Source organism: Chryseolinea serpens (assembly GCF_900129725.1).
GTDB lineage: Bacteria > Bacteroidota > Bacteroidia > Cytophagales > Cyclobacteriaceae > Chryseolinea > Chryseolinea serpens.
Window position 1 is genome coordinate 1 of the sequence record NZ_FQWQ01000005.1, and the last position, 115,343, is coordinate 115,343.

95 protein-coding genes and 1 rRNA gene (1 of these 96 running past the window's edge) are annotated in these 115,343 nt (G+C 50.8%); 54 read left to right on the plus strand and 42 right to left on the minus strand.

Going from position 1 to position 115,343, the window contains the following annotated elements; all coding sequences use genetic code 11:
- Window positions 1-165: 165 nt before the first annotated feature.
- From rrf to secDF, 3 genes are all read left to right on the plus strand, one after another.
- Window positions 166-277 (plus strand): 5S ribosomal RNA (gene rrf, locus BUB30_RS27895).
- A gap of 867 nt (window positions 278-1,144) precedes the next feature.
- A complete protein-coding gene (locus tag BUB30_RS27900) occupies window positions 1,145-1,498 on the plus strand; it encodes a hypothetical protein (protein ID WP_073141285.1) in 354 nt (117 codons plus the stop codon).
- A gap of 95 nt (window positions 1,499-1,593) precedes the next feature.
- Entirely contained in the window at window positions 1,594-4,557 is a 2,964-nt protein-coding gene (secDF, locus tag BUB30_RS27905) for a protein translocase subunit SecDF (protein ID WP_073141288.1), read from the plus strand.
- 77 nt (window positions 4,558-4,634) lie between these two features.
- On the opposite strand, the gene BUB30_RS27910 is transcribed toward secDF, so the two are convergent.
- Genes BUB30_RS27910 through BUB30_RS27930 form a run of 5 tightly spaced genes read right to left on the minus strand, consistent with a single transcriptional unit; the run spans window position 4,635 to window position 8,801 of the window.
- The gene (locus tag BUB30_RS27910; protein ID WP_073141290.1) at window positions 4,635-5,249 is read right to left on the minus strand and encodes a uridine kinase family protein; all 615 of its coding nucleotides are present in this window, start codon (window positions 5,247-5,249) and stop codon (window positions 4,635-4,637) included.
- A gap of 33 nt (window positions 5,250-5,282) precedes the next feature.
- Window positions 5,283-5,873, minus strand: a complete 591-nt coding sequence (gene rdgB, locus BUB30_RS27915; protein WP_073141292.1) for an RdgB/HAM1 family non-canonical purine NTP pyrophosphatase — start codon at window positions 5,871-5,873, stop codon at window positions 5,283-5,285.
- Window positions 5,870-6,784, minus strand: a complete 915-nt coding sequence (locus tag BUB30_RS27920; RefSeq protein ID WP_073141294.1) for an FKBP-type peptidyl-prolyl cis-trans isomerase — start codon at window positions 6,782-6,784, stop codon at window positions 5,870-5,872. Before BUB30_RS27920 ends, rdgB begins: the two co-directional genes overlap by 4 nt.
- Window positions 6,785-6,814: 30 nt before the next feature.
- Window positions 6,815-7,705 carry an FKBP-type peptidyl-prolyl cis-trans isomerase gene (locus BUB30_RS27925; RefSeq protein ID WP_073141296.1) on the minus strand — a complete coding sequence of 297 codons (891 nt, stop codon included), beginning with the start codon at window positions 7,703-7,705 and terminating at the stop codon, window positions 6,815-6,817.
- Between the two features lie 58 nt (window positions 7,706-7,763).
- Window positions 7,764-8,801 (minus strand): DHH family phosphoesterase, encoded by a 1,038-nt coding sequence (locus tag BUB30_RS27930; protein ID WP_317044232.1) that lies wholly within the window; start codon window positions 8,799-8,801, stop codon window positions 7,764-7,766.
- A gap of 188 nt (window positions 8,802-8,989) precedes the next feature.
- On the opposite strand from BUB30_RS27930, the gene BUB30_RS27935 reads away from it, so the two are divergent.
- Window positions 8,990-9,409, plus strand: a complete 420-nt coding sequence (locus BUB30_RS27935; RefSeq protein WP_073141300.1) for a nucleoside-diphosphate kinase — start codon at window positions 8,990-8,992, stop codon at window positions 9,407-9,409.
- An 80-nt stretch (window positions 9,410-9,489) separates the two neighbouring features.
- On the opposite strand, the gene BUB30_RS27940 is transcribed toward BUB30_RS27935, so the two are convergent.
- On the minus strand, window positions 9,490-10,944 hold the full coding sequence (locus BUB30_RS27940) for an aminopeptidase P family protein (RefSeq protein ID WP_073141301.1): 1,455 nt from the start codon (window positions 10,942-10,944) through the stop codon (window positions 9,490-9,492).
- A 187-nt stretch (window positions 10,945-11,131) separates the two neighbouring features.
- Here BUB30_RS27940 and BUB30_RS27950 point away from each other — a divergent pair, with 187 nt between their 5' ends.
- Complete coding sequence (locus tag BUB30_RS27950; RefSeq protein ID WP_073141305.1) at window positions 11,132-12,328, plus strand: acyltransferase family protein; 1,197 nt, start codon at window positions 11,132-11,134, stop codon at window positions 12,326-12,328.
- Window positions 12,329-12,612: 284 nt separating this feature from the next.
- Here the strand turns inward: BUB30_RS27950 and BUB30_RS27955 are convergent, their stop codons facing one another.
- The 4 genes from BUB30_RS27955 to rmuC form a co-directional block, all read right to left on the minus strand.
- Window positions 12,613-12,816 carry a hypothetical protein gene (locus BUB30_RS27955; protein ID WP_073141307.1) on the minus strand — a complete coding sequence of 68 codons (204 nt, stop codon included), beginning with the start codon at window positions 12,814-12,816 and terminating at the stop codon, window positions 12,613-12,615.
- Window positions 12,816-13,235 (minus strand): Uma2 family endonuclease, encoded by a 420-nt coding sequence (locus BUB30_RS27960; protein ID WP_084138445.1) that lies wholly within the window; start codon window positions 13,233-13,235, stop codon window positions 12,816-12,818. Before BUB30_RS27960 ends, BUB30_RS27955 begins: the two co-directional genes overlap by 1 nt.
- A gap of 194 nt (window positions 13,236-13,429) precedes the next feature.
- The gene (locus BUB30_RS27965; protein ID WP_073141309.1) at window positions 13,430-13,804 is read right to left on the minus strand and encodes a co-chaperone GroES; all 375 of its coding nucleotides are present in this window, start codon (window positions 13,802-13,804) and stop codon (window positions 13,430-13,432) included.
- Window positions 13,805-13,881: 77 nt separating this feature from the next.
- Window positions 13,882-15,201, minus strand: a complete 1,320-nt coding sequence (gene rmuC, locus BUB30_RS27970; protein WP_073141311.1) for a DNA recombination protein RmuC — start codon at window positions 15,199-15,201, stop codon at window positions 13,882-13,884.
- A gap of 266 nt (window positions 15,202-15,467) precedes the next feature.
- Between rmuC and rocD the strand changes: the two genes are divergently transcribed.
- Window positions 15,468-16,706 carry an ornithine--oxo-acid transaminase gene (rocD, locus tag BUB30_RS27975; RefSeq protein WP_073141313.1) on the plus strand — a complete coding sequence of 413 codons (1,239 nt, stop codon included), beginning with the start codon at window positions 15,468-15,470 and terminating at the stop codon, window positions 16,704-16,706.
- A 144-nt stretch (window positions 16,707-16,850) separates the two neighbouring features.
- A complete protein-coding gene (locus BUB30_RS27980) occupies window positions 16,851-17,561 on the plus strand; it encodes a hypothetical protein (protein ID WP_073141315.1) in 711 nt (236 codons plus the stop codon).
- A 21-nt stretch (window positions 17,562-17,582) separates the two neighbouring features.
- On the opposite strand, the gene BUB30_RS27985 is transcribed toward BUB30_RS27980, so the two are convergent.
- The 4 genes from BUB30_RS27985 to BUB30_RS28000 all read right to left on the minus strand — a co-directional run bounded on the left by BUB30_RS27985 (window position 17,583) and on the right by BUB30_RS28000 (window position 20,422).
- Window positions 17,583-18,194, minus strand: coding sequence for an HAD family hydrolase (locus BUB30_RS27985; RefSeq protein WP_073141317.1), 612 nt, complete (start codon window positions 18,192-18,194; stop codon window positions 17,583-17,585).
- On the minus strand, window positions 18,166-18,714 hold the full coding sequence (locus BUB30_RS27990) for a GNAT family N-acetyltransferase (RefSeq protein ID WP_073141319.1): 549 nt from the start codon (window positions 18,712-18,714) through the stop codon (window positions 18,166-18,168). Before BUB30_RS27990 ends, BUB30_RS27985 begins: the two co-directional genes overlap by 29 nt.
- Entirely contained in the window at window positions 18,711-19,742 is a 1,032-nt protein-coding gene (locus BUB30_RS27995; RefSeq protein WP_143165118.1) for a glycosyltransferase family 9 protein, read from the minus strand. The genes BUB30_RS27990 and BUB30_RS27995 overlap by 4 nt, the downstream gene beginning before the upstream one ends.
- Before the next feature lie 65 nt (window positions 19,743-19,807).
- Window positions 19,808-20,422 (minus strand): DUF4254 domain-containing protein, encoded by a 615-nt coding sequence (locus tag BUB30_RS28000; RefSeq protein WP_073141321.1) that lies wholly within the window; start codon window positions 20,420-20,422, stop codon window positions 19,808-19,810.
- Between the two features lie 123 nt (window positions 20,423-20,545).
- Here BUB30_RS28000 and BUB30_RS28005 point away from each other — a divergent pair, with 123 nt between their 5' ends.
- From BUB30_RS28005 to BUB30_RS28020, 4 genes are all read left to right on the plus strand, one after another.
- Complete coding sequence (locus BUB30_RS28005) at window positions 20,546-21,139, plus strand: hypothetical protein (protein WP_073141322.1); 594 nt, start codon at window positions 20,546-20,548, stop codon at window positions 21,137-21,139.
- A gap of 144 nt (window positions 21,140-21,283) precedes the next feature.
- A complete protein-coding gene (locus BUB30_RS28010; protein ID WP_073141324.1) occupies window positions 21,284-21,862 on the plus strand; it encodes an RNA polymerase sigma-70 factor in 579 nt (192 codons plus the stop codon).
- 4 nt (window positions 21,863-21,866) lie between these two features.
- Window positions 21,867-22,874, plus strand: a complete 1,008-nt coding sequence (locus BUB30_RS28015) for a FecR family protein (RefSeq protein ID WP_073141326.1) — start codon at window positions 21,867-21,869, stop codon at window positions 22,872-22,874.
- A 7-nt stretch (window positions 22,875-22,881) separates the two neighbouring features.
- Window positions 22,882-24,756 (plus strand): STN and carboxypeptidase regulatory-like domain-containing protein, encoded by a 1,875-nt coding sequence (locus BUB30_RS28020; protein WP_143165119.1) that lies wholly within the window; start codon window positions 22,882-22,884, stop codon window positions 24,754-24,756.
- A 45-nt stretch (window positions 24,757-24,801) separates the two neighbouring features.
- Here BUB30_RS28020 and BUB30_RS28025 read toward each other — a convergent pair whose 3' ends face one another.
- Entirely contained in the window at window positions 24,802-25,614 is an 813-nt protein-coding gene (locus tag BUB30_RS28025; RefSeq protein ID WP_073141332.1) for a class I SAM-dependent methyltransferase, read from the minus strand.
- Between the two features lie 214 nt (window positions 25,615-25,828).
- Between BUB30_RS28025 and BUB30_RS28030 the strand changes: the two genes are divergently transcribed.
- From BUB30_RS28030 to BUB30_RS28070, 9 genes are all read left to right on the plus strand, one after another.
- Window positions 25,829-26,581 (plus strand): DUF4262 domain-containing protein, encoded by a 753-nt coding sequence (locus BUB30_RS28030; protein ID WP_073141334.1) that lies wholly within the window; start codon window positions 25,829-25,831, stop codon window positions 26,579-26,581.
- A gap of 58 nt (window positions 26,582-26,639) precedes the next feature.
- Window positions 26,640-27,218 carry a hypothetical protein gene (locus BUB30_RS28035; RefSeq protein ID WP_073141336.1) on the plus strand — a complete coding sequence of 193 codons (579 nt, stop codon included), beginning with the start codon at window positions 26,640-26,642 and terminating at the stop codon, window positions 27,216-27,218.
- A gap of 67 nt (window positions 27,219-27,285) precedes the next feature.
- On the plus strand, window positions 27,286-27,696 hold the full coding sequence (locus BUB30_RS28040; protein ID WP_084138447.1) for an NTF2 fold immunity protein: 411 nt from the start codon (window positions 27,286-27,288) through the stop codon (window positions 27,694-27,696).
- Between the two features lie 55 nt (window positions 27,697-27,751).
- Window positions 27,752-28,303, plus strand: a complete 552-nt coding sequence (locus BUB30_RS28045) for a hypothetical protein (RefSeq protein WP_143165120.1) — start codon at window positions 27,752-27,754, stop codon at window positions 28,301-28,303.
- Between the two features lie 68 nt (window positions 28,304-28,371).
- Window positions 28,372-28,761: a hypothetical protein gene (locus BUB30_RS28050; protein WP_073141342.1), complete on the plus strand. Its 390-nt coding sequence runs from the start codon at window positions 28,372-28,374 to the stop codon at window positions 28,759-28,761.
- Window positions 28,746-29,240: a hypothetical protein gene (locus BUB30_RS28055; RefSeq protein ID WP_143165121.1), complete on the plus strand. Its 495-nt coding sequence runs from the start codon at window positions 28,746-28,748 to the stop codon at window positions 29,238-29,240. Before BUB30_RS28050 ends, BUB30_RS28055 begins: the two co-directional genes overlap by 16 nt.
- A gap of 374 nt (window positions 29,241-29,614) precedes the next feature.
- A complete protein-coding gene (locus BUB30_RS28060; RefSeq protein ID WP_073141346.1) occupies window positions 29,615-30,241 on the plus strand; it encodes a hypothetical protein in 627 nt (208 codons plus the stop codon).
- A gap of 393 nt (window positions 30,242-30,634) precedes the next feature.
- Entirely contained in the window at window positions 30,635-31,216 is a 582-nt protein-coding gene (locus BUB30_RS28065) for a DUF7638 domain-containing protein (protein ID WP_073141348.1), read from the plus strand.
- A gap of 17 nt (window positions 31,217-31,233) precedes the next feature.
- A complete protein-coding gene (locus tag BUB30_RS28070; protein WP_084138448.1) occupies window positions 31,234-31,683 on the plus strand; it encodes a hypothetical protein in 450 nt (149 codons plus the stop codon).
- Between the two features lie 72 nt (window positions 31,684-31,755).
- Here the strand turns inward: BUB30_RS28070 and BUB30_RS28075 are convergent, their stop codons facing one another.
- The 7 genes from BUB30_RS28075 to BUB30_RS28100 form a co-directional block, all read right to left on the minus strand.
- Window positions 31,756-32,877, minus strand: coding sequence for a fatty acid desaturase family protein (locus BUB30_RS28075; RefSeq protein WP_073141350.1), 1,122 nt, complete (start codon window positions 32,875-32,877; stop codon window positions 31,756-31,758).
- 248 nt (window positions 32,878-33,125) lie between these two features.
- Window positions 33,126-33,785, minus strand: coding sequence for a phosphatidylserine decarboxylase family protein (locus BUB30_RS28080; protein ID WP_073141352.1), 660 nt, complete (start codon window positions 33,783-33,785; stop codon window positions 33,126-33,128).
- Between the two features lie 93 nt (window positions 33,786-33,878).
- Window positions 33,879-35,153: a Glu/Leu/Phe/Val family dehydrogenase gene (locus BUB30_RS28085; RefSeq protein WP_073141354.1), complete on the minus strand. Its 1,275-nt coding sequence runs from the start codon at window positions 35,151-35,153 to the stop codon at window positions 33,879-33,881.
- A 17-nt stretch (window positions 35,154-35,170) separates the two neighbouring features.
- Complete coding sequence (locus BUB30_RS34955) at window positions 35,171-35,440, minus strand: hypothetical protein (RefSeq protein ID WP_143165122.1); 270 nt, start codon at window positions 35,438-35,440, stop codon at window positions 35,171-35,173.
- Window positions 35,437-37,221: a PAS domain S-box protein gene (locus BUB30_RS28090; protein WP_073141356.1), complete on the minus strand. Its 1,785-nt coding sequence runs from the start codon at window positions 37,219-37,221 to the stop codon at window positions 35,437-35,439. The genes BUB30_RS34955 and BUB30_RS28090 overlap by 4 nt, the downstream gene beginning before the upstream one ends.
- Before the next feature lie 213 nt (window positions 37,222-37,434).
- Complete coding sequence (locus tag BUB30_RS28095) at window positions 37,435-38,271, minus strand: phosphatidate cytidylyltransferase (protein WP_073141358.1); 837 nt, start codon at window positions 38,269-38,271, stop codon at window positions 37,435-37,437.
- A 53-nt stretch (window positions 38,272-38,324) separates the two neighbouring features.
- Window positions 38,325-39,251 (minus strand): CPBP family intramembrane glutamic endopeptidase, encoded by a 927-nt coding sequence (locus BUB30_RS28100; protein WP_178377220.1) that lies wholly within the window; start codon window positions 39,249-39,251, stop codon window positions 38,325-38,327.
- A 73-nt stretch (window positions 39,252-39,324) separates the two neighbouring features.
- Between BUB30_RS28100 and dusB the strand changes: the two genes are divergently transcribed.
- The 4 genes from dusB (at window position 39,325) to BUB30_RS28120 (ending at window position 44,005) form a co-directional block, all read left to right on the plus strand.
- Window positions 39,325-40,320 carry a tRNA dihydrouridine synthase DusB gene (gene dusB / locus BUB30_RS28105; RefSeq protein ID WP_073141362.1) on the plus strand — a complete coding sequence of 332 codons (996 nt, stop codon included), beginning with the start codon at window positions 39,325-39,327 and terminating at the stop codon, window positions 40,318-40,320.
- Between the two features lie 98 nt (window positions 40,321-40,418).
- The gene (locus BUB30_RS28110; protein WP_073141364.1) at window positions 40,419-41,300 is read left to right on the plus strand and encodes a DMT family transporter; all 882 of its coding nucleotides are present in this window, start codon (window positions 40,419-40,421) and stop codon (window positions 41,298-41,300) included.
- A 663-nt stretch (window positions 41,301-41,963) separates the two neighbouring features.
- A complete protein-coding gene (locus BUB30_RS28115) occupies window positions 41,964-43,355 on the plus strand; it encodes an alanine/glycine:cation symporter family protein (RefSeq protein WP_073141366.1) in 1,392 nt (463 codons plus the stop codon).
- A gap of 137 nt (window positions 43,356-43,492) precedes the next feature.
- Entirely contained in the window at window positions 43,493-44,005 is a 513-nt protein-coding gene (locus BUB30_RS28120) for a hypothetical protein (RefSeq protein ID WP_073141368.1), read from the plus strand.
- A gap of 95 nt (window positions 44,006-44,100) precedes the next feature.
- Here the strand turns inward: BUB30_RS28120 and BUB30_RS28125 are convergent, their stop codons facing one another.
- Window positions 44,101-44,928 (minus strand): endonuclease/exonuclease/phosphatase family protein, encoded by an 828-nt coding sequence (locus BUB30_RS28125; RefSeq protein WP_073141370.1) that lies wholly within the window; start codon window positions 44,926-44,928, stop codon window positions 44,101-44,103.
- A 41-nt stretch (window positions 44,929-44,969) separates the two neighbouring features.
- Window positions 44,970-47,540, minus strand: a complete 2,571-nt coding sequence (locus tag BUB30_RS28130) for a M14 family metallopeptidase (RefSeq protein WP_073141372.1) — start codon at window positions 47,538-47,540, stop codon at window positions 44,970-44,972.
- Window positions 47,541-47,744: 204 nt separating this feature from the next.
- On the opposite strand from BUB30_RS28130, the gene BUB30_RS28135 reads away from it, so the two are divergent.
- The 3 genes from BUB30_RS28135 to BUB30_RS28145 all read left to right on the plus strand — a co-directional run bounded on the left by BUB30_RS28135 (window position 47,745) and on the right by BUB30_RS28145 (window position 53,570).
- Window positions 47,745-51,113, plus strand: coding sequence for a TonB-dependent receptor (locus BUB30_RS28135; protein WP_073141374.1), 3,369 nt, complete (start codon window positions 47,745-47,747; stop codon window positions 51,111-51,113).
- A 69-nt stretch (window positions 51,114-51,182) separates the two neighbouring features.
- Window positions 51,183-51,998: a glycerophosphodiester phosphodiesterase family protein gene (locus BUB30_RS28140; RefSeq protein WP_178377221.1), complete on the plus strand. Its 816-nt coding sequence runs from the start codon at window positions 51,183-51,185 to the stop codon at window positions 51,996-51,998.
- A gap of 90 nt (window positions 51,999-52,088) precedes the next feature.
- The gene (locus BUB30_RS28145; RefSeq protein ID WP_073141378.1) at window positions 52,089-53,570 is read left to right on the plus strand and encodes an MltF family protein; all 1,482 of its coding nucleotides are present in this window, start codon (window positions 52,089-52,091) and stop codon (window positions 53,568-53,570) included.
- Here the strand turns inward: BUB30_RS28145 and BUB30_RS28150 are convergent.
- Genes BUB30_RS28150 through BUB30_RS28160 form a run of 3 tightly spaced genes read right to left on the minus strand, consistent with a single transcriptional unit; the run spans window position 53,515 to window position 56,650 of the window.
- The gene (locus BUB30_RS28150) at window positions 53,515-54,855 is read right to left on the minus strand and encodes an FAD-dependent oxidoreductase (RefSeq protein ID WP_073141380.1); all 1,341 of its coding nucleotides are present in this window, start codon (window positions 54,853-54,855) and stop codon (window positions 53,515-53,517) included. The two genes, BUB30_RS28145 and BUB30_RS28150, sit on opposite strands and share 56 nt — an antisense overlap.
- A complete protein-coding gene (gene kynU / locus BUB30_RS28155; protein ID WP_073141382.1) occupies window positions 54,852-56,120 on the minus strand; it encodes a kynureninase in 1,269 nt (422 codons plus the stop codon). The genes BUB30_RS28150 and kynU overlap by 4 nt, the downstream gene beginning before the upstream one ends.
- Window positions 56,120-56,650 (minus strand): 3-hydroxyanthranilate 3,4-dioxygenase, encoded by a 531-nt coding sequence (locus BUB30_RS28160; RefSeq protein ID WP_073141383.1) that lies wholly within the window; start codon window positions 56,648-56,650, stop codon window positions 56,120-56,122. The genes kynU and BUB30_RS28160 overlap by 1 nt, the downstream gene beginning before the upstream one ends.
- A 109-nt stretch (window positions 56,651-56,759) precedes the next feature.
- Here BUB30_RS28160 and BUB30_RS28165 point away from each other — a divergent pair, with 109 nt between their 5' ends.
- The 4 genes from BUB30_RS28165 (at window position 56,760) to BUB30_RS28180 (ending at window position 60,765) form a co-directional block, all read left to right on the plus strand.
- Window positions 56,760-57,545, plus strand: coding sequence for an SDR family oxidoreductase (locus BUB30_RS28165; RefSeq protein ID WP_073141385.1), 786 nt, complete (start codon window positions 56,760-56,762; stop codon window positions 57,543-57,545).
- Between the two features lie 3 nt (window positions 57,546-57,548).
- Window positions 57,549-58,991 (plus strand): aldehyde dehydrogenase, encoded by a 1,443-nt coding sequence (locus tag BUB30_RS28170; protein WP_073141387.1) that lies wholly within the window; start codon window positions 57,549-57,551, stop codon window positions 58,989-58,991.
- Window positions 58,992-59,133: 142 nt separating this feature from the next.
- Window positions 59,134-59,799 carry a nicotinamide riboside transporter PnuC gene (pnuC, locus tag BUB30_RS28175; protein WP_073141389.1) on the plus strand — a complete coding sequence of 222 codons (666 nt, stop codon included), beginning with the start codon at window positions 59,134-59,136 and terminating at the stop codon, window positions 59,797-59,799.
- Window positions 59,800-60,765, plus strand: a complete 966-nt coding sequence (locus BUB30_RS28180; RefSeq protein WP_073141391.1) for an AAA family ATPase — start codon at window positions 59,800-59,802, stop codon at window positions 60,763-60,765.
- Here the strand turns inward: BUB30_RS28180 and BUB30_RS28185 are convergent.
- Together BUB30_RS28185 and BUB30_RS28190 are read right to left on the minus strand one after the other, a co-directional pair.
- A complete protein-coding gene (locus BUB30_RS28185) occupies window positions 60,762-62,027 on the minus strand; it encodes an RNA polymerase sigma factor (RefSeq protein WP_073141393.1) in 1,266 nt (421 codons plus the stop codon). The genes BUB30_RS28180 and BUB30_RS28185 overlap by 4 nt on opposite strands.
- Before the next feature lie 141 nt (window positions 62,028-62,168).
- On the minus strand, window positions 62,169-62,510 hold the full coding sequence (locus tag BUB30_RS28190; RefSeq protein ID WP_073141396.1) for a YciI family protein: 342 nt from the start codon (window positions 62,508-62,510) through the stop codon (window positions 62,169-62,171).
- A gap of 460 nt (window positions 62,511-62,970) precedes the next feature.
- Here BUB30_RS28190 and BUB30_RS28200 point away from each other — a divergent pair, with 460 nt between their 5' ends.
- Together BUB30_RS28200 and queG are read left to right on the plus strand one after the other, a co-directional pair.
- Window positions 62,971-63,888, plus strand: a complete 918-nt coding sequence (locus BUB30_RS28200) for a nucleotidyltransferase family protein (protein ID WP_073141400.1) — start codon at window positions 62,971-62,973, stop codon at window positions 63,886-63,888.
- A 194-nt stretch (window positions 63,889-64,082) separates the two neighbouring features.
- Window positions 64,083-65,036 carry a tRNA epoxyqueuosine(34) reductase QueG gene (gene queG / locus BUB30_RS28205; RefSeq protein ID WP_073141402.1) on the plus strand — a complete coding sequence of 318 codons (954 nt, stop codon included), beginning with the start codon at window positions 64,083-64,085 and terminating at the stop codon, window positions 65,034-65,036.
- Between the two features lie 49 nt (window positions 65,037-65,085).
- On the opposite strand, the gene BUB30_RS28210 is transcribed toward queG, so the two are convergent.
- A complete protein-coding gene (locus BUB30_RS28210; protein WP_073141404.1) occupies window positions 65,086-65,271 on the minus strand; it encodes a hypothetical protein in 186 nt (61 codons plus the stop codon).
- Window positions 65,272-65,516: 245 nt separating this feature from the next.
- Here BUB30_RS28210 and BUB30_RS28215 point away from each other — a divergent pair, with 245 nt between their 5' ends.
- On the plus strand, window positions 65,517-66,971 hold the full coding sequence (locus BUB30_RS28215; protein WP_073142434.1) for a BatD family protein: 1,455 nt from the start codon (window positions 65,517-65,519) through the stop codon (window positions 66,969-66,971).
- Between the two features lie 23 nt (window positions 66,972-66,994).
- The gene (aroC, locus tag BUB30_RS28220) at window positions 66,995-68,065 is read left to right on the plus strand and encodes a chorismate synthase (protein ID WP_073141406.1); all 1,071 of its coding nucleotides are present in this window, start codon (window positions 66,995-66,997) and stop codon (window positions 68,063-68,065) included.
- 20 nt (window positions 68,066-68,085) lie between these two features.
- Here the strand turns inward: aroC and BUB30_RS28225 are convergent, their stop codons facing one another.
- Window positions 68,086-69,189 (minus strand): BamA/TamA family outer membrane protein, encoded by a 1,104-nt coding sequence (locus BUB30_RS28225; RefSeq protein WP_073141408.1) that lies wholly within the window; start codon window positions 69,187-69,189, stop codon window positions 68,086-68,088.
- 244 nt (window positions 69,190-69,433) lie between these two features.
- Between BUB30_RS28225 and BUB30_RS28230 the strand changes: the two genes are divergently transcribed.
- The 3 genes from BUB30_RS28230 (at window position 69,434) to BUB30_RS28240 (ending at window position 73,409) form a co-directional block, all read left to right on the plus strand.
- Window positions 69,434-70,831: a dicarboxylate/amino acid:cation symporter gene (locus BUB30_RS28230; protein WP_073141410.1), complete on the plus strand. Its 1,398-nt coding sequence runs from the start codon at window positions 69,434-69,436 to the stop codon at window positions 70,829-70,831.
- A gap of 67 nt (window positions 70,832-70,898) precedes the next feature.
- Complete coding sequence (locus BUB30_RS28235; RefSeq protein WP_073141412.1) at window positions 70,899-71,477, plus strand: NifU family protein; 579 nt, start codon at window positions 70,899-70,901, stop codon at window positions 71,475-71,477.
- A 144-nt stretch (window positions 71,478-71,621) separates the two neighbouring features.
- A complete protein-coding gene (locus tag BUB30_RS28240) occupies window positions 71,622-73,409 on the plus strand; it encodes a BamA/TamA family outer membrane protein (protein WP_073141414.1) in 1,788 nt (595 codons plus the stop codon).
- A gap of 16 nt (window positions 73,410-73,425) precedes the next feature.
- Here the strand turns inward: BUB30_RS28240 and BUB30_RS28245 are convergent, their stop codons facing one another.
- Together BUB30_RS28245 and BUB30_RS28250 are read right to left on the minus strand one after the other, a co-directional pair.
- On the minus strand, window positions 73,426-73,908 hold the full coding sequence (locus BUB30_RS28245) for a heme-binding domain-containing protein (protein ID WP_073141415.1): 483 nt from the start codon (window positions 73,906-73,908) through the stop codon (window positions 73,426-73,428).
- 66 nt (window positions 73,909-73,974) lie between these two features.
- Complete coding sequence (locus BUB30_RS28250; protein ID WP_221408817.1) at window positions 73,975-74,643, minus strand: trimeric intracellular cation channel family protein; 669 nt, start codon at window positions 74,641-74,643, stop codon at window positions 73,975-73,977.
- Between the two features lie 110 nt (window positions 74,644-74,753).
- On the opposite strand from BUB30_RS28250, the gene BUB30_RS28255 reads away from it, so the two are divergent.
- Window positions 74,754-76,334, plus strand: coding sequence for an FMN-binding glutamate synthase family protein (locus BUB30_RS28255; RefSeq protein WP_073141417.1), 1,581 nt, complete (start codon window positions 74,754-74,756; stop codon window positions 76,332-76,334).
- A gap of 100 nt (window positions 76,335-76,434) precedes the next feature.
- On the opposite strand, the gene BUB30_RS28260 is transcribed toward BUB30_RS28255, so the two are convergent.
- Window positions 76,435-78,903 (minus strand): ribonucleoside-diphosphate reductase subunit alpha, encoded by a 2,469-nt coding sequence (locus tag BUB30_RS28260; protein WP_073141419.1) that lies wholly within the window; start codon window positions 78,901-78,903, stop codon window positions 76,435-76,437.
- A 52-nt stretch (window positions 78,904-78,955) separates the two neighbouring features.
- Window positions 78,956-79,945 (minus strand): ribonucleotide-diphosphate reductase subunit beta, encoded by a 990-nt coding sequence (locus tag BUB30_RS28265; RefSeq protein WP_073141421.1) that lies wholly within the window; start codon window positions 79,943-79,945, stop codon window positions 78,956-78,958.
- Window positions 79,946-80,359: 414 nt separating this feature from the next.
- Between BUB30_RS28265 and rplU the strand changes: the two genes are divergently transcribed.
- From rplU to hemE, 13 genes are all read left to right on the plus strand, one after another.
- Entirely contained in the window at window positions 80,360-80,668 is a 309-nt protein-coding gene (rplU, locus tag BUB30_RS28270; protein WP_073141423.1) for a 50S ribosomal protein L21, read from the plus strand.
- 53 nt (window positions 80,669-80,721) lie between these two features.
- Window positions 80,722-80,985, plus strand: coding sequence for a 50S ribosomal protein L27 (gene rpmA, locus BUB30_RS28275; protein WP_073141425.1), 264 nt, complete (start codon window positions 80,722-80,724; stop codon window positions 80,983-80,985).
- A gap of 425 nt (window positions 80,986-81,410) precedes the next feature.
- On the plus strand, window positions 81,411-84,563 hold the full coding sequence (locus BUB30_RS28280) for a SusC/RagA family TonB-linked outer membrane protein (RefSeq protein ID WP_073141427.1): 3,153 nt from the start codon (window positions 81,411-81,413) through the stop codon (window positions 84,561-84,563).
- Between the two features lie 18 nt (window positions 84,564-84,581).
- On the plus strand, window positions 84,582-86,093 hold the full coding sequence (locus BUB30_RS28285) for a RagB/SusD family nutrient uptake outer membrane protein (RefSeq protein WP_073141429.1): 1,512 nt from the start codon (window positions 84,582-84,584) through the stop codon (window positions 86,091-86,093).
- Window positions 86,094-86,755: 662 nt separating this feature from the next.
- Window positions 86,756-87,916, plus strand: a complete 1,161-nt coding sequence (locus tag BUB30_RS28290; protein ID WP_073141431.1) for a hypothetical protein — start codon at window positions 86,756-86,758, stop codon at window positions 87,914-87,916.
- Between the two features lie 845 nt (window positions 87,917-88,761).
- Complete coding sequence (locus BUB30_RS28295; RefSeq protein WP_073141433.1) at window positions 88,762-91,977, plus strand: SusC/RagA family TonB-linked outer membrane protein; 3,216 nt, start codon at window positions 88,762-88,764, stop codon at window positions 91,975-91,977.
- 15 nt (window positions 91,978-91,992) lie between these two features.
- Window positions 91,993-93,642 (plus strand): RagB/SusD family nutrient uptake outer membrane protein, encoded by a 1,650-nt coding sequence (locus tag BUB30_RS28300; protein WP_143165123.1) that lies wholly within the window; start codon window positions 91,993-91,995, stop codon window positions 93,640-93,642.
- 226 nt (window positions 93,643-93,868) lie between these two features.
- Window positions 93,869-97,066: a SusC/RagA family TonB-linked outer membrane protein gene (locus BUB30_RS28305; protein WP_073141436.1), complete on the plus strand. Its 3,198-nt coding sequence runs from the start codon at window positions 93,869-93,871 to the stop codon at window positions 97,064-97,066.
- A gap of 10 nt (window positions 97,067-97,076) precedes the next feature.
- Complete coding sequence (locus BUB30_RS28310; protein ID WP_073141437.1) at window positions 97,077-98,804, plus strand: SusD/RagB family nutrient-binding outer membrane lipoprotein; 1,728 nt, start codon at window positions 97,077-97,079, stop codon at window positions 98,802-98,804.
- Window positions 98,805-98,812: 8 nt separating this feature from the next.
- Window positions 98,813-100,459 (plus strand): hypothetical protein, encoded by a 1,647-nt coding sequence (locus BUB30_RS28315; RefSeq protein WP_073141439.1) that lies wholly within the window; start codon window positions 98,813-98,815, stop codon window positions 100,457-100,459.
- 82 nt (window positions 100,460-100,541) lie between these two features.
- On the plus strand, window positions 100,542-102,959 hold the full coding sequence (locus tag BUB30_RS28320; protein WP_073141440.1) for a TonB-dependent receptor: 2,418 nt from the start codon (window positions 100,542-100,544) through the stop codon (window positions 102,957-102,959).
- A gap of 2 nt (window positions 102,960-102,961) precedes the next feature.
- Window positions 102,962-104,029, plus strand: coding sequence for a DUF4249 domain-containing protein (locus BUB30_RS28325; protein ID WP_073141442.1), 1,068 nt, complete (start codon window positions 102,962-102,964; stop codon window positions 104,027-104,029).
- A 120-nt stretch (window positions 104,030-104,149) separates the two neighbouring features.
- Window positions 104,150-105,178: a uroporphyrinogen decarboxylase gene (gene hemE / locus BUB30_RS28330; protein WP_143165124.1), complete on the plus strand. Its 1,029-nt coding sequence runs from the start codon at window positions 104,150-104,152 to the stop codon at window positions 105,176-105,178.
- A 129-nt stretch (window positions 105,179-105,307) separates the two neighbouring features.
- On the opposite strand, the gene BUB30_RS28335 is transcribed toward hemE, so the two are convergent.
- From BUB30_RS28335 to BUB30_RS28365, 7 genes are all read right to left on the minus strand, one after another.
- The gene (locus BUB30_RS28335) at window positions 105,308-107,752 is read right to left on the minus strand and encodes an ABC transporter permease (RefSeq protein ID WP_073141445.1); all 2,445 of its coding nucleotides are present in this window, start codon (window positions 107,750-107,752) and stop codon (window positions 105,308-105,310) included.
- A gap of 141 nt (window positions 107,753-107,893) precedes the next feature.
- On the minus strand, window positions 107,894-108,736 hold the full coding sequence (gene accD, locus BUB30_RS28340; protein WP_073141447.1) for an acetyl-CoA carboxylase, carboxyltransferase subunit beta: 843 nt from the start codon (window positions 108,734-108,736) through the stop codon (window positions 107,894-107,896).
- Between the two features lie 69 nt (window positions 108,737-108,805).
- Window positions 108,806-109,876, minus strand: coding sequence for a class I fructose-bisphosphate aldolase (locus BUB30_RS28345; RefSeq protein WP_073141449.1), 1,071 nt, complete (start codon window positions 109,874-109,876; stop codon window positions 108,806-108,808).
- Between the two features lie 174 nt (window positions 109,877-110,050).
- A complete protein-coding gene (gene rplS, locus BUB30_RS28350) occupies window positions 110,051-110,404 on the minus strand; it encodes a 50S ribosomal protein L19 (protein WP_073141451.1) in 354 nt (117 codons plus the stop codon).
- A 90-nt stretch (window positions 110,405-110,494) separates the two neighbouring features.
- Window positions 110,495-111,175, minus strand: a complete 681-nt coding sequence (gene trmD, locus BUB30_RS28355; RefSeq protein ID WP_073141453.1) for a tRNA (guanosine(37)-N1)-methyltransferase TrmD — start codon at window positions 111,173-111,175, stop codon at window positions 110,495-110,497.
- A gap of 2 nt (window positions 111,176-111,177) precedes the next feature.
- Window positions 111,178-111,690: a ribosome maturation factor RimM gene (gene rimM, locus BUB30_RS28360; RefSeq protein ID WP_073141455.1), complete on the minus strand. Its 513-nt coding sequence runs from the start codon at window positions 111,688-111,690 to the stop codon at window positions 111,178-111,180.
- 63 nt (window positions 111,691-111,753) lie between these two features.
- Complete coding sequence (locus BUB30_RS28365; RefSeq protein WP_073141457.1) at window positions 111,754-112,299, minus strand: 30S ribosomal protein S16; 546 nt, start codon at window positions 112,297-112,299, stop codon at window positions 111,754-111,756.
- A 199-nt stretch (window positions 112,300-112,498) separates the two neighbouring features.
- Between BUB30_RS28365 and BUB30_RS28370 the strand changes: the two genes are divergently transcribed.
- Both BUB30_RS28370 and odhB read left to right on the plus strand, forming a co-directional pair.
- Window positions 112,499-115,231 (plus strand): 2-oxoglutarate dehydrogenase E1 component, encoded by a 2,733-nt coding sequence (locus tag BUB30_RS28370; RefSeq protein WP_073141459.1) that lies wholly within the window; start codon window positions 112,499-112,501, stop codon window positions 115,229-115,231.
- A 67-nt stretch (window positions 115,232-115,298) separates the two neighbouring features.
- Window positions 115,299-115,343 carry the beginning of a 2-oxoglutarate dehydrogenase complex dihydrolipoyllysine-residue succinyltransferase gene (gene odhB / locus BUB30_RS28375; protein WP_073141462.1) on the plus strand. The gene runs 1,515 nt beyond the window's last position, so only the first 45 of its 1,560 coding nucleotides appear in the window; the start codon lies at window positions 115,299-115,301; its stop codon lies off the right edge, out of view.

Genomic DNA, 115,343 nt, shown 5'->3' on the forward strand with positions numbered 1-115,343 from the left:
TTTTATTCAGACGCACACTGTGTGCTCGTTTAACTCTTCTACACTGCTCTTTCATCAGACAACATGTCAACGATATTAAGTTTGAGCGTTGTTCGAATCAAATCGAATAACAATCAGCTATAAACATTAAGACCTACCGTAGCAAACACTACAGTAGGCAAATCTTAAGGTGACTATAGCGGCGGGGATCACCTCTTCCCATTCCGAACAGAGCAGTTAAGCCCGCCAGCGCTGATGGTACTTGGATAACACCCGGGAGAGTAAGTCGTTGCCTATCTTTTATTTAAAAAGCCTTGTTGAGAAATCGACAAGGCTTTTTTGCTTTACATACATTTTGCAAAATCAAATCACCTCTTCTCTCACCCGCCGAAGCCTTGGCGAAGGCGGGCCATTCCGAACAGAGCAGTTAAGCCTCCCGATAGCTATCGGGACTGATGGTACTTGGATAACACCCGGGAGAGCCCGCCTACGCTAAAGCTTCGGCGGGTAAAATAAGTCGCGCGTCCGACCACTGGCGGATTGCCTATCTTTTATTTAAAAAAGCCTTGTTGAGAAATCGACAAGGCTTTTTTGCTTTACATACGTTTTGCAAAATCAAATCACCTCTTCTCTCACCCGCCGAAGCCTTGGCGAAGGCGGGCCATTCCGAACAGAGCAGTTAAGCCTCCCGATAGCTATCGGGACTGATGGTACTTGGATAACACCCGGGAGAGCCCGCCTACGCTAAAGCTTCGGCGGGTAAATAAGTCGCGCGTCCGACCACTGGCGGATTGCCTATCTTCTATTTAAAAAGCCTCATTGAGAAATCAGTGAAGCTTTTTTGCTTTAAACAAATTTACAAATCATACCTCCTAGCAGGGCTTCGCCCGCCGAAGCTTTAGCGAAGGCGGGTACTTGGATAACACCCGGGAGAGCCCGCCTACGCTAAAGCTTCGGCGCGTAAATAATTCGCGTGTCTTTTATTATAAAAGCTTGTTAAATGAATCAGTATGGCTTTTATAGGCATTTAGACACCCCACAAATCAATACCTCTCGCCGGGCCTCGCCCGCCGAAGCTTTAGCGAAGGAGGGCCTTTCAAACGCTTGCACCCAACCCTTGTATTTACCCACCAATTTTCTACTTTTGTACCCCTTCCTATCAACTATGAAGAGAACCGAAACACGCATATGGACCCTGGCACTCGGCATCATCGCCGCCATGGCCGTCGTGTTCTTCCAGCTCTTCTATTTCCAAACCACAGGCCATTCCAGGCTTGCCAAAAAGGATATCAAAACGGAGCAAAAAGAAAATCACTCCGACGACGACCAGGCCTATTTCTCCCTGCCCACCAGCAGCCTGCCGTCGGCCCACGTGCAATTGAACACGGACGTGTTCTTTCTTTTTGAAATTCTTCTTGCAGAAGATCACCACGAAGAGCGCCACATTCCCGTTGCGTCACCTCTAAAGAAAATCTTTTCCACGCTGCTGGGGTCATTCATATCTCCCAACGCGCCCTAGTCCATCCGCGCTCACTTTAAGTAGCATCATCACAGGACGAATACCCTGCTCCTGTTTGCACACTTTATTCAATTCGTAATTCTTTAAATTATCATATGCAAAACAAAGGTTTAGTAATCTTTTTGACGGTAGTGATCACAGCGCTGTGTTTCTACTACCTGTCGTTCACATTCGTGGGACGAAAGGTGCAGCAAGACGCCATCGCCTACTCTAAAGGCGATCTCAACAAAAAACAGGTGTACCTGGATTCCATCTGGAACATGCCGGTGTACAACCTGTTGGGCTCCGAATACACCTATAAAGAAGTAAAGGACAAAGAGCTCAGCCTCGGCCTCGACCTTCAAGGGGGTATGCACGTGACGTTGGAAGTTTCCCCCGTCGACATCATCAAAGGCCTCAGCGGCAACAGCCAGGACTCTTCGTTCATCGCCGCACTGAGAAAAGCCAACATCGAACAGAAAGCAACGCATAAGAGTTTCGCCGACTTGTTCTACCGCATCTATCGCCAGGACAACCCCGGTAAGAAACTCTCCACCATCTTTGCCAATTCCATCACCAAAGGCCGCATCGCCATCACAGACGACGACGGCAAAGTGGAAGACGTCATCAACAAAGAAATTGAGAACGCCATCGAGCGTTCCTTCACCATCATCCGCAACCGTCTCGATCAGTTTGGTACCAGCCAGCCCAACGTGCAACGCTTGCCCGGCAGCGGCCAGATCCAGGTGGAAATTCCCGGCGCCGACAACCCGCAACGCGTGCGCAAACTCCTGCAAGGTGTGGCGCGTCTCGAGTTCTGGGATGTGGTTGACCCCAACACGCTCAACACTTCGTTGATGGCCATCAACGACATATTGGTGAAAGAACAAAAAGCAGCCCCCACCGCCGCTGCTGCAAAAGACGCTTCGAAAAAAGATGAGAACCTTTCCGCCCTCCTGGGTGGCGACAGCACAAAGGTGCAGTCTGATTCTGCCAAGGCAGCCGACGTTAGCAAGGGCCTCGATTCACTTCAGAACCTCAACGTTTCGCCCATCTTTGCGCTGAGCACACCTCCCGGTGCATTCCGCTATGCGGTGAAAGACACTGCGAAGATCAACTCCATCTTCCGCCGTGCCGACATTAAACTTCAATTGCCCCGCACGGTGGGCGTTTTCTGGGCGAACAAACCCGAGAAAGACCTGACCGGTGAAGAAGCTCTGGAGCTTTACTTCCTCGACATCGGCCGCAACGGCAAAGCCCGGTTGACCGGTGAGGTGATCACCGATGCCCGCAACGATCTCGACGAATATGCACGCCAGGCCGTGAGCATGAACATGAATGCTGCCGGCACCCACACCTGGGCAAAATGGACGGCCGAAGCCTCCAGCAAGAGCCCGAAAGGAAGAATTGCCATCATGCTCGACAACGTAGTGTACTCTGCACCCAGCGTGAATGGTGAGATCCCCAACGGTAACTCACAGATCTCCGGAAACTTCACCGTAGAAGAAGCGAAAGACCTTGCCAACGTATTGAAGGCCGGTTCGCTCCCCGCTCCTACCAAAATCGTGGAAGAAGCCAGCGTAGGCCCCACGTTGGGTCAGGAATCTATCCGCAACGGTATCATCTCCATTGTGGTAGGCTTCTTCATCATCATCGTGTTCATGTTTGTGGTGTACAGCGTTTCGGGATGGGTAGCCGATTTGGCCGTAATCCTCAACCTGATCTTCCTGATGGGTATCCTCGCATCGTTTGGCTCTGCACTTACCCTCCCCGGTATCGCCGGTATCCTGTTGTCGTTGGCGATCGCGGTAGACGCGAACGTGCTGATCAACGAACGTGTGAAAGAAGATATCAATGCCGGTAAGAGTCTCGAAGCATCGGTGCGCAATGGTTACAAAGGTGCGTTCTCCGCTATCTTCGACTCCAACGTGACCACCCTCATCAAAGGGTTCGTGTTGTTGGTGTTTGGCTCGGGATTGATCTACGGTTTCGCCGTAACCCTCATCATCGGTATCATCTGCTCGTTCTTTACATCGGTATTTTTCACCCGCGTGATTTTTGAATTCTACCTGCGCAAAGGAAAGAAGATCAGCTTCTCACAAGGCTGGTCCAAAGACTTGTTCCGCTCCATTAACATCAACTTCGTAGGCAACCGGAGAATCTACTACACGGTATCGGGCTCGATCATCGTGATCGGTATGGCCATGTTGGCCTACAAAGGATTCAACTATGGTGTTGACTTCAAAGGTGGTCGCACGTATGTAGTGGAATTCCAGAAGCCGCTCGACGCACAATCCATCCGTGAAAGCCTCGCGACGCCTTTTGAAAGCGCACCGGAAGTGAAAACGTTTGGCGGTACTACGAAATATAAGATCACCACCAGCTATCTCATCGACGACGATTCCGATGAGGCTACCGCACAAGCCGAGCATAAACTCAACGAAGGTCTGGGTAAATTCCAGGGCAACACGGCGAGCATTCTCAGCTCGTATAAAGTTGGTCCTACCATTGCGAACGACATCAAAATATCGGCCATCTGGTCGCTGGTTGTCGCCGTAGCCTTGATGTTCTTGTATATCCTGATCCGTTTCCGGAAATGGCAATTTGCTTTGGGAACGGTCGTGAGCCTTTTCCACACCGTGTTGATGGTGCTCTCGCTCTTCGTGATCCTGGAGGATGTTATGCCTTTCTCGCTGGAGATCGACCAGTCGTTTGTGGCTGCCATCCTGACGGTAATTGGTTACTCCATCAACGATAGCGTGGTGGTATTCGACCGTGTACGCGAGTTTCTTAATGCCAAGAAAAGCGGCCAGACTATCGCTACCGTGGTGAACGAAGCTTTGAACGATACCTTGAGCCGGACCTTGATCACCGGTATGTCGACGATCTTCGTGATTGTGATCCTCTTCTTCTTCGGTGGTGAAACCATCAAAGGATTCACGTTCGCGATGCTCATCGGTGTGTTGATCGGTACGTATGCCTCATTGTGTATCGGTACGCCTGTACTGGTCGACTTCTCGAAAGACGACACCAAGCTGCAGGAACCCAAGCCTGCACAAGGCAAGCCCGTTACGGCTTAAGCGATACATAGAAAAAATAAAGAAGGGTCCCGGATGATTTTCCGGGACCCTTCTTTTTTTGTTGATAGCCAGTCGTCTTATAAGTGAGCCTTCAGCGCAGCCACCATCACATGCAGCGCACGTTCAAAGTGCCGGTTGTTGGGAATGATGAAATCGGCGTGGTGTTTTAGCGGCTTGATCAACGATTCGTATACTGGCATGACGTGATGTTGATAGCGGTACAGCACATCGTCGAGATCGTAGCCGCGTTCTTCGTTGTCGCGGCGGATCCGGCGGCTCAGCTTGAGGTAGTCTTTGGCTTCGATGAAAATTTTCAGATCGAGCTCTTTTTCAATCTCCGGATAATATTGCACGAAGAGCCCTTCGATGATGAGGATGGGCGCCGGTTTGAACTCCAGCATTTTGGGCTGTGAATCCACTTTGTTGAACATGTATTCTTTTTTCAAAAGCGGTTCACCGCGCTTCAGCTTCAGGATGTCGGCGTGCAATTGCTCGCGCTCGATGGCTTCGGGGAGATCGAAATTCTGGATGCCCTTTTCGTCGATGACCTGGGTCTCTATCGGTTTGTAGTAATGATCCTGCGAGATGAGACAGATCTCCTGCGGCTGAAAATGTGAAGCGAGCTGTTCGATGAAGTAGGTCTTGCCCGAGCCGCTTCCGCCGGTGATGCCAATGGTGTAGGGTTGACGCATATAGATTCAGATGCGGCAAATCTACGAAGAACTTCACCGGGTGGGGAAATGATTTTTCAGGTAGTCTTCCAGTTTTTTCAGTGCCCGGGCGCGATGGCTCAACTGGTTCTTGGCGTCCATGGTCATCTCGGCAAACGTGGCGGTGTGTCCGTCGGGAACAAAGACCGGGTCGTAGCCAAAGCCGGAAGTGCCGTGTGGCGTGGTGGTGATGGAGCCCTTCACGATGCCTTCAAAAAAAATAGGTTCCGGCGTCAGGCCGATCAGGGTGATGATGGTGCGGAATTGTGCGGAGCGGTTTGACTGGCCATGCAGGTTCTTTAGCAAAAGGGCGATGTTGTCGTCGCTGCTGCGTTGGGGGCCAGCGTAATGCGCGGAGTCCACGCCTGGTCTGCCCTGGAGGGCGGCCACTTCCAAGCCGGTGTCGTCGGCGAAGCAGGGAAGGTTGTAGTGGGTGTGAACGTATTCTGCTTTTTGAAGAGAGTTGCCCTCGAGCGTATTACGCGTCTCGGGCAACTCTTCAAAACATTGGATCTCCTGTAAACTTAAGATCTCGATGTGTGGGCCAGCCACATTACGCACCTCGCTTAATTTGTGGGCGTTGTTTGTGGCGAAGCAAAGTTTCATTGCGATACGATACCCGTCAACTGTACTTCAAGGATGACGGGACTGTTGGCCGGCACCGCGATGCCTCCGCCTGCCGAAGCCCCTGCCGGTCCATAGGCATAGCCCGAAGGACAATACAGAGTGATCTTGCCGCCCACGTGGATGCGCTGCAGACCGATTTGAAGGGCATGGATGTTGTCGACCACCCTGACGGCGGCGTCGTCCGTAGTCTGATCCACGGAGGCGACAACGTGACTATCGTCGCTGAGCAACTTGACGTCGTATTTGATCTTTACGCGGTCATACCAACCGGGGATCTGGCCGGCACCCGGGTCGGTGACCACATAGCGCAAGCCACTGGGATCTTTAACGGGTGTGATGTTTTTAGTCGTCATGTAGCTGTTGATGCTGGTCGTGTCCGTTTTGAACTGCGCGATCTGGGCCTTCGTGATCAATACCTTGTTGAATTTGATGTTGAACACCAGGATGGAATTCGCGGGGATCGAAGCCTTGTCGACATTGGCGTAGCCATAGGGTGAAGGTATGTAGACCGTTGCTTCCGATCCAGACGGCAGCGTCGTGAGCGCTACTTTCCAACCATCGATGTAGCCTGCAACCAGGCCTTTCGTGTTACCGGCGTCAAATTGTGCGCCGGTCGTAAAAAGGGTTCCGACATAATCCACGTCCACCGAATCTGAACCTAATGCAGGCAGACCGGCGCCGAGTTTGGTGATGACCATACGAATTCCCGTGGGATCTTTCACCGCGTCCAGAAAGTTGGCATCCAGGAAATTGTCGATCGAAGCAACGTCGGCTTGCAACTGCGCGGCCGCATTATAATTGTCGCCTGAACCAATACAGGAGTATAGCCCTAGCGATGCGCCAACCAAAACTAACGCCACCCATCCGACACGTTTCATGTTTTTCTTCATATGGTTTTATTCATTTAGTTACTGTTTCTACTATTTGCAGCTTCTCGTTGCCTGATCGAATTCGGCAGACACCTGGAGAAGTTGTACGTCAAAGATCAGGATGGCATCGGGAGGAATAGCGCCCGGATAACCCTGGGGGCCATAAGCCAGTCCCGAAGGAATGTAGAAGGTAGCCGAGTCGCCGATGCCCAGTTTGGGGATGCCCAGCTTCCAGCCTTCGATCACGCCTCCGAGGGGGAAAGCGATTTTCTCGGCTTGGTCAAACACGCGGCCGTCTTTTAACAGCTTGCCTTTGTATTTCACTTCCACGCAATTTGCAACCGAGGGCTTGGCACCGCCACCGCTCGAGTGCAACACATAGCGCAGACCACTGCTGTCTTGCTCAGCTTTGATGTTGTTCTTTTCCAAATATTTGGCGATAAGCGCTGCGTCTTTGGCCGGTTGTGTTTTCTTTTTCTCTTCCATGAGCTTGGATTGATACTCGCGGAACGCCTCCATGCGCATGATGTCTTTCACCTGGATGAAATACGAGATGCTGACGGTAGTATCGATTTTCGGCGGAACGGGCTGGCCGATCACGTCTTTGAAGAATTTGGAGACGGGCATGGTCATGACCACACTGTCGCCTTTGGAAAGCATACGGAACATTTGCACCATGCCGTTCTCGGTGGCCAGCGCTGTGCTGTCGGCGATCATCACCGCCGAAGGCATACCGTCTTCGTGGGTGCTGTTCCAGGTGGAGTCCTTGGAATCTTTCAGCAGGTAGTCAAACACCAGGATGTCTTCCTTTTTGGGGAGGATGCCGGTGCCGGCTTTGATAACACTGAATTTGAGGCCGTTTGGCGTTACTTTTTCGGTTTGTTTACTACACGCTACACATAGCAACGTCAATCCGAGCAGCACAATTGAAATTCTATTCATGATTCGATTTTGGTTAGACAGTTTATGGTTTTGAAAAGTTGTAATCGTTTTAAATAAATTAATCGGCCAGCAGCTGGTCTTTGTATTGCGGCAGCAGGTCGAGAAATTTCTTCACGGTTTGTTCCAGGGTCAGGTTGGTCTGTCCCCCGGCAGCGTTGCGGTGGCCGCCGCCCTGAAAGTGGGCGCGAGCCATCTCGTTCACCGAAAAATCCCCCAGCGAACGCAGCGAGAGCTTTATGTTTTCCCTGCGATCGGAGATGATCACCGACAGCTTGATGCCCTTGATAGAAAGGCCGAAGTTCACGAGTCCCTCGGTGTCGCCCGTCTGTGAACCAAAGCGTTTCAGTTCATCGGCCGTCAGGGCGATGTAGGCCGTTTTGTATTCGGGCAAAACCTGCAGTTTCTCCCACAGCACATAGCCCATCAGTCGCAACCGTTCCAGGCTGTTGGTTTCATAAATAAGCTTCGACACCTTGTAGGGATTTGCCCCCCGCGCCACCAGGTCCGACGCGATCTGGAAAACCTTGTGATTCGTGTTGGAGTGTCGAAATCCGCCCGTGTCGGTCATGATGCCGGCATAGAGGCAGTCGGCCATCGGACCGTCCACCAGCGCCTGGTCGTCCAGCTCCACAATCAATTGGTACACCAATTCGGCGGTCGAGGCGGCGGTGCCGTCCCACTGCTCGAAATCGGCAAAATGTTCCGGTTCCAGGTGGTGGTCGACCAGCACTTTTTTGGCGCCGGCTTCCCGGACCATTCCGCCCATCTCGTTAATGCGGTTCAGGCTTGAAAAATCCAGGCAAAAGATCATTTCGGCGTCTGCGACCAGTTTGGCGCAGCGGTCAGGTTTGTCTTTTTGAAAGATGACCACTTCCTCGTTTCCCGGCATCCACGCGATAAAATCGGGGTAGTCGCTGGGCGTGATCACGGTCACCGCGTGGCCTTTTTTCTTCAGGTACCGGGCCAATCCCAGCGAGGAGCCCAGTGCATCGGCATCGGGCTTGAAATGGGTCAAAATGACCACCTTCCGGGGTTGGCTCAATTGGTCTTTAAAGGCCTTGATATTTTGCATGGGCTTCTCGAAAGCAAGTGGCAAAAATGGGGAATTTTAGTGCATAGTCAATGCGCAAGAATCAATAGTTCAGGACTATACGACGAGTTAAAGTATAAAAACTACTGGTGGGCCCATTTGCACTATAAACTAATCCACTATTTTTGCGGCCGTTTAGGGGAAATACTCCAAAACCCGGATATCCGTAACCAAATCAGATAAAACACCATATTATGGCAGGAAACAGAACTTTTACGATGATCAAACCTGACGCCGTTAGCGCAGCCAACTCAGGAGCAATTATGAAGATGATTGAGGAAGCAGGCTTCCGCATTGTGGCCGTGAAAAAGACCCAGTTGAGCGAAGAACGCGCCGGCGAATTCTATGCGGTTCACAGCCAACGCTCCTTTTTCAAAGAACTTTGCACCTACATGTCGTCGGGCGCCATCATCCCGATGATCCTGGAGAAGGACAACGCCGTGGAAGATTTCCGCAAGCTCATCGGCGCCACCGACCCCAAAAAGGCCGAACCGGGCACCATCCGCAACCTGTTTGCCAAATCTATCGAAGCAAACGCCATCCACGGCTCCGACAGCGACGAGAACGCCGCCCTCGAATGCAGCTTCTTCTTTTCAAACCTGGAGCGCTTCTAAGCGATCGCCGTCAAGAAATTCTTGAGCATAAAAAAAGTGTCCGCTTTTCGGGGGACACTTTTTTTATTTTTAGAAAAATCTCAGTGCAGCTCCGGGAGCACAAAATCGTCGAGGGCGCTGGGTTCTTTCATTAAGGCTTCAATATCATCCACCGTGCGGGGCGCCAGTTTTGACAATTGGTCCACGCCAGTTTTGGTGATGAGAAAGTCGTCTTCAATGCGCACGGCGATGCCCCACCAGCGTTTGTCGCACGGCGAGTTTTGGGGAATGTAGATGCCCGGCTCGATGGTGATCACCATATTTTCCAGCAGCCTCATCCTTGCCCCCTTGTCGTGAACATCCAGGCCGATGTGGTGACAGCAACCGTGGGGATAATAGTTGTGACGTTCGGTCTCACTTTTCAGAATGCCCAACTCCTTTAAACCTTTGTTGATCACGGCTTGTGTGACCAGCGTCATGTCCTGGAAAGCAATGCCGGGTTTACAGATCTTCATCGCCTCTTCCTGTGCCTTCAACACCAGTTCATAGATCAGCTTTTGCTCGGGCGAAAATTTTCCCGATACGGGTATAGTGCGCGTGATGTCGGCCGTGTAGCCGCGGTACTCGGCGCCGAGGTCCATCAGGATCATTTCCGAGCTGGTGATGAGGGGCTTATAATTGTCTTCGTAGTGCAAAATGCATCCGTTGTTTCCCGCACCCACAATAGAAGGATAGCCTACGTCTTCGGCCTGGTATTTTTTGAAAACGAATTCGTGTATGCCCTGGATCTCGCGTTCCGACATGCCGGGTTTGATGGCCTTCATCACCTCGCGCTGAGCGGTGCATGAAATGTTGACGGCCTTGCGGATCAATTCCAGTTCCTCTTTCGTCTTCACACCCCGCAGACCCGACATGAGGTTGTCGAGGTCGGATGTGTTCAGGTTCTTTTTCTTTTGCTCAGGTTGAACATTCAACGCGGTCGATTTTGAAGGATAGTTCACCTTCACTTTGAATTGTTCGATGAGGCTGTACAGATCGGTCGAGTCGCTGGCATCGTCGCGCACGTCGTTGTTGAAGTCGTAGAAGAGAATGTTGGAAAACTTCGCGAAGTCGACGTTGTATTTTTTGAAGTCGGTGTTGTTAAAGGCCTGGTTGAGGCCCAGGGCACTTCTCACGCCCTCCTTGCCCAGGCGGCCGCCGTTCCACAGTTCCTCGTTTGCGTTGCGGGGTCGCACGAAAATGATCTCCGAATACACGGTACCGTTGGCGGCGGTTTGTTTGTCTTTGAAGATGAGCAACACGGCGTCGGTTTCCTTGTAGCCCGTGAGGTAGTAGAAATCGGGGTCCTGGTGATACACAAAGTCAACATCGTTTGAGCGATTGCGCACCGGGTTGGCAAAGAAAACGGCCACGGAGTTTGGCGGCAGCGTTTCGCGCAATTTTTCGCGGCGTCCTTTGTGGAAATCGGGGGTTAGAAAATCGGCGGGTACATTCTTGTCCTGGGAAAAACCTTCAACACAGAAAAGCAGGCAGGCCATCAACAGCAGCAATTTCATACGATCACATTATTTGACGCTAAAATCGTGAAATTTCGTCAGCGCCAGAAAAGGAGTTGATGTCCGGCCCGGAAACCGGCCTGGCGGGTGAATTTCGCATACTTTTTTATAAAGTCGAACGTCCACGTTATAGACTAGGTCGTGCCGGGGCATGTGTCCGTCGCATTTTTGAAGAAAAAAAATCACCATGGAAATCAAAATTGCTTCCGAGCGCCGCTATGACCTGGACTGGCTCCGCCTCATCGCCATCATCATTCTTTTGTTCTACCACACCGGCATGTTGTTCAATACGTGGGGCTGGCATGTCAAAAATGCGGAGACCAGCGAGAGCTTCCGCTACTGGATGGTTATCCTGCATTATTGGCGCATGCCGCTGCTGCTGTTCATCTCCGGCGCCGGCACCTACATGGCGTTGGGCAAACGCACCCCTTCGCAGTTTGCCGGCGAGCGCGTGAAACGTCTTTTGATCCCCCTTGTCTTTGGCATGTTCGTGATCGTGCCGCCGCAGATCTACTATGAACGCATCGCCAACTATGCCAGCTATGGTGAATTTTATAAAACCGTTTTCGATTTTGTCCCCTACCCCAAAGGAAGTTTCAGCTGGCACCACCTGTGGTTTGTTGCCTACTTGCTGGTGTACTCGCTCATCGCGATCCCCATCCTGATCTTTCTCCGCTCGCCCAAATCGGCGGCCTTCAAAGCCAGCGCCTTGCGATGGTTGGGCAGCCCCGCCGGACTATTGCTGTTGCCGGCGGCATTTATTTTGATCACGCAAATCGCCTTACGCCCCTTCTTCCCGGAAGAAACCCATGCCCTTGCCGGCGACTGGGCGTTCTTCACGTTCTACTTCTGCTTTTTTGTTTTTGGAATGCTCTGTTATTCGAACCCCGTGTTGTGGGAAGCCATCGGCCAGAACCGGAAACATTTGTCGGTGGCGTCGCTGTTTATTCTTATCCCGTTCTATGGTTTTTATTTTCACTTGACGGATATCATACGGTTGCCCTGGAGCGCCGACACGGTGGAAATCGCTTTTGATGTGACCGCGATCTTTTTAAGCTGGTTTTGGGTGATCACCGTCATTGCCTACGGACAACATTACCTGAACCGCCAGCACCCCTGGCTCAGCCGGATCAATGAGGGACTTTACCCGTTCTATATTTTGCACCAGACCGTAATTATTTTCCTGGGGTATTATATCGATCAATTGCCCTGGAGCATCGCAGCAAAATTCTGGGCCGTGAGTTTGCTCACGCTAACGAGCTGCGTGGCGTTTTACCTCTTGTGCATCCGGCCGTTTAATGTGATGCGGCTTTTGTTCGGTGTGAAATTAAAGACCAGGCAAAAGAATCCCGTAGGTGTGCAGGAAGCTGCGGTGCGTGTTTGAGCAGCGTCTTAAAATGTCGAAGATGTTGCTTAAGCAGACATTTTATGGAGTGAAAAAAAAATCGCCACTGTGGTCAGGGTTAAGCCCGTACCAATGAGATGTCTTTAACCTGGCCTGAAGGCCTAGTCTATGCCCACATCTTTCAAAAAGAAATATGAATAACCCCGGACTTCAGTCCGGGGTTATTCAAGATGTGTGCATACTGGAGGCCAGGGTTATTAAGTTTCCGGAGCGTCTGCTGACACGCGTCTTAATTTGATCTTTAAGGCTGGGGTTATTTCAACTCAAATTTCTTCCAACAAAAAATCCTTCCCCCGCCCGTAGGCGAAGAGGTCTTTGAGATGATAGCGTTCCAGTGTGACCAGGTCTTTTACTTTGAAATCGCCGCCCACCAGGATCTTTTCGATGACGAATTCGCTCTTCTCACCAAAATTGATGAGGCGATATTTTCGTCCTGCCCGCAATACGTCGAAAGAAAGACCTGCCATTATTTCAATTTTAGAAGATCGAGTTCAAATTCCGGGAGCAGTGTGCCGCCGGAGAGCTTGTGGTGAAAACCGTGTATTTCTTCCGGCGCGTTGCCCGGAGTATAGACGTATGCTTTTTCGTTTTTCGGATCGATGAGCCAACCCAGCTGGCATCCATTATTTATCCATGCCGCCATTTTGGTTTGCAGGGTTTGCACAGGGTCGGTCGGCGATTGCAATTCAACCACGAAATCAGGGCAGATGTGTGCAAACCTCGTGCGGTCGTGCTCCGGTAGCTTTTTCCATCGCTCCATCCCGATCCAGGCGAGGTCGGGAGAGCGCATCGATCCATCGGGTAACGTGAATCCTGCTGAGGAATCGAAGGCTTTCCCCAGGTGCTCACGCGTCGACGACCAGTAGTAAAACAGGCCGGAAAGGATAAGATTCTTCTGATCAAATCGTCTCCAACGGGTGACATCACAATAATTTTACCACTCACTTCCCGCTCGATATTCAACTCCGGATACGTTTGACAAAAGATAAATAATTCATCGTCCGAAACGCCATTGGGGTACAACCGATTGAATTGATGCGAGTTCATAGCGAAAATTAAGAAATCACCCTCACAATTCCCTTACAAATCCTCTTCCCGCTCCAACATTAAGATAGAGGCCTGAGGCACAATGAAATATTTTTCTTCTTCATAGATCACCTCGATGGCTCCCTTCTGCAAAAAGATGGCGAGATCGCCTTCCTGTGCTTGCAGCGGAAGATATTTTACGGAATCTTCTTTTCCTTTCCACACATCGTCCTCGTCGGCCGGCAGGGGCAACGGATAGCCTGGACCAACCTTGATGACATAGCCGCTTTGAATTTTTTCCTTTTCCTGGACGCCGGGTGGTAAATACAATCCGCTGGCGGTCTTGTCCGATTGTTTGCCGGGTTTGATGAGCACCCGGTCGCCAACGACGATCAGTTTTTTTAATTTATTGTCAGCCGTGATTTTCATAATGCAAAATTATGTATCGATAAGAAATTAAGGTTAGAAAATTTTGCTTTCGCAGATGGAGGCCTTTTCGGCGGGTCTTATTTGTCAAAAAGATCAGCCTGGTCGGTGGCGCGGTCGATGAGACGTTGGTCCACATTTTTGGTGGGCGAGATGCCGAGCTTTTTAAATTCTTCGACGCGGCGCACCAGGTTGCCCGTGCCCGAGGTGAGTTTGCTCATGGCGCTCTCATAACTCAGTTGCGTTTTGCGCAGGGAACTGCCGATCTCGATCAGATCTTCGGTGAAGCCCTTGAATTTTTCGTAGAGTCCCGTAGCCTGCCGCACGATCTCGGCGGTGTTGCGGTTTTGATACTCCTGCTTCCAGGTGTTCTTGATCAACTGCAGCGACGGTATGAGTAGCGTCGGGCTCACAAAAACGATGCGCCTCTCCAACGCTTCTTCGTACAAGGTCTTTTCGCTTTGGATGGCCAGGATATAGGCCGGTTCAATGGGAATGAACATGATCACAAAGTCAGGACTGTTGTCGGTGATGTTGCGCTGATAATTTTTGTCGCCGAGCAATTTCATGTGCTGGCGGATGGAGATGAGGTGGCTTTTCAGATACAACACTTTGTCTTGATCCGCCTCGGCGTTCACAAAATTGTTGTAGGCTGTAAGGCTCACTTTCGAGTCGACGATGACGTGCTTTCCTTCCGGCAGCCGGATCACCACATCGGGGCGCAGCCGTCCTTCGGCCGTGGTGAAGGATTCCTGTACAAAATATTCGCGGTCTTTTTCCAGGCCCGATTTTTCGAGGATGCTTTCCAGGATAAACTCGCCCCAGGCGCCTTGGGCTTTGGTGTCGCCACGCAGGGCGCGGGTCAGGTTTTCGGCTTCGCGTGTCATTTGCACGTTCAGCTTTTGCAGGTTTTCCAGTTGTTCGCGCAACGCCGAATTGCGCGTGATGGTGTCGCGATGGGTTTCCTCGACTTTCTTTTCGAATTGCACGATCTTTTCTCCCAGCGGCTTTAGCAAGTCGAAAATATTGGACTTGTTCTGGTCGGTGAATTTTCTGCTCTTGTCTTCGAAGATCTCGTTGGCAAGGTTCTTGAACTGGATGGAGAATTTTTCGTTCAGCAACTCCACTTCCTTTTTCTGATCCACGAGTTTTTCCTGGAGGTTGCGATAGTCGGCTTCCACGCTGGCGAGGGCCTGGCTCACCTCCAGCGCTTTGCGTCGTTCGCGGTCGATCTCCTGTCGCAGTTCGGCCACCTGGTTTTGGAGCGTCCTGTTCTTTTCCTGTTCCACGAGGATCACGGAAGTGTGCGCCTGTGCTTCCGCGGCATATTTATATTTTAAAATAAGCCACGATGCCACAGCCCCTCCGCCAATGCCCACTAATAATGCGATAATTTCCATGTGCCGTAAAGATATTCAGGATTGGACTGGGGCCAAACAATCGCGCTTTTTCTCGCCACCGGCCGTCCTTCCTGCTTTGAAGGTGAAACCCTGAATCGGCATCAAATCGTTCAATACGAGGCCGGCGCCAAACGCTCCTCTACACGCCCTAACGAAAGCTGGTTTGGCTACTTTCTTTGGGTTGGGATGGGGCGGAAATGTAGGGTTTCCGGTCGCGATTTGATAGATTTGTGAGGAGTGCGAAAGTGCTTATTAAACAGGATTTTATGGTGGAAACGATCAACTCAAGCCAGGAGGCTATTACGCTGGAAGACCAATATGGAGCGCACAACTACCATCCCCTGCCCGTGGTCCTCAGCAAAGGCGAAGGCGTGTTCTTATGGGACGTGGAAGGAAAGCGCTATTACGATTTTCTCTCCGCCTATAGCGCCGTGAACCAAGGCCACTGCCACCCGCGCATCATCGACGCGCTGATTGGCCAGGCCCGGGAGTTGACGTTGACCTCGCGCGCGTTCCACAACGACAAGCTTGGCATCGCCGAAAAATATGTGTGCGAGACGTTTGGCTACGACAAGGCCCTGTTCATGAACAGCGGCGCCGAAGCCAACGAAACCGCCATCAAACTGGCCCGCAAGTGGGGCTATACAAAAAAAGGCATCCCGACCGATCAGGCCGTGATCATCGCCGTGAAACAAAACTTTCATGGCCGCACGACCACGATCATCTCCGCATCTTCCGACCCTTCGTCGCGCAACGGCTTTGGGCCCTTTATGCCTGGTTTTGAGGTGGTGGAGTATGACGATACGGCCGTTTTGGAAAAGGCCCTGGCTAACCCGAACGTCTGCGCCCTTTGGATCGAACCCATCCAGGGCGAGGCCGGCGTATATGTTCCATCCGAAGGCTACTTGAAAACCGCCGAAACCCTATGTCGCAAAAACAACGTGCTGCTGATGATGGACGAGATCCAAACCGGCATTGCCCGCACCGGCAAAATGCTGGCTTGCGAACACGAAGACGTGCGCCCCGACTTGCTCATCCTGGGCAAGGCTTTGTCGGGCGGCGTGTTGCCCATCTCTTTGGTGATGGCCGACGACGAGATCATGCTCGTCATCAAACCTGGCGAACACGGCTCCACCTTTGGCGGCAATCCGCTGGCGGCTGTGGTGTGCATGGAAGCGTTGCAAGTGGTGAAGGATGAGCACCTGGCAGAGAACGCCCGCAAACTCGGCGTGATCTTCCGCGACCGCATGAGTGAATTGCTGAAGAAAACCACCCTCATCACAAAAGTGAGAGGCAAAGGTTTATTGAATGCCATCGTCATCAACGACACACCCGAAAGCGACACGGCGTGGGATCTTTGTGTAGACCTGATGAAAAACGGTTTGCTGGCAAAGCCTACCCACGGCAACATCATTCGCCTGGCCCCCCCGTTGGTGATCACGGAAGAGCAGATCCACGAATGCTGTGACATCATTGAAAGATGTGTTCTGAATTTCAAAAAGTAAAGACCTTTCTCCAGTAGTGTATGGCCTGAATCAAGGCCACACTTTACAAAGACTTTATAATTCCCAGGAGATGCTTCTGAGGGCCACGTGCCCTTAGAACTATTCTGCACCCTCGTGCATCCTATCCCTAAACCGGTGTCCGTTATGAAAAAACTGGCTTTGGGAGGATTGCTCTTGTCGTGCCTGAGCGCATTTTCGCAGGTCAATGACGGTAGCAGCGTAAGGGTCTTTGGCGTGGTGATCGATTCTTTGTACCAGCTTCCCATTTCCGATGTGCATGTGTCGACCAAGCGATATGGAACGATCTCTGCTGAAAATGGGATCTTTTCTCTCCTGCTGTCCAGTGGCGACAGTCTCTATTTCTCCCACGTCAACTATCAGCCTTTTGTATTTGTGTACTATGCCGGCATTCACAACCATCTGAAAATTGCGCTCATCCCAAGGGTCAGGATATTGAAGGAAGTTCGCGTATTGCCGTTTGACACGGAAGAAGCGTTCAAAGCAAAACTGATGGAGGGCGATGCTGTGGAATCCGTGGAAGTGAAGGCAGCAAAAGAAAACAGTACTAAACTAAAGGGGCTGGGCGCCTATGCTCCCCCGCCGCCCCTCAACACCCTTGGACGCTTTGAGGCGGCGCTGGAAGGACCGCAAGGCGTCACATTTTTTTCCAGCAAATCCGGCAAGGGAATCTTCGAGATCATAAAAGGCGAAAAAAAACACGAGGCATCTTACCGACCTCCGAAGGTAAAGAATTCAACACCTGTGAAATTCAATATGCTTAAAGCCAACACGCTTAAAGCTGATAGTGCGAAGCAAGACAGTGTAAAAAGCAAACGCGTGAAGCCGCAGGACTGACCTGTTTAGATCGGCCTCCATTCAAAGAATGCCCAACGCCAGCAACTCCGTTCGCAGTTGTTCCGGTGATTGAAAATGGATCGTGCGTAAACCCAATGCATTTCCCGCAACGATGTTCTTGATGTTGTCGTCGATAAACACGGCGCGGTTGGGATCTATGCCATAGCGTTCGAAAAGAATGTGATAGAAATCCGGGAACGGCTTGCGTGTTTTCTCAACGCCCGACACCACGATGCCTTCAAACCAATGGAGAAAATCAAAATTGTCGAGCGCCCAGGGAAAGGTCTCGGCCGACCAGTTGGTGAGCGCATACAACCGGTGGCGTGACGCGCCCTTTATTTCTTTCAGGATCTCCACCGTTCCGGGCAACGATCCCTGGATGGTTTCCTGCCAGCGTCCATACCAGGCGTTGATGGGTTCTGTGAAGGTTGGGTGCAGGGCCACCAGTTCGGCAGTGGCCTCCTCGAAGGAGCGGCCGCCGTCTTGTTTGTCGTTCCATTCGCCCGTGCAGATGTTGTCGAGGAACCAGGAAATTTCTTCTTCGGTCTTAAAGATTTTGCGATAGAGGTAGCGTGGGTTCCAGTCGATGAGCACGCCGCCCAGGTCAAAGATCACGGTGTCGATAGTCTTCATGTTGTGAATGTGTACGATAATATTTCACGCAGGATGCACCGTGCGCTTCAAATTCCTTTTCGAAGGTCATGCCGATCTTTTCCAACACGTGGATGGAGGCTGTATTTTCTTTCATGGCCCGGCCGATGATCTTTTTCAAGTGCAGCGTGTCAAAACCATAGTCCAGACAGGCCCGGGCTGCTTCGGTGGCAAAGCCGTTGTTCCAATATTTCTGCACAAAGCGGAAGCCGAGATCAGTTTCGTCGCGAGCCACATTGTAGCTCAGGCCGCACCAACCGAGGTAGGCCAGTGGATGCCGGTTTTGTGGATCCTTGAGCAGCGTGGTCCACCGTCCGTAGCCCGAAGTTTTGTATTGCGTGTATTGCTGAATAAAAATTTTTGTTGCCTCCACCGAGGCAAAGGGTGGGTCGCCGGTGTAGCGGATCACGAGGGGATCGTTGTTGAGTTCGAACATGTCCCCGGCATCGGCTTCCACAAATTCGCGGAGCACCAGGCGGGGTGTTTCGATGATGGGTTTCACTTCAACCCCTCCAGCCGGCCCACCACCATGTCGGGGGTGATGCGGGTGAGGCAGGCGAAATCGCCGCGCAGGCATTTTTCTTTTCCATACACCGAGCAGGGCCGGCAGGAGAGTTCCTCGCGGCTGATCTGTATAATGCTTTCCTCGCCTTTGCGGAAAGGACCGAACCCAACATCGGGATAGGTTCCACCCCAAACCGAGAGCAAGGGGATGCCCATCAAGGCGGCCAGGTGCATGTTTGATGAGTCTACGCAGAGCATGGCGTCCAGTTCCTGCATCAGCGCAAGCTCTTGCTTCAGCTTCAACTGTCCCGCCACAATCACTGCCTGGTCGGGAAATTGCTTTTTCAAAGACTCAAAAAAAGCGATCTCCTTGTCTCCGCCGCCAAATAGGAAAAACCTGACAGGTTCCTTTGCGATCATTTTTCCCATGACATCGGCGTAGTTCTGCAGCGGCCATATCTTGGAGATGTGCATGGCAAACGGCGCGATGCCGATCCATTTTTCTTTTTTGACGAGATTGTTTTTAGCAAGCCATTCTTTGGCTTGCTCACGGGTGGTATCCTTCAGCACCATGTAGGGTGGCGAGCCGATGGTGAACGGATAGCCGGCTTTTTCAAAAGCTTTGCGGTAGCGTTCCACGGTGTGGGGCAGCGGCGCGGTGCGTTTGTTTTCTTTTTGCGTGAACGTGTGTTTTTCGCTTCGTCCTTTTTCAAACACGACCACGGGCATGCCGAAGATCTTGAACAGGCTGCGCAGCATCATGGTGCGGATGTGGTCGTGCATGTCCATCACCACTTCGTAGTTTCCTTTGCGCAGCAATTTTTTGAACAGCTCGCGCATGCCAAAGATGCCGGTGTAGGTATAGTCCACGTCGGCGGGGAAGGGCACCACGCGTTCGATGTCGGTGAAGAACGATGCAAATTTGGGGCGTGTCACCACCGTCACCTCCACGTCGGGATAGGTTTCCACCAGCGCGCGCACCACGGGCACGAGCAGCACCACATCGCCCATGGCGGAAAATCTCAAAACCAGTATCTTTTTTAAGGCCACGTCCGGAATGTAATATCGGTTAGTTGTAAAACATGAATTGGCTACGAAACATTCTTATTGGCATACAACATCGGGTTGAGCGATGCATCGTTATACATTTTCATTTGGCGATAGACCTTGAAACGGCGTTTGCCCGAGCCGATGTCTTCCATCATTTCGTCGAACGCCAGGGCCATGTCGTGTTGTTGTTCTAATAACACGTTGAGCTTGGTCTTGGTTTTGGCAATGTGCTCCGCAGAGGCGTCTTTCCGCTCGGTTTGTTCTTTCATGTGGTAGATCTTCAGCATGAGGATGCTCATGCGGTCCAGCAGCCAGGCCGGCGTTTCGGAGTTGATGCGGGCCTGTGGGGCGGGCGTTACGTTCCGGAATTGTTCCAGGAAATAGTCGTCGATCTTTTCCACAAGGTCGGTGCGGTCCTGGTTCGATTTGTCGATGCGCCGCTTGATGGCAATGCCTTCCACGGGATTGATATCCGGAAGACGGATGATGTCCTCCAGGTGCCATTGCACGGTGTCGATCCAGTTCTTCGCATACAGCAAGGCTTCGAAACTGCTGGCGGGATACGGATTTTTTGACGGTGTGTCCACATGGTCGGCCACGTGATAATCGTCGATGCTGCGCTGAAAAACTTTATAGGCGTCGGCTGATGATAGCATATTGAAAAATTAGGGTTGCAATTTAATTAAATTGCCGTGCGCGGAATCGCCCTGGGGGGTCAATTGCCGCCATGAAGTTAGGAAGAGAATCGTATTTAAAAACAATCTGCCCCACACATTGCCATGTCGTCGCATCATTTTGTAAAAGAAGGGCAGGAGCCTGCGTTGTTTGTGTTGGATGCGTTACCCTTCGCCGTCGCGGCATCGTTGCTGGAGTGGGCACCCCTGGTTTTGGTGGCCGAAAGCGCCCTGGAACAGGTACAGGAATGGGGCATTAAAATCGATATCGCACTGGCCACACCCGGCCAGGCGCACCACGCGGCGCAAATGCTCTCAGAACAAGCGCCGGTAACGATAACGGAATTGCTGACAGGAGAATCTTTTTTAACCAAAGGCCTCTCGGTGCTCGCCGACCGGGGCCAGACCGCCGTCAATATTTTATCCACAACGGACGATGTTTTTGAGGAGGCTGCAAAATTTTCTCCCCGTCTCCAGGTATGTATCCTCCAGGAGCACCTGAAATGGTCGGCCATTCCGTCAGGGCAGTTTGAAAAATGGTATCCTGGCGGCGTCCATCTGCATTTGCGTAAAAGCGCGCCTTCCCAGGTGTTCGATCTGCAGGGATTGGAGACGGAAAATGAACTCCTGGTAAACCATCGGCCTGGGCTGGTCAGTATTCGCTCCCGCCAACTCTTTTGGGTGGGCGAAGAGCCATAGACCGGTGTTCAGAAATGGCGATTTCGACCTTTTTTGGCCTTCCGGTGAAAATCTTTTTTCAGCCATAGGGGTAAATCTTTTCCCGATTGTCATAACCCCGAAGCCGCAAAGCCGTAAATTTCGCTGATAACATAACCAAACGCAGTGGAAGTATCGGTAGACCAGCTTATAACAACGCTGAAATCAGGAGATATAACTGCCTTTGAGATGCTATTCCGGACCTACTACCAACCCCTCTGCAACTACGCCTACACCTTCGTCCAGGACCGCGACGAAGCCGAGGAAATTGTTCAATCCACCTTTCTCAACGTCTGGGAAAAACGCGATAACCTGTCCATCCACACCGGCGTGAAACCCTATCTCTACGCCATGGTGCGCAACGCCAGCCTCAACGTGCTGAAACACGAAAAGATCAAACAGCAACATGTGACCATGGAATTGGCCGTGGCCGAACGCAGCGTGGAGTCGGTCACCCGCACCGTGATGGCATCGGAACTGGAAACCAAAATATACAAGGCCATGGACAAACTGCCGGAACAATGCCGGCTGGTGTTCAAACTGAGCCGCTTCGAAGAATTAAAATACTCGGAGATTGCCGAGCAACTGGATATTTCCATCAAAACGGTGGAAAACCAAATGGGAAAAGCATTGAAGATCATGCGCGACCAACTGAAGGATTATCTTCCCTTGCTGATCGTGCTGATGAACGGATTTTTAAACTAAAGACTTGAATACTAACCTGAACGATATTGATGACCTGATTGGAAAATACCTGGCGGGAGAGGCCGGCGCAGAGGAAATTGCCTTTGTGGAATCGTGGGCCAAAGCAGACGAGGGCAACCAACGCTACTTCGACCAACTCAAAACTATTTTCCAGAAGGCAGCCACGGTGAAGGGCTACCAGACGTTTGACACGGATGCCGCATGGAATAAGCTGAAACACTCCATGAAGCACCCGGCCAGGGACAACGTTGTTCCGCTCCGCAGCCGCTCCAGCATGTCCGTCTACTGGCGCGTGGCCGCCAGCATCCTCGTCGTATTGGGCGTGGGATGGTTTGCCTATACCTTCCTGTCGCCGTCCACTACCCCACCCGTGGAGGTGGCCACCGACCGGGCAACCGCTTCCGACACGTTGCCCGACGGCAGCGATGTTTTCCTGAACCGCGAAACGAAGCTCACCTACGCCTACGACAAGAAAAAGAAGACCCACACCGTGAAGCTGAAAGGTGAGGCCTACTTCAACATCCACCACGAAGACGACAAGACCTTTGTGGTACAGATCGCCGACGTCTACATCCGCGACATTGGTACGGCCTTCAACGTGAAAGCGTATCCCGATTCTGAAATTGTGGAAGTGGTGGTGGAGGAAGGAGAAGTGATGTTCTATACCGACAAGGATTCGGGCGTCTATCTGCGCGCCAACGGCAAAGGCATCTATAATAAGAAAACAAAGAAGTTCACCATCGATCAACCCGAAGAAAACGTGCTGTCCTATAAAACGAAATTCTTTAGCTTCAGCGACACCGACCTGGTGACCGTGGCCGAGGCGTTGAATGGAGTCTATGACCGGAAGATCGTGCTGGGTGAGAACATAAAAAATTGCAGGCTCACGGTTTCGTTTAACAATGAAAACCTGGATGCGATCGTGGATGTGATCAAGGAGACGTTGGGCGTGACGGCGAAAGAGGCGGGTGGACAAATCATATTGGAGGGGTCTGGTTGTGCGAATCCGTAAGCATTTTTTGAAAGGAACGACAAGCATCGCCGTACTCTTTCTTTTGTCGATGCCCCTGTTGATGCGCGCGCAAGGATCGCGGGCGCTGTTGGAAAGGACCATCACCGTCTCGTTTACCCAGGAACCCCTGGACATGGCCTTGCGAAAGATCGCACGCGAAGGCGGCTTCACATTTTCCTACAATTCCGCGCTGGTCAATTCCAACCGGCTGATCACGATGAGCTTCACGGCCACGCCGGTGCGCGAGATCCTGGACAAGATCTTTCAGGGCACCATTCAATACAAAGCCCGGAATAAATACATCATCCTCACCAAGGCCGCCACCAGTTCCTCCAGCAGCGATGCACGCTTCTATACCGGCTATGTGGTGGATGAGACCACCGGACAACGCCTGAAGAATGTGAGCGTGTATGACCCGGTTTCGCTCAACTCAACCATCACCGACTCCTATGGTTATTTCGAGATCAAGATCGACAAGCCCTCGCCCAACCTGATCCTGGCCGTAAACAAAGCCAACTACACCGACACCCTGGTAGCGGTGACCGATAAGAACGGCCTGATGAAGATCCCGATTCACATCGACAAAGAAAAGATGCGGATATTGGCCGACAGCGTGAAAGGAAAACTGAAGCGGTTTTGGGAGACCAAGATCATGCAGTCCATCAACACTGCCAACGTGAGCGATACGCTATATCGAAAACAGCAATTTTCGCTTGTGCCCTTTGTGGGAACGAACCACAAGCTGAGCGCCAGCGTGGTGAATGACTACTCCTACAACATTTTCGGGGGCGTCGCCAAAGGCGTGAACAAGTTTGAATTAGGGGGGATCTTCAATATAGACCGAGGCGATGTAAAGGGCTGGCAACTCGCCGGCGCACTCAACGCAGTCGGTGGGCGGGTGAAGGGGGTCCAGATGGCGGGGCTGATCAACGCAGTTAAAGATTCGGTGGCCGGCGTCCAGTTTGCCGGGCTCATCAATGCCGACAACAACTCGTCGGGGAAGTTTTCGGCCGCGGGGTTGTTCAACTACACGCATCGACAATCGTATGGTTGGCACCTGGCAGGGTTAGGGAACATGACAATAGGAGAACAGAAAGGTCCGCACTTAGCCGGACTTTTTAATTTTTCCACCCACGATGCGGGGCCGGCTCAAGTCGCAGGGTTGCTGAATTTCACGGGTGGTAAAATGAACGGCGCGCAACTTGCGGGCCTTTTGAATTTTGCGGCGCGCGACGCTAAGGGAGCGCAAGTCGCGGGTCTGCTCAATGTGGCGGGTTCGACGTTGGAAGGCGCCCAGGTGTCGGGACTGTTGAATTATGCTACACGGGTGAAGGGAACACAGGTCGGGTTAATCAACATCTCGGACACCATCCACGGGGTGCCTGTCGGTTTGTTCAGCTTCGTGTTGAAAGGCTATCACAAGATCGAGTTCTCGGCCGATGAGATTTTTTATACCAATGTGGCCTTTCGCACGGGCGTGCATCAGTTCTACAACATCTTCACGGCAGGCGCCAAACCCAATACGTTCAAAGGCGAAGAGACCACTTGGACCTTCGGTTATGGTGTAGGCACCGCGCCCCGGCTGAACCGGTGGCTGAGCCTGAACGTGGACCTCACGTCCAACCAGGTGTTGAAGGGCAACACCATTGAGGGCGTGAACATGATCAACAAAGTTTTTGTGGGTGTGGAGATGGAACCGATACGCAAGGTCGCCTTGGTGGTTGGCGTGACGCTGAACGGTTATGTGACGGACACGAAATACTCGAACTATCCTGAGTTATTTACTGACTATACGCCAAACATTTTTTACGATCACACCTACAACAACGGCATGAACATGAAGATGTGGTTGGGTGGGAAGATCGGGTTGCGGTTCTTGTAGCGGCGAAGACTTAACCGTCGCCTGCCCTCGCCAATATTTATTTGATCATCCTTTGCGTGCGATTGCCATGATATGAGGACTCATCGCGATGATGTCTTCATTTGTTTCTACCATATGTAAAACCTTTTGCAATTTTGCCATATACGTTGCGTCTTTGGATTTTGTTTTTATGTCGTCGATGAACCATCCAAAACTTTCAATGGCTGTTAGGTTTTCAAACGTCAGCCCGCTTTCCGCGATCTCGCTTTTTATTTCCGATGGCGTATGAAGATAGGCTGTGGTGAAGTATTCTAAATTTTCGGTTTCGTTTAAATGAATACCGGTTTTTAAATCGTCGATGAGCATTTTTTCAAAATGGTCATTGTTAATTAGGTCCCTCCTAAATCCATCAAGCAAAGAAGCGTACCTTGAAATGACGGCCGCCAAAAGGACGCCGCCAGGTTTTAGTATTCGCTTTGCTTCGGACAGTGCTTTTAGCCGTTCTTTTTTATCGGTCAAATGATAAAGCGGTCCTAATAAAAGAACTAAATCGAATTGTTCTTTTTCGAAATTCAGATCCGTGGCGTCTCCTATTTCGGAACGGGTGAGTTGTATTCCAGTATCCTTGGAGTGCTTATTTACCAATTCGATATTCTTTGGAGACAGATCTACGAGGCTGACTTCATGTCCTTTTTCCTGGAGCCAAAAGGCATAGTAGCCCGCGCCTCCTCCGATGTCGGCAATGCGCATTTTGTCTTTTAATAGAAATCTGCTTATGATTTCCTTGGTTCTGAGTCCCTCGAGTTTAAAGGCTTCGAGCTCCAATCGGGATTTTTCGATTTCGTGGGAATAGAATTGTTTGATTTTGTCTCTTTCCATGGCGTTGGGTCTTTGACATTACGGCTAACGAATCTAGAAAGTTGCGCGGCCACGCAATGGAGTGTGCGGTTTTGTTGTGAGCTGGCGTCATGGGTGTTGTTGGAAAACTAATTATTCCATTTTGAGATACTTGAAATTTCGTAGATATTGGCTAGCATAACTGCGATTCTGCCCATGTACAACCTTGGCCGGTACCACATTTTAATATTCTCTGATGACAAAGGAAGAGCACAAACAACACGATAAAGAAACGGAAAAATCAATTAAGGAGATTGTTGAAAAACACGGTTGGTATATAGCGCTATTTCAGTCGACCGCCTATTTGCCATCATTTGCCTACACAATCGGGCTTTGGGAGACCTTTGGGCACCCTGAGATCATTTCCCTTGGGCTCAAAACAGAAACACTAGGCGCTATTCTCAATATAGCTGGCGACAAAGTTAAGTCTGGGGATATCATTCAGACCTCACATGATTACGATGATTTTTTTAAAAAAGGTAGGACTCAATTCATTAGCGTTCACGGGGAAAATCTAAAGGACTACTTTGGATACGGTCTTTGGTACAACGACCATGAAACATTTCCGGCTTTGCAATTGGTTTGGACAGACAGATCGGATCGCTTTCCTTGGGATGCTGACTTTGAAGAGGAATTTGTTTACAAACAACCTTTGCTAGACAGAAACGTGGACTTTAAATTCAGAGAAGCAAAAAATTTAGCGACTTTCACGACAAGGCAATGGCTGGAGCTTCGAAAGCCTATTCTTCGGGTAGTTCACGACATTGACGGAGACTGGCAATTTCTCACGGGCGACCAAATGCCAGAGGACATAAAGATCGTGGCGCTAGAACAATTGATTCTTCGTGACAGGACTCTCAACGAGGTATTTAGCCTAGACTATGGAGAGGCTGCAGAGCGAAAATCCATCGGCGCACAATGGACACGTAGCAAAATTGAAGAGGAATGAATCTTCAGGCAATTGTAACAGGGAATAAGGCGTAGATGAATAGCCTGCCGCCAATAACATGACCAACAACATTATACTCTTTTTGATACTGTTTAGTGTCACCGTAACCGGTAAGGCGCAACAGCGGATCAATCCAAAAGACTCTGTTGACATTAAAAACCAAATTGAGGGTTTTTACACATGGTATGCAGGGCTGATCAGGGATAAAGAATTGAATATAAAATTCAATCCAAACTTCGTCAAACTTAAAAATGGAATGACAACGCTGGATTTCAAAAACTATCGGGAGGGCTTAAAAAAATACGGATTCGCGAATGACTTTATTGAAAGAAAATTAAACGACTACAAACCCTGTGTTGACAATTTGAAATCAATTCCGTTTGGCACTTTGGCCGGCCTCGAATTGGATGACCTTGAAAGCATAAAGTGTGCGTTCTCCAATACGTATGAATGGGGCGCAGGAATGGACCCCATCGACGGGGCGGAATTAGTTGGACTCAATAAACTAAGCGATGGCAAAATTGAAGCGACAATTAAATTCAGATCGGTTGATGGGGATAAAGAGTATATGGCAGGGACTAGCACATTTACGTTAATAAAACACAAGGCTCATTGGCTGATAAACGACTTTAAATAGTGAAATGAGTTCAACGCGCTATCGGAAGGCGGTTAATGAGTATTGTGCTGTGTAATATCTACATCAAATGAAAGTAAACTATACCCCATATATTTTTGGGTTACTCTTTGTCATTGGACTTACTGCAATGGTCAATTATTATTATAAAACCCCATGGGAAGCCGGCCTACCGTCTGAGTTTGCGGAGAAGAGGGTTAGAGAGGTCTTGATGGATACGAGCGAGAGGTCGTGGGCAAAGGTTTACCACAACAGTACCCTGATCGCGACAGCTGAGACTGCTGTAAAAATTGCCGAACCGATATTATTTGAGGTGTATGGAAAAGAGCGAATCTTGAGCGAACGACCCTATGGCGTTCATAAAATAGGCGGCTATTGGTTTATATCGGGTTCAGTGCCTAGGCTTTCCGACGGTGGGGGGTTTGAAATCATCCTCGATGCTAGAGATGCTAAAGTAATGAGCATTGTACATTATAGATGATTGCATAAAATCGACAGGTAAATAGTTAATTGTGTTATTATTTTAAAATATGAAGATGGCATACATAATAATTCTGGGACTAGTGATAGCAGGCGGCCTGGCTTATTTTCTTTTTGTGAAAAAGAATCCCCCCGCTGCGGCCCCACAGAATAACCCCTACAAAGATTTGCGAGGACAAATTTTCTCAGTGACGCCCGAACAGATCGGACTCGCCCATGCAGGTGACGAAAAGCCTTATGCCATTGTAATGGACATGGGAATGGCGGAAGGAACAGCGACTTTAGTGTCTATCATTGATGGGAATGCAAGTATGTATTTAAGTTCAGGTGGTGGAGTCATTGGAGGGTACGCACATGAGAATGTTAGAAACGCAGCGATTGACTTTGTTAACATGGGCCAGGACTACATAGGTAAAATGGTGTCGGTTGACTCATTCCCTTTGCCGAAAGCGGACTATGTGAGATTCTACATTTTGACCAATAAGGCGAAATATTCAATTGAAGAAGACATTGGAAAAATCGAGAATGGCAAGTCTGACTGGGGACCATTATTCTTTGAGGGAAACAATGTGATAACGGCGCTAAGAATGACTACAGGACAAAAATAGCAACGGGCCTTGTTGAACAGTTAAATGATTTGGAAAAAGATAGCTAAACACTAAATAGAGCAAGAATTATGTCTGATTTTATTTTAAAATTTTGGCCGAAGTCCGAGGTAAAAGAGGTAAAGACAGAAAAGTTAAAATCCGAACTAAATAGTTCAAAGATCATTGGCGAACCGACTGAGTTTTGGGGTAAGCCTGCTTTTAAACCGGGACAATTAATCCATGAATATTTGGAGCCCCAATTGGACAGGAGTAATTCTTACTTTGATACAATTTCTATTGTTGTATCGGATATGGACTACGGTGTTTTGCAAGGAGAAGAGGATTTTGAATTTATCGACAGAATGAATGTTATTTCCATCAAAGGTGGAGAGGGAGGATTTGATAAATGGGACAAGATGTGTGATAAATTGAAATCAATTACGGGAGATGAATACGAAGGTGGTTGGGAATTGTTGTAGTACCGGGAAAGAAAAGCAACAACATGGGACTATTTAACTTATTTAAAAAAACGCCAACCATTCGGGACGACTTCTTTGGGACATTGACCTTTATCAACTTTAAAGACGTGACAAAGAATTACTTTGAAGGAAAGGGGAAATTCGAGCCAACAGGTGAAATAATAGAATATCTCATCGATGGAGATCTAAGTGGCCTGACAAATGACCAGAAAACATTTTATAATAAGATTCAAAACTCGTACGACGAGATCATCTCAAAGATAACCCCACTCATTGAGGACGAGTTTAAAAATTGGAAAGAAGACTTTCAGATCAATGACTTTAAAAAGGAATTTAGTTTGGTAGCAGTTGCAATTCCAAGACTGCCGTCCGAGCTGATAGTTTGGAACATATCGTTCGATACCATCCACGACGAAAATCATCAAATCACGGTGGAGTTTAAGGATTTTGAACCAGAAAGTATTTCATTTGACGGTTGAAAGGCGGCCACGCGCATAACATTGAGAACAATGACCCCTTGATAGAACAGGCAAAAAAAAAGTAAAAAGAACAGAAATGCCATGCAGCTGATAAGGCCGAAAATAATTGGAACGCTCAGGATACGGACAATGATGGCTGGAAATTATGCGGTAGTAAATGATATAAAGAGTTCACCAAACAAAATAATCATTCCATGTCGTTCGATAGAGCATGGGCAGGAGATTATTAAAGCGATTAAAGAAACTAAAGCTGGTGAGACGATCTATTTGCAGGAAATATGATTGACCGCCGCGGCGGTCAAGTCGAATCAGCTTCAAGCCAAGCGGATCGTATGATGATAAATTTTGTATTCCATAAACAATCAGAATAACTCATGAGATTTACACAAACATTTTTAAAAGCAAAACACTGGCATTTGTTCCTGCTGACCTTTGGGATACCGATGATTTTTCAATTTGTCATGATGGGGACAATGTTTGCGAGTATTGCTGGTGGAACGCAACCTCCCGATCCATCTAAACTATTTAATTTCTTTAAATTCATTCCTGTGCTGATGATTCTATTCATGGGAACACTTTTTGGTTGGTTTTGGTCGATTGCCATGGGACTTCAGGATAAGGTTCCTGCTGGCGTTAAAATGAAAACGACAAAATTTAAAATCTTCTTTTTTATTCCCATTGTTTACCTGCTATTGTTCTCCATCGGTATTTCGATGATGATGGGCACTTTGCCTGTCATGATCGAGAACGGCGGCAAACCCAATATTGGGCTCATAGGAAGTATGGTAGGGATTATTTTTCCTTTGCATTTTTTTGCAATGTTCTGTATTTTTTACTCTAATTATTTTGTGGCCAAGACATTTAAGACAGTTGAGCTTCAGCGGGAAACTGCATTTTCGGACTTTGTAGGAGAATTTTTTATGATTTGGTTTTACCCGATTGGCATTTGGATCATTCAACCTAAGGTCAACAAAATGGCTGAGGGTGGTAAAGCGTCGTAACGTATTTGTTTTATATTGGTCGACAGAAGCAATTGGCCAGATGAGCAGAAGAGAGAAACCCATATTGTTAATCTTAGCAGGAGTAATAACAACTCTTTTTGTTTATATGGCCGTGAGACTGGCAACAAGCGATGCTGCATTTTCAATTGTCCCCGGTTGGCACACCACGATTTACCCCCGTGACATTATGGTAACAATTTTTACCATCGTGTTTCTCGTAACGAGTTTGCTGATCTATTTAATTTTTAGGGGGACAATAAAGCTTTTGACCGCATTATGGACAAGATTGAGATCATAAATGACTTCAAACGGCTATTGAACCATATAGTGGCGTGGAGTCAGACTTAAGGCGGAATACAAACTGATAAATTTTCAACAAAGCCATTTTCGACATTGGAATACATAATCCATAAGAGTAAAAACGGAGAGGCCATCAAGGGGGCTAGATTTAATGTCCTGTTAAAAAATCATGGAGGGTTTACGCTTATTGATTTAGACGTTTATGCCGACGGAGAACTCGACTGCCTCGGCCCCATCACGTTGGATAAAGTGAGAGACCACTTTAAGACCGGTAGATTAACACTGACATTGCCGGCAAAAGAAAAACTTTTTATACCCTACATAGGATATGTGGTGGCTCAATACTCAACAAACACGCCAGGCGGAGGCCATGAGAAATTTTTAGAGTCAATCGAGATCACAATCCAAAAACTGAAGTCAAATGAAAATGTTGAGGATGTTGCGTCGGATTGCATTTTAAACTTCAAAGAATGGTTGATCAACCCAAGTGATGAGAATTTTGAAAAGCTGAAGCACTCCTATCTAAAGTTACCCGAAGGGAGAAACGCGCTATTTGAAGTGGATCATAAGGACCCATTAATTAAGTTAATGAACGGCGGGGCCATGCCGACGCGGGAGCAACGGGAATATTACCTCACGGACTATTTCGACGGTGAATGGATTGATCTTCAATAAAAAAGTAAAAGAGCTCCATGGATAAAGAAATGACTCCCAATACTATAATCGAGCTTGAAAAGTGGATGAAGGAGAACTGCTTCAATTTCAACGGCTACTCCATCAATGGTAATTCAATTGACGAAGGACTTGGGATCGACAAATTCGGTAGCCTTTTTGTTTGGTACTATACTGAACGTGGACAAACAGATAATCTGAAATATTTCCGAACGGAAAAGGAAATTGTTGAATTCGCCTTTAACGAAATCAAATCAGATAAATGGGCCAACAGACATTGCATTGGCTTCACAACTGAAAAAACGGAGGCAAAGGAACTGACTGACAAACTCAACGAACTAAATGTTGAATACACCCAAGACAAGATTCCATACAATGGACCAAATCAACCAGCGTACATGACATTTGTTCTTGGCTGCGACATCAATAAGGTGAGCCATCTAAAGGACAGATATTATAAAAGGAAATGATATAGATCCCGATGGGAACGTGAGCCTAACTTCCTTGGTTCGAAAAATGATGCCGTGAGACCCTGAAATTTCCTATTGCGCACTCGCCAACACAAATCCCGGTGCCGGACGCTTACCCAACTCCTTCAGCAACTTGGCATGACCCAACAACGCTCCCCGGAATGTGGGTTCTGCTTTGTAAGGAAGTCCAAATTCCTCGGCAGTAGCCTTTACGATCTTGGAGATATGCCGATAGTGAACATGGCAAACATTAGGAAAAAGGTGATGTTCCACCTGAAAATTCAATCCGCCCACATACCAGGAAAGCAGACGATTCTTATTGGCGAAATTGGTGGTAGTGTGCAATTGGTGTATAGCCCACGAGTTTTCCATATTGCCCTGATCATCAGGCAGCGGAAATTCCGATCCGTCGATCACGTGGGCCGGCTGGAAAATAACGGCCAGGATGAAGCCTGCGATGTAGTGCGCCGTGGCGAAGCCGATCAGCCACTGCCACCACGTAATGTCCATCACCACCATGGGAATGACTAGTATATAAACGAAGTAAATCGTTTTCGTCGCGATGAGAATGATCCATTCAGCCACCACGTTGGCCTTCTGTTTTTTCACCATACCGTCTTTTTGATAGCGGGTGAGTCGGGCGAAGTCTTTGTGAAACACCCAAACGATGGTCATCAATCCGTAGAAGAACCAGGCGTAGAGGTATTGGAACTTGTGGATGGCTTTATAGGCACTGTGGGGCGTCATGCGGAGGATGCCGCGGGGGCTGATGTCTTCGTCCACATCGTGAATGTTCGTGTAGGTGTGGTGCAGCACGTTGTGTTGCACTTTCCAGTTGAAGGCGCCGGCGCCGATCACATTCAGGGAATAGCCCATCATGTTGTTCACCCAGCTTTTGTTGGAATAGGCGCCGTGGTTCGCGTCGTGCATAACGGACAGGCCGATGCCGGCAATGCCAAAACCCATAACGGCCGCCAGTCCCCACATAGCCCAACCGTTCACAACGGTACCGGTGAGTAACAGGATGTAGGGAACAAAATAGAGGGAGTACATAAAAACCGTCTTGACCTTCATCTCCGCATTTGCATAACGACTGATGTTATTGTTTTTGAAATAGTCGTTTACACGGCGGTTCAGTGTTGAAAAAAAATCGGCCCGGTTGGATGAAAATCTGATGCTGTTGGCAGTTCTCATGTGATGTTAAGGATCTTTTGTACTGGAAGTCTTTTGGATGGATAACAGAACAATGGAGTTTTAAAAGTAGCGAGAATAAAAGGATAAACGAGTGTTAGGCCATCACTTAAATTTCTACAAGCTGCTTCGGGGAAATCAAGGGTCTGCAACGCATCGATACAACGGTAAAAATACACCTGAAATTGTACAGGTTTCCGTGTAGTAAATGCGCACATCTTACATCGGTGCGAATAGTCCTGGAAGCGAAATTATTTTAGCTCGGCCAGCACGGTCTTGCCGCCTTTCGTCACGTCGCCGATCTTCACAACGATCTTGGCGTCCAAAGGAAGATAGATATCAACGCGGGACCCGAATTTGATAAATCCGAATTCGTCGCCCTGCTGCAGCTTTTGATCTTGTTTAACATACCACTTAATACGGCGGGCCAGTGCGCCGGCGATCTGGCGGAAAAGAATTTCCACGCCGTCTTTCATTTTCACCACCACGGTGGTCCGTTCGTTTTCGGTGCTGGATTTGGGGTGCCAGGCCACCAGGTATTTGCCGGGATGGTAGGCAAAATAGCTGATGATGCCGCCAACGGGCATGCGATTGATGTGGACGTTCACCGGCGACATGAAAATGGACACCTGTTTTCTGCGGCCTTTCAGATATTCGGTCTCCTCGGTCTCTTCGATCACCACCACTTTGCCATCGGCCGGTGCAAGCACCTGGTTTTCATTCTGCTGGATCTTGAAGAGGGGTATGCGGAAGAACTGGAGGATGATGAGGTAGAAGATAATGCTGACGCCGATCACCGTGTTTTGCACCGCCGCGTTGCCGGGCATGTAGTAGGCCACTGCCCAGTTGAGGGCGAAAAGAATCAACAACAGGACAAAAAGTAAAGTACGGCCTTCGCGGTGTATCGTCATGATCGGTTCTGGTTTAAATGATCGTTAAAAAAATGAGCAAGCCTTGTTAAAAGCTTGCTCGTAAAGTTAAGGCTAAATTGGGATTCGCACCAATTAGTAGCCGCCGCGGAATTTGTATGTTTTCGACACTTTGTCGATGGCCACCATGTAGGCCGCGATGCGGAGGGGTACTTTATAATCCTGGGCGGTTTTGTACACATTGGTGAAGGCATCCTTCATGATCCGGTCCGACCGGCGGTTCACGCGGTCGGCGGTCCATTTGTAGCCGAGGCGGTTTTGTACCCATTCGAAGTAGGAAACCGTCACCCCGCCGGCGTTGGCCAGGATGTCGGGCACCACCACGATGCCTTTTTCATTAATGATGCTGTCGGCGCGCGACGACGTGGGGCCGTTGGCGCCTTCCACGATCAGTTTTGCTTTGATATTGGGAGCATTCGAGCTGGTGATCACATCTTCGGTGGCGGCGGGCACCAGCAGGTCGACGGGCAAGGTGAGCAAGTCGTTGTTGCTGATCTTTTCGGCGCCTTCAAAACCATCGAGCGAGCCCTTTTTATTGTCGCGGTATTCGATGGCCTTCATGATGTCGATGCCATTGGCGTTGTAGTAGGCCCCGGAAAGGTCACTCACCGACTGCACCAGCAGGCCGCGTTCGTGCAGCAGGCGCGCGGCCCACGAGCCCACGTTGCCAAAACCCTGCACAGCGCAGGTGGCCTTGTAGGGGTTGATCTTCATTTTTTCCATGGCCGCCATGGCCGAAACCATCACACCGCGGCCCGTAGCTTCCGTGCGGCCCAGCGACCCGCCCATTACCAGCGGCTTGCCTGTGACCACCGCGTGGGTGGTCATGCCCTGGATCCGGGAATATTGGTCCATGAGCCAGGCCATTTCGCGGGGGCCGGTACCCATGTCGGGTGCGGGAATGTCTTTGTCGGGGCCAAACACGCTGGCCATTGCCTGGGTGTAGGCGCGCATGAGACGCTCAATTTCGCCGGCCGACATTTCACGCGGGTTACACGTCACGCCGCCTTTGGCACCGCCATAGGGGATGTCCACTACGGCGCATTTCCAGGTCATCCACGCGGCCAGGGCCTTCACTTCGTCGAGGTTCACGGCGGGGTCGAACCGGATGCCACCCTTGGAAGGGCCCAAGATGGTGGAGTGGATGACGCGGTAGCCTTCGAATACTTTTATCGTGCCGTCGTCCATGGTCACGGGCAGGGAAACGATCACCTGCCGGGCCGGATTTTTCAATACGTTATAGATCTCTTCTTCCAAACCCAGGAGCTGCGATGCTACCTGGAACCTGGACATCATGGCTTCAAAGGGATTCTCTTTGTCTTTCAGCGGGGCCGGTTCAATGTATGCCATAAAAATGGGGTGAGCGTTTACGATAGAGAAGTTAGATTATTTTTTGGTGCGGAATTTCGTCTTTTTTCTGAACGATGAACGGGGAGATCAAATTCATTTCCGAAAACGGTTGCAAAGTTAATTAAATTCAATTCTCCCCCGACTTTTTGATGGAAAAACCATCCCTCGTTTTGCCTCCGGACCACCGGCGGATTACAAGATTTTGTGAACAGTTGAAGGTTTGAATTTTTGTTCTGCCGATAGCCAGAACGGTGGAGGAAAATTTTGTTTGCAGCTTCCATTCTCATACCCGGTCCGTTTTTTCCTTTCGCAGGGTCTCTAGTTCGGTCACGTCGGCCTGGAGACCGAGGATTCCCATCTCATTTAACGGATCGATGTGGAAAGGCATCTTTATGGTGTGCAATATTTTTCCACCGTCGGGGTGAATGTATTCGGTCCGGCCGGTGGCGATGATCTTGTGTTCGGCCTCCAGCCAGTCGGACGCGTCCTGGGCGCTGTAAAAATCGAAGTCCGATTTGCCGATGAGTCCTTCGGGGGAATCGAATCCGTGAAAGCGCGACACGGCATCGTTCACCACAAAGAATTTTCCATTGTATTGCTTGAGGAAGACCTTGAGCGGGATCTCGTTGAGGATGCGGATCAGCATTTTGCGCGTGGCCTCCATGGCAACATTCAGCTTGTCGAGTTCGGTTTCTTTGTTCTTGATCTCGGTGATGTCGTTGATAAAAACCAGGATGCGCTCAACGCCATCGTTGCCCTGCAGCGGGTAGAAACCCGTGCGCAGCCAATGCTGGTTCTTTTGCGAATCGTGGAAAGTGAACACGTGCTCGGCGGAATCGCCACTCTGTACGGCACGCCAGGCGCTGGCAAACGTCTGAACGTTCTGGTCATCGCGGGTGAGCAGGCTCTCGAATGATTTTCCATAGAGGTCCTGGGCGGTGAAGCGCAGGGTTTGGAGGAGACGGTCGTTCAGCTTGAGGATGTTGCCCTGCAGGTTCAACTCGGCCGTGGCGGTGAGTGTGTTGATGGCTTTGAAGAGCTCTTCCATTTCCAGGTTCACCTTGCGCATGTCTTCCTGGGTAACATAAAGCTCCTCCATGTTCTGCCGCATGCGCTCTTCCTGGTCTTTCATTTCGCGCTCGCGGCTCAGGGATTTATCGAGCAACTTTTTGGTGTCCTCACTAACGCGCACGGTGGAGATGCTTTGTGCCAGGGCTTCCGCGGCTTTTTCGATGAGGTCGAGTTTATATTTTTTAAACGGCTTGAACGCAGCCAGCTCGATCACGCCCAGCGTTTCTTCTTTCACTTTCAAGGGCACCAGGAGAATGCACTGCGGATTGGAGGCGCCCAGGCCGGAGGTGATGTTGATGTAATCGTCGGGCACCTTGGTGAGATAAATGGAATGTCCTTCCAGGAAGCATTGGCCCACCAAACCTTCGCCGGGGAGAACGGTTTTTGTTAAATATTTTTTTCGCTCGAATGCATAGCAAGCGGAAAGCTCCAGGTGGCGGTCGTCGTTCAGAATGAATACGCCGCCTTGGTTGGCGTCGACGTATTGAATGAGCTGCGAGATGAATGCGTCGTTCAGCGCTTTTATTTCCGTGTGCGACCCCATGATCTCACGAAACCTGGCCAGCCCCTCGTTGCCCCAGCTGCGGTGGCGCTCGTTGTCGGCATCGGTCTTGAATTTTTTGTAGATCTCACTGAGGGAAGTATCCAACAGGCGTTCGCCCGTCACGTCACGGTCGGCATTATATTCTCCGGATTTGATCTTTTGGATGATGTCCGAAACATTTTTTACGAAGTGATCTTTGGTTTCCGTTTCCTGTTGCTGGCGCCGGTCATAGAAATGCTTGCTGGTTGCAAATAACAGGAAAAGGATGAGCCACACGGGGAGCAATTCCAGCAACAGCACGAGTGGTGCCTTCGCATGAAGCGTAGGCCAGGGCGACACTTGCGTGGAAAGCTGGTACACGGCAACGATTGAAAAGAGCAAAGCAACGGATAGGGCGAGAGCAAGACGGCCTTTTATGAAAGGAGTCTTGTTGACAAAGAACGCATTCTCCATGAGCGAAGGATTTAATAAGGAAATATTACAACAAAAACCCATCAAAACCTTTCACTGCACTGTAAAAGAAAGGGTGTCTGAATGATTTTCAGAACGGAAGAGAATGGCGGTCGGACGGAGTGAAATGATCCTGGGGCAAGGAATGATCGGCCAATCGAATAAAAAAATGATTCGACAATGAAGTAAAAATGATTTTTCGGAATAAGCGATTGCCTATGCCCGCACGATCTCCAGGTAGGCCACAATAAACGGCGCGCAAATATACAACCCATCAAAGCGGTCGAGAAAACCGCCATGACCCGGGATGCTGTCGCCGGAGTCTTTGATCTCGATGCTGCGTTTCAACAAGGACTCCACCAGGTCGCCAAAGGTTCCGCCGATGATGATGATCAACCCCACGATCACCCACTGCATCTGCGTAAGGGTGTGAAAGTAGTGGGCGATGCCAAACACAAATGCCAGCGCCAGCAAAGCGCCACCAAAAAAACCTTCCCACGACTTCTTGGGCGAGATGCGCTCGAAAAGTTTTCGCTTGCCAAAAAATGTTCCCGCGAAATAGGCTCCGGTGTCGCTGGCCCACAAGATGAAGAGGCAGCCAAAGATGATCTCATAGTTGTAGGCACCATCCACAAACACTGCTACATTGAGCAAAGCGAACGGTACGCCTACATAAAAAATGCCGAGAAAGGTGAAAGCGATATTGGTGAACGGCTTGCGCTCGAATTTTTTGTAGAGCTTGATCATGTATACACACGACACGATCGGGAAGATCAGAAAATAATACCGGTAGGAGATGTCGCCCTTTTCGACAAAAAAGGAAAGCAAGTAAATGGCTACACCGCAGAAGGTGCCAAACACCTTTTGAGGGACCACGCCATCGAGTCCGGCCAGTTTATAGAACTCCAGCAGCGAGAACAGGCAGATGATAAAAAACACCAGGCAATAGGTCCAGGGACTAAAGCAGATTGCCGCGATGATGCCGGCTGAGCCCAACAGGCCCGCGATGATGCGTTGGGTAAGGTTACTGTATTTGGAGAGCGAGTTCGTCACGATGCAAAGTCGGTTAGCGAAATATGGCAAATGTGCAATTTACAAACGTTAAACTAAAGGTTCTCATCCTGCAGGGCTGAAGGCGAATGAAAATCTTCGATGACGGGAGGATTTTCGCGATAGTGTTTCCAGACAAAATAGAGCAACCCCACCGTGGCTACGACGGCGACCGTCACATAGGGCCAGGGCGCCGAAGTGGTGTCTTCCACGTCGAGACTGGTCACGTTCTGCTGGTTGAGATACACCGTCACCACGGCAAATCCGTTGTTGAAAAAATGAGCAAACATGGGGACCAGCAAATTATTGGACCAGTAATAGAGATAGCCGAAAAGCGCCCCCAGAAACAAGCGCGGAAAGAAACCAAAGAACTGCAAGTGAATGGCGCTGAACAAAAACGCCGACGTCCAGATGGCGACGTGAATATTCTGGGTCGAGCGCCACAGTTCGCGCTGGATCAGCCCCCGGAACACCAACTCCTCGCCGATGCCCGGCAGGATGGCGATGACCAGCACGGCAATCAGCATCTGCCCGACGGACTTAAATTGCGTGAGCGTTTCGGTGAGCTTCGTAGCCATCTCTTCTTTTTCGCGCGCCCAGGTCTCGAAGTCATTCATGAAAGAAGGAAAATGGACCTGGCTATTCCACTCCACCACCGGCGACATGGCCACAATAAACGCCAAGCCTAGCAAGGTGACACCTAGAAGAACCTGACCCAATTTAGGTTGGGCAGGGAAAAACGGTTGCAGGGGTTTATGTTCCAACTGGGTGACGTGAAGGATCGGGAACACGATCAGGCCTACGAATGTGGCAATCCCCTGCACCACCATGACGGCCAGGAAATAGCCGGGCTGGTCGGATTCACTCAACAGGTCGCTCAGCAGGTTGCCCTCATAAAAAGTCGATGCCACGGCCACCCCCAGCAGCGGGCCCATCACCACAAAGCCGATAAAAACCGTGGCCAAAACCAGACACAATGACATAAACGGAGGGCGATTGGAAACCAGCAGGCGGGGATCGAACATTGAATATTTCCTGATTATCTTTGCGCCAAAGATGGTAAAAATAGGTCAAATAGAATTGGGCGAATTCCCCCTTTTGCTGGCGCCCATGGAGGATGTGAGCGACCCGCCGTTCCGCGCTGTGTGCAAGGAAGGAGGGGCCGACCTGATGTATACGGAGTTTATCTCGTCGGAGGGCCTCATCCGCGATGCGGCCAAAAGCCGTCAGAAACTCGACATTTTTGAATACGAACGCCCCATCGGCATCCAGCTTTTTGGCGGCGACATCGGCAACATGGTCGGCTCGGCCGAGATCGCCACGGCCGCCAACCCCGACCTGATCGATATCAACTACGGCTGCCCCGTGAAAGCCGTGGCCTGCCGCGGCGCCGGCGCCGCATTGCTCCAGGACATCCCCAAGATGGTTCAGATGACGGCCGAGATCGTGAAATGTACCCACCTGCCCGTGACCGTGAAAACCCGGTTGGGCTGGGATGATAAAACCAAGAACATCGTAGAAGTGGCCGAACGCCTCCAGGACATCGGCATCAAAGCCCTCACCATCCACGGCCGTACCCGCGTGCAGATGTACAAGGGCGAAGCGGACTGGACCCTGATCGCCGAGATCAAGAACAACCCCCGCATGAACATCCCCATCTTTGGCAACGGCGACGTCGATACGCCCGAGAAAGCCCTGGAATACCGCAACCGGTTTGGGGTGGACGGCATCATGATCGGCCGCGCCGCCATTGGCTATCCCTGGATCTTCAACGAGATCAAACATTTTTTCAAGACCGGCGAAAAACTCGGCGCCCCCGGCATGGCCGAACGCGTGCGCGCCACCAAAAAACACCTGGAATTTTCCGTGCGCTGGAAAGGCGACCGGCTGGGCATTTTCGAAATGCGCCGCCACTACTCAAACTACTTCAAAGGCATACCCGATTTCAAACCTTTTCGCACGCGCCTCGTGGAAGTGGAGACGGAAGCCGAAATAATGGCCATTCTGGATGAGGTGGTAGATGCCTACGCCTCTTCGCTGGTCACGGTCTAACTACGCAAGAATCAGGTTTGATGGGGAACCGAAACCCGCCACTTTTGGGTTAAGACGATCCACAGTTGTCCTCGTATTTTTTTTGATCCACCATTTCCATGAATAACAATCCGCGCTCAAAAGCCTTTTTATTATTAGGCATTCTCTCGCTCATTTGGGGCACCTCGTTCATTCTCATCAAGCAAGGTCTCAAAGCCTTTGCACCCGACGAAGTGGGGTCGCTTCGTGTAGCGTTTGCTTCGCTGTTCCTGCTGCCGATGGCGATCGTGAAAGTGCGCGAACTAAAACGCGACGACTACTGGAAACTTTTTGCGTCGGGCATGATGGGCGTTTTCATTCCTGCCTTTCTCTTCGCCACGGCCCAAACGCGAATGCCCAGTTCCATCGCCGGCATCCTCAACACGCTCACACCGATCTTCACCATGCTCATCGGCGCCGTCGTCTTTCGCCAACGCTTTAAACCACTGGCCATCGTAGGCATCTTGTTGGGCTTTGCCGGAACGGTGATGCTGAGCCTGTCGCGATCGGGAGGAAACATCACGGGCTTCAATGCCTTCGCGTTGCTGATCGTGCTGGCCTGTTTCTTTTACGGATCGAATCTCAACCTCATCAAATTCAAGATCCCCGACCTGGGCTCGCTCACCATCACCAGCGTGTCGCTGATGTTGGTCGGACCGTTGGCGTTCGCCTATCTCATCGCCTTCACCGACGTGCCGCACAAGCTGGAGGTAGTGGAGGGCGCCTGGCGCGCACTTGGATTTATAGCTTTGCTGGGACTGATGAGCACCGCGGTGGCCACGATCTTGTTCAATCAACTTGTAAAGATCAGCACACCGATGTTCGCCAGCTCCGTAACGTACCTGATGCCCATCGTGATCGTGATGTGGGGCTTGCTGGATGGCGAGCAACTTCAGGCCGGACACTTTATCGGGATGGCGGCCATAGTGGGCGGGGTGTATCTGGCGAACCGGAAGAAGTGAGGCTGGAAGCTGCAGTGCGAAGTTCGATAGAGTGCGAATGGTCCGTGCCAAGAAGCGCGAAGATCGATCTGAATTTTCCTGTGGCACGTTTCTAATTCGTCCGCATACCCCAGGCTAAAGCCTGGGGTTACTGAATTGAATAAATTACCCTGTTCTTTTGAGTTGCGCTCGCAAAAACAAAACCAAGCTAAAGACCAAATCACTGAATTGAATTTACGACTAAGACTAGATCACTGAATTGATTTAAGGCTAAGACTAGATCACTGAATTGAATTTAAGGCTAAGACTAGATCACTGAATTGAATTTAATAACCCTGGCCTTTAGGCCAGGGTACCGGCACAAATCCCCAAAAGGGCTTTAGCCCTGACGTTATGGCTAGAGGGCACCTTCTGCAAACCCGATTTTCCAATAAGGCTGGCTTAACAATAACCCCAGCCTTCAGGCTGGGGTGCTCACATAAAACCTCAAAAGGGCTTTAGCCCTGACACCTTCGGGCCAACCCTCCAGAATGATGCGATGTCTTTCACGCAGTTCTTTTCCCCATAGCAAGAGACTTGAAGTCCAAGCACCTCCAACTCAAAAAAGGTTATTATTCCTGGCAAAACCGTTAGGAATAAGTGCAATTTTGTTTTATTCATTTCAGAAGTAAAAAAAACAAAACTTTGCAACCCCTCAACACCCTGCTATCCACTGCCGCCGGCTACATCTGGTGGCCCGTGCTTTTCCTGATCATCGGCGGCGGATTGTTCTTTTTGTTTTATTCGCGGTTTATTCAATACAGTTATTTTCTTCACGCCCTCAGACTGCTGGCGGGAAAAGACGGGAATGAAAACGGACCCGGACAGATCAGCGCCTACAAAGCGCTGTGTACGGCCCTGGCGTCAACGGTGGGGATGGGTAATTTGTCGGGAGTGGCGGCGGCCATTGCGTTGGGTGGACCCGGTGCACTGTTTTGGATGTGGGCGACATCGGTGGTGGGCATGTCGACAAACTTTTTTACCAGCACGTTGGCGAGTCTCTATCGCGGCAAAGATTCCAACGGCGAGTTGCAAGGCGGACCCATGTACGTTATCCGCGAGGCCCTGCCAAAAAAATACATGCCATTGGCTTTCCTGTTTTGCGTGTGTTGCATGCTGGGTGCGTTGCCCATCTTCTCGGCCAACCAGCTCACACAAGCCTTGGTGGATATTGGTCTGCCGCTGGTGGGCGTGGAGGAATCTTTTGTGTCGATGGGCGTGGTCACCATCAGCCTGCAGAAACTGATCCTGGGCATTGCCGCTGCGGCGCTGGTCGCGGTGGTGATCATCGGAGGCATTCAACGCATCGGCACGTGGGCGGGCAACCTGGTGCCCTGGATGATCGTGTTGCATTTCATTTCGGTGGTGATCATCCTCAGCGTGAACTGGAAAGAAGTGCCCCATTATTTTGGATTGATCTTCACCGACGCCTTTGCCGCCGACCATTTTCACGGCGACCCCTTTCTAGGCGGCTTGCTTGGCGGCATGATCATGCTCGGCGTGCGTCGCGCCACCTTCAGCAATGAAGCCGGCATCGGCACCGCGCCCATGGCGATGGGAGCTTCCAAAAGCGTGGAACCCGTTCGCGAAGGACTGCTCTCCATGCTGAGCCCCGTGATCGACACCATCATCTCCTGCACGCTCACGGCCATGGCCATTCTCACCACCGGCGTTTGGCAAACCGCCGGCGCCAGCGGCATCACGCTCACGTCTATTGCCTATCGAAAAGCCATGCCCTATGGCGGCGACGTAGTGTTGCTCATTTGCGCTTCCGTGTTTGCGATCAGCGCGATGTTCGCCTACAGCTACTACGGAAGAAAAGCCCTGGCTTTCATGGTCGGCGAAAATAAAAGCCGGTGGTACGATTATGTTTACATTTTTACGATCGTGCTGGGCTCGGTCGTATCGCTGGAAGTGGTGTTGAACCTGATCGATATTGCCTTTGCCTTGATGGCGATCCCTACGATGACGTCTGCATTTATTTTAGCGCCGGCGGTGATGAGGGAGGCGAGGAGGTATTTTTCGAAGTTGAGATGAAAAGGCTTTAGGGTGAAATATTCCATATTCCAATACGGAATATTTGCTTTTAACTATTTGATAGTCTTTGTGTAAAGTATAAAATTTCCAAGTGGGAATCTGAAAAAGAAGTTTTTGTGAAACAGTCAGTATCCGCTATGAGCCCGCAAGACGTAGCTGTATTGCTCAAGATTGTGAGCTATGGTGAAAAACCATGGCAACAGAAACACCTTGCTGAAGCCCTGCATTTGAGCCAGTCGGAGATCAGTAAATCATTGGCCCGCTCCAGATATGCGGCTTTACTAGATGACACCGGGAAGAAAGTACACAGACAGGCACTATTGGAATTTTTGCAATTTGGTATTGCATATGTATTTCCAGCCCTGCCCGGTCCTATTGTGCGTGGCACACCCACAGCACACTCTGCTCCCCCGCTCAATACCATGATTCAAGCGGATCATGACTACGTGTGGCCATCGGCTAAAGGCAGGTCAAGAGGTCAGGCCATCGCTCCACTGTATGAGAATGTTCCCAAGGCTGTGCAAAATGATCACAAATTGTACGAATTGCTTTGCTTAGTAGATGGCATTCGGGCAGGTCGAGTGCGAGAAAAGCAGCTGGCTGTTGAAGAGTTAAAGAAACGGTTGTTGTTAATCAATGCTCATGGATAATGAGATCAACTTGATCAAGTGAATAAATCTTGAGTGGAGCTTTCATTGGATGTTCCATCCTTCTTAGAAAGCCCCACCCAGATTTTATTTATATATCATTTCAACTTCAACGTCACAATCACCGGAAGATGATCCGAAGGATAATACGTTCCATCATTGTCCTCGATCACCGTATAGCCCGACGCCTTCCACGGCTGTGAATAGAAAATGTAATCAATAGCCCTGCAGGTCATCGCCCCGACTTTGAATCCGCAGAATGTTCCGGGGGGTTCTTTGGGTGCGGCGTCGAGGACGCTAAGGCCTTTGGGGTTCATCATTTCGCTGTAGGGCGCTTCATCGCGGGTGCAGTTGAAGTCGCCGGTGATGATGACAGGGAGTTTCTTTTTGTTGAGCGTCACCGCTTTTTGTTTTAACAAGGCCGCACTGTTCTTCCGCGCCTCCTGGCCCATGTGGTCGAAGTGCGTGTTGATGACGAGAAACTCGGCTTTGGTCTTTTTGTCTTTGAGGATGGCCCAGCTCGCCACACGCGTGATGGCCGCATCCCAGCTTTTGCTTCCCGGAACGTCGGGTGTTTCCGAAAGCCAGAACGTGTTCTGGTCGATCACCTCGAACTTGTCTTTCTTGTAGAGCAAGGCCGAATATTCACCCTTCGTCTTCCCATCGTCGCGTCCTACGCCGACATAACCATACTCCTTAAGATTATCGACGATGCCCATCAATTGATGATGTATAGCCTCCTGCACACCCAACATGTCGGGGTCATATTTTTTTATCAGCGCATACACTTTGCCCGTCCGCTTGGGCCATTGGTTCACACTGTCCACCGGCGTGTCGAGCCGGATGTTGTAGGTCATAACTTTATACGATTGTGCTTGAACCATGACAGCTGACATCAGAAATAAAACAAAAGATATTCTTTTCATAAGTCTGAGTTATAATATCGAATCCCGTGTGCAAAATTGCATTATCGCGACGACGTATTGCTAATCAAAGGTCCGTAATAAATCGCATTCATCATCATCTTATTCGACCCCAACCAAAATGCACGAAAACACAAGTTATCCGTAAACCCGATCACTCGCCCCTGTCCCATGGCAGTAACGCCCGCCATGGCACTCTCTTTCAACTTCGCATAATTCGGTTTCGAAATATAACCACTCAACAACGGCGACGCCGTGAACACCACCGGATTGCCGTACGCATTCTTAGCCTTTTCCATAAACAAATTGTTTGACTTGAAAATAGCCATGCGCGGATTGGTGTAGCCATACAACAGGGGATGGGTGAGATCTACCGTGGCCTCGAAGATAGCACCGCTGGTTTCCTGGGCCCCGGTGTATTCGTCGATGTCACCATAGGGGCGCGCCTTCACGGGCGGCGCATCTTTCTTTTCTTCCTCCTTCTTCATGTCGAACCGGCCAAGCCCCATGTTGGTGAGCCAGGTCACGGCGTTTTCCATGCCAATGATCACACCACCGTTTTGCGTCCAGGTCTTCAGCCGCTCTTTGGTGGCTTCGCTGATGGAGGGAGTCGAAATGGTGGGCGGCAGTATGATGGTGTTGTATTTACTCAGCGAAGCCTTGTCGAAGACGTTCACGGGAATGAGTGTCACCGGGATCTGAAAGCGCGTGTCCAACATATGCCACACCTCGCCTGCATCGGTCGCGCTGATGCCGTCGCCTACCAACATGGCAATGACGGGTTTCTTGATCGGAAGAAACGAACCGCTACCCAGGCTCACACCACGATAGTCCAACCCGCTATTGAAAGCGTACACATCGATGCCATCTTTCTCTACGATCTCGTTGACGATGTATTCGATCTGGTCAGCGCTCTTCTCCTGGCTGCCCACTTCCAGCAACAATGCGCCGGCTTCAAACTTCCGTCCGTCGCTATGGTAGAAAGCATTGCTGGCCACCTTCAATCGCAGACCGTGGTTGAGGATGCGATAGATCGCGCGGGGTGCGTAATAGCCGTTCGATTCAAACACATAGGCGTATTCGCTTTTGCCGCCGATGCGTTTTCCGGCAGGGAGCTTGGGCTGCGTAATTTTTTCACCCAACGCCGGCACGGTTTTCAACTCTTCATAATCCAATCCAAAAGCCAGCGGCAACGTCCAGCTGGAGATGTCATAAAACAAACTGTCTTTGAATTGCGTCCGTTTTTCAAACATGCCCTTGATGAGTTTGTATTGCGACTGGTTCAAAGGCACGACATAACTGGAGGCCGCTTCATAATTTTTGCCATTGATCGTCTGGGTGCCCGATGCTTTGTAGATGTCGACATTTTGCCGGGCGATGATCTCCGCCAGGTAGAACGCGCGCACAGGATCTTTGGGAGCGCCAAACAAATAAGCTTTCACCGGGTCTTTGCCTGCGTCGGCGACAGCGTCTTTAAAAAATTGGCGTTGATAGTTGAGCAGGTCTTCGCGCATGGTGTTCACGGCTTTCAGGGAGCTGAGCGCCGTGGTGAATTGATTGCGCACCGTGAAAGGAAAGGTGAGCACGCCGTTGATGCTTTCTTGCGCATGCCCGCGCGAACTGGCTTGTTCAAAAAGAATTCCAATGGCACCCTGCACGTCGGGGAAGGTCGAGCCTTTGCCATAATAAAAGTCATCGTAACCTTCTTGTGTATAATAGAACGAACCGATCTGGTCCAGTGCCTTGGCGTGAAACTCGCCGATGCGCTTGGTGAGTTCAAAATTCTTATCGGGTGTCAGGGGGTGGACGCGCGAAGGAACGCCGGGTTGAAAAAAGAATGTGGCATTGGTGCCCATCTCGTGGTGGTCGGTGAGCACGTTGGGTTTCCATCGCTGGAAGCTTTTCACGCGGGCTTGCGATTCGGGGTGTTGCGCCACCAGCCAGTCGCGGTTCAGGTCAAACCAATAGTGGTTGAATCGTCCGCCGGGCCACGCTTCGTTGTGTTCGGTGTCCGAGGGGTCGGTGGAGGTCACCTGGCTTTTGCGTGAGTTCACCCAGCTGCTAAAGCGTTGCATGCCATCGGGGTTGTAGCTGGGGTCGAACAGGATGATGGTATTCTCGAGATAGCTTTCGATCTCCTTGCCTTGGGCGGCGGCAAAATGATAGGCCGCCAGCAGACCGGCATTCACACCACTGGCTTCGTTGCCGTGGATGCTGAAGCCGATATAAAAAACGATGGGCATGCTCTTGGTGTCGAGCGAGGCCGACTTGGCGGGGTCCGTCAATTGGAGGTGCTGTGTTCGGATGGCCTCCAGTTTTTCGTGATTCTTGGGCGAGGTGATGGTGAGCAGCAGCAGCGGCCGGCCTTCGTACGTGTAGCCCGTCACCTCCAGGCTGACGCGGTCGGAGGCTTTGTCGAGGGCATACATATAATTGACAAGCCGGTCGTGGGTCACATGCCATTCACCGACTTCATGTCCAATGATGGCCTTGGGGGTGGGGATTGCCGGGTCATAGGTTGCCCCTTCCGGGAGGTAGTAAGACAGGTCGGGTTGACTGCTGGCAAGTATCGCAATCGATGTAAGAAAAATCGTCAGGACGAAAGATTTCAGCATAATGAGGTTTAGGTTTAATGAATCCGGCGGGCAAATAAAATATTCTTTATCAAATAATTAGCTTAAATTTTATGAGTGGAATATGAGCCCGTGTTAAATGATTGTAAACATTTTGTGGAAAGAATTAAAAGTGCTTTAAAGGTTAAGTGTGCCCATTCGGGTACTTTTGTCTCGCTCTAACTAATTCTAATCTTAATCAAACGTATGAGAAAATCTTTACTGTTAATGGCCTTGCTGCTCGGTTCCCTGGGCGCATGGGCTCAGGTGACGACTTCTTCTATTGCCGGTCTGGTGACCGATGGCAATGGAGAAGCCCTACCCGGTGCGACGGTAGTAGCCGTGCACACACCTTCCGGAACTTCCTATGGAACCACCACGCTGACCGACGGCCGCTATACCTTGCCGGGTATGCGTGTGGGCGGTCCCTACACTGTGAAGTTCACCTTCGTGGGATACAAAGAACAAAGCGTCGACAACATTTACCTCAACCTGGGTACATCGGCCGATGTGAACGTGAAGCTCGTTGACGAAAGCACACAACTCGAAGAAGTAGTGGTGTCGGCCGGACGCAACGACATCTTCAGCTCCGACCGCACCGGTGCTGCAGCATCGTTCAACCGTGAGAACCTGAACAGCGTGCCGACCATCGGTCGTAACGTGAACGACATCGTGAAATACAACGCCTACGGTAACGGCCGCTCTTTTGCCGGCCAGGACAGCCGCTTCAACAACTTTACGATCGACGGATCGGTTTTCAACAACGGTTTCGGTTTGGGCAACTCGGCACAGGCCGGCGGCCGCACCGGCACAACCGCCGTATCGCTGGACGCCCTTGACGAAGTACAGTTGAACGTTGCACCTTTCGATGTACGTCAATCCGGTTTTGCCGGCGCGGGCATCAACGCCGTAACGCGCTCCGGTACAAACGACATCTCCGGATCAGTGTACTACCTCTTCCGCAACAGCAAGAAAGACATGACCGGGAAGAAGGCCGACGGCAATAAGTTGCCTCCCGTAAGCTTGAAAGAAAGCACCGTGGGATTCCGCATCGGTGGACCCATCATCAAAAACAAACTGTTCTTCTTTGCCAACATGGAACAATTCAAAAGCAGCACGCCTGCTTTGGATTGGGTGACCGCCAAACCCGGCGCTACCGGTAACGTGTCGCGTGTAACACAGTCCGACATGGATGATCTCAAAACGTACATGCAAGACAAATTCGGTTTTAACCTCGGCGCGATCGATAACTTCAACAACGAGATAAAAAGCACGAAAGGACTTTTGCGGTTGGACTACAACATCAACAATCACCATAAACTGTCTGTGCGCTACTCGCATCACGATTCAGAATCCGGCCAGGTCATCAGCAACAGTAACAGCTCCAACACGGCGGGTAACGGCTTCCGTACCAACTCTGCGTTGGCTATTTCGCCCGAAAACACCGGCTACATTATTAAAGACAACACCCGTTCTTTCGCGGCTGAATTGAACTCTACGTTCGCCAGCAAGTTTGCCAACAACCTTATCGCTACCTTCAACAAACAAATTGAAGACCGTCGCTACAAGACGTCCATGTTCCCCACCATCGACATCCTGAACGCACCCAATGGAAGCACTTACACTTCGGTAGGTTTCGATCCTTTCACCCCGTCCAACAAACTGAATTATTCCACACTAAACATCACGGACAACCTGACCTACTTCGCCGGCAAACACACGCTGACGCTGGGTCTGGCTTACGAATTCTATAAGTCCAACAACGTATTCTTCCCGTCTTCCAACGGCGTTTATGTTTATAACTCCATCGCCGACTTCAAAGCGGCTGCGGATGCTTTTATAGCCGATCCCACAAATCCCGTGTCGCCGGTTACAGTAGCTCGCTACAACCTGCGCTATTCCCTCTTGCCCGGTGGCGTAGAGCCCTTGCAAGTGTTGAAGGTGTCTACATACTCTTTCTACCTCCAGGATGAATGGCAGGCCACGCAGAATCTGAAGATCACGGGCGGCGTACGCGGTGATGTGTTCAGCTATAACAAAGGCACCGCTGCAGACTTCTTCAATCCGGTTGTGGACAGCCTTACGTTCAAAGATGAGCACGGCAACGACTACAAGGTAAACACCGGGGCGTTTCCCAAAACACGCCTGTTGCTGTCGCCCCGCATAGGATTCAACTTCGATGTAAAAGGAGACAAGACGACGCAAATCCGTGGCGGTACGGGTATCTTCGTATCCCGCATTCCGCAGGTTTTGGTGTCGAACCAATTGGGTAACAACGGTGTGAACACCGCCGTGATTAACGTGCAGGGCACAACGGCTTTTCCATTCAGAACAGACCCGTCCGGTTTTATTCCTGAGAACACCAATATCAGAAAGCTGCCGGCCTATGTGGTGAACGCAACTGATCCGAACCTGAAATATCCGATGATCTGGAAGACCGACGTGGCCGTCGATCAAAAACTGCCCTGGGGCCTGATCGGAACCTTGGAATACATCTATAACAAACAACTCCAAGGCCTGCGTTACATCGACGCTAACTTGAAAGGTCCGGATCGCACCTTTGCAGGTCCCGATAACCGCGACCGTTTCCCCGCCTCTGGCTTGACGGGTGCTGCTGTGAACCCCGCGCGCTTCTACAATACACAAGTGACGAACGTATTCGTTTTGAAGAACACCAAAGTCGGCTATTCCTACACCGTAACGGCTAAACTTGAGAAACCTACGACAAAAGGATTCGGCGGTATGCTGGCCTATACGTACGGACAGGCAAAAGACATGCAGTCAGTAAGCAGCACAGTAGAAGCCAATACGCCTTCTGTTGGCGGTCAGAACTATATTGGAGCAGCCTACGCCAACAACGACCTGCGTCATCGCATCGTGGGCTTTGCCAACTATCGCATCAACTATGGAGACAAGTTCGGTGGTTCGACCAGTTTCTCTTTGGGTATGGTATCGTACAGCGGTGGAAACTCATCCACGGGCAACCCGGGAAAAATTTCTTATACCTATGGCAGCGAACTCAACGGCGACGGTCAGACAGCGAACGACCTTCTCTTTGTGGCCAACAAGGGAACGGATCTTGCCTTCGCGCCTATCCCTCCCATAACCTACAAAGATGCGAACGGCAATACCCTCACCAAGACGTTCTCGGAAGCCGAGCAACAAGCGGCTTACGACGTCTACATCGACGGAAACAAATACCTCAGAACCCGTCGCGGTCAGTATGCAGAAAGAAACGCCGCCGTATATCCTTGGTTGACCCGGTTCGACTTCACATTGATCCAGGATTTTTACATCAAGGTTGGTGCTAACGAAAAGAAGAACACGCTCCAATTCCGTTTTGATATTCTTAACGTCGGCAACTTGCTGAGCAACAAATGGGGCTTGGGCTATCAATCAACAACGACATCACCGATTTCTGTAGATCACATCAATCCTGACGGTACTCCCGTATATAAAATGGCAACGCAAACCGTTAATGGAGAACCGGTCCTGATAAAAGATTCTTTTATCAAGAGCGCAACGCTGGACAACGTGTGGCAAATGCAGGTGGGAGTCCGCTACATTTTTAATTAATCAGTCATCATGAAAAAGGAAGCACCTCGCAAAAGGGGTGCTTCCTTTTTTATTTATAAAATCAGCCTGATGAGAATTGTTTGCACCATCATCATCACCCTGACCTGCCTCACCGCGATGGCGCAATGGAGAACCGATGCGAAAAGACTTTGGATTTGTGGTCACCGCGGCGGCTTTTATGACGCTTTTCCCGAAAACTCGTTGCTACTTTTTAAACACACGGAAACACAGAGCAAGATCACACCGGTGATCCTGGAGCTCGACATCCGCAAAAGCGCCAGCGGCAAACTTTATCTCTTGCACGATGAAACCGTAGACCGCACCACGACCGGCACCGGTAAAATTGCAGAGTTGACAGATGATTATTTGAGCACACTATTTCTGAAAGACGCCAAGGGCAACATCACCGATCAACATCTGCTTACGTTCGACGACATGTTGAACTATGCCCGTCAAGCGGAGATCATCATGATGCTGGACATCAAGGCCGATGTTTGGACAGAGGTTGTCAAAAAGGTCGATGAAGCATCGCTGTTGGATAAATGTGTAGTGCTCACCTTCAATCCCATCAACACGAAAAAAGTATACGATGCGTCGCACAACATTCGCATCTCTTGTTTGGTGAAAGATGATAAAGATTGGGAGGCTATTGCCGCACTTTCCATCCCTTCAGAAAATCTCGTGGCCTATATCACCAGCACAACTACACTGGAGCTGAAGGCGAAACTTCGAAACTTGCACATCCCTTTAATGATGGATGTCAGCGAGTACACACGGAACAACGGCGCCCTGCATCCGGTGAAATTTTACAGGGATTACGTAAAAAAAAATTACATCGACATCCTCATTACAGACTTCCCGATAGAGGTTTCCAGCGCATTTTAGCAGGTTTTGCGGTGCTCGCTGCATCGCAACTAACCAGTGTTCGGGGAGCTCCTTTTATTCCGTTGGAAAAAGCAGTATCTTCGAGGTTCTATGAGTCGGCCCAGTCGGATATTCCGCGTCTTCTTGTTGCTTGTGCTGATTTGCTTTTCCTGTAATGAGGAGAAGAAAGTTGATTTTTTTTCCAAGCCCGAAGTCAATGTCGACCTCGCCGCCATCAAAAAACGGGGCTACATCAACGCACTGGTCGACAACAATTCCATCAGCTATTTTATTTACAAGGGTCACCCGATGGGGTATGAGTATGAGCTGTTGCAACTTTTAGCAAAACATCTCGACGTTTCGTTAAAAATAAAAGTGACGTCCGGTGTAGAACTCGCTATTCAGCAACTGAACAAAGGCGAAGGCGACATCATTGCCTTTCCGCTCACCATCAACAAGGCCCGGCGCAAACTCGTAACGTTCACGCGCCCGCATTTCAATACCTACCAGGTGCTCGTGCAACGCAAACCCAGCAATTGGCGCAAGCTCACCCCCGATGCCCTGGAAGAAAATATGCTGCGCAACCCCGCCGATCTCATCGGAAAAGAAGTACACGTCATTCAAGGCACAAGCTATGAGATGCGGTTGAAGAATTTGTCGGAAGAGTTGGGGGGTGATATTCTGATTAAACAGGATACCCTCATCGCTGAAAGCGAATCGCTCATCCGCAAGGTGGCTTTGGGAGAGATCGACTACACCTTGGCCGACCACACAATGGCCCGCGTGAATGCCGCATACTATCCCAACATCGATGTGAACACCGTGCTGAGCGTACCCCAGCAAATTGCCTGGGCTGTGCGGCTGAATTCGCCGGAGCTGGTGAAGGTGATCGACGAATGGCTGGTGAAGATCAAGCGGGAATCGACGTTCATGGTGATCTACAACCGCTACTTCAAAAGCCCGCGCACCTCGCTGGTGCGCATGAACAGCGACTACTCTTCGCTGGGCGGCAACAAACTTTCTCCCTACGACGACCTGATCAAAGAAGGCGCCGCCAGCTTAGGCTGGGACTGGCGCTTACTGGCTTCCGTAGTATATCAGGAATCAAAATTCACGTTGCATAACGTCTCGTGGGCCGGTGCCAAGGGGCTCATGCAATTGATGCCCGCCACCGCGAAACGTTTTGGTGCCAAGGACCTGAACGATCCTCAACAGAATATTCATGCCGGTGTGAACTACCTGAAATATCTCGACAAGTATTGGATGAAAAGCATCTCCGACCCCAACGAGCGTCTGAAGTTTGTGCTGGCTTCCTACAACGCCGGCCTCGCCCACATCATCGACGCCCGCAAGCTTTGTCGCAAATACCAGAAGGACCCCAGCAAGTGGGATGACAACGTGGAGTACTTCCTGCTAAAAAAATCGGAACCGAAATATTATCGCGACCCCGTTGCCAACGCCGGCTATTGCAAATGTGAGGAACCGGTGAACTATGTGAAAGATGTGCTGGACCGTTTCGAGCAATACAAATACCACATCAAGCTTCCTGAATTCGACGAACAAGCTGTTCAAAATCTAAAGTCTGCCAGGTAGTGGCAATGTCGGGCCGCTGCATCACCTCGTCCATGATCCGTTTTTGTTTTTGCCCCAACGCATAGGCTTGGCTATAGGGAATGTTCTCGTGGAAAGTAACCATCGAGTATTGCGGGATCCATTGTGTGGGATAGAGTTCGTGCAGGCGCGCCTCGATCTTTTTTCGCAAAAGAAAATCAGCATCCGCTACGAGATCGCGCATCTCGATGAAATTGTCCAACGCCAATTTTGCAATGGCGTCGGTGTCCTTCTTTCGTTGTGATTGAAAGGCAGGCAACGCGCGTTCCCAATTGTCGTGATATTGATCGAGCAGTTGGTTTAGGATGTGACAATCTTCAAATCCAGCGTTCATACCCTGCCCGTAGAAGGGAACGATGGCATGGGCAGCATCGCCGATGACCAGCGTTTTGTTTTTTACCCAAGGAAAGCATTTTATGGTGACCAGCGATCCGGTGGGGTGTTCGCGGTAATCTTTTAGCAGGTCGGGCATGAGCGCCACCGCATCCGGAAAAGTGGTTTTAAAAAATGTGGTGATCTCGTCTGCCGTTTTTAAAGACGAAAACGATGTGGCGCCTTCGAACGGAAAGAACAATGTGCACGTGAAACTGCCGTCGGGATTTGGCAACGCGATCATCATAAAACTTTCGCGCGGCCAGATGTGCAACGCATTTTTTTCCAACGGGAAAGTGCCTCCCGCCCCGGCTGGGATCTGCAGCTCTTTATAGCCGTGTTCGATGTAGTCTTGCGAGAGATCAAAGCGGTCCGTAAACTGCATGGCGAGCCGTATGGATGAAAAGGCACCGTCGGCGCCGATAAGGCGATCGAACGTCAACGTTTTTTCGGCGTCGTTTTGCTGCAGCGTTAAAGTGGTGGTGTCGAGATTGACCTGCACGACGCGTTGGTTAAAATGAAAACGCACGCCAAGCGCTTCGGCCCGATCCATCAACACAGCGTTCAGGCCGCTGCGGGAAATGGAATTGATGAACTCTCCTTCCTTGCCATAGGGTTGTTTGGTGATCTCCCCTTTCAGGTTGTGCATGGCGCGGCCGTGCATGGGGATGGCCGTGGCCCGAAGCTGTTCGGCCAGTCCCACTTCTTCCAGCGCGCGGATGCCGCGGTTGCTCAGGGCGAGATTGATGGAACGTCCTCCATCCAAAACCTGCGACCGCAGATCGGGACGGCGTTCAAAAACTTCCACGCGATAGCCGCGCTTGGCGAGATAGATGGCCAGCAGCGAGCCCACAAGGCCTGCACCGGCGATGGCAATGTGTTGGTCTTTTTTCACTTCAATGCTTTCTTGAACAAGAGTCCTAACTGGAACACGTCTTCAAACGAGTTGTATAGCGGTGCGGGGGCGAGCCGGATCACATCGGGTTCGCGCCAATCTACGATCGCACCGGCTTTTGTGAGGGCTTTGAATATTTTTTTACCATCCTTTTTCATCAGCAACGAAAGTTGTGCGCCGCGTTCGTCGGGGGATGAAGGGGTGAGGAGGGTGAAATATTTTTCACTGACGTCCATTTCCTTCAACAAGAATTCGAGGTATCCGGTCAGCAAAATACTTTTTGTCCGCACAGCCTTCATGCCAGCGTCTTGAAAGATCTCCAGTGCGGCCAGGTGCGCAGCGCTTTGAAAGATGGGAACGTTGGAGAGTTGCCAGCCATCAATGCCTTCCATCGGCTTAAAGCCTTTCAGCATTTGGAACCGCTCTTTCTCCACTTGCCCCCACCAGCCGGCAAGTCGTGGGCCGGAGAAATTTTTTGCGTGTCGCTCGTGTATGAATGCGCCGGCGATCGCGCCCGGTCCGGAGTTCAAATATTTATAGCTGCACCACACAGCAAAATCGACATCGTCTTTGTGTAAAGACAAAGGAACGTTGCCCACGGCATGGGCAAGGTCAAAGCCCACCACGGCCCCGGCGTGTTTGCCGGCTTGCGTGATGCGCGCGATGTCAAAAAATTGTCCCGTATAATATTGCACACCACCGAAGATCACCAGCGCCAATTCGTCGCGATGGGTTTCGATGGCGGCTAGAATGTCGTCTGTGCGTAAGGTGTATTCGCCATCGCGCGGTTTCAATTCCACCAGGGCTTTGTCGGGATCGAGTCCGTGGAATTTGAGCTGCGATTCGAATGCGTATTGGTCGGACGAAAACGCGCCGCTCTCGGTGATGATCTTGTAGCGTTTTGGCGTGGGCGTGTAGAACGAGATCAGCATGAGGTGCAAATTCACCGTGAGCTGGTTCATGGCCACCACTTCCGTGGGCTTTGCACCGACTACGGACGCCAGCGCCTTTTTGGTAAGCTTATGATAATACATCCAGGGACGACGCGCGTGCACGTGCCCTTCCACGCCTAATGCGGCCCAGTCCTCCAACTCCTCCAGTAAGAATCGTTTGGTGGTCTTGGGTTGAAGGCCGAGGGAATTGCCCGTAAAATATAAAGCGGTCTTCCCGTTCACTACAGGGATGTGGAACTTGGATCGGAACGACCGCAGCGGGTCCTGGCGATCCATAGCCTTGGCAAAGTGATGTGTGTTTTCGAAAGTCATTATACAAAGCGGGGGTCGGCTTCCATCACGGTGCCACAGCGTTTGCAGGTACGCAAATCCTTGGAGGCATAAAATTCGCGGAAGCGGGGAAGAAAATCTTTTTCGATGTTGTCGAGGTGAAAGCGGTATTCGTGAAGCAGGGTGTTGCAGTTCTCACAATACCATTGCAGGCCATCGAGCGTGTTGGGGTCTTCGCGTTTCACTTCAATGACCAGCCCAATGCTGCCGGCGGGCCGCGCCGGTTGGTGCGGCACACGTGAGGGGAGCAAGAACATCTCGCCTTCTTTGATGGGGATCTCCACGGCCTTGCCATCTTCCTGGATGGTCACTTTGATATCACCTTCCAATTGGTAGAACAGTTCTTCTGTTTCGTTGAAGTGATAATCTTTGCGGGCATTGGGTCCGCCCACGATCATCACGATATAGTCGCCGGCGTCGGCGTACAGATTTTTGTTTCCTACGGGTGGCTTCAGCAGGTCGCGGTTGGAGTCGATCCATGCTTTGAGGTTGAACGGTCTGCGAACGGACATAGCTTCGGGTTTGTTTAGTTAGGAAACAAGGCGATGAAAAAAACAGTTTTCAGACCTGCCCTTTATTCATTAAAATTACTAAGAATTTTCATCCACACGACAACTTGAAATGAATCTCGATCTAAAAGGCAAACGGGCCATGGTGTGCGGCAGTACGCAGGGCATAGGAAAAGCAGCGGCTGTCGAACTGGCCTTGCTGGGGGCCAGCATCACGCTGGTGGCACGCAACGAAGAAGCCTTGAAAGAAGTGGCGGCCCAACTCCAAACCGGTGCAGGTCAGCAACATGACTATATCGTCGCCGATTTTTCTTTTCCCGACGACCTGAAAAAAAAGGCCGAAGCCTATGGCGCTAAAAACACGGTCCATATCCTGGTGAACAACACCGGCGGTCCTCCGGCAGGCGATGCGTTGCAAGCCGAACCCGACGATTTTGTGAAGGCCTTTTCAAGTCACCTGCTTTGCAATCACATTTTGGTAAAGATCGTCGTGCCCGGCATGAAACAAGCATCCTATGGCAGGATCATCAACGTGATCTCTACTTCCGTAAAAATTCCGATCCGCGGATTGGGCGTTTCCAACACCGTGCGCGGCGCCGTGGCCAACTGGTCTAAAACGTTGTCGGTGGAGCTGGCGCCCTTTGGCATCACCGTAAACAATGTGCTCCCCGGTGCGTCCATGACGTCACGTCTTGAATCGATCATCAGAACCAGGGCAGAGAAAACCGGAAAAACATACGAAGCCGTGAAACACGAGATGGCGGCCGAAGTGCCCGCCGGAAGAATTTCCGACCCCAGTGAAATTGCCAACGCCATTGCCTTCCTGGCCACGCCCGCAGCCGGCTACATCAATGGGATCAACGTGCCCGTCGACGGCGGCAGAACCGGAAGCCTATAAACCATGGAAAAGATCCTGAACTATATCGACGGCGCATTCGAAGCGCCTTGCAGCGACCAATACCTCGACAACTATGATCCCTCCATCGGGAAAGTCTACAGTCTCATCCCGGACTCCGACGAGCGCGATGTAAACAAAGCCGTTGACGCGGCCACCAGGGCGTTCCCTGCCTGGTCAACCCTCCCCGCGCAAGAGCGATCGAATATCCTGCAAAAATTAGCCGACCTCATCGACCGCGATCTCGACAAACTCGCCCTGGCCGAGAGCGTCGACAATGGCAAGCCCGTTAGCCTGGCCCGCAGGTTAGACATTCCCCGCGCGTCGGCAAACATCCGCTTCTTCGCCACCGCCATTTTGCACACGTCAACGGAGACACATATCACCGATGCAGAGGCGATCAACTACACCACCCATGCGCCGATCGGCGTGGCCGGTTGCATATCGCCCTGGAATCTTCCGTTGTATTTGTTCTCCTGGAAGATCGCTCCCGCGTTGGCCGCGGGCTGCACCGTGGTGGGTAAACCATCGGAGCTCACGCCGATGACTGCATTTTTATTTTCGAAATTATGTGTGGAGGCCGGTCTGCCAAAAGGTGTCCTCAACATTGTGCATGGCCTGGGTGCCAAGGCAGGACAAGCCATCGCAGAGCATCCCGGCGTGGCAGCCATCTCGTTCACCGGAGGCACCGTCACCGGAAAGAAAATAGCCGCCACGGCCGCGCCGATGTTTAAAAAACTGTCGCTGGAACTCGGCGGAAAAAATCCCAACATCATTTTTGCCGATTGTGATTTTGAAAATGCTGTCGCCACCTCCATCCAATCGTCCTTCGCCAACCAGGGAGAGATCTGTCTCTGTGGTTCGCGCATTTTTGTAGAGCGCCCGCTTTATGAAAAGTTTGTCGAAGCTTTCGTGAAAAAAACAAAGGCACTGGTTTTGGGTGATCCCCTGTTGAACGAAACCAACCTTGGCGCGCTGGTCTCGGCGGCACACAAACAAAAGGTGATGTCCTACATACAAACGGCAAAACAGGAGGGCGGAAAAATCCTGACCGGTGGCAACGCCGTGAACCCAACCGGCCGCTGCGCCGAAGGCTACTTCATCGAACCCACCATCATCACCGGCCTGAACGAACACTGTCGCACCAACCAGGAAGAGATCTTCGGCCCCGTGGTCACCATCATGCCCTTCGACACCGAGGCCGAGGCCATAGCCCTCGCCAACAGCACCCCCTATGGCCTCTCCGCCACCTTGTGGACCGAAAATCTAAAACGCGCCCACCGCGTATCCGCCGCCGTCAAAAGCGGCATCCTCTGGGTAAACTGCTGGCTCTTCCGCGACCTCCGCACCCCCTTCGGCGGCATGAAACAATCCGGCGTAGGCCGCGAAGGCGGCTGGCACGCCCTGAAGTTTTTCCTGGAAGTAAAAAACATCTGCATCAAACTATAAACAAGACCGGATTTCTGGCTACTGAATACTAACTACTAACTACTAACTACTAACTACTGAATACTAACTACTGGCTACTGAATACTGACTACCAACTCCTGGCTCCTGGATTCTGGCTCCTGGTTCCTAACTCCCAATCCCCATGCACTTCTTCGACATCCACAATATCTTCTTCAAAGTCCTAAACTACCCCCTAAGCTATCTCGAATTTTTCGGCGTACTCTCCGGCCTCATCGCCGTCTGGCTCTCGGCAAAAGCCAACATTCTCAGCTGGCCGGTCGGGATCGTCAACGTGTCCCTTTCTTTTTTCCTGTACTACCAGGTACAGCTCTACCCGGATATGTTTTTACAAATCTTCTTTTTTGTGACCAACATTTTAGGCTGGTGGCGATGGGCAAACCCTAGGCCGGGAGAAGAAGATAAGAAGCTGGAGTTGCGCGTCAGCTTCCTGGAAAGAAAACAATTCATCATCGTGTGCCTGATCGGTGTAACGGGCACAGTAGCCGTAGGCGCCACGGCCAGCCGGCTGCATGAGTGGTTGCCGATGATCTTTGCGTTGCCCAGTGCATTCCCATATGCGGATTCTTTCATCCTGGTCATGAGCATTGTGACGACCTTTTTTATGATCCAGAAAAAAGTGGAGTGCTGGATCATCTGGATCATCGTGGATGTGTTGGCCACCTATTTATATTTTGTGAAGGACATCATGTTCTACAGCATCATGTACGCCGTCTTCACCGTCATGGCCAGCTTTGGCTTGTGGAACTGGATCCGTGAGTATAAGTTGTGGAAACAAAGCGCAGTTTAGATGAAACGCGGCCTGGTCATCGGAAAATTTATGCCCCTGCATCATGGGCATATTGCCCTCATCAACTTTGCGGCTGTGCGGTGTGATGAGCTCATCGTTTCCATGAGCTATACGGATCAGGATGCGATCGATCCCGATCTTCGCCTGGGCTGGATCAAATCCATGTTCACCGATCCCAGGATCCGGATCGCCAAGATCAAAGACGACTTCGACAACGAATCGCTGGCCTTGGATGAGCGCACGGCCCTGTGGGCGCCCGTGATGAAACGAACGTATCCACCGATCGCCATCCTGTTCAGCTCCGAAGCGTATGGCGAACCTTTTGCGCGCCACCTGCAGGCGGAACACGTGGCCTTTGACCCGGATCGCACGATCGTGCCCGTGTCGGCAACGAAGATCAGAAACCAACCTTTTCAATATTGGGAACACATACCGGCTGTGGTGCGTCCGTATTTTGTAAAAAAAATATGCTTTTATGGAGCCGAGAGCACCGGCAAGTCGACGCTGGCCATGCGCATGGCCGAACACTACAACACAGAATTTGTCCCCGAAGTGGCGCGCGAACTGCTGATCACAAATGACTTCACGGTCGAAGATATCATCACCATCGGGCATGCCCATGCACAGCGTGTCGAAGATAAATTAAAAACGGCCAACAAACTTTTGTTCTGCGACACAGACGCCATCACCACACAGATCTATTCAAAATATTATCTGAACGTGGTGCCCGGCGTGTTGTATGAACTGGAAGCAAAAGTAAAATATGATTTGTATTTTCTCATGGACATCGATGTGCCCTGGATCGAAGACGGCTTGCGCGACCTGGGACACAAACGCCAGGAGATGACCGACATTTTCAAAAGCGCCCTGGAGCAACGCAACATTCCCTACACCACCGTGAGCGGCGATTTCCAACAGCGCGAAGCCATCGTGCGACACTCCATCGAGCGCCTCTTGAAAGATTAGGCGAGACGTTCCATCTTGAACTGCAACAATTTCTTTTCCGCGATAGACGAGGTGAGACACAACGCGCGTTCATAACTGGCCCTTGCAGCAGCAAGATCACCGACATCGACATACACATCGCCCAGGGCGGCATGATACAGGTAATGTTGCTGCAATCCCTCGATGGCCAGCAACGCTTTCAGCCCGGCTTCCGGCGACACATGATAGCGAATGGCAATGGCCCGGTTCAAAGAAATAACGGGGCTGTTCTTCATGTCCGACAAAATGGTGTACAACTCTTCGATGTCACCCCAATTCGTTTTCTCAAAGGAAGAAGCCCGTGCATGACATCCGGCGATGGCCGCCTCGATGTGGTAGTCGGTGATCTCATCACCCTCTGCTGCCTGCTCTAAAAAGTATTTACCCTTCTCGATCAACGGCCGGCTCCAGCGCGTGCGATCCTGATCCTTCAAGAGCACAATGCTTCCATCTTCACCCAACCGCGCCTCGGCCCGCGACGCCTGGAAACACATGAGCGCCAGCAGCGCATTGGCCTCCGGTGCGTTGGTCACCGGGTTGCCGATCAACAACAAACAAAGCCGCATGGCCTCCGAACAAAGGTCGTGACGGATGAGTTGGTCGGGGTGTGACGAGTTGTAGCCTTCATTAAATAAAAGATAAAGACAATGCAACACCGCATTCAACCGTCCCGGCAACTTCGCGGGGATCGGGGCCTCCAAACTGATCTTCTCCTCGCGAAGCTTTTCGCGTGCGCGATAGAGTCGCTTGGAAATGGTGTCCTCGTTGGTGAGAAAGCTGTTGGCAATTTCGGCAATGCTCAACCCGCAAAGTGTTTTCAAGGTGAGCGCCAACTGTGCTTCATAAGGAATCGAGGGATGGCAACACGCAAACATCATGCGAAGCTGGCTGTCTTCGATCTCGTTGTCGAGAAACAATTGCCTGACGGTGGGCGCCAGTGTCCACTCCGACTTTAATGCGTCGCTGATCTCGGAATGATGCTGGCTGTGCAGATGTTGCTGCCGCAGCGTGTCGATCGCCTTGCGCTTGGCAACAGTATAAAGCCATGCCGACGGATTCTCGGGAATGCCCTTGATCTTCCATACCGACATGGCCTTCAACAAGGTGTCCTGCACGATGTCTTCCGCCAATTCCATCGCTCCAAATCCCAGCAAACGAGTCAACACCGAGGCCATCTTTCCCGCTTCGTGGCGGAAAAGGTGGTCAACCAGTTCGTGGACCTGTCGTTCTGGGTTGGTGTGCATTGCATAAAGATAGCGCGCGGAGTTCAAAGGTTGAACCGTCCCCTTTCGCTAAAGCTTCAGCAGGCACAGGCGCAAGCATTTTCTTTGCTTGCCCGCCGAAGCTTTAGCGAAGGAGGGCGGTGAAAAATTTCTTCCTCTTCCTTACATATCAAACTTCATCACCGGCCGCACTTCCACAACACCTCCCAACACATAATCCGGACATTCCTTCGCCATCTCCACCGCTTCCTTCATGTCTTTCGCCAGCACTACAAAGTAGCCACCCACCACTTCCTTGCTCTCGGCAAATGGCCCATCCGTTACGGTCTTCTTCGGCCCCGTGATGAGTTTTCCTTCTGGCAGCAACGCCTCGCCGCTGGCATACCGCTTCTGATCCTGGAGTTTCTTCACCCACTCGAACCACTTACCCATGTGTGCCTGCTGAGCCTCGGGCGACATGTGACTAACATCGCCGCCAATAAAAATGAACATGTACTTTTCCATTGTCTTAAAAGGTTTGGTTGAACATAATTTACCCTATGACGGACCAAAATCCAGGACATGGACAGAAACTTTAAAAAAAATTGAAATAAAAAATCCTCTCCGGAAAGGGCAGGGATTTTTCGTGAAGCTCACACGGAGCACAGCGCAGACAGCGAGGGTTTGGATTGGGATGGAAGCCCAGATCCCCGAACATGGCGATCAAACCCAGATCGAGATGAGGAAACAGGAAAAGGTTGGTTTAAGGTACTTTAGGTCTTTTTACTTTTTTATTCTTAAGCGCCGGCTACTTTACAGCGTCACTATTCGGTTAAAACTATATTTTTGCGGCGTATAAAAGGCATGCACAGTACGCTCTACACGCTATCTTCACCACTTTTTCGGGCCGTTCAGGTCGCGACAAAAGCCAGCGATGTTTGCGCAAACACTTTAACTTATAATTCTGAATCAAAACAAAAACACAATGGGCACACCAAATAATCCACAAAAAAAACTCGCTTTATTGGTCCTGGCGGCCGGCATCGGAAGCCGCTATGGAGGCATCAAACAAATCGACGGCTTTGGGCCTCACGGCGAAACCATTATGGATTATTCCCTTTTTGATGCCGTCAGGGCTGGTTTCACCAAGGTTGTATTTATTGTCCGCGAGGAAATACTGGACGTCGTAAAGGAAAAATTCCTGCCCAAGCTCCAGGGAAAAGTGGAGGTCGAATTTGTGATCCAATCCCTCGACAAGATGGTGCCACCCCAATTTCAGAACCCTGAACGGGTGAAACCCTGGGGAACCGGCCATGCCATGCTGTGCGCGCGCGATGTGATCCGCGAACCCTTCGTGGCCATCAACGCCGACGATTTTTATGGCAAGGAATCCTTTGAGTCGATCGCCAATTTTTTTGCCGGCGAAACTTCCGGCGAACATGCCATGGTGGGCTACACCCTGAGCAAAGTGCTCTCCGAACACGGCAGCGTATCGCGCGGCTGTGGCGAACGCGATGCTAGCGGCTTCTTGAAAACCGTGGTGGAGCGCGTCACCATCGTAAAAGAAAACGGCAAGATCATCTCCAAAGAAAAAGAAGGCGACCGCGAACTCAGCCCCGACATCCCCACCTCCATGAACTTCTGGGGCTTTCAACCCAACATCTTCGACTTCACTCAAAAACTCTTCAACGAGTTCCTGAAAAACAACGAAGGCAACCTCAAATCAGAATTCTACATCCCCCTGGTCGTAAACGAAATGATCAAAGAAGGCATCGGAAAAGTCCGCGTCCTTCCCGGCAGCGACAACTGGTTCGGTGTTACTTATAAAGAAGACAAAGAAGAAGTATCCCAAAAACTCAAAGTCCAGGTAGCCTATGGCACCTACCCTGAAAAGCTCTGGTAAGACAAAGAGCCCCTGCTACTGAATAACCCCGGGCTTTAGCCCGGGGTATAAGCTCCCCATTAAGAAAGGGCTTTAGCCCTGACTGTCACTCGAGGCCACGTTGCTTCCTGTCATTTACATCTTGGAACATTACAGCCCGCTGAAAATTCACGCTAGATAATTCCCCAGGCGCCTCGTAATTTTGAAATGTGAAGATGACCGCGCACCACACCGCATTTGTAAAGACAACCGCAGCAGCGTTGGGCTTCTCGTTTTGTGGCATTTCGAAAGCAGAATTTCTGAAAGACGAAGCCCCACGCCTCGAAGAGTGGCTGAAGCGCGGCTACCAAGGCAAGATGGGCTATCTCGAAAATCATTTCGACAAACGACTCGACCCCACCTTGTTGGTGCCCGGAGCAAAGTCGGTCGTGAGCCTGATCTACAACTACGCACCTCAAAAACCACTGGAAGGCAAAAGCGACCTAAAGATCGCGCGCTATGCGTATGGCGAAGACTATCACACCGTGGTCAAGGACAAACTAAAGATCTTCCTCGATAAAATTCGGGAGGGGGTAGGAGAGGTTCACGGTCGCGCTTTTGTGGACTCGGCGCCGGTGATGGAACGCGCCTGGGCCAAGCGGAGTGGACTGGGATGGATCGGCAAGAACAGTCTTCTTCTGAACCGCAGCCACGGCAGCTTCTTTTTCCTGGCCGAGTTGATCATCGACCTGGAACTCGACCACGACGAAGGCATGAAAGACTACTGCGGCACCTGCACCGCCTGCATGGACGCCTGCCCCACCGACGCCATCAGCGAACCCTATGTTGTGGACGGAAGCAAATGCATTTCCTATTTCACCATCGAACTGAAGGAAGAGATCCCGGCCTCCGTGAAAGGAAAGTTCGACAACTGGATTTTCGGCTGCGACATTTGCCAGGAAGTTTGTCCCTGGAACAGCTTTGCCAAACCCCACCAGGAGCAACGCTTCAATCCCCCACCGGAATTGGAAAACATGACGCGTCAGGATTGGCGCGAGATCACAGAAGATGTTTTCAAAAAACTGTTCCCCAAGTCGGCCGTGCAACGCACAAAGCTGAAAGGCCTGCAGCGCAATATTCTATTTGTGGAAGATCAGGATGCACGTCCTGGCGATCGCGAAAGGGAATAAAAAAAGCCCTTCGATGTGAAGGGCTTTGAAAGTCAATTTTAGTTTGTGTCTAAGCAACCACGAAGCACCGATTGAGTATTTCTTCGTGTTCTGTCCCAAACCTGGTATAGCACCAGTTTTTGAGTTCGTTTACTTCTTCGCCGATCAAGAGGTTGATGGCTTTGCGAAGCTCTTTTTCAAAGAGAAGCGCGCTAAAACTCACTTTGGTGAGCACAGTTTTAACATAGTTCAGCATGGCAAAAATCTGAATAGTTTAAAAAATTTAGAATCCTAACGAGTGTTAATTTAAAAAATTGTTCAAAAATTCCAAAGTCGCCCACATTAAGTTTCCCGTTTCCATGGAAAAGGTGGGTTAATATTCGCTCGAAAGGGCCTTTTTTTAGCCGGAAATCGACGATTGCGGCTTAATTTTCGCATCGGTTTTTGCGTTTAACCTTAACTTTGACCCATATTGACTTTCTTGTAGAAACTATGCGGTGGATGCTTTTCATACGTCTTTCTCTCACCCTCCTTCTGGCCGGGTTCCTGTCGGGAACGGCCTTCGGTCAGGGCGTCCAGATCACCTTGGGCCCGGACGAGATCGGCGAGAACCAGACCTGGACCATCACCATCACCGCCCAGAACGATCGTCTGAAAAGCTACGACAACTTTCCCGAGATCGAAGGCTTCCGTAAGCGCGGCCAATCCACCCAGTCCACCACCAACATTGTGAACGGGCAGGTGTCGTCTTCGCAAAGTGTGATCATGACCTATGCGCCCACCAAACAGGGCACGTTCACCATTCCTTCGTTTACCATGAAAGTGAACGACAAACCCGTAAACGTTCCGGGCAAGAAGGTGCGCGTAGGACCGCCGTTGCAACAACAGCAACAAAATGATCCCTTCCGCAGCTTCTTCGACCGCCCCGGCGACGACTTCTTTGGCAGCGGCGACACGGAGTTTGTCGACATCAAAGAAGATGCCTTCCTGGCACTCACCACCAGCAAGGACGAGGTCTATGTGGGTGAGGGCTTCACCACGACGCTTTCATTTTTTGTGTCACAAGAAAACCGGGCACCCCTGCAATTCTACGATCCGGGTCGCCAACTGGTAGACATCCTGAAAAAGATCAAGCCCACCAATTGTTGGGAAGAAAACTTCAACATCGAAAACATCGAAGGCGAAAACGTGAAGATCAACGGGCGCGACTACATGCAATACAAAGTATACGAAGCCGTCTATTTTCCCCTCAATGCCGAGCCCATCAATTTCCCCAGCGTAGGATTGGAAATGATCAAATATAAGGTCGCCAAGAATCCTTCCTTTTTTGGTCAGAATCGAAAAGAAGATTTCAAAAAGTTTTTCACCAAACCCAAGCGCGTCAGCGTGAAGGAGCTGCCACCTCACCCGCTCAAAGACGAGGTGGCCGTGGGCGACTATCGTCTCGATGAACGCATCCGCCACACCGACCTGGAGACCGGACAGAGCGCTGGCTACAACTTCAATATCTATGGCGAGGGCAACATCTCGGCCATTCATAAACCCAAAACAAAGAGCGACGACAAGTTCGAATTCTACGAACCCAATGTGCGCCAGGACATCACGCGGCAAAACAACCGCATCACCGGCACCAAGTCGTTCAGTTATTTTATGATCCCGAAAGAACCCGGACAATTTAAACTGAAGGACTATTTTCAGTGGGTGTACTTCAACCCCAAGCTGAAAAAATACGACACCCTGAAATCGAAACTGATGGTGACCGTGGCCGGTGAAAGCAAGAAGAACGAAGCCATCCAGTCCAGCGACATGGGAAATTTTTATAACAAGATCGAGACCGCCGACAACACCCTGAACACCATGGCCGACACGCGATGGCAGAAGTGGGCCTTCAACTTTTTTATTTTGGCGATGTTAGGCGCATCCGCCTATCTTGTGTTCAAAAAGCCAGCCGTCTAAAATTCAGTCCCGAGAAAATCAGCATGAGCAACGTATACGGAACCCTTTTTAAAATATCAACCTTTGGCGAATCGCATGGCCCGGCCATCGGCGTGGTCATCGACGGATGTCCGCCCGGATTGGCGATCGACGAAGCCTTCATTCAATCGGAACTGGATCGCCGCAAGCCCGGCCAAAGCAAGATCACCACACAACGCAAGGAGGACGATGTCTTCAAGATCCTCTCCGGCGTGTTCGAGGGAAAATCTACAGGCACACCCATCGCCCTGGTGATCGAAAACCAGGACCAACGCAGCAAGGACTACAGCCACATTGCCGAAACGTTCCGACCATCCCATGCCGACTATACCTACGAAGCCAAATACGGCGTGCGGGACTATCGCGGCGGCGGCCGGAGTTCGGCCCGCGAAACAGCGGCGCGTGTGGCAGCCGGCGCCATCGCCAAGTTGTTGCTGAGAAAACATAATGTAGAGATCAACGCCTTTGTATCTCAAGTGGGCGATCTCGCCGCACCACACTATACCACGCTCGATCTGTCGAAGACCGAAGACAACATCGTGCGCTGCCCCGACCCGTCCACCGCCGAAAGCATGATCGCGCTCATCGACCAGGTGCGGCTCGACCGCGACACCATCGGAGGCGTCGTCACGTGCGTCATCAAAAATACACCCGTCGGGTTGGGCGAGCCGGTGTTCGACAAGCTGCATGCAGAGTTGGGCAAGGCGATGCTGGGCATCAACGCCGTGAAAGGATTCGAATACGGCAGCGGCTTTGAAGGCGTGAAACTGAGAGGCTCGCAACACAACGACGAATTTTATAACGACGGGGGACGCATTCGCACAAAAACGAATTTCTCCGGCGGCATTCAAGGCGGCATCAGCAACGGGGAGGATATTTATTTCAACGTGGCTTTCAAACCCGTCGCCACCATCATGCAGGATCAATCGACCGTGGACAAACACGGCAATGAAACCACCGTGAGTGGCAAAGGAAGACACGACCCTTGCGTTGTGCCGCGCGCCGTCCCCATCGTGGAGGCGATGGCGGCGTTGGTCCTGGCCGATTTTCTTTTGCGCGACAAGACCACAAAATAAACACATCTTTCAATCGATCGTCAATAGGCCTCGGCAATATCGAGGTAGAATCCGCTTTGACCCTTATTGCCAAAGCCCTGGTCGACGCGAACATTAAGACGATCCTTTCGGTTGATCATAATGCGCAAGCCAACACCCGCATTGAACTTGAACGAATGATCAAAAAATGTATACCACTTCTCAGGCGTTAACGCGCCGCCCAGCCATACCGTGAAACCCAACCGCTTCCATACGTTGGTGCGATATTCTCCCTGGAAAGCGTAGAGATTGGGATACCGATAAAAGCCGGTATAGTAACCGCGCATGGTATAAGAGCCACCAATATCGGCCAGGTCTTTGAACGGCACGTCGCCCGTGTTCACATTGGCCAGGAATTGAAAGGCCAGGGCGTCGATAGGACTAATCCAATGTACAGGGAAATATTTCCTGACGTCGAGCTTGAAGGACTGGAGACCGTAACTGTTCCCACTCCACGAGGGATAGAGGTAATACAGTACTTCCAGGAAAAAACCCTTCCGGGGATATACAAAATTGTCGCGCGTTTCGATGGCAAACGCGGGAGCAAACCCCCAGAGCCAATACCCTTCGTAGCCCAACGGCTTGTCTTCCACAAAGTGCCCCGTTGTTCCACCATCCACGTGGGCAATGTGATTGAACCGTGTGGCCGCGCCAATGAAGTAGTGGCGTTTCAGTTTTTTGTACAGCCGCACATCGGCCGCGATGCGATTGTATTGGATGGTGTCCTTTTTCGATAATGGATCTTCTGTAGCGATGCCGTAGTAGTATTCGGGAAAAAAGATGTAGTTGAACTTACCATAGAAAACGAATTTATTTTCCGGCATATAAATCCGCGTGGACGTGCCCCAATCGTATTGATGATTGACGGTGTATATAAAATATGTTTGCGCGTACGAGCTTTTCGTGAGCGTATCCGGATGCTTTGTCGTTTCGAAGTTTGCGGCTACCAGGGCGCCAAAGCCGAGACGCGTTTCGGGCGAATAGTAGATAACAGGGAGGGGCGACACGCGAAATCTTTTTGGTTTGGCCGTCGAATCATTCTGACCCTGGACAACAAAAGGATGCAGTGCCAGGCTGCACAGCAGGAATAGGTTTAGGGGGCGCATCGTAACGAATATACAAGCTTCCGGGCAGAGTGTCGGCTTCCCGGAATGCTGCGATCAAAAAGTATCAGGGAATGATCGATTTTTACGCCACGACCTGATGGCCGATAGATCGCGCCCCTGCGTTCACAAGCTGAAAGTGGACAATGTGCCCGACAGTTTTTCGGTCGGGCGCGACGGGATACCTCAGACTACAGGCTTTTCCGTTATATTGCCCCCCAATTTGAAAAACTTGTAACCATTGGCTATGGCTGACATCAATCCCCCCAAGAAAAACAGGCTCGCTTCCTTCATCGTTCTCGCCATGGTGGTGGGTATAGCACTGGGATTTACCCTCAATAAAATTTATATCGAGGTGGAAAATGCCAAGCTCCAGGAGATCGGGCTCAAGCTGGAGGCCACCCAGCACGCCCTACACGCCGCCGACAGCAATGCCATTCCCCGGTTGACCGCCGAAAAAGAATCTCTCACCAAGGCCCGCAGCGAAGTGACGCAGGCGCGCGATAAAAAAATAGAACCCTTCTCCCTGCTTCCTGATATTTTCCTCCGGTTGATCAAAATGATCGTCGCACCCCTGGTACTTTGCACCTTGATCGTGGGTGTGGCCAAGCTGGGTGACATCACGTCGGTGGGAAGAATTGGAGGAAAAACTTTACTGTGGTTTATAAGTGCATCGTTGTTGAGCTTGTTGCTCGGTTTACTCCTGGTGAACATTTTCGAACCGGGGATAGCCATGAAGTTGCCGTTACCCGACACCGACGAAACGGTGATCACCCGCAACGGATTCACCCTGCGCGATTTCTTGTATCACACGTTTCCCAGCTCGGTGATCGATGCCATGGCAAAAAATGAGATTCTCCAGATCGTTGTGTTCGCCGTGTTCTTTGGTATCGCCACCGCCGCCGTCGGCGAACAGGGCAAGGTCGTCATCACGTTCTTCGATGCGGCCGGACATGTTATTCTGAAAGTCACCAACTACGTCATGAACTTCGCACCCCTGGCCGTGTTCGGGGCCATGACGGCCGTGATCGCCAAGCAGGGCCTGGGTGTCTTGAAGACGTATTCCATTTTCATGAGTGAATTTTATTTCGGGCTCGCGTTGCTCTGGACGCTCCTGATCCTGGCCGGTTTGCTCATCATCGGCAAGCGGGTGCTCCGCCTCGTGAAGCGGATCAAAGAACCCGTGCTGTTGGCCTTCAGCACATCCAGCAGCGAGGCGGCATTTCCCAAGACCATGGAAGAGCTGGAAAAATTTGGCTGCAAGAGCAAGATCGTGAGCTTTGTACTCCCCCTAGGATATTCCTTCAACCTCGATGGCAGCATGATGTACATGACCTTTGCGTCGCTGTTCATCGCCCAGTCCTATGGCATCCACCTTCCCCTGGGCACACAGCTGAGCATGCTGCTGGTGCTGATGGTGACCAGCAAAGGCATTGCCGGCGTGCCACGGGCCTCCCTGGTGGTCATTGCAGGAACCCTGGCCACCTTCGATATCCCCGAGGCCGGTCTGGCCCTGTTGCTCGGCATCGACCCCTTGCTCGACATGGGCCGGAGCGCCACAAACGTGATCGGTAACAGCATTGCCACGGCCGTGGTCAGCAAATGGGAAAATGCCTTGGAAAACGAGGAGCCGGACCCCGCTTAGTGGCACTTTACCCGTTTCCGGGTGAACTTAAAATGCTTAATTTTGTTGGACTAATAAATCCGAAAATATGCTGCAGGCTGTCCCCAAAAACGTCCATATCTACCTGGAATCGAATCCCAACCCCAATTCCCTGAAATTTGTGGTCAACGAGATGCTCGTTCCCGAGGGTATGAGTTTCGATTTTCCCGACGCGGAAACGGCCTCCATTTCACCGCTGGCGATCGAGCTTTTTAGCTACCCGTTCGTGGGCCGCGTATTTTTCGCTAGCAATTTCGTGACCGTCACCAAAACGGAAGATGTGGAATGGCTGGAGATCCAAAGCACGATCAAGGAACACATCAAAAAATTCCTCGAAGACGGCAAGTTCATCCTCGACGTGAGCGAGGCCGACACGGCCGTGGAAGAAGAAGAAACCGATACGATCCGGAAGATAAAGACCATCCTGGAAGAATACATCCGCCCGGCCGTGGAGCAAGACGGCGGCGCCATTACCTACCATTCCTTCAAAGACGGCATCGTGAAAGTGAAACTGCAAGGCTCTTGCAGTGGATGCCCTTCGTCGATGATTACGTTGAAGGCGGGCATCGAAAACCTGTTCACCCGCATGATGCCCGGCGAAATTCAAGCCGTGGAGGCATTGGCATAAACATAGAAAGAAAAATATTTTTATAACAGAACCCGGCACGTCCGGGTTTTTCGTTTGTGGAGCAGGTATGATAACTTAGGCGCTCAACGGGTCGCGATGATTTGGCAAAAACGTTTATTTTTTAGCGCAATATTCTGCATCGGCATGCTAACCGTTGCGCCTGCCCAGGAAAAACCGGAGAAGGACAAAACAAAGAAAGACACCACCCGCAACATCATCGACGCCGTAAAAGACAACCGGCTGTCGAAAGAGATCCTCAAGAGCGTTACGCGCAAACCCCTGCAAGACGACCCGATCAACACCCGGGCCGAAGACCCCTTTCTGCCTTACGAAGGAAAGATCATCCGCAAGATCCGGGTAAACCACATCGGGTTCGACAAGACCATCACCGACACGACGCGTACCATCAAGAATTTCGCGGCCAAGGCGGCCAATGCCCTCCACAAAAATTCAAAGGAGTGGATGATCCGTCAGCACCTCTTCTTCTATGAAAAAAAGCCCCTCAATCCCTACAAGCTCGCCGACAACGAACGCTTTCTCCGCGACCAGGATTTTATGCTGGAGGCCCGCATCCAGGTGGTGCCCATCACCGGCTCCGAAGATTCGGTGGACGTGCTGGTGGTGACGCGCGACGTTTTCAGCATCGGTGGAAGCTTCAGCCCCCGTGGTGCCAACAAGTTCAGCTTCCACATATACGACGTCAATGTATTTGGCGCAGGCCAACGTACGCAGTTCGACGGCCTCTACGATTACCCGCGCTATCCGCGTTTTGGCTATAGCCTCTACTATCGCAAAAGCAGCGTGGCTGGAAGTCTCGTCAACGCCACGGTTGGGTACACGCAGCTCAACAGCGGAAGCAGCTATGGCGAGGCCGAGGAAAACGCCTGGTATTTACGACTCGACCGGCCACTGGTCTCACCCTATTCGCGTATGGCCGGCGGGTTGGAGTTTAGTAAAAACTGGTCACAGAATTTTTATTCGACCCCTGACTCAACTTTTTTAGGATATCGATACAACATTTCCGATGTCTGGCTTGGTTATAATGTCGGCGCAAAACGAAACACAGGCGACCGGAGCCGTCATTTTGTGAGCGCGCGTTTTTTTAACCAGCGGTTTATCGAAAAACCGAGACAGGAATACGAGATCACGAATCCCATTTACAACGACCGCCGATATTTTCTGGCCTCGTTCACGTTCTTCCGGCAGGACTTTTATAAAACACGCTATATATACGGCTTTGGCCGTACGGAAGACGTGCCCTATGGACACACCATGTCCTTTCTCGCCGGTTGGGAAAGTTTGTTGGGACTCAGCCGACCCTACGTGGGCTTTGACCTTGACAAATCATTTTTTCATAGGGGAGGAAATTTTTACACCACCTCACTGCGGGTGGGAGCGTATCGGTATAAGGGGCGATTTGAGGATGCCACGATCCTGGTTTCGGGACAATTATTCTCCAAGCTCAAATATCACAAGCGGTTTATGATCCGCCACGAAACCGACATTGACTTCACCTACGTTTTCAACCAGCGCACCAATATTTTGCTGGACATCAACGGCACCTTCGGACTGGAAGGCTTCCGGGCCGACAGTGTCTTGGGCACCAAGCGGCTCCACGGGCGCTACCAGATGGTGCTCTACACGCCCTGGAAATTGTTGGGCTTCCGGTTTGCACCCATCGTGTTTGTCGATGTGGCGGAGATCAATCCCAAGGATAAATTCATATTTTACGACAAGCCTTATTTTGGCTTAGGTACAGGCGTGCGGACACGGAATGAAAACCTGGTGTTCGGAACGATAGAACTCAAAATGTTCTACTATCCGCGCACCGTTCAGGATATGAGCTCGTTCAAGATCAGCGTGACCAGCAACCTCCGCATCAAGTATAGCGGTAGCTTTGTGCGGGCGCCATCCCTGATCACGTATAATTAGTTTGCTCGTCTAACGATCAATGCTGTTCTCCTTCTTCGTGCTTTTCGAAAACAATGGGAAGGCCTTTGATCCAGGCGTTGATGGCTTCGCGATCGGAGGCTGTAACCGTAGCTTCTTTGTGGATCCATAGATAAGAATCCAGCGGCATCCAGCCTTCGTTGATGGCTTCCGACAATTCCTCCATTTTGTGGTTTGCTTTTTTCTCCGGGTAAGTTTTGAAGACCGAGAAATCCAGGTGACGCTTGCCATCCTTCACGTGGTTGGCGATCCACCAGGCCACCGGCTGAATGTTGTAGTACCAAGGGTAGATGGTGTTGTTGCTATGGCAGTCGTAGCATTTTTTGATGAGGATCTGGTGAACGTTTTGAGGGAGCTCATATTTTTTTGAGATATCGTCGGCGGTGATGATCTCGGTGGAAATATTCTTGGAGGGACGGAAGAGTTGGATGACGACAAGCAAGGCCAGAAAACCCAGTACAATTTTTTTGAGAAGACTCATAGGGTCGCAGAGTTGGATTGGTTTGTCACAAAGAAAGCCTTTGACGGGCAAAGATAAAAGGGACCTTTACGAACGGTCATCCTCATCCAGCACAGGCCGTGTCTGCCAATCGAAGTAGATGGAGAGGATGCGCACTAAAAAGACGGTGAGCGTGGCCAGGATGGCCGCCAGGGTGTGATCGGCATGTCCCAACTCTACCATCCCTACAAAGATGCCGCATCCGAGAATCGCCGCTGCGGCGTAGAATTGTCCCGGCTTAAAAATGATCGGCTCCTCGCGGATCAGCACATCACGGATCAACCCTGCACCACAGGCATTAAAAATGCCCACCAGCACGGCCGCCAGGGGCACAAGTCCTTCCTGCAAGGCAGCTTCCGCTCCCACCACACCATAGGCGCCCAAGCCCAGGGCATCCACCAGGATGACCGTGCGCTTCAACCGGTGCATGCTGCCATGAAAGATGAGGGAAAGCACAAACGCTCCCAGGATCACCAGCAGGTATTTGGAATCGGTCACGGCCTTGGGTGGGCCGGCCTGGATAAAGATCGCATCCCGGATCAACCCCCCACCCAAACCCGACACAAACGACAGCATAAATACGCCGATGAAATCATACTTTTTGCGAATGGCCGTCAAGGCCCCGGACGCGGCAAACATGAAAACGGCAAGCAGGTCGAACACCAGGAAGGTGGTGTCAAAATCGATGTGGTCCATGAGGTGGGGTACGTTGTTCATAGCAAGGAATTAGTAGCACAAGGTAATTCGCAAACGACGATTCTGCATTCTCCACCCCCGTTCTTCCACAAATTGATTTTAGTATATTTGACCATCGTCCCTGAAGCATTATGAGAAGAAATTTTGTCATCGTCAGCACCATCGTCGTGCTGCTCATCCTCGTGTGGGCCTATTTCTGGAGAGACGCGCTCTTCGCGTTATTCCTGGTGGGGCCTTTTATTTTTATGGGTTATCACGACATGATCCAGACCAAACAGTCCATCAAACGCAACTTTCCATTGATGGGCAGGCTGCGCTATGTGTTTGAAGACCTGCGTCCCAAGATCCAGCAATATTTCGTGGAGTCCGATACCGATGGCTCGCCCATCAATCGCAACGACCGCTCGGTCATCTATCAGCGGGCCAAAAAGCAGGTGGATACCACGCCCTTTGGTACGCAGCTGAACGTGTACGCCGAAGGCTATGAGTGGATGAGTCACTCCATCGTGCCCCTCGATTTCCACGCCATCGACCACCATCCGCGCGTGCACGTAGGCAACAAAGATTGTACACAACCCTACAGCGCCAGCATACTGAATATCTCGGCCATGAGTTTTGGCTCGCTCAGCAGCAACGCCATCGAGGCGTTGAATGCCGGCGCCAAGATCGGCGGCTTTGCCCACAACACCGGCGAAGGTGGCTTGAGCCCGTATCACCTCAAACAAGGTGGCGACATCATCTGGCAAATTGGAACAGGCTATTTTGGTGCCCGCGACGAAGAAGGAAGATTCTCGCCCGAAGCGTTTCGCAAAAACGCCACGCGTCCCGAAGTAAAAATGATCGAGATCAAATTGTCGCAAGGCGCCAAGCCCGGTCACGGCGGCATTTTACCCGCCAAGAAAAACACACCCGAAGTGGCCGCCATCCGCTTAGTGAAAGCGGGCACCACCGTGTTCTCACCACCCTTCCACAGCGCCTTCTCCACACCAAAGGAAATGGTGCTCTTCATCAAGCAACTGCGCACGCTCTCCGGCGGCAAACCGATTGGGTTCAAACTGTGCGTGGGAAAGAAAAGTGAATTCATCTCCGTCTGCAAAGCCATGGTGGAACTCGACACCTACCCCGACTTCATCACCGTCGATGGTGGTGAGGGCGGCACCGGCGCGGCTCCCCCGGAGTTCTCCAATTTCGTGGGCATGCCCCTGCTGGACGGCCTCGCGTTCGTGGACAACATGCTGAAAGGATTCAACATCCGGCAACACATCAAGGTTGGTGCGTCTGGAAAAATTCTCACAGGCTTTCAACTATTGCGCGCCATGGCGCTAGGTGCCGACATGTGCAACAGCGCCCGTGCTATGATGATGGCCATCGGCTGCATACAAGCCCTGGAGTGCAACAAGAACAGTTGCCCCACTGGAGTGGCCACCCAAGATCCCGATCTTGTCAAAGGCCTGGTGATCGACGACAAAAAAGTGCGCGTCGCTAATTTTCACAAGAACACAATTGAAAGCTTTGTCGAATTGATGGGCGCGTCGGGAATCGACAAGCCGCAGAAATTGAACCGGCACCAGATAAACCGCCGCGTGTTTATGGACGAAGTGCGCACATTTGAAGAGATTTATCCTTCGGTTCCGCTGGGCGCTATGCTGGGTAACACCATTCCAGAGAAGTATCGCATGTCGTATGAATCTGCGAGCGCAGACAAATTTTAAGAACGCGATACGCAACGTTTCTAAACGCCGATCGAATGACAAAAAAAGAGGCTGTCCTTTTGGAGACAGCCTCTTTTTTTATGACGCTTACGCGATAGACTTAGCTTCCACAAGCTTCGCACGCATCCGGGTTATCGAGCGAGCAGGCCATGTCGGCGCGATTCTGATCGTAGTCGGATTGCGACTCGTAACGAATGGTTTGCTGATGCGCATCGGCCACGACGCTCTGTACGAGCATGGGCTCTGTCAAAACAGCCTCTGCCGAAACCGCGGCCTCTTGTTGCAAGCTGGGTTCTTGTACGACTTTGTCGAGTGTGAACTTGATCGCATCGGCTGCGGCGGTAGAGCGCAGGTAGTACATGCCGGTCTTCAAACCTTTCTTCCAGGCGTAGAAGTGCATGGAAGTGAGCTTGCCGAAGTTCGGGTTGGTGATGTGAATGTTCAGGCTTTGCGACTGGCAGATAAATGCACCGCGGTCGGCCGACATATCGATGATCGCCTTTTGCGAGATCTCCCACACCGTTCTGTAGATGTCTTTGATGTTCTGGGGTATCTCAGGGATATTTTGCACCGATCCGTTAGCACCAATAAGTTTCTGACGCATGTTCTCGCTCCATAGCCCGAGGTTCATCAGGTCTTTCATCAGGTGCTTGTTGGCAATGATGAATTCACCGGACAATGTTCTGCGGGTGTAGATGTTCGACGTATACGGTTCGAAGCATTCGTTGTTGCCGAGGATCTGTGATGTGGAGGCCGTAGGCATCGGGGCCAGCAACAGCGAGTTGCGCACACCGTTTTGCTTCACATCGCGTTTCAGGCGTTCCCAATCCCAGCGATTGCTCTTGGGTGTTACACCCCACATATCGAACTGGAAGATACCTTTGGACACCGGCGAACCTTTGAAGGTTTCGTAGGGGCCGTGTTGCTTGGACAACTCCATCGATGCCTCCATGGCACCGAAATAGATGGTCTCAAAAATGTCTTCGTTCAGTCTGCGCGCTTCTTCCGAATCGAACGGCATGCGGAGCAAGATGAAAACATCGGCCAATCCCTGCACACCCAACCCAATGGGGCGGTGACGCATGTTGGAATTGCGGGCCTCAATGACCGGGTAATAGTTGATGTCGATCACTTTGTTCAGGTTGCGGGTAGCCACCTTGGTGATCTCGTATAATTTCTGATGATCGAACTGGCCGTCTTCCGTGATGAACTTGGGCAGGGCGAGGGAAGCGAGGTTACAAACCGCCACTTCGTCGGGCGATGTATACTCGATGATCTCGGTGCACAGGTTGCTCGATTTGATGGTGCCCAGGTTCTTTTGATTCGATTTCTTGTTGGCGGCGTCCTTGTAGAGAATATAGGGCGTTCCGGTTTCGATCTGCGACTCGAGGATCTCGAACCACAGGTCTTGTGCTTTCACCTGGCGGCGGAACTTGCTTTCTTTTTCGTATTTCTCGTAGAGGCGTTCAAATTCTTCTCCATACACTTCGGCCAGACCGGGTGCTTCGTTGGGGCAGAACAGCGACCACATTTCGTTGTTCTCCACGCGCTGCATGAACAGGTCGGGGATCCAAACGGCGAAGAACAGGTCGCGTGCGCGCATCTCTTCTTTACCGTGGTTTTTCTTCAGGTCGAGGAAATCGAAAATATCGGCGTGCCAAGGTTCCAGGTAGATCGCGAAGCTGCCTTTGCGTTTGCCACCGCCTTGATCAACATAACGCGCGGTCATGTCGAAGTTGCGCAACATGGGCACGATGCCGTTGGAGGTTCCACCCGTTCCTTTGATATACGATCCTTTTGCACGCACATTGTGGATGCTGAGGCCGATACCACCGGCAGATTGCGAGATCTTAGCGCACTGTTTCAAAGTGTCGTAGATGCCGTCGATGCTGTCGTCCTTCATGGTCAACAGGAAGCACGACGACAGTTGAGGTTTCGGCGTGCCCGCGTTGAACAGGGTAGGTGTGGCGTGTGTGAACCATTTTTCAGAAAGCAGGTTGTAGGTCTCGATGGCCGCGGGAATATCTTCCCCGTGGATACCAACGGCTACACGCATGAGCAAATGCTGGGGACGTTCGATCACTTTGCCGTCTACCTTCATGAGGTAGGAGCGCTCCAGTGTTTTGAAGCCGAAGTAATCGTAAGCGAAGTCGCGGTCATATAAAATAGCCTCGTCCAGTTCGGCGGCGTGCTCTTTAATGACTTTCCAGGTTTCCTTGGAAATGAGCGGAGCGTTTTCGCCGGTCTTGGGGTCAACATATGTATACAGCCGTTTCATCGTGTTTGAGAACGACTTGCTGGTGACTTTGTGCAAATTGGAAACGGCGATGCGCGCCGCCAGCTTTGCGAAATCAGGATGCCGGGTAGTCATCGTTGCTGCGATTTCCGCGGCAAGATTGTCCAGCTCCTGCGTAGACACACCATCATAGAGGCCATTGATCACCTTCATGGCCAATTCTACAGGGTTGACGAACTTGGGATCTAAACCATAACAGAGTTTTTCAATTCGTGCGGTGATTTTATCAAATTTGACTGATTCTCTGTGTCCGTCACGTTTTAGTACAAGCATCTTGAGGGATTAGGGTTGTTGTGAGAGAAAGTTTAAAAAGTGATTGAATATATTAAAAATCTTCGTTCAGTGAAAACTTAGGAGTGGTTTCTTTTTCCGTGCTCTTCATCACTCCAGCCTTCTGATACTCGGCTACACGTTTCTCGAAGAAATTCGTTTTACCTCTTAGCGAAATCATCTCCATGAAATCGAACGGATTGGTAGCATTATAGACTTTTTTGCCAACCAATTCATTCAGCAGCCGGTCCGCTACAAACTCGATATACTGTCTCATTTGAACAGCGTTCATACCGATAAGGTTTACGGGCAGCGCATCGGTTACAAATTCTTTTTCAATCTCCACGGCATCTTTAATAATGTCGATCACGGTTTGCTCGGGCAGCTTATTCACCAGGTGCTGGGTGTAGAGATGGCAGGCAAAGTCGCAGTGCAGGCCTTCGTCGCGCGAGATCAGTTCGTTGGAGAAGCTGAGGCCTGGCATGAGGCCGCGTTTCTTCAGCCAGAAGATGGAGCAGAATGAGCCGGAGAAGAAAATACCTTCCACGGCGGCAAAGGCCACGAGGCGTTCGGCGAACGAACCCTTCTCGATCCAACGCAGCGCCCAGTCGGCTTTCTTTTTCACGCAATCCATGGTCTCGACGGCGTGGAAAAGCTTATCCTTTTCTTTGGGATCTTTTACATACGTATCGATCAGCAACGAGTAGGTCTCGGAGTGGATGTTTTCGATGGTGATCTGGAAGCCATAGAAGAACTTGGCTTCGGTGTATTGCACCTCGGAGATGAAGTGCTCAGCCAGGTTCTCATTTACGATACCGTCGCTGGCGGCAAAGAAGGCCAGCACATGGGTAATGAAATGACGTTCGCCGTCGTTGAGCCCTACCCAGTCTGTCAGGTCCTGGCTCAAATCGATTTCTTCGGCCGTCCAGAAGCTCGCTTCCGCCTGTTTATAGAATTTCCAGATCTCGTGTTGGCGGATGGGAAAAAGAACAAAGCGATCCTTGTTCTCCTTTAGTATGGGTTCTTCGAGGGTTCCGTGGCTCATGTCTCTCGGGTTTTTAGGGGTTAAACCAAAATATCAAAGGGTACTAGCCAAAGCTAACACCCGTTCATTTCTCCAGTAAAATCTTGTTTGCTTTGAAGAGGAAGTTGAATGCCTGCCCCGGTCAGCGTCAAGTGTACAAATGAACGTAGATTGGTTCTAAAAATCAAAACAGCGAATACAGCCTAAAAACAACGATTGTGGATAACTTGTTGAAGCTTTGTGGATAGATAAGTTACTGTAAAATAGTTCTTTAATCGGCCTGCGTTAGGGCGTTCTAGTAGCTAAACATGGGGGGTGAATTTTGAAAAAAATTTTTTTAGGCCCGGGAAGGGCCTTCCCACCAAAATAATTGAAACCCCGATTCCAATTTGTGGATTCTTTTTCTACCTTTGCAGTCCAATTTTTCAAAAAGCTATGTACGCAATAGTAGACATTGCCGGTAAACAGTTCAAAGTGGCTAAAGATCAATATATCTATGCCCCCAAGATGGAAGGCGAAGCAGGCACAGCCGTGCGCTTCGATAAAGTCCTTCTCATCGACGACGGTGGACAGATCAATATTGGCGCCCCTACTGTGAATGGCGCTACCGTATCAGGAAAGATACTGGAGCATGTAAAAGGCAATAAAGTTATTGTCTTCAAGAAAAAGAGACGCAAAGGCTATGTCGTGAAAAACGGCCATCGCCAGCAGTACACCAAAGTGCAGATCGAGAGCATCGGCTAATCCGACCCTCCGCACAGTAAATTAACCATTAACGAATAAACGCATAACCCACCATGGCACACAAAAAAGGTGAAGGTAAAGTAAAGAACGGCCGCGAATCGGAAAGCAAACGCCTTGGCATTAAGGTGTTCGGTGGCCAGAAAGTAATCGCCGGCAACATCATCGTTCGCCAGCGCGGCACCAAGCACCACCCCGGCAAGAACGTGGGCATCGGCAAGGATCACACCTTGTTCGCCCTCACCAACGGTGTGGTAGTTTTCAAGAAGAAAAGAGAAGACAAATCTTATGTATCGGTAGAGCCGATCGCAGAAGCATAAGTCGATCACTTCATAGCATCAGAAAAAGGCATTCCAGACGGGATGCCTTTTTTATTTGGGGTATTTTTTAAGTTTTTTTTAAGTTTTTTTTCGTGCGATTTAGCGCCTGCTTTTACTGAGATAATTCAATAAAAAAAAGTTAAAAATTTCTAGTGAAATAAACGATTCCCGCGCCTCGTCGTCTACCGGAACCGTTTGAAACGTTTTTTCGCCGCAGAAAGCCGGCAATTTCAAGAATGGGCACCCGAGCGCGTGCCTTTTTTTATTCTGAAAATTATGATGATTTACGGCTGATTCGGAATAAAATTCTGACAAGTGTATAACAAACAATATTAAAACGCACCCACCACTACTTCTGGGGGATTTTGTATTGGTATTAAATCCCCTATTTTGCGCCCGAATAATTTCATTAACCTAAATCATTTATGAGGAAGATTTTACATTTAGTCTTCGCGTGTGTTCTCGTCACAACGGCGTGGGCACAGGAGCGAACGGTAACAGGTCGAGTCACCTCCGTCGAGGACGGAAGTACGTTGCCCGGTGTTAACGTTGTCATCAAGGGTACCACCAACGGAACGTCCACCGACGCCAACGGTACCTACTCTCTCGCCGTGCCCGAAGGAAGCACCCTGGTGTTCACTTTCATTGGCCTGGAGACCAAAGAGGTTGAAGTCGGAAACCGGAGCGTTGTCGACATCGCATTGCCTATGGACATTTCGCAACTCAGCGAAGTGGTGGTTGTAGGCTACGGTACCCAAAGCCGTAAGGACATTAGCGGGTCCATATCTACGATTAAGGGATCGGAAGTGGCCCTGAACCCCGTACAAAGCTTTGATCAAGCCCTGCAGGGCCGCGCGGCCGGTGTGAACATCACTACACCCAATGGTGTGTTGAACAATGCCCCCGTTATCCGGATCCGCGGTGTGAACTCCATCAACCTCAGCTCTTACCCGCTGGTGGTTATTGATGGCGTGCCCACGTTCACGGTCGACAACTCTATGGGATCGGCTTCTACCAACTCGGCGGCCAACAACCCCCTGGGAAACATCAACCCCGGCGACATTGAAAGCATCGAAGTATTGAAAGACGCTTCGGCTAGTGCCATCTACGGATCGCGCGCCAGCGCCGGTGTATTGCTCATCACAACCAAACGCGGTACAAAAGGAAAATCCAAAATCAACTATGATGGTTGGGTTGGATGGACGCAACCCGTTCGCTTGTTCAACTTGCTGAACGCTCAGCAGTACATGGATGTCAAGAACGAAGCGCGCGCCAACAACGGCCAGGCAGCAGCGTTCTTCCCCACCAACGACGCTAACGGCAACATGATCGACACCGATTGGTACAAGGCTGTTTACCAGACCGGCTTCTCGCATTCGCACAGCCTCAACTACTCGGGTGGAACAGACAACACCACTTACTTCATGTCGGTAGGCTATACAGCCCAAGAAGGTATGTTGAAGAAAAACACCTTCGACAGAACAGTAGCCCGCGTGAACTTGGATCAGAAAATTGCTGAACGCATCCATGTCGGTGCCAATTTCTCGTATGCCAACTCCGTCAATGCTGCGCCCAATACCGGTTCCATCCCCGGGCAGGCCTTTAATACCGGTGGTCTCGGACGTCTTCCCCTGGTGACAGCACCCAACGTAGGCGCCTACAATGCCGATGGCACGTATAGCACCGACGGTGGGAACATTGGCAAAATGAGCAACACCGAACAGTCCGGTTTCTACAACCCCGTGATCGTGTTGGACAACGACTATTTTACTTCTACCGGCAACCAGATCAACGGAACGGTTTATGCGAGTGCAGAAGTGGTGAAAGGCCTTACGCTGAAAACCAGCTATGCCATCAACAACTTTACCATCGAAGACAAAAGCTATCAATCGCCCCTGAACGGCGACGGCTTTACGCCCAAGGGCTCGGTAACCAACACCCAACGCACCAACAAACGCTGGGACTGGCAAAACACGGCACAGTATGATCTGAACCTGGCCGATGCACACTTCTTCTCCTTCTTGGTGGGTGGCGAACAACAGTACACCAGTGTGGACCGTTGGGGTACAAACCGCACTACCTCGTCGGACATTTACTTCGACACATTCCAAGGCAACTTTGCCAACATCATCCCGACCAACAACTTTCAATCAGAGAACTTCCTGCTCTCTTATTTCGGTCGCGTGAACTACGACTTCAAGAAGAAATATTTTGCAACCTTCAACCTGCGCCGCGACGGATACTCTGCCTTTGCGCCGGGCAAGAAGTATGGTAACTTCTATGGTGGTTCTGTTGGGTACAACATTTCCGAGGAAGAATTCTGGAAAAATGCCTCTTTCAGCAGCACGCTAAACTTCTTCAAGATCAAAGCCAGCTACGGCAGCGTGGGTAACAACCAGGGTATCGACGACTTCGTTTGGCAGAACTTGTACAGCCCCGGATTATATGGTGGTGCATACACATTGAACTACAACCAAGTAGCGGCACTCAACCTGTCGTGGGAAACCAGCAAGAAAACCGACGTCGGCTTCAACTTCGGTTTGCTGCAAGATCGCATCACAGGTGAATTTGTTTACTACAACAACAAAGTCGACGGTTTGATCCTCTTTGTTCCGCAAGCGCCGTCCAAGGGTATTCCTAACCCCACGGCTGCAAACCGTAACCAGTTGTTGAAAAACGTTGGTGCCATGGTGAACAAAGGCATCGAATTCAGCGTGAAGGCCAATGCCCTGAATCGCGGCAGTTTCTCCTGGACGATCAGTGCCAACCTGACCACACTGAACAACAAGGTGACCTCGTTGGATTCCGATCAATCGCGCATCATCTCGTCCACCGCTTCGTTGGAAACTGCAAACGTAACCCAAGTGGGCCAACCGATAGGCTCGATCCTGGCCATACCGACCGAAGGTGTGAACCCTGCCAATGGACGACGTATTTTTGTGAAAGCCGATGGCACGCGCGTGCAATACGATCACTCCGCAGCACCGGCTTCGCGCTGGACCAAGGTCGACGACGGCTCGAACACGACTGCACCGACACAGGTGAACGATGGCAAAGTGTATGGCCCGACGCTGCCCACCTGGTATGGCGGTTTCGACAACACATTCAAATATAAGAGCTTCGACCTGGGTGTATTCGTGCAGTTCTCGGGTGGCAACTACATCTACAACGGTACGAAAGCCGGTTTGCGCGACATGCGCTTCTGGAACAACAGCACCGATGTGCTCGATCGCTGGACACCTGAACACACCAATGGAACCATTCCCCGCGTAGTGTATACCGACAACGTGTCGAACGGATCTTCTTTCCCGATTTCCGAAAACGTGGAAAAAGGCGACTTCCTGCGCGTGCGCAACATCTCGCTGGGCTATACGCTCAACAAAGATCTGATCAGTAAACTGAGGATGACCAACGCCCGTATCTACGCGCAGGTACAAAACGCATTCCTGATCACTGGTTATAAAGGTATCGACCCTGAGATATCTACCAACGGTAACAGCAACCTTACGCCAGGTATTGATCGGAACTCGATTGGCCAGGCGCGTACCTATACCGTGGGCTTGAGCATTGGTTTCTAATCCAAATTTTTGACGATCATGAAAAAGAATAAACTAAACATATTTACTTTTTGTACGGTGGTGACAGCGGGTCTGTTCTCCTGTCAAACCGACAAGCTGGAGCTCAACTCACAGACGAGCATGCCTTCCGACATTGTGTTCACAACGCCTTCGCGTGTAGAGCAACAAGTGAACGGTCTCTATGATGCGGTGAAAGACGGCGACTTTATGGGCAGCCGTTACCTGATCTACAGCGATATCCGCGGTGAAGAGTTTATGAACCGCCTTACCAACGGCGTAACCGGTTTGGCAACCTGGAACCACACCGAGAACTCGTCAACCAATGAGGTGAACAACCTGTGGCGCGCGGCTTATCAGGCGATCAACCAGGTCAACGTTTTCCTGAAAGGACTCGACGACAACGCTGCTCTTTTCGTTCCGCCGACTTTCTCTGCTGCATTTGCCACCACCACGGTAGACCAATATCGCGGCGAAGCCCGCCTGCTGCGTGGCATATCGTATTATTACTTGCTGCAACTCTATGCAAAGCCTTTTGTAGAAGGTGGTGCCAATCGTGGCGTGCCGCTCCGCTTGCAGGCCGAAACGAATTTTGACAACAACCTGTTGGCTAGCTCGAGTGTAGCCGATGTGTATGCACAGATCATCGCGGACCTGGATTTTGCAGAGCAAAAATTGCCGCTGACACCGGCTGCCGCTAACCGTGGCCACCGCAATGCCGCCATCGCGTTCAAGACCCGTGTTTACCTGACCATGCAACGCTGGAATGATGTGATCACCGAAGCGAACAAGATTGTTCCCGCTACGGCTCCGTTCAAGGCAGCTACCGGTGTGGACCATGCGCTTGCCGGTACTTTTGCTTCCGTGTTCACCTCTCCGTACAGCACCAGCGAAAGCATTCTTTCTTTCCCGTTCTCCACGCTTGACCCTCCCGGTACGCAAAACCAGCTCGGTTATTACTATCTGCCTGCTTCTGCTGGTACACCGACGACCAACACCGGTAACGGCGAATACTATTTGAACAGAAAAGGCATTCTCGGCGATACGGCGACGTTGTCAGTGACCGACGCCAGAAGAAAAATGACCACGAAAGTGATCATCAAGAACGCCGCGGGTGTAAAGACCGACTCGGCCTACTACCTCACGAAATTCTCGTCTGCATCGCCGTATACCGATAGCTCACCCGTTATCCGCTATGCGGAAGTGTTGCTGAATTTGTCGGAAGCCATCGTGCGTTCTACCAACTCGGTCGACAATCACGCGTTGGATCTTCTGAACGCCGTCAGAACACGTTCGGCAGGTGTTGCATATGCAGGTTTTGCCGATGCCGATGCCATGATCACCGCATTGCTGAAAGAAAGACGTGCCGAGTTCCTGGGTGAAGGCCTCCGTTCTACGGATTGTTTGCGTTTGGATCTGCCCCTTCAGGGCAAGGGTTCAATCCAGGCCTTGCTGCCTACAGATCCCATCTACACATGGCCATTGCCTCAATCGGAGTTGGCCGTTAACCCCGACGTGCAGAACATTAAATAGGTATTGATACTCCTAATGTTTCAAAGTAAAAGCCCCCGGAAACCTCCGGGGGCTTTTTTTGTCCCTTTTCCTACTTCATATCCCCAAGGCCACCAGACCAGATTCTAGAAAAGGTATGCCTTTAAAAAACGGTCCGACGCTACGTTCACGTGGGCTCCTGCTGACAATGCTGCATTACTGGATGACTTGAAATTGGAAAGAAGAATTGAATTCCTGGGAGAAGGTCTTCAAAGCATGGATATTCTTCGCCTCAATGAAGATTTTTCCGGCCAAAGGATCGGTTGGTGCTGTTCCTAGCACGGCCCTGAATTATATCTGGCCCATTCCTTCCAATGAATTGGCAGCGAATAAAATTGATGGAACGGAACAATTGATAATAATCCCTTCATTTAGAATTGAATTATAGAAGATGCCGTCTCAAATATGAGACGGCCTTTTCGTTTTGAGTGATTCTCGGAAGGAGCTTTTTGTTAAGTATAAATTGACAGCAGTCCTTGCCTTGAAACAATTGTAAAGATCAAGGACACCAGGCACAACGTTGAACGATAATATGCGACCCCTGCGTTCGGGGGTTTTGTACATCACAAACAACAATTCATTTGTGAGCCCGTTGACTATTTTATATTTGTTTAATACCCGTTTCAATTAACCCCATTAGCCTTATGAAAAAAAATCTTATGAAAGCCGCGTTCTTCATCGGCTTAGTCACCTCCCTGTCGCAATGCTCTGAAGTTCAACCAGCGACTTCTCCCGATCCAGGAATCGTTATTAGTGAGAAACAATTTCAGCCGCAGAAAGATATCGATTTCACGGGCGACTATCTTGTTTTCCGTACGCCGCAATTATTTGAGCAAACGTTGAATTCGATTCGTAATGCAGATCCACGTTCGGTAAGATCCTGGAGCGATCAACTTGGATTTGTTTCTATGCGTGTAATCTATGAGAAAGCCCTCGAGGAACAGGAGAAAAAACTCAATGAATTGCTTGCGCAATACCAAGCATACTCGCCAAATGATGCCAGATTGGATGTGGCTCCGATCTTTGAGCAGCCGGCTTTTGTAAAGGAGAATAAAGACTTGCTTATATTCCGAGAGAAGGGAATGATTGCTCGCCCGAAAGTCCCAAACTATGCCATAACAGCGTTAATCAACAAGAACGGTCTTGTAAAAGTAGCCGGTCATTTGTTTCAATATAACGAAGACAATATAAAGATTATCGTTGGAGGTGATCAAAGTAAAATAGAACTGCTACCAGTTACTAACGAAACAAACAAAAAGCTGAACATTATCGTGAATCCAATAACTCGAAAATTCCCAGCCGAATCTTCAAATGGCCGATACAACTATAGTTGGTCCGCAAAATCCAAGATGTTCCTTGATCCCACCTCGGCAAGTAATCAATTCTATTATAATACTGACGTCAGCATCATCTCAACGAATGTACCCGTATACGACACTACACCCGTGTGTGAACCTGCAGGTTGTGGAGAAGTGAGAGCAATGGACTGTACTTGTTATTTCCCTATCATCGGCTACGTGACCTTTACGACGTTTGAGAGTCATATGGAGGTGAGAAAAGTTTGGTTGGGCTTGATTGACACAGCTCATCAACCTAGCTATTCTACCATAACCGTTGATTATAAAATCGACAATGGAGCCTGGAGTAACGACCACACCTATACTTCGCTTAACTTATCCAACACCTATATAACCCTTTATGACGGCTCTCCTTACGTTAATTTTAGCTGCGGTAATCATGATTTCTATGCGCATCTTTATTCTTCCATCACCAGTCCAACCGTTAATCATTTATGGTGTGATTGAAGCGCGACAACTTTAGGTCTCAGCCTAGTCTCTCCGGAGACTAGGTTTTTTTTTGCTTCAACTTGTTAAACTCCGCCGTGTCCTTCAAAACCAACTCCACTTATTACCTCGTCAAGTTCTGATTTGCTTTGCGGTATACTGATAGCTCCCCGGCTATTCGCTATGTGGAGGTGTTAAATTTGTCTGAGGCCATGGTCCGTTCTGCGAACCCTGTAAACGCACAAGCATTGGATCTGTTGAATGCGGGACGGACACACTCCAAAGGAGTAGCCCATGCTACTTTCGCTGATTGGGTGTGATGCTCGCCGCATTGTTGAAAGAAAGACGTGCTGAGTTTCCTCGAGGGACTCCGCTTTTCCGACCGCATACGTCTTGATCTGTCCATCCAAGAGCAAGTCCACGATCCCTGCTGGCAATCCTATGTATGGCCTAAGCCTGCTTCTGAAGTAGCAGCCAATTCGCTTTTGGTGAAGAACTAAACAACAGTTTATCTGGAATTTGGGTGCTCCCGGAATTTTTTCCGGGGAGCTTTTTATGTCCTTAATTTCCTTCTTCGCTATCCCCCGGGCTACCAGCCCCCAACCTTAAAAAGCTATCCGTCTCACTAAAAACGGACCCGGCACCTCACGTTTTTTGGTAAAACCCAAAAAATATTTTTTAAATTTTTTGAGATGTATGGTAAAAAATAAACCTATTTAAAAGAATTTCAATCGTATTCAGAATTCTGAGCTTCATTTTTTACCCTACGTTTAACAAAAACGCTGAGTTTAGATCGATGTGTGGTATTTTCTTTTGCCGAATGCTCCCTTAAATTGGTGCCGTAAGTAACCTAAACCGAAAAACCTATGAAGAAAATTCTACTAACGTGTGTCACGTTAGTTTTTGCGCTATCCGTGATGGCGCAGGAGCGAACAGTGTCAGGGAAGGTGACCTCCGCCGAAGACGGGTCATCCTTGCCTGGCGTAAACGTGATTGTGAAAGGTACCGTCAACGGGTCGGTGACCAATGCCGAGGGGGCGTATACCGTTACCGTGTCGGGTAACAATGCGATCCTTGTTTTTTCATTTATCGGCTTAACCACAGCCGAAGTACCCGTGGGCGAGCAAAGCACGGTCGACATCCAGCTTTCATCAGACATCACGCAGCTTTCGGAAGTGGTCGTCACCGGCGTTGGTGTGGCCACCGACAAGCGGAAACTGGCGATCGCTGTTGAATCGGTGGGATCAAAAGATTTCCCGGCGGCGCCAACCGCTTCGATCGACCAGGCGCTGGTGGGTAAAATTGCCGGTGCACAAATCAGCAGCACCAACGGTACACCTGGAGCCGAGACAAACATTGTTTTGCGGGGCATCAACACCATCAACCGCGGCACGTCGCCGATCTACCTCGTGGACGGCGTCCAGGTGGGGGCCACCAGCCTTAACACCATCGATCTGAATGCCATCGATCACGTGGAGGTTGTTCAAGGGGCGGCATCTGCGACCATCTACGGCGCACAAGGCGCCAATGGCGTTATCCAGATGTTCACCAAGAAGGGAAGAGACGGAAAGGTGCACGTGGATTTCTCCAGCAGCGTGGCCAACAACACCTACCTGAACATCGGCGATCTTCGCAAAGCGCGGTTTCATGCCTTTGTGACCGACGGCGAAAACAACGTCATCGGTACATCCGGCAAACCCTTGACATTGGATCCCGCCACGCTGGTGTATAGCGAGAACGTGCAATACAACCCGTTGAGCACGACCAGTGTCTTGAACAAGCCCTACGACAAGAACCTGCAATACTATGATCACTTTGCCTTCTTTTTCAAACCGGCCAATACCTACAACAACAGTGTAACGGTTTCGGGAGGCAAAGAGAAAACGGATTTCCTCTTCACCGTATCCAACAACAAACAGGAAAGCAACATCATCGAGAACGGCGGCGTATCGCGCACGAACCTTACCGCCAACTTCGGTACCGAGATCGCGAAGGGTCTGACCTTCCGCAGCATCACCATGCTGGCCTACACCAAGAACACGATCAAGACGCAGGACAGAACCATCATCTACAGTATCAACAACGCGCGGCCCTTTGCCAACTTCGAGCAGGTGGACACCGACGGTGATGTGGGCGCTTATTTTGGCGACGCGGTGGGTGTGAACCACTTTAACCCGCTCTACTACCAGCGCAACACGAACGTGAAGGATAACAAGGAGGATTTCTTCCAGAACTTCAACCTGAACTACAAGTTGCCCAAATTTGTAGAGCTGGATCTTAAATATGGATTGAACTATCAGCACCAGGAGCAGCGCACTGTTTACGCCAACCAAACGGCAAACAACAACGCGACGGCTACCCAATCGTGGGTGTCGAACTTTGCGCCGGATGCGAAAGGTGAGATCGATGACTATTTCTTCAACAAAACATTCCAGAACTTCCTGGGTACGGCCATCATCTCGTTCGACTTCAAGGAAGATTTCAACTCGAACCTTCCCATCAAAACCGTAACGCAGGTGGCGTATGATGTGCGGAAGACAAACAACAAACAATACCTGAGCTATGGACTGGGTCTTCCCACCTACAGCCCGTTCACGGCCAGCCAGGCTACCACGTTTGTGGTTCCTGCCGCCGACATCGTGACGCGTTCCAAGACCGACCCCGTGTATTACGGTGGTGATTACACCGAGCCCTTCTTCACGTATGGCTACCTGGTCAACCAGCGCGTTGAATTCGGTGAGATTGCCGGTGTATCGGGTGGTTTTAGAAGCGATTATTCTTCTTCGTTCGGAAGAGGTTCCAAGCCCTTTACGTTCCCTCGCGGAGACGCCTATTTCAGATTGTCGTCGCTTAACTTCTGGAAAGACGGAGCCTTGGGAGGCGCCGTTCCCGACTTCAAGATCCGTGCGGCGTATGGCGAAGCCGGTATCCAGCCCAAGCCATTCGATCGTTATCCTACGTTGGGTACGAAGAGCCTGGGGACCTCCAACTCGTTCTACATTCCTTCGGCCCAACCGAATCCTGACCTGAACGTGGAGGTGTCGAAAGAACTGGAGATCGGGTCCGATTTTGGTGTTACGGTATTGCAGGGCACGAACTGGTTGAACGATATCGGTGTGTCGGTGTCCTATTGGAAAAGAAACACCAACAACGCCATCTTCGACGTGAACGTTGCTCCATCGGCCGGTCTGGGAACGTTGAGAGATAACGCCTTCTCGCTCGAGTCGAAAGGCTTCCAGGCCGCACTGAACTTTGCCATTTTCCAAAACAGCAACCTCACCTGGAACCTGACCACGAACTTCAGCAAGCAGACTTCCGAGATCACGGCGACCAACGGCCAGGAGATCGTGGTGCAGTCGAGCGCCGGAAGCACGAACTACGTGTTGAAGCCCGGTGAAAAGATCGGTCAGCTATACGGACGTGTCGCGTTGCACCACGTGGATGACAAGGCGCCCGATGGTACGTTCTTTATCCCCGAAGCACAGCAAGCTAACTACACGGTGGCCAGCAACGGCTTTGTCGTGAACACGGCGACGAAACAACCTGTGTTCTCCAGCAAGCTGTATAGCTTTGGCGATCCCAATCCGAAATTCAACATGTCGTTCATCAACAACTTGAGCTACAAGAATTTCCTCACGCTGGCCTTCCAGTTCGATTGGGTTCAGGGAAGCCACTTGTATAACCAAACCAAAGAGTGGATGTATCGCGATGGGATCCACAGCGATTACGAAAAGCCGATTACGATCAACGGCGAGACCGGCGCTTATACCGCATTCTACCGCGGTGTGTATGCGCAAGGTCAGGCCAACGGAACAAAAGATTATTTCTATGAAGATGCTTCGTTCGTTCGCCTGAGAAACGTTTCGGTGGGTATCGATCTCAACAAAGTACTTCACATCAACTCCATGCGGAAGCTTCAGCTCATGCTCACGGGCCGCAACCTGTTGACCTTCACGAACTACACGGGCATGGATCCGGAAGTGAGCTCGGGAACAGCCAACTCGGCGTTCGACCGCGGCGTGGATCACAACACGATGCCGAACTACAAGTCGTATCAGGTAGGTTTGAATTTTGGATTTTAAACCATGAAAAATTGTATGAAAAAGATATTACTATACATACTCACTATTTCGCTTGTCGGAACCTCGGTTTCCTGCAAAGACGATCTGGACATTCAGAACCCGAACCAACCGGGACTGGGAAGCGCATCGAGCGAGTCGGGCATAATTTCCCTGGCTCAGGGTGGCGTTTATATCAACGGATTCAAAGAATTGAAATACTATGATGGTGTTCCCGGATATTTTTGGACAGGAGCCATGGGCTTTCACGAATTGATGGGCGATGTCATTGGCGAAGAAGCGGCAAACATTTATGGGAACCAGATCGGTTGCCCGCAATATGTGATCCTGGACAATGGCACCAAGGTCCTCAACCCCAACTCACCAAACACACAATTGGGACTGATCCGCCTGATCAATGTCAACGCAAACGCGGGACAAAACACGTTGTTCTATGAGTGGGCCTACATGTATGCCATGAACAACGCCATGAACAATGTGCTGACGTTGGTGGAAAATGTAGAATTTACCGATCCCGTCGAAACGAAGAAAAGTATCGTCAAAGCATGGGCCTATTGGTGGAAGGGGTATGCCTACTCCAGGATCGGGTCCACTTACTATGCGGGGTTGATCAACAACGAGGTGAATAAGACCAACGGTGATTATGTTACCAAGGAAGCGATTATCGCCGAATCCAATTCAAATTTTGATCTGGCCGCCGCACAACTTGCCGGCTTGAGCGACGACGACACGTACCGTAGCGTCGTGGGCGAATTGATCCCCAGCTTCAACCAGGTTGGAAAAGGCGGTGTGCCGACTCCGGCGATGTGGACAAGAGGCATCAACACCATGAAGGCACGGAATCTTTTAGTGAACACGCCGGTTGCCGACATGACGCCGGCACAATGGCAGGACATCATCACGTTGACAAACAATGGTCTGGCGGCCGGCGACATGGTGTTCACCGGACGCTCGAATGATAACGGCGATTTCATTTCGGCAACCAGCGGAGCCATCGCGCCCAAATCGACCGGGAATCCGGGAAGTGGGATCACCTATAAGATCAGCGAGCGCCTGATCCAGGAGTTCAAACCGGGCGACAAACGACTGGACAATAATTTTGAGCAGTTGGCTGCCCCCTGGAGAGGCGAGTCATCGCGCGGAAATGTTTTCAACACGCGCTACCAAATGTTGAATGGAGGAGACGGCATTGCGGGCACGATCATCATGAGCAGCCGCGAAACCGGCGAATATGAATTGTACCTGGCCTCGACCTATGAAGAGAATCTTTTGATGAGTGCGGAAGCCAAGATCAATACTTCGGACATCGAAGGCGGCCTTGCCCTGATCGATAAGCTTCGCACCGAGCAAGGGGCGGGACTGACGGCCGTGGCAGGAACCGGCCTGACGTTCGACGACGCGAAAGAAGAACTTCGCCGGGAGCGAAGAATTGTCATGGCGTTCAGAGGTCTTTCTTTCTATGATGCGAGACGCTGGGGGGTCACGAAGGACATCAGCGCGGGTGGAGGAAGAACAGGAGCGGTTGTAGTGGACAATTCCGGTGTGGTGAGCACGAATGCGACCATCAACTACAGCTACCTGGATTACTGGGATGTGCCGGATAACGAATTGACCTACAATCCGGCTTCCGCCGAAAGCGCTCCGGTTAAGAACCCGATGGGGCTATAATCCACAGATTTATCAATTCTCTCTATAATATAAAGGGACTCCCGGCAACGGCAGTCCCTTTTTATATTGATTTCCATCCCTGTAAAATGCGAATAACGCAACGTAACGCAGTATTTGGCCTTTGCCATTGAAAATACCGCAAAAAAAACGACTTGCGGTATTTCCTTTTGTGCTTTACTACCTTAAATTGGGTCCGGATATTATACAATAACCTAAACCTAAACCTATGAAGAAGTATCTACTAACGTGGTGCGCGTTAGCTTTTGCGCTGTTTTCTTTTGCGCAGGAGCGGACGATCACCGGTAGGGTCTCGTCCTCCGAAGACGGCTCGTCCCTTCCCGGTGTAAACGTGGTGGTCAAAGGAACCACAAATGGAACGGTTACCGATACCGACGGTAACTATAAATTGACAGTCCCCTCCGGAGATGCCAGCCTGGTGTTTTCTTTTATCGGTCTCCTCACCCAAGAAGTGCCAGTTGGCGACAGAACAACTTTAGATGTTCAACTTACCTTAGATGTCAAGCAACTTTCCGAAGTCGTGGTTACCGCTCAGGGTATCGAGCGCGAGCGCAAAGCCCTTGGGTATGCGTCGACGACCATCTCCTCGGCAGACCTTGCTAACAAGCCTGAGACCGACGTAGGACGGGCGTTGCAAGGAAGAACCCCCGGTCTCCAGATCCTGAACTCTTCGGGTATGGCCGGTGCTGGTTCCAAGATCAACATCCGCGGTATCAGCTCGGTGAACGGAAATACACAACCCCTGTGGGTTGTCGATGGTATTCCGATCAACACATCGACCAACGATTCCAACACCGACTTCCGCGATGGTAACATTGCGCCTTCGCGTTTTATCGACATTGATCCCAACAACATTGCCAGCATCAACATCCTGAGAGGTTTGAGCGCCACAACCTTGTATGGTTCGCTGGGAAGAAATGGTGTGATCCTGGTGACGACCAAGTCGGGCGCCAGCAGCAAGCAGCAGCAAAAATTTGAAGCCAGTGTGAGCCAGTCTTATTTTGTGATCCAGGCCATTTTGCCGGAGTATCAAAATAAATGGGCCAACGGTTTCGATGGTGACTATGGTGAATTCTTCAGTAACTGGGGAAGCTTGTTTTCCAACAACGTAGCCGTAGGAAAACACCCTTACTACGAACACCGCGCACTTTTCCCGGATCATCCGGAATTTAACGATGCCACCGGATACGTTCCCAAGCCGGCGCCAAACAACGTGAAAGATTTCTTCAAGAAAGGATCATCGTCGAACACGTCGTTGAACCTGGGTTTCAAAGGTGAAAACTCCAGCCTGAACCTGAACTATAGCCACTTGGATGAAAGCGGTTATATTCAGAACAACAACATGAAGCGCGACAACCTCGCACTGGGCGGAACGGCAAACCTGACCAAAAAACTCTCCATCACCAGCACATTCAATTTTGTGCGGACTGAGATCAAGAGCCCTCCGACCGGAGCCGGCACAGGTAGTAACTCCACCGGTGGACCTTCCGTGTTTGCAAACTTGTTCTACGTGCCCCGTAACATCGACCTGATGAACTGGCCCTATGAGAACCCCATTACACACGCCAGTGTTTACTATCGCAACGGTAACGACGTTACCAACCCCCGCTGGCTGCTGAGCAACGCGCAACAGACTTCGAAGACAAACCGCTTCTTTGCCAACGTGAGCCTGAACTATGAGCTCACCAACTGGTTGAAGGCAAGCTACCGTCTGGGCTTGGATACCTATTCTGAAAAACAAACCTATTGGCTGAACAAAGGCTCGGTGGGCTATCCTACGGAAGCTCAACTTTTGTCAAACGGTCTTTATCGCTCTGTCAACTTCCTCAATACGATCGTGGATCACACCTTCATGTTGAGCCTCAACAAGGAGATCGCCACCGATCTTGATCTGACCGGCGTAGTAGGTTTCAACGCCCGCACCGATACCAACGAGCAATCCGGTTTGGAAAGCTCCGGACAAGTGGTGTATGGCTTGATCGAGCACCGTAACTTCTCCAACACAACGTCACGCGACTTCAGAGGTAACAACCTGAACAAGACCATGCGCAGAACCTGGGCAGGTGCCTATTTCGACATGGGTCTCGGTTACAAAGACTTCTTGTATGTGAACCTGACCGGCCGGAACGACTGGTCGACCACACTTGAAAAAGCTAACCGCTCTTTGTTCTATCCTGGTGCCAGCTTGTCGTTCATCCCCACAACGGCCTTCCCTGACTTCGCTTCCGGAGTATTGGAATTCCTGAAGTTAAGAGCCGCCTACGGTACTTCGGCAAACTTCCCCGAGCCTTATAACACGCGTCCTTACCTGGCCATCAACGCCCAGGCTTCCCAGGACGTGCAAGGCATCGTTTCCACCCAAGGAACGCCTACTGTTTTGGCCAACAAGAACCTGAAGCCTGAGTTGCTGACGGAAATTGAATTCGGATTGGAAGCGCAATTGCTGGACAACCTGGCCAAGGTCGATCTCTCGTATTATAACAGACAAGCAAAAGATCAAATCCTGAATCGCTCGCTCGACCCTTCAACCGGTTATCAAACCACGCTGATCAACGCCGGCTCTATCCGCAACAAGGGTGTTGAACTTGGTTTGACGATCAGCCCCTTCCGCAAAGGAGATTTCCATTGGGATGTTCGCGTGAACTACACCAAGAACATTTCGAAAGTGGAAAGCTTGCCCGAAGGATCGAAAGAGATCCTCATCGGTGGATTTACCAACCTGGGTAACTTTGCCATCGAAGGACAACCTTTCAACGTTATCCAAGGAAACTATACACAGCGAAATGACAAAGGCGAATACCTCGTTGACGAAAACGGCAACTGGGTGATCTCCAATGACATTAAGGTCATTGCCAACCCGAACCCGAAATGGTTGGGATCGTTGATCAGTGACATGAACTACAAAGGCATCAACTTTGGATTCCAGTGGGACTATGTGAATGGCGGACAGGTTTATTCCTATACAGCGGCTACCATGGTGGGTCGCGGTGTGGCGAAAGATCTGGAGGCCTTCAATCCCGGTCTTCCCCTCATTCTTCCCGGTGTGAAGCAGTCGGACGGAACGCCTAACGATCTTCCGGTAACTACTTCCGGTATGTTCTTTGGAAACTCCATCATCGGTGGATCGGCCAACGACAGAGGCGTTTTCGATGCGACACGCATCCGCTTGAGAGAAGTTAAATTGGGCTACTCCCTGCCTTCTTCGATCACCACCAAATTGGGTGTACGGGGAATCAACATTTCCTTCCTGGGTAGCAACCTCTGGTTCCGTGCGATCAATGCGCCGAAATACTCCAGAGCCGATTTCGACAGAACGGCTTTCGGTGTGGGCAATGGCGCAGGCTTCGACTTCCTGGGCGGTCCTTCGGCCAGACGTTATGGTGTTAACCTTCGGATAACTTTATAAGCGACGAACAATGAAAAAGATATATAAATATTTCACTCTGACCCTGATCCTGTTCGCCATGTCTTGTAACATGGACAGAGATCTGGATAACCCGAATGAAGCATCAACCAGCCAGGCAAACGTGGACCTGTTGATGAATAAGATCCAATTGGATTTTGCTGCGTTCTATTCCCTGGTATCCGGTAATGATATTTCGGGTGTTACAGGAACCAACGTGGGCGTCAACCAAGTCGTGCGGATGATGGCGATGATCAGCGGTTCCACCTATGAAAGAGCCTTGATCTCTCAGAATTTCGATCAGATGTGGACACGTGCTTACCAGGACGTGCTGATCAACATCGAAACCCTGCTTCCGATGGCGAAAGACGGAAACTTTATGGTGCATTCAGGTTCCGCCAAGGTCCTGAAGGCTTACATCTATATTACGCTGGTGGACGTGTTTGGCGACGTTCCGAAGACGGAAGCGTTGCAGGGAACGACCGGTGTATTTAACCCGAAAGCTGACCCTGGAGCCCAGATCTATGCCGAAGCCATCGCGCTTCTGGATGAAGCCAAAACAGATCTGGCAGCCAGTGGACATGGCCTTGACAGAGACATCTATTACGGCGGCGACACTGACAAATGGATCACGCTGGCCAATTCGTTAAAGTTGAAAGCCTGGATGAACATCTCTACCGATCCTGCCCGCAAAGCAGAAGCGGTAACAGCGATCACAGCCTTGTTGGCCGACGGCGATCTCATCGATACCGATGCTGAAGAATTCACTTACAAATACGGAACAGCAGACATTCCTGCCCGCTCCCGCCATCCTCAGTATCGCCAGTTCTATACACCGGCAGAAGGTAACGGCACAGGTTATGTTGGAAACTATTACCTGAAGGAAGCCTACAATGGAAAAGGGATCGAAGATCCTCGCTGGAGATATTATTTCTTCCGCCAGGTCGGTTCCATTGACCAAGCCCTTTCTATCGATGGAGAATCTGTTCCTTGTGTGTTAAACCCGAAGCCTCTTCACTATGGCACCGGAACTCCTTTCTGCACATTTGAGCCCGGTTTCTTCGGTCGCGATCACGGCGATGCCAGTGGAACGCCTCCCGACGGAACAGTGAAGACCGTGGTGGGTGTATATCCTGCCGGTGGATTGGCTGACACCAACATCACCTATACAAATCCAGATGACGAGAGACCCGGCGACGGTAAAGGTGCTGACTTTTATTTGCCCGTCGTTCAAGGCCTTGGCGGAAATGGTAAAGGAATCGAACCCATTTTCATGTCCTTCTTCATTGACTTTATAAAGGCTGAAGCGGCCCTCCGCTTGGGTATTGGAACCCCTGCCGACGCAAAAGCATCGATGACAACAGGTATCGATAAGTCGATCAATCGGGTAAAAGCCATGGGAGAATCCCTTGGACAGACCGTTCCCGAATCGATGGTTGCCTCTGCACCGGACTACAAGATCTTCGTGGGCAATCTCTTCGATGCATCCGACGATAAGCTTGACGTGGTGATGAAAGAATACTATCTCGCGCTGTTTGGAAACGGTATTGAGGCCTATAACCTCTATCGCAGAACAAGCTCGCCGAAGAACATTCAGCCCATGCTTGCGCTTAACGGTGGAAAGTTTGCGATGTCGCTCATCTACCCCGCAGTCTATGCCAACCTGAACGGATCGGTGACTCAAAAGACAGATGGATCAGTGAAAGTTTTCTGGGACAAAAATCCCGATGACCTTAAATAAACGAAACTATGAAATCAACTATAAATAAATTATCGCTGTTCATCGGCATCGCCTGTTTGGCGGCATGCGCGGATGACTCCCTGGATCCGTTTCGCCTGAAGGAACAAACCAAGGGGTCGATCCTGGCGCTCCGCGGAGATTCGTTCGACGCCTTGAACGACAATGGCTGTTCGAATTCGTTCTTCAAAAATAAGATCGTCGGCGACGAAACCTTCGTCATGGATGTTGAATACCTTTCAGAAGACCCCAAGTCGCTGCAGGAGATCCAGGTGTATGCACACTATCAAAGACCCGACCCTGATAATGCAGGTCAGTACACGATCGATACACGCGCCAAAGTGGCAACATTCCCGGGATCGACGTTAACGGCAACCGGCACCGGAAACCCGACAGGCGTTTTGTCCATTCAACTTTCCGCCATTCTTACTGCCGTGGGAAATCCTACGGTGGAGGACGATGATCTTTTGAATATCGAATCAGATCTGCTCCTGACCAATGGATCGGTGGTGTTCTCGACATCTGTGGTGAACAGTGGTTTGTATCAAAGCGGTATTTTTTATCCCGCTCAAACCCTTCTCTATTGCCACGATGACATTAACAACTTCCTTCCGGTACCGAAGTTCGCATTGCGTGTAGGTACGCCGTTGAAGAATGGGGCGAAGGATACGTTGAACATCACATACAAGACTGAAATTGCCACACCCCCCACGGTAACACTGGTGGGCAACGAAGGTACGCTGGGCACATTGGTAGCAGATCCGGACGACGACTCTGGAACTAAGTTCTATGCCATCTACACAGCCGGTCCGGGCTATACGGGACCCGTTTCTGTGAAAGTGGCAGGCGCTGTGACCGGTGGCTCGGGAGCCACCGCTGGACTGGTGCAGCCGGAAGCCAAGCTGGCTACCATACAAGTCGATAACCTCGGTCCCCAAGTAGTGGGCGCTCCGATTATCGAAAACCAGGCAAACCCCGCCGCAGGCCCTCGCATCGGACGTGATCAGTACATCGCCATTACCCTTAATTTCCAGGAAGAACTCGATCCGGGCACCGACCTGTTGATCTCGGTGACGGGTCATAACCTGGATCCGGTAGATGAAGATGTGATGACCATCGCTGAAAATGGCAGATCGGCAACCTATACCTATGTCTACAAGGATACGGATGAAGGAACAACCGTGACTCCGGGCGATCTGGACTTTGACGTTACTGGTGGCGCCGATTTGGCTGGCAACGACTTCGCAGGCATATCGTTTACGACATTGAATGACATCGGTGAGCCTCCGGTGCCGGTAGTTACGCTGGACGCCAACTACGATCTTGGTAATAACATTAAATGGTCGGCTACAACAACCACCGGCCCTTCTAATGTTGGTGGCGCAACCTCGGGAACAGTCTTCTATGCGGCAGTGCCCGCCGGAAGTGCTGCACCCACACAGGCAACCCGTACCATTAAGGGCGTAGTGGTGAACGATGGATTTGATTTTGGTGGCGATACACCAGTCGAAACCGGAAGCTTCGACGTGTCCAATGGCTTCGGAGTGGCATCGAGTAAATTTGTCTCAAACGGCGATTTTGACGTGTACTTCTATTTTGTGAATGCAACGGGTAACGTGAGTAAGAACACGGGCCCGACGCAGGTTACCATGCAATAATTCTTTTGCATAAAAATGAAAAAGGCTGCCTTCACGGGCAGCCTTTTTTAATACTTAGCATTGATCTTTTCCTGTTTATGTTATGAGAGTTCCGTTTTTTGTAACCGATAGCTCCCCCTGGAAGTATTGCCTGGCTTTCATTATGCTTGCCGTTCAACTCCCCGGCTTCGCTCAAGGACCTGTACTGAAAGGAACCATTTCAGAGCATGACAACCCCATGCCCGGCGTAACGGTGTACCTGGAGCAATTGAATATTGGTACCGTGTCCGATTCCCTTGGAACGTATTCCATTTCAGTGCCCTCGGGAACCTACTGGACAAAGTTTTCATTCACCGGCTACAAAACCGTTCGCGTCAAGCTCACCCTGCATCAATCCCAACGTTTCGATGTTGTTATGGAGGAAGACATCACCCAACTGGATGAAATGGTGGTGAACGCACAAGCGGAAGATCACAACGTGGCCAGTGTGGACATGGGTGTGAGCACGCTGACGATGAAGACGCTGTCGAAGATGCCGGCGTTTATTGGGGAAGTCGATATCATTAAAAGTATGTTGCTGTTGCCCGGCGTCACCACGGTGGGAGAGGGCACCTCGGGGATAAACGTCCGCGGGGGTAATTCGGACCAGAACCTGATCTTGCTGGATGGCATGCCCATCTTTAATCCCTCACACTTAATGGGCATGTTCTCGGTGTTCAACCCCGACATGGCCAAAGACATTTCGTTGTACCGCGGCGGCGTTCCGGCCCAGTTTGGCGGACGTGCTTCTTCCGTTTTGGACATCAGCGTCAGAAGTCCTTCCACAAAGAAAAGTTTCCAGGGAGGGATCGGGTTGGTGGCCAACCGTTTTTTGTTTGAGACACCACTCATCAAAGACCGGCTATCGCTCATCATCGGTACGCGGTTTTCATTTTCCGACTATCTTTTCAAAGTGCTGAAGAGCTCAAGCCTGCGGAACACAAAAGCCAATTTCTATGACATCACCGGGCGGCTGGAATACCTGAAGGGGAACGACCGGATTTACCTGACCGCCTATAATTCCACCGATGTATTTAAACTTCCTTCCGATTCGATCTCGAATGGAAACATACCACCGGCCACCGACTATCGCTGGAAAAGCAACACAGCCACATTGGGATGGATCCATAAGTTTGCCTCCAACCTGTCCTTGAAGTCAGCGCTGGTCTACAGCAAGTACAATTCCGTGATCTCCAGTCATGAAGTTCCGAACGACTATGATTTCAAATCGGACATCTCCTATAAATCCATGAAGTCCGACTTGTCGTGGCAAAAGAACGCGCATCAGGCCATCGGAGGAGTTGAGTTGGCGCAATACAAGGTCAATCCCGGTACCCTGATCCCCTTGTCCGATGAAACGGATCTATCCCTGCCCCCCCTGCAATCCGAACAGGGCACAGAGATGGCTGTGTTTGGATCGGATGAAGTGCACTTGCAACGATGGCTCACCATGCAAGCGGGGCTTCGCTATTCTTATTATTTCAACACGGGACCTTCCACGGTCTACGCCTACGCGCCGGGAAAGGAGCGCGACATAAAGTATATAACGGACACGATTCACTATAGCAAACACGAACGCATCGCCAGCTATGGTGGTCTTGAACCCCGCCTGGCCTTCAACATGCGTTTAGGACCAAAGTCCTCCATAAAGATTGGCTACAGCCGCTTGCGCCAATACCTGCAACGGATTACGAACACAACGGCATCGCTACCTACAGACCGCTGGCAACTCAGCAACACGTATGTGAAGCCCATCATCTCCGATCAATTTTCGGTGGGCTATTTCCGGAATTTTTATCAGAACAAATACGAGGCATCCCTGGAAGTATACACCAAGAATATTCAGAACATCAGCGACTACAAAGGGGGTGCCGACCTGTTGCTGACGCCGCTGCCCGAGACAGTTATCCTGCAGGGGAAGGGCAAAGCCTATGGACTGGAATTTCAATTGAAGAAAAATGTAGGCCGTCTCACCGGGTGGCTGAACTACACGTATTCTCAAACGATGATCCTGATCGAATCCACTAATCCCAACGAACAGGTGAATAACGGGAAGTGGTACCCGGCGAACTACAACCGACCCCACAGTTTGAACCTGGTGTTGAACTATAGTCCGAATAAAAAGGGCATTACCTATGCTGCGAATTTTACATTCAGTTCCGGCCGGCCGACAACGTATGCCTACAATCGCTATTACATGGGCTTCCTGCAAGTGTCTAATTTCATAGACCGCAACCAGGATGTTATTCCGAACTATCATCGCCTTGACCTCTCCATGACCATCGACCCGATGCGCGCAGCGAACAAGCGCTTTCATGGAAGTTGGGTGTTCAGCCTGTATAACGTGTATGCGCGCAAGAATGCTTATTCCATTTTCACGAAAACAAACGGCATACATTCAGCCATCATCTCTTCGGATGCCTACAAGCTTTCGATTTTTGCGACGATCATACCCTCGATCACCTATAATTTTAAGTTCTGACTATGAGGCTGACGATTTCCAACATAAAAACCAGGCTCATCACCATTTCTTCCGGCATCGTCCTGCTGGTGTTGAACAATTGTGTTACTCCTTTTGAACCCGAGCGTCGTGATATAGATAAGCAGCTGGTCGTGAGCGGTTCGATCACCGATGGCCCAGGCCCACACTTCATCAGCGTGAACTACACACCACCCTATTCCGACATCAAACAAAAATCCTATCTCTATCCCAACAATGCCCGCGTGTTTCTCTACGACGACACGGGATATGAAGAAGAACTGAGCCCCACCACTTACGGCACGTATAAAACAGCAGACGACACAAAAGGTGTCCCGGGCAGGACCTATCATGTCACCATCGTATTGGAAAATGGTACGCGGTATGAATCCCGTCCTGAATTGATGGCACCTGTTCCGGCGATCGACACCTTGTTTGCAGAGTTCAAACCCCTTCCGTCGACGGACGTGCCCGGTAAATTTTCGGTCTACCTCGAGACCACGGATGCGCCGGAAACCAACAACTATTATTGGTGGAACTGGGAGCATTATGAAACACTACCCTACTGCAAGATCGTGGCCCTGCCTGGTGGAGGAAGACTGGCTTATCCTTGCTGCAACCCGTGTTGGAGGATCACGTTTTGCGATGGCTGTTTTTCGCTTACGTCCGACTACCTGAGCAACGGCAAACGCCTGAGACGACAACACATCACCGATGTGCCCTACGATTCGAAGGATCCGTATTACATCATGGTGAAACAACAATCAATTTCCGAGGACGCTTTTAAATTCTGGTCGGCCGTGTATGATCAACTGAACAACACCGGCGGTGTGTTTGATAAATCACCCGCTACGATCCAGGGCAATATTTTCAACGTTAGCGATCCGACCGAGCAGGTGTTGGGCTATTTTATGGCGAACAGTGTTGTGCAGCGCTATTTTTATGTCGATCGCAATGTCGATGTGCTGCTCGTTCGCAGGCCTTTCAATCCCTATGAGATTGCGGAAACCTGTGTCAATTGCGAGAACCAGGTTGGCCGCACAAACGTCATGCCTCCGGGTTGGATAAATTGAACGCGTAAACCCTGCGTGGAATAAAGTCTGAAGGGCCTTTTTTTGGCCGAACAAAATTCTATTGTTTAGGGGTGAACTCTCCCCTTTGTGGGCTAGATTTGCCGCCTTATAGAGCTACCCATGAATGATAGACTGATCTCTGCCGCCAAAGGACTTGCCACCGATCGCACCCCCATCTGGCTCATGCGCCAGGCCGGCCGCATTCTCCCGGAATACAGAAAGGTGAGGGAAACCGCCAAAGACTTTAAAACCCTCGTAAAAACCCCCGAGCTGGCCACCGAAGTAACCATACAGCCCGTCGACATCCTGGGCGTGGACGCGGCCATCATCTTTTCCGATATCCTGGTCATCCCCGAGGCTATGGGTCTCAACTATGAAATGGAAGAAAACAAAGGCCCCGTCTTCCCCAAACGGATCACGTCGGAAGCCGATCTCTCATCGTTGCACATCGCACAAGCCGAAGAACTTCAATATGTATTAGACGCCATCCGCCTCACCAAAAAAGAGCTTCAAGGCAAAGTGCCACTCATTGGTTTTGCGGGCGCACCGTGGACCATCTTCTCCTACATGATCGAAGGCAAAGGCAGCAAAACCTTTAGCCAGGCAAAAAAAATGCTCTATACCCAGCCCGCGTTCTCACACCGCTTGCTGGACATGATCGCCCAAAGCACCATCCATTATCTGAAAGCGCAGATCAAAGCCGGCGCCGACATCGTGCAGATCTTCGACTCCTGGGCTGGCATATTATCGCCGGATCAATACGCAGAATTTTCCCTGAAATACATCTCAAAAATTTGTGATGCCCTCGGAAACGACGTCCCCAAAATTGTCTTCGCCAAAGGAGCTTTCTTCGCGCGTGCTGAAATGAATACCATCAACTGCGACGTCGTAGGATTGGATTGGAACATGGGCATCGCCGAATCGCGCGCCCTGCTCCCCAACAAAGTGCTCCAAGGCAATCTCGACCCTTGCGCCCTCTACGGCTCCCTCGACGACGTGCGACGCGAAACCAAAAAAATGCTCGACGCCTTCGGCCCCCACAAACACATCGCCAACCTCGGCCACGGTTTATATCCCGACACCGAAGTAGACAAAGTGAAATGCTACATCGACACCGTGAAGGAATACAGCGCAACGCTGCGTCGCTAGGACTGTCGTTGATAAACCAGACGCAAAGTTTGGCGCAAAGAAATTCCGATGATTACCAAAAAATAACCCCGGCCTTCAGGCCGGGGTTATTGACATCTATATCGAAAGGGCTTTAGCCCTGACCTTCACTCATTCACTCCGAAGAGATTTTATAGGATTAACAATCGCCGCCCGGATCGACTGATAGCTCACCGTGATCCACGAGATCAACAATGCCAAGCCTCCCGCCAGCAAAAACACACCGACACCCAAATCCACACGGAACGCAAATCCCTCAAGCCACCGATCCATAATAAACCACGAAAATGGCACCGACAATACGAAGGCCACCACAATCAGTTTCGTAAACTCTTTCGACAATAAGATCACTACACTAAAAACGGAAGCGCCCATCACCTTGCGTACACCAATCTCTTTCGTTCGCAAGTTCGCGGTATAGGCCGCCAACCCAAACAACCCCACACAAGCAATCACAATGGCCAACCCGGAGAAAACAGCAAACACGTTGCCGGCCTGTTGCTCTGCGGCATATTGAGCATGAAGATTCTGATCGAGGAATAAATACTTAAAGGGCTGATCCGGCGCCAAGGTTTTCCATTTTTCTTCCGCGGCGCTCACGACGCTGCGGGCGTCCCTTTGGTTGAGCCGTACGGTCACATAGCCCGCGCCACCGCCAAAGCTCTCGACGCTCTGAATCGTGAGGGGTGTGATCGGATCGCGCAGGGATTGAAAATTAAAATCCTTGATGACACCAATGATCGTAAAGACAACTTCTGCATTTCCTTGCGGACGGCGCAAGATCTGCTTCAACTTTTTACCCACGGGGTCGGAGAGTCCCATGGTTTTCACGGCCGTTTCATTTAAGATGATAGAAAGAGAGTCATTGGTTTCTTTAGAATATCCCCGGCCTGCCACAAACTCAAAGCCGATGGTTTGGGCAAAGTCGTCGTCGATACCCATGCTTTTTGTGGTGAGGATTTCCGACGAGCCTTCGGGTGTGAATTGTGCCCCAAAGAAATCACCCTGCCGGCCCAGGAGCGAGAAGGTTCCCCCGGCACTTACCACACCCGGGACGCGCTTCATCTCTTCGATGAAGGTCTGCACCTTATTGTTCAGCGCAAACGCGCGATCGATGACCAGCACTTGCTCTTTATCGTAACCGAGCGATTTGTTTTCCATATAGTTCATCTGCTTCACCACCGTGAGGGTGCCTACGATGAGCACGATGGAAATGAAGAACTGAAAAACAACCAACCCGTTCCTCAACCATGAACCCTTTGCCTGGCTGGCGAAATGACCTTTCATCACCACAATAGGATTGATCGACGACAACGCGAAGGCTGGATAACTGCCAGCCATAAAACCTACCACCACCGAGATGAGTAATAGGCCCCCCAATATACCGGGTGTAAACGGAAGGGAGAGATGTTTTCCCGCCAGGGCATTGAAGTAAGGCAGTGCGAGTTGCGCCAAGCCTAGCGCCAACACCGTTGCAAACAAACTCAGCAGAACAGACTCCACCAGAAACTGATAAACCAGCTGGCCTTTCAACGAACCCATTGTTTTGCGCACGCCCACTTCACGCGCCCGCTCGGCCGAACGCGCCGTGGCCAGGTTCATAAAGTTGATGCAGGCGATCGCCAGGATGAGCGAGGCGATGCAGATGAGGAAGTACACATAATTGCGGTTTCCCCCTGGTCGCATGGTTCCCTCCAGGTTTGTTGGGTCGAGGTGGATGGACGTAAGGGGTTGGAGGAAGTAGCGGTAGCCGTTGCCTTCACGTTTGTAGTCGGCCCATGATTTTCCAAGATCTTGTTCGATCTGCGCCGACGCATAGGTGTCCACCATCTTGGGAAATTTTGCTTCCAGTGCGGCAGCGTTGGCGCCGGGTTTGAGTTTTATATAGGTATGTGCCGAGAAAGTGATGAAGTTCACCTTTGGGCCGCCGAAGAACTGATCATTCCACTTCGATAAGAAATCAAATTTTAAATGTGAATTGTCCGGCAGGTTTTCGCAAATGCCGGTGACATTAAAATCCTGGTTGAAGATCTTTAGCGTTTTTCCCACGGGGTCGTCCTGGCCAAAATAGCGGTTGGCAGTCTCTTGGGTTAGCACGATGTCGTTCAACTTCGTCAACACGGTTTTTGAATTGCCTTTGATCAGTTTCAAACTGAAAAAAGAAAAGAAGTTGGAGTCGGCAGCCATGACGAAGTTTTCTTCAAACTGCTTCACTTCACTGTTGCGGTCGGTATAATTCACCACCACGTTGTTGATGGGGCCGCTCACTTTCACCACGTCTTCCACTTCTGCAAAGTCGCGGCCCATCACCTCGGAATAGGAGTGGGGAATGAAAGCATAGTTGGTGGAATGGTTGGGATATTTTCGCTCCAACACAACCTTGTAGATGCGATCGGCATCCGTCAAAAACTTGTCATACGAAAACTCCTCGATCACAAACATCGTGATCAGAAGACAGCTCGCGATGCCCACGGAAAGCCCCAGGACATTGATAAGCGTATATACTTTTTGTTTGATGAGGCTGCGCAGCGCCACCTTGATGTAGTTCCTGATCATAGCGAGAAGTTTACAGGTACCACCAAAGTCAATCCATGTGCCACATCCCAAGCCATGGAAATATGGCCAAGCAGGAACAAATCCGCTGTGCGGGAGAAAATAGGTGTACGGAAGGGGATAAAATCGTTCGCGTGCGGACGCCTAGTTTTGCAGCATGCGCAGCAAAGTGGAGAGGCGGTTCTTCATGTTGCGCCGGTCGACAATGAAGTCGAGAAAGCCATGCTCCAACACAAATTCTGCACTTTGGAAACCTTTGGGCAGATCCTTGCCGATGGTTTCACGAATCACGCGGGGACCGGCAAAGCCGATGAGCGCGCCGGGTTCGGCAATATTGAAATCGCCCAGCATGGCATACGACGCCGTTACACCGCCTGTGGTGGGGTCGGTCAACAAGGAGATATAGGGAATTTTGGCGGCATCCAGCAAGGCGATCTTGGCAGAGGTCTTGGCCATTTGCATCAGCGAAAGTCCGGCTTCCATCATGCGCGCGCCGCCGGAGCGGGAGATCATGAGGATCGGTTTTTTTGTTTGAAGGCTGTGGTCCATCGCGCGGGCAATTTTCTCGCCCACTACCGAGCCCATCGAGCCGCCAATGAAACTGAAATCCATGCAGGCAATGGTGATGTCGATGCCATTCATTTTACCATACGCGGTGCGCACGGCGTCTTTCAGCTGTGATTTCTCCTGGCTTTCTTTGATGCGTTTCGGATACGGCTTGGTGTCTTTAAATTTCAACGGGTCGGCCGACTCCATATTGGGGTCCAGCTCGGTGTATTTGCCTTCGTCAAACAGCACTTCGAAATATTCTTCCGAGCCAATGCGCACGTGAAAGTCTTCATCGGGCACCACGTAGGCGTTGTTCTTCAACTCGCGCGTGTGAACAATTTTGCCGGCGGGCGACTTGAACCAGAGGCCGTCGGGCACTTCGCGTTTGGATTCGGTGGGAGTGAGTATTCCTTTATCGCTGCGTTTGAACCAAGACATAGTTAAAAAATTTAGTAAAAAAGAAAGCCGATGAACGGGTGAGGTTCATCGGCTGAAATTACAATTTCGTTAAGCTAAATCGATCGATTTATCGAGGTAAATATCCTGGATGGCGTTCAGGATCTCTACGCCTTCTTTCATGGGGCGCTGGAATGCCTTGCGGCCCGAGATCAAGCCTGTGCCACCGGCACGCTTGTTGATCACGGCGGTGCGCACGGCATCGGCCAGATCGCTTGCACCTTTGGATTCGCCACCGGAGCTGATCAAGCCGGCGCGGCCATTGTAGCAATTCAACACCTGGTAGCGGCACAGGTCGATCGGGTGATCGGAAGTGAGCTCCGTATAAATTCTTTCGTCCAGTTTACCATAGCTGCTGCCACCGGTGTTCAGCATTTTGTAGCCGCCGTTGGTTTCGGCAAGCTTTTGCTTGATGATGTCGGCCTGGATGGTTACGCCCAGGTGGTTGGCCTGGCCGGTAAGGTCGGCCGATACGTGATAGTCAACACCGTCTTTCTTGAAGGCGTTGTTACGGGTATAGCACCAGAGAATAGTGGCCATACCAAGCTGGTGAGCGCGCTCAAAAGCTTTAGACACTTCAATGATCTGGCGGGTAGCATTATCAGAGCCGAAGTAGATCGTGGCACCTACCGCTGCGGCGCCCATGTTCCAGGCATCCTCAATGGAACCGAACATGATCTGATCGGCCTTGTTGGGGTAGGTGAGCAATTCGTTATGGTTGATCTTCACGATCAAAGGGATCTTATGGGCATATTTTCTAGCCACCATGGCCAGTGCGCCAAAGGTGGTGGCCACACCGTTGCAACCGCCTTCGATGGCGAGCTTCACGATGTTTTCGGGATCGAAATAAATGGGGTTCTTCGCGAACGATGCGCCGGCGCTGTGCTCGATGCCCTGGTCGATGGGAAGAATGGAAACGAAGCCTGTGTTGGCCAAACGGCCGGTTCCGTATAATGCTTGTAAGTTGCGCAACACGGGAATGCTGCGGTTGGATTGAGCAAATACTTTGTCAACGAAATCCGGGCTGGGAACCTGGAGTTGATCCTTGGAGATGGTTTTACTTTGGTGTTTCAGCAGGTAGTCTGCGTCCTTACCGAGTAGGTCAGCGATGTTTCTAGCCATAGTTGGTTTTTTATGCGAGGGGACAAAGTTATTAATTATTTAATAGGATGCTAATTTGAGCTGTTTTGGGGGTTTTTGACCCATTTCAAACGTGTTCAGCACCCCTCCGGAAAAACCCTAAAAACGAAAAAAGCCACCCCGGGTAGGAATGGCTTCTTTGTATATCCGGATGTATTAAATCTTCTCCTTGATGCGGGCAGCCTTGCCTTGCTTGCCTTTCAGGTAGTACAGTTTTGCACGACGTACTTTACCTTCTTTCAATACTTCGATCTTGTCGATAGAGGGCGAAACGATAGGGAAGATACGCTCAACGCCTACGCCGTTGGAGATCTTGCGAACGGTGAATGTCTCGCCGTTGCTGTTGCTGCCGCGGCGTTGGATCACCGTGCCCTGGAACTGCTGGATGCGCTCCTTGTTACCTTCTTTTATTTTTACGTGAACGTTCACAGTATCACCAGGCTTGAAGCTGGGTTGTGTCTCACGGACTTTCGCAAATTCTTGCTCTACGAGTTTAATCAGATCTGCCATAACACGATGGTTTTGAAAATGGACTGCAAATGTAGGGAAAGAATTGAAACTTAGGAAGCTGGGATATAGAATGTTTGCAAAAAATGGATTTTAAGGCTTTTGAAGCAATTCTGGCCGCCTTTTTTGGGTCCGCTCCAGCGCCTGGTCGTGTCGCCACTCCTCAATCCGGGCCTGGTGCCCCGACAAAAGCACGTCCGGAACCTTCCAGCCTTTGTACTCTGCCGGCCGGGTATATACCGGGGGCGCAATGAGGTTATCCTGGAAAGAATCACTCAACGCCGAGGTCTCGTCCGACAACACGCCGGGAATGAGCCGGACCACCGCGTCGGCCACCACAGCCGCCGCCAACTCGCCACCGGAAAGGACATAGTCACCGATGCTGATCTCACGGGTGATCAAATGCTCCCGCACCCGTTCGTCCACCCCTTTATAATGACCACAAAGTAAAATGAGATTCTTTTTCAGACTCAACTCATTGGCCAGGGGCTGCGACAGGCGCTGGCCATCGGGACTCATATAGATAATGTCGTCGTAGGTTCGTTTGGACTTGAGTTCGGTCAGACAGTTGTCGATGGGTTCGATCATCATCACCATGCCGGCCCCGCCGCCAAAGGCGTAATCGTCCGTCGTCCGGTGTTTATTGGTGGCGTATTGACGCAGGTCGATGATGTTGACCGTGACCAGCCCCTTGGCCTGGGCGCGCTTCAGGATCGAGTCCGAAAAGGGGCTCTCAATAAGCTTGGGGAGGCACGTGAGAATGTCGATGTGCATGGTCAAATATCCAAAAATCCTTCGGGAAGATTCACGGTGATGCGCTTTTTGCCCTTGTTAATGCTCGCAATGAAGGGGCCGTTCACGGGGATGAGGACTTCACCAGTCTCCCGCTCAACCGCCAGGAGCGGATTGGCCCCCGGCTGCACTTCCACAACCTTTCCCAAAAGGCCTGCCTCGCCATCCCAAACCTCAAAACCAATGATCTCGTCGCTGTAAAATTCACCCCGGGCCGACTTCGGGCGGAGCGACTTTTGAACATAGAGCGCGCGCTTGGCAATCTTCCCCGCTTCTTCGACGGAGTCGACGTCCTCGAATTTTATAAGGGCCTTTGCCTGGTGCACGGAGGCCGTTTGCACAAAATAGGGTATCAGGCGGTTATCCTTCTCCACAAAGAGGGCCTTCAGCTCTGCGAGATTTTCGGGTGCTTCGTCATCCAGCGAGACCGTCACTTCGCCTTTCAGGCCGTGGGGTTTCAGGATGAAGCCGATCTTAAAACATTCGTCTATGTCCATGGTGGGAAAATAAAAATGCCAATGCGTGGGAACACATTGGCATTTGGAATGATCAATTTAAAATTAAGCTTGTTCGGTAGCTTCTGCGGCCGGGGCTTCGTTTTCGGCAGCGGCGGCAGGTTGTGCAGCAGCAGCGGCAGCAGCCTCTTCGGCAACCTTAGCCTTTTGACGGATCGCTTCAGCACGAGCTTCGCGGATCTTGGTTTCGGCAGCTTTGCGGGCTTTCGCGCTTTCTTCTTTGGAAGCGGTAACCTTGTTTCTCTTGGCTTCGATCTTAGCTTCCTTGCTCTTCAGCCAGTCGGCCAGTTTCGCGTCGGCTTGGTCTTGGGTGATAGCACCTTTGATAACGCCGATTTGGAGGTGTTTTTTCAGCATAATGCCACGGTATGAAAGCATAGCTTTCACGGTGTCGGAAGGCTGAGCGCCATTCATCAACCATTTGAATGCTTTTTCGTCATTCAGGTCAATGGAAGCGGGGGTGGTGAGGGGATTGTAAGTCCCGATCTTTTCAATGAAGCGACCATCGCGTGGTGCTCTGGCATCGGCTACGACTACATCGTACATCGCCAGTTTCTTGCGGCCTCTGCGGGCCAATCTGATTTTAACCATTACTGTGTCAGTTTTAAATAGTGGAACTCGTCCTGTATTTTTTTAAAGACCGCAAAGTTAAGTTTTTTTTCCGTTTCGGCAATGATCGGCGCCTAAAGGGGTTGAAAGGAAGGAAAATAGTTAAGTATTCGTTTACGCGATTACTCAATTTTTTAATCTTATAACACTTCTCTACATTTGTTGGCTTTCAAAAATAATCATGGATAATTATTCATACATCAGCAATGCAGACGTTGGTTATCTGGACCAACTCTACCAAAATTACAAAAAGGACCCTAGTAGCGTCGATTTAACCTGGCAGAAGTTTTTTGAGGGATACGACTTCTCCAATCAGCGCTTTGGTGAAAATGGCCACGGTCCCAAAGGAGGCGACGATTCCCTCTCCTTAAAGGAAACGCAGGTGCGAAACCTGATCTTCGTGTACCGCTCGTTCGGTCACCTGAAATCCAAAACAAACCCCGTTCGCGAACGCAGAAACCACCAGGTGAACTTCGACCACACCAACGTGGGCCTCACCGATGCCGACCTGGACACCGAGTTTGACGTGGGCGCCGAAATCGGCATGGGCCGCGCCACCCTGCGCAAGATCATCGAAAAACTGAAGTCCGTATACCTCGGTCCCATCGGTTTCGAATACAACTTCATCCGCAACGACGAAGTGCGCTCGTGGTTCTTCCAAAAATGCGAACAACAATACTATACTTATAATCCCAGCATCGACGAGAAGAAAAGCATCCTCACCAAGCTGAACGAAGCGGTGGTGTTCGAGAACTTCTTGCACACGAAATTCCTGGGACAAAAACGCTTCTCCCTGGAAGGTGGTGAAAACACCATCCCTGCCCTGCAAACCATCATCAACAAAGCAGCAGAGCTGGACGTGAAGGAAGTGGTGATCGGCATGGCCCACCGCGGCCGCCTGAACGTGCTGTCGAACATCCTCGGCAAAACGTATGAGCAGATCTTCACCGAATTTGAAGGCAACGTCAGCCCCGAGCAAACCATGGGCGATGGCGACGTGAAATATCACCTGGGCTATTCAAGCCATATCAACACGCCTTCCGGCAAAAAAATATACCTGAAACTCACCCCCAACCCTTCGCACCTCGAAGCGGTTGACCCGTTGGTGATCGGCTACACGCGTGGCCAGATCGACGACGAATATAAAGGAGATCTTTCTAAAGGTATGGCCATCCTCATCCACGGCGACGCCGCGGTGGCAGGACAAGGCATTGTCTATGAACTGTTGCAGATGTCGGGCTTGCCCGGCTACACCACGGGTGGAACGATCCACTTCGTGATCAACAACCAGGTGGGTTTCACCACCGACTACGACGATGCCCGTACCAGCATTTACTGTACAGACCTGGCCAAGATCGTGGACGCCCCTGTGCTGCACGTGAACGGCGACGACGCCGAAGCCGTAAGCTTCGCCGCGAAACTGGCCGTAGAATATCGCCAGAAATTCGGACAGGATATTTTTATCGACTTGCTGTGCTACCGTCGTCACGGTCACAACGAGAGTGATGAGCCCAAGTTCACACAGCCGAAATTGTATAACATCATTGCCAAGCACGAGAATCCCCGCGAGATCTACGTAAAGAAATTGGTAGAGCGTGGCGATGTGGATGCGGCGTTGGCCGATGAGATGGACAAGAATTTCAGAAACCAGTTGCAAGACCGGTTGAATGAAGTGAAACAGAAGCCCCTTCCCTACAAGCCTCAAAAGATCGAAGCCGAGTGGGAACAAATGCGTTGGGCAACACCGGAAGATTTTGATAAATCGCCGGAGACCGGTATCAAGGAAAGTGTGATCGAAAAAGTTGGTAAAGCGCTGACGACGATCCCCGAAGGCTTCAAGCCTTTGAAACAAATCGAAAAATTGTTGAAGGACCGTCAGGCGGCTTTCTTTGAAACGAAAGTGCTGGGTTGGGCTGAGGCAGAATTGTTAGCCTATGGCTCGCTGCTGACCGAGAAGACGCCGGTGCGTATGTCGGGTCAGGATGTTCGCCGCGGCACGTTCTCGCACCGTCACGCCTATTTCTTTGACGCGAACACAAACGAACCGTATTGCGGTCTCGACAACATCGACAAGACCCAGACGAAATTCAAGATCTACAACTCGTTGTTGTCTGAATTTGGTGTATTGGGTTTTGAATATGGCTATGCCATGTCTTCACCCAGCGCCTTGGTGTTGTGGGAAGCACAGTTTGGCGACTTCGTGAACGGAGCGCAAGTGATCATCGACCAGTTCCTTTCTTCTGCCGAATCGAAATGGCAACGGATGAACGGCCTGGTGATGTTGTTGCCCCACGGCTACGAAGGCCAGGGTCCTGAACACTCGAGCTGCCGTCCGGAGCGATTCCTGCAGTTGGCGGCCGAATACAATATGATCGTGTCGAACCCCACCACGCCGTCGAACTTCTTCCACTTGCTGAGAAGACAAGTGACGTGGCAATTCCGCAAACCCTGCGTGGTGTTCTCGCCCAAGTCGTTGCTGAGACATCCCGCGGTTATTTCACCGGTGAAGGAATTCACGTCGGGCAGCTTCAGCGAAGTGCTGGATGATCCTACGGGCGTACCGGCCAAAGATGTGAAGCGTGTCATTCTTTGCTCGGGCAAGCTCTATTATGACCTCGCCGAAGTACAGCAGAAGCGCAAAGCAAAAGACGCGGCCATCGTGCGCATTGAGCAACTCTATCCTTTCCCTGAAAAACAACTGAAAGCTGTCCTGAAGAAATACAAGGACGCCAAGGTGGTGTGGGCGCAGGAAGAGCCGGCCAACATGGGCGCCTATTCGTTCATCCTCCGGATGATGCCGAAGCAGGAGTTTGAAGTGGTATCGCGCAAGGCCAGTGCATCGCCGGCTACCGGTTTCTCTAAAGTTCATAAAGTAGAGCAAGAGAAATTGGCGAACAAAGCATTCGAGATCTAAACAGAAAACATGTCACGGCCTTGGCCGTCAAAAAAACATATCGTTCAAATAAAAAAATTAAAAGGGAATGGCTATTCAAATAAAAGTGCCCGCAGTCGGCGAGTCCATCACG

What these genes read in the sequence shown, in the direction of transcription:
- BUB30_RS28005 (WP_073141322.1), top strand. Translation starts at nt 20,546, where the DNA reads ATGTCGTCGCATCATTTTGTAAAAGAAGGGCAGGAGCCTGCGTTGTTT.
- BUB30_RS28235 (WP_073141412.1), top strand. Translation starts at nt 70,899, where the DNA reads ATGCTGCAGGCTGTCCCCAAAAACGTCCATATCTACCTGGAATCGAAT.
- BUB30_RS28345 (WP_073141449.1), bottom strand. Translation starts at nt 109,876, where the DNA reads ATGGCTAGAAACATCGCTGACCTACTCGGTAAGGACGCAGACTACCTG.
- hemE (WP_143165124.1), top strand. Translation starts at nt 104,150, where the DNA reads ATGAATGATAGACTGATCTCTGCCGCCAAAGGACTTGCCACCGATCGC.
- BUB30_RS28000 (WP_073141321.1), bottom strand. Translation starts at nt 20,422, where the DNA reads ATGCTATCATCAGCCGACGCCTATAAAGTTTTTCAGCGCAGCATCGAC.
- BUB30_RS28120 (WP_073141368.1), top strand. Translation starts at nt 43,493, where the DNA reads ATGAGCCCGCAAGACGTAGCTGTATTGCTCAAGATTGTGAGCTATGGT.
- BUB30_RS28240 (WP_073141414.1), top strand. Translation starts at nt 71,622, where the DNA reads ATGCTAACCGTTGCGCCTGCCCAGGAAAAACCGGAGAAGGACAAAACA.
- dusB (WP_073141362.1), top strand. Translation starts at nt 39,325, where the DNA reads ATGGTAAAAATAGGTCAAATAGAATTGGGCGAATTCCCCCTTTTGCTG.
- BUB30_RS27980 (WP_073141315.1), top strand. Translation starts at nt 16,851, where the DNA reads ATGAAAAAACTGGCTTTGGGAGGATTGCTCTTGTCGTGCCTGAGCGCA.
- BUB30_RS28370 (WP_073141459.1), top strand. Translation starts at nt 112,499, where the DNA reads ATGGATAATTATTCATACATCAGCAATGCAGACGTTGGTTATCTGGAC.
- BUB30_RS28060 (WP_073141346.1), top strand. Translation starts at nt 29,615, where the DNA reads ATGAGATTTACACAAACATTTTTAAAAGCAAAACACTGGCATTTGTTC.
- BUB30_RS28315 (WP_073141439.1), top strand. Translation starts at nt 98,813, where the DNA reads ATGAAATCAACTATAAATAAATTATCGCTGTTCATCGGCATCGCCTGT.
- rplS (WP_073141451.1), bottom strand. Translation starts at nt 110,404, where the DNA reads ATGGCAGATCTGATTAAACTCGTAGAGCAAGAATTTGCGAAAGTCCGT.
- rplU (WP_073141423.1), top strand. Translation starts at nt 80,360, where the DNA reads ATGTACGCAATAGTAGACATTGCCGGTAAACAGTTCAAAGTGGCTAAA.
- BUB30_RS28125 (WP_073141370.1), bottom strand. Translation starts at nt 44,928, where the DNA reads ATGAAAAGAATATCTTTTGTTTTATTTCTGATGTCAGCTGTCATGGTT.
- rocD (WP_073141313.1), top strand. Translation starts at nt 15,468, where the DNA reads ATGGTGGAAACGATCAACTCAAGCCAGGAGGCTATTACGCTGGAAGAC.
- BUB30_RS28260 (WP_073141419.1), bottom strand. Translation starts at nt 78,903, where the DNA reads ATGCTTGTACTAAAACGTGACGGACACAGAGAATCAGTCAAATTTGAT.
- BUB30_RS28100 (WP_178377220.1), bottom strand. Translation starts at nt 39,251, where the DNA reads ATGTCATTGTGTCTGGTTTTGGCCACGGTTTTTATCGGCTTTGTGGTG.
- BUB30_RS28290 (WP_073141431.1), top strand. Translation starts at nt 86,756, where the DNA reads ATGAAAAAAAATCTTATGAAAGCCGCGTTCTTCATCGGCTTAGTCACC.
- BUB30_RS28255 (WP_073141417.1), top strand. Translation starts at nt 74,754, where the DNA reads ATGAGAAGAAATTTTGTCATCGTCAGCACCATCGTCGTGCTGCTCATC.
- BUB30_RS28110 (WP_073141364.1), top strand. Translation starts at nt 40,419, where the DNA reads ATGAATAACAATCCGCGCTCAAAAGCCTTTTTATTATTAGGCATTCTC.
- BUB30_RS27985 (WP_073141317.1), bottom strand. Translation starts at nt 18,194, where the DNA reads ATGAAGACTATCGACACCGTGATCTTTGACCTGGGCGGCGTGCTCATC.
- BUB30_RS28130 (WP_073141372.1), bottom strand. Translation starts at nt 47,540, where the DNA reads ATGCTGAAATCTTTCGTCCTGACGATTTTTCTTACATCGATTGCGATA.
- BUB30_RS28185 (WP_073141393.1), bottom strand. Translation starts at nt 62,027, where the DNA reads ATGCACACCAACCCAGAACGACAGGTCCACGAACTGGTTGACCACCTT.
- BUB30_RS28280 (WP_073141427.1), top strand. Translation starts at nt 81,411, where the DNA reads ATGAGGAAGATTTTACATTTAGTCTTCGCGTGTGTTCTCGTCACAACG.
- BUB30_RS28325 (WP_073141442.1), top strand. Translation starts at nt 102,962, where the DNA reads ATGAGGCTGACGATTTCCAACATAAAAACCAGGCTCATCACCATTTCT.
- BUB30_RS27955 (WP_073141307.1), bottom strand. Translation starts at nt 12,816, where the DNA reads ATGGCAGGTCTTTCTTTCGACGTATTGCGGGCAGGACGAAAATATCGC.
- BUB30_RS28180 (WP_073141391.1), top strand. Translation starts at nt 59,800, where the DNA reads ATGAAACGCGGCCTGGTCATCGGAAAATTTATGCCCCTGCATCATGGG.
- BUB30_RS28210 (WP_073141404.1), bottom strand. Translation starts at nt 65,271, where the DNA reads ATGCTGAACTATGTTAAAACTGTGCTCACCAAAGTGAGTTTTAGCGCG.
- BUB30_RS28305 (WP_073141436.1), top strand. Translation starts at nt 93,869, where the DNA reads ATGAAGAAGTATCTACTAACGTGGTGCGCGTTAGCTTTTGCGCTGTTT.
- rdgB (WP_073141292.1), bottom strand. Translation starts at nt 5,873, where the DNA reads ATGAAACTTTGCTTCGCCACAAACAACGCCCACAAATTAAGCGAGGTG.
- BUB30_RS28070 (WP_084138448.1), top strand. Translation starts at nt 31,234, where the DNA reads ATGGATAAAGAAATGACTCCCAATACTATAATCGAGCTTGAAAAGTGG.
- BUB30_RS28025 (WP_073141332.1), bottom strand. Translation starts at nt 25,614, where the DNA reads ATGGAAAGAGACAAAATCAAACAATTCTATTCCCACGAAATCGAAAAA.
- BUB30_RS28090 (WP_073141356.1), bottom strand. Translation starts at nt 37,221, where the DNA reads ATGGAGAATGCGTTCTTTGTCAACAAGACTCCTTTCATAAAAGGCCGT.
- BUB30_RS27950 (WP_073141305.1), top strand. Translation starts at nt 11,132, where the DNA reads ATGGAAATCAAAATTGCTTCCGAGCGCCGCTATGACCTGGACTGGCTC.
- BUB30_RS28225 (WP_073141408.1), bottom strand. Translation starts at nt 69,189, where the DNA reads ATGCGCCCCCTAAACCTATTCCTGCTGTGCAGCCTGGCACTGCATCCT.
- BUB30_RS27900 (WP_073141285.1), top strand. Translation starts at nt 1,145, where the DNA reads ATGAAGAGAACCGAAACACGCATATGGACCCTGGCACTCGGCATCATC.
- BUB30_RS28075 (WP_073141350.1), bottom strand. Translation starts at nt 32,877, where the DNA reads ATGAGAACTGCCAACAGCATCAGATTTTCATCCAACCGGGCCGATTTT.
- BUB30_RS28295 (WP_073141433.1), top strand. Translation starts at nt 88,762, where the DNA reads ATGAAGAAAATTCTACTAACGTGTGTCACGTTAGTTTTTGCGCTATCC.
- BUB30_RS28170 (WP_073141387.1), top strand. Translation starts at nt 57,549, where the DNA reads ATGGAAAAGATCCTGAACTATATCGACGGCGCATTCGAAGCGCCTTGC.
- pnuC (WP_073141389.1), top strand. Translation starts at nt 59,134, where the DNA reads ATGCACTTCTTCGACATCCACAATATCTTCTTCAAAGTCCTAAACTAC.
- BUB30_RS28230 (WP_073141410.1), top strand. Translation starts at nt 69,434, where the DNA reads ATGGCTGACATCAATCCCCCCAAGAAAAACAGGCTCGCTTCCTTCATC.
- BUB30_RS28030 (WP_073141334.1), top strand. Translation starts at nt 25,829, where the DNA reads ATGACAAAGGAAGAGCACAAACAACACGATAAAGAAACGGAAAAATCA.
- BUB30_RS28365 (WP_073141457.1), bottom strand. Translation starts at nt 112,299, where the DNA reads ATGGTTAAAATCAGATTGGCCCGCAGAGGCCGCAAGAAACTGGCGATG.
- BUB30_RS28135 (WP_073141374.1), top strand. Translation starts at nt 47,745, where the DNA reads ATGAGAAAATCTTTACTGTTAATGGCCTTGCTGCTCGGTTCCCTGGGC.
- BUB30_RS27910 (WP_073141290.1), bottom strand. Translation starts at nt 5,249, where the DNA reads ATGCGTCAACCCTACACCATTGGCATCACCGGCGGAAGCGGCTCGGGC.
- BUB30_RS28050 (WP_073141342.1), top strand. Translation starts at nt 28,372, where the DNA reads ATGTCTGATTTTATTTTAAAATTTTGGCCGAAGTCCGAGGTAAAAGAG.
- BUB30_RS28085 (WP_073141354.1), bottom strand. Translation starts at nt 35,153, where the DNA reads ATGGCATACATTGAACCGGCCCCGCTGAAAGACAAAGAGAATCCCTTT.
- BUB30_RS27965 (WP_073141309.1), bottom strand. Translation starts at nt 13,804, where the DNA reads ATGAAAATCACGGCTGACAATAAATTAAAAAAACTGATCGTCGTTGGC.
- BUB30_RS28140 (WP_178377221.1), top strand. Translation starts at nt 51,183, where the DNA reads ATGAGAATTGTTTGCACCATCATCATCACCCTGACCTGCCTCACCGCG.
- BUB30_RS28215 (WP_073142434.1), top strand. Translation starts at nt 65,517, where the DNA reads ATGCTTTTCATACGTCTTTCTCTCACCCTCCTTCTGGCCGGGTTCCTG.
- BUB30_RS28145 (WP_073141378.1), top strand. Translation starts at nt 52,089, where the DNA reads ATGAGTCGGCCCAGTCGGATATTCCGCGTCTTCTTGTTGCTTGTGCTG.
- BUB30_RS28250 (WP_221408817.1), bottom strand. Translation starts at nt 74,643, where the DNA reads ATGAACAACGTACCCCACCTCATGGACCACATCGATTTTGACACCACC.
- BUB30_RS28035 (WP_073141336.1), top strand. Translation starts at nt 26,640, where the DNA reads ATGACCAACAACATTATACTCTTTTTGATACTGTTTAGTGTCACCGTA.
- BUB30_RS28245 (WP_073141415.1), bottom strand. Translation starts at nt 73,908, where the DNA reads ATGAGTCTTCTCAAAAAAATTGTACTGGGTTTTCTGGCCTTGCTTGTC.
- secDF (WP_073141288.1), top strand. Translation starts at nt 1,594, where the DNA reads ATGCAAAACAAAGGTTTAGTAATCTTTTTGACGGTAGTGATCACAGCG.
- BUB30_RS27940 (WP_073141301.1), bottom strand. Translation starts at nt 10,944, where the DNA reads ATGAAATTGCTGCTGTTGATGGCCTGCCTGCTTTTCTGTGTTGAAGGT.
- BUB30_RS28300 (WP_143165123.1), top strand. Translation starts at nt 91,993, where the DNA reads ATGAAAAAGATATTACTATACATACTCACTATTTCGCTTGTCGGAACC.
- accD (WP_073141447.1), bottom strand. Translation starts at nt 108,736, where the DNA reads ATGTCTTGGTTCAAACGCAGCGATAAAGGAATACTCACTCCCACCGAA.
- BUB30_RS28160 (WP_073141383.1), bottom strand. Translation starts at nt 56,650, where the DNA reads ATGTCCGTTCGCAGACCGTTCAACCTCAAAGCATGGATCGACTCCAAC.
- kynU (WP_073141382.1), bottom strand. Translation starts at nt 56,120, where the DNA reads ATGACTTTCGAAAACACACATCACTTTGCCAAGGCTATGGATCGCCAG.
- trmD (WP_073141453.1), bottom strand. Translation starts at nt 111,175, where the DNA reads ATGCACATCGACATTCTCACGTGCCTCCCCAAGCTTATTGAGAGCCCC.
- BUB30_RS28200 (WP_073141400.1), top strand. Translation starts at nt 62,971, where the DNA reads ATGGGCACACCAAATAATCCACAAAAAAAACTCGCTTTATTGGTCCTG.
- BUB30_RS27935 (WP_073141300.1), top strand. Translation starts at nt 8,990, where the DNA reads ATGGCAGGAAACAGAACTTTTACGATGATCAAACCTGACGCCGTTAGC.
- BUB30_RS28320 (WP_073141440.1), top strand. Translation starts at nt 100,542, where the DNA reads ATGAGAGTTCCGTTTTTTGTAACCGATAGCTCCCCCTGGAAGTATTGC.
- BUB30_RS28080 (WP_073141352.1), bottom strand. Translation starts at nt 33,785, where the DNA reads ATGACGATACACCGCGAAGGCCGTACTTTACTTTTTGTCCTGTTGTTG.
- BUB30_RS27925 (WP_073141296.1), bottom strand. Translation starts at nt 7,705, where the DNA reads ATGAATAGAATTTCAATTGTGCTGCTCGGATTGACGTTGCTATGTGTA.
- BUB30_RS28190 (WP_073141396.1), bottom strand. Translation starts at nt 62,510, where the DNA reads ATGGAAAAGTACATGTTCATTTTTATTGGCGGCGATGTTAGTCACATG.
- queG (WP_073141402.1), top strand. Translation starts at nt 64,083, where the DNA reads ATGACCGCGCACCACACCGCATTTGTAAAGACAACCGCAGCAGCGTTG.
- BUB30_RS28265 (WP_073141421.1), bottom strand. Translation starts at nt 79,945, where the DNA reads ATGAGCCACGGAACCCTCGAAGAACCCATACTAAAGGAGAACAAGGAT.
- BUB30_RS28040 (WP_084138447.1), top strand. Translation starts at nt 27,286, where the DNA reads ATGAAAGTAAACTATACCCCATATATTTTTGGGTTACTCTTTGTCATT.
- BUB30_RS28045 (WP_143165120.1), top strand. Translation starts at nt 27,752, where the DNA reads ATGGCATACATAATAATTCTGGGACTAGTGATAGCAGGCGGCCTGGCT.
- BUB30_RS28285 (WP_073141429.1), top strand. Translation starts at nt 84,582, where the DNA reads ATGAAAAAGAATAAACTAAACATATTTACTTTTTGTACGGTGGTGACA.
- BUB30_RS28165 (WP_073141385.1), top strand. Translation starts at nt 56,760, where the DNA reads ATGAATCTCGATCTAAAAGGCAAACGGGCCATGGTGTGCGGCAGTACG.
- BUB30_RS34955 (WP_143165122.1), bottom strand. Translation starts at nt 35,440, where the DNA reads ATGAGAATGGAAGCTGCAAACAAAATTTTCCTCCACCGTTCTGGCTAT.
- aroC (WP_073141406.1), top strand. Translation starts at nt 66,995, where the DNA reads ATGAGCAACGTATACGGAACCCTTTTTAAAATATCAACCTTTGGCGAA.
- BUB30_RS28310 (WP_073141437.1), top strand. Translation starts at nt 97,077, where the DNA reads ATGAAAAAGATATATAAATATTTCACTCTGACCCTGATCCTGTTCGCC.
- BUB30_RS28335 (WP_073141445.1), bottom strand. Translation starts at nt 107,752, where the DNA reads ATGATCAGGAACTACATCAAGGTGGCGCTGCGCAGCCTCATCAAACAA.
- rmuC (WP_073141311.1), bottom strand. Translation starts at nt 15,201, where the DNA reads ATGGAAATTATCGCATTATTAGTGGGCATTGGCGGAGGGGCTGTGGCA.
- rimM (WP_073141455.1), bottom strand. Translation starts at nt 111,690, where the DNA reads ATGGACATAGACGAATGTTTTAAGATCGGCTTCATCCTGAAACCCCAC.
- BUB30_RS27920 (WP_073141294.1), bottom strand. Translation starts at nt 6,784, where the DNA reads ATGAAGAAAAACATGAAACGTGTCGGATGGGTGGCGTTAGTTTTGGTT.
- rpmA (WP_073141425.1), top strand. Translation starts at nt 80,722, where the DNA reads ATGGCACACAAAAAAGGTGAAGGTAAAGTAAAGAACGGCCGCGAATCG.